General features: G+C 62.4%; 80 protein-coding genes and 1 pseudogene (1 of these 81 running past the window's edge). 44 read left to right on the top strand and 37 right to left on the bottom strand.

Features of this window, described 5'->3' with window-relative positions:
• Nucleotides 1-667: 667 nt before the first annotated feature.
• On the top strand, nucleotides 668-1,465 hold the full coding sequence (locus tag ACS3WB_RS08225; protein WP_438275071.1) for a universal stress protein: 798 nt from the start codon (nucleotides 668-670) through the stop codon (nucleotides 1,463-1,465).
• Between the two features lie 170 nt (nucleotides 1,466-1,635).
• Here the strand turns inward: ACS3WB_RS08225 and ACS3WB_RS08220 are convergent, their stop codons facing one another.
• The 3 genes from ACS3WB_RS08220 to ACS3WB_RS08210 form a co-directional block, all read right to left on the bottom strand.
• Nucleotides 1,636-2,535, bottom strand: a complete 900-nt coding sequence (locus ACS3WB_RS08220) for a formate/nitrite transporter family protein (protein WP_438275070.1) — start codon at nucleotides 2,533-2,535, stop codon at nucleotides 1,636-1,638.
• A 49-nt stretch (nucleotides 2,536-2,584) separates the two neighbouring features.
• On the bottom strand, nucleotides 2,585-2,914 hold the full coding sequence (locus ACS3WB_RS08215) for a cupin (RefSeq protein ID WP_438275069.1): 330 nt from the start codon (nucleotides 2,912-2,914) through the stop codon (nucleotides 2,585-2,587).
• Nucleotides 2,915-2,994: 80 nt separating this feature from the next.
• Nucleotides 2,995-3,198, bottom strand: coding sequence for a hypothetical protein (locus ACS3WB_RS08210; RefSeq protein WP_438275068.1), 204 nt, complete (start codon nucleotides 3,196-3,198; stop codon nucleotides 2,995-2,997).
• 302 nt (nucleotides 3,199-3,500) lie between these two features.
• Between ACS3WB_RS08210 and ACS3WB_RS08205 the strand changes: the two genes are divergently transcribed.
• Nucleotides 3,501-3,959 (top strand): MaoC family dehydratase, encoded by a 459-nt coding sequence (locus ACS3WB_RS08205; protein ID WP_438275084.1) that lies wholly within the window; start codon nucleotides 3,501-3,503, stop codon nucleotides 3,957-3,959.
• Complete coding sequence (locus ACS3WB_RS08200) at nucleotides 3,956-4,846, top strand: HpcH/HpaI aldolase/citrate lyase family protein (protein WP_438275067.1); 891 nt, start codon at nucleotides 3,956-3,958, stop codon at nucleotides 4,844-4,846. Before ACS3WB_RS08205 ends, ACS3WB_RS08200 begins: the two co-directional genes overlap by 4 nt.
• Before the next feature lie 37 nt (nucleotides 4,847-4,883).
• On the opposite strand, the gene ACS3WB_RS08195 is transcribed toward ACS3WB_RS08200, so the two are convergent.
• On the bottom strand, nucleotides 4,884-6,158 hold the full coding sequence (locus ACS3WB_RS08195) for a serine hydrolase domain-containing protein (RefSeq protein WP_438275066.1): 1,275 nt from the start codon (nucleotides 6,156-6,158) through the stop codon (nucleotides 4,884-4,886).
• A gap of 223 nt (nucleotides 6,159-6,381) precedes the next feature.
• Here ACS3WB_RS08195 and ACS3WB_RS08190 point away from each other — a divergent pair, with 223 nt between their 5' ends.
• The 8 genes from ACS3WB_RS08190 (at nucleotide 6,382) to ACS3WB_RS08155 (ending at nucleotide 17,375) form a co-directional block, all read left to right on the top strand.
• Nucleotides 6,382-7,602: an NAD(P)/FAD-dependent oxidoreductase gene (locus tag ACS3WB_RS08190; protein ID WP_438275065.1), complete on the top strand. Its 1,221-nt coding sequence runs from the start codon at nucleotides 6,382-6,384 to the stop codon at nucleotides 7,600-7,602.
• Nucleotides 7,603-7,803: 201 nt separating this feature from the next.
• Nucleotides 7,804-9,063: a Glu/Leu/Phe/Val family dehydrogenase gene (locus tag ACS3WB_RS08185; protein ID WP_438275064.1), complete on the top strand. Its 1,260-nt coding sequence runs from the start codon at nucleotides 7,804-7,806 to the stop codon at nucleotides 9,061-9,063.
• 150 nt (nucleotides 9,064-9,213) lie between these two features.
• Nucleotides 9,214-9,915 carry a TetR/AcrR family transcriptional regulator gene (locus ACS3WB_RS08180; RefSeq protein WP_438275083.1) on the top strand — a complete coding sequence of 234 codons (702 nt, stop codon included), beginning with the start codon at nucleotides 9,214-9,216 and terminating at the stop codon, nucleotides 9,913-9,915.
• A gap of 1 nt (nucleotide 9,916) precedes the next feature.
• Nucleotides 9,917-11,128, top strand: coding sequence for an efflux RND transporter periplasmic adaptor subunit (locus ACS3WB_RS08175; protein WP_438275063.1), 1,212 nt, complete (start codon nucleotides 9,917-9,919; stop codon nucleotides 11,126-11,128).
• A gap of 94 nt (nucleotides 11,129-11,222) precedes the next feature.
• A complete protein-coding gene (locus tag ACS3WB_RS08170; RefSeq protein ID WP_438275062.1) occupies nucleotides 11,223-14,315 on the top strand; it encodes a multidrug efflux RND transporter permease subunit in 3,093 nt (1,030 codons plus the stop codon).
• 262 nt (nucleotides 14,316-14,577) lie between these two features.
• A complete protein-coding gene (locus ACS3WB_RS08165; protein ID WP_438275061.1) occupies nucleotides 14,578-15,831 on the top strand; it encodes an NAD(P)/FAD-dependent oxidoreductase in 1,254 nt (417 codons plus the stop codon).
• Between the two features lie 99 nt (nucleotides 15,832-15,930).
• Nucleotides 15,931-16,182, top strand: coding sequence for a DUF6489 family protein (locus ACS3WB_RS08160; RefSeq protein ID WP_438275060.1), 252 nt, complete (start codon nucleotides 15,931-15,933; stop codon nucleotides 16,180-16,182).
• Between the two features lie 110 nt (nucleotides 16,183-16,292).
• Nucleotides 16,293-17,375, top strand: a complete 1,083-nt coding sequence (locus ACS3WB_RS08155) for a YeeE/YedE family protein (protein WP_438275059.1) — start codon at nucleotides 16,293-16,295, stop codon at nucleotides 17,373-17,375.
• 63 nt (nucleotides 17,376-17,438) lie between these two features.
• Here the strand turns inward: ACS3WB_RS08155 and ACS3WB_RS08150 are convergent, their stop codons facing one another.
• From ACS3WB_RS08150 to ACS3WB_RS08140, 3 genes are all read right to left on the bottom strand, one after another.
• Nucleotides 17,439-18,668: a bifunctional alpha/beta hydrolase/OsmC family protein gene (locus ACS3WB_RS08150; protein WP_438275058.1), complete on the bottom strand. Its 1,230-nt coding sequence runs from the start codon at nucleotides 18,666-18,668 to the stop codon at nucleotides 17,439-17,441.
• Between the two features lie 58 nt (nucleotides 18,669-18,726).
• Nucleotides 18,727-19,923 (bottom strand): cytochrome P450, encoded by a 1,197-nt coding sequence (locus tag ACS3WB_RS08145; protein ID WP_438275057.1) that lies wholly within the window; start codon nucleotides 19,921-19,923, stop codon nucleotides 18,727-18,729.
• Nucleotides 19,924-19,994: 71 nt separating this feature from the next.
• Complete coding sequence (locus tag ACS3WB_RS08140) at nucleotides 19,995-20,204, bottom strand: ferredoxin (RefSeq protein WP_438275056.1); 210 nt, start codon at nucleotides 20,202-20,204, stop codon at nucleotides 19,995-19,997.
• Nucleotides 20,205-20,944: 740 nt separating this feature from the next.
• Between ACS3WB_RS08140 and ppc the strand changes: the two genes are divergently transcribed.
• The 4 genes from ppc to ACS3WB_RS08120 all read left to right on the top strand — a co-directional run bounded on the left by ppc (nucleotide 20,945) and on the right by ACS3WB_RS08120 (nucleotide 29,405).
• Nucleotides 20,945-23,731 (top strand): phosphoenolpyruvate carboxylase, encoded by a 2,787-nt coding sequence (gene ppc, locus ACS3WB_RS08135; RefSeq protein ID WP_438275055.1) that lies wholly within the window; start codon nucleotides 20,945-20,947, stop codon nucleotides 23,729-23,731.
• A gap of 32 nt (nucleotides 23,732-23,763) precedes the next feature.
• Nucleotides 23,764-25,113: an amidase gene (locus ACS3WB_RS08130; protein ID WP_438275054.1), complete on the top strand. Its 1,350-nt coding sequence runs from the start codon at nucleotides 23,764-23,766 to the stop codon at nucleotides 25,111-25,113.
• 127 nt (nucleotides 25,114-25,240) lie between these two features.
• A complete protein-coding gene (locus ACS3WB_RS08125; protein WP_438275053.1) occupies nucleotides 25,241-26,824 on the top strand; it encodes a B12-binding domain-containing radical SAM protein in 1,584 nt (527 codons plus the stop codon).
• A gap of 217 nt (nucleotides 26,825-27,041) precedes the next feature.
• On the top strand, nucleotides 27,042-29,405 hold the full coding sequence (locus tag ACS3WB_RS08120) for an efflux RND transporter permease subunit (protein ID WP_438275052.1): 2,364 nt from the start codon (nucleotides 27,042-27,044) through the stop codon (nucleotides 29,403-29,405).
• A gap of 95 nt (nucleotides 29,406-29,500) precedes the next feature.
• On the opposite strand, the gene ACS3WB_RS08115 is transcribed toward ACS3WB_RS08120, so the two are convergent.
• Nucleotides 29,501-30,001: a hypothetical protein gene (locus tag ACS3WB_RS08115; RefSeq protein ID WP_438275051.1), complete on the bottom strand. Its 501-nt coding sequence runs from the start codon at nucleotides 29,999-30,001 to the stop codon at nucleotides 29,501-29,503.
• A 560-nt stretch (nucleotides 30,002-30,561) separates the two neighbouring features.
• On the opposite strand from ACS3WB_RS08115, the gene ACS3WB_RS08110 reads away from it, so the two are divergent.
• The 6 genes from ACS3WB_RS08110 (at nucleotide 30,562) to ACS3WB_RS08085 (ending at nucleotide 36,687) form a co-directional block, all read left to right on the top strand.
• Entirely contained in the window at nucleotides 30,562-30,807 is a 246-nt protein-coding gene (locus tag ACS3WB_RS08110; protein WP_438275050.1) for a cysteine rich repeat-containing protein, read from the top strand.
• 209 nt (nucleotides 30,808-31,016) lie between these two features.
• Entirely contained in the window at nucleotides 31,017-31,892 is an 876-nt protein-coding gene (gene hpnC, locus ACS3WB_RS08105) for a squalene synthase HpnC (RefSeq protein WP_438275049.1), read from the top strand.
• Nucleotides 31,889-32,725, top strand: coding sequence for a presqualene diphosphate synthase HpnD (gene hpnD / locus ACS3WB_RS08100; RefSeq protein WP_438275048.1), 837 nt, complete (start codon nucleotides 31,889-31,891; stop codon nucleotides 32,723-32,725). Before hpnC ends, hpnD begins: the two co-directional genes overlap by 4 nt.
• Nucleotides 32,725-33,978 carry a hydroxysqualene dehydroxylase HpnE gene (gene hpnE, locus ACS3WB_RS08095; protein ID WP_438275047.1) on the top strand — a complete coding sequence of 418 codons (1,254 nt, stop codon included), beginning with the start codon at nucleotides 32,725-32,727 and terminating at the stop codon, nucleotides 33,976-33,978. The genes hpnD and hpnE overlap by 1 nt, the downstream gene beginning before the upstream one ends.
• 13 nt (nucleotides 33,979-33,991) lie before the next feature.
• Nucleotides 33,992-35,956 (top strand): squalene--hopene cyclase, encoded by a 1,965-nt coding sequence (gene shc, locus ACS3WB_RS08090; RefSeq protein ID WP_438275046.1) that lies wholly within the window; start codon nucleotides 33,992-33,994, stop codon nucleotides 35,954-35,956.
• A complete protein-coding gene (locus ACS3WB_RS08085; protein WP_438275045.1) occupies nucleotides 35,953-36,687 on the top strand; it encodes a phosphorylase in 735 nt (244 codons plus the stop codon). The genes shc and ACS3WB_RS08085 overlap by 4 nt, the downstream gene beginning before the upstream one ends.
• 446 nt (nucleotides 36,688-37,133) lie before the next feature.
• On the opposite strand, the gene hpnH is transcribed toward ACS3WB_RS08085, so the two are convergent.
• Together hpnH and ispH are read right to left on the bottom strand one after the other, a co-directional pair.
• Complete coding sequence (gene hpnH / locus ACS3WB_RS08080) at nucleotides 37,134-38,303, bottom strand: adenosyl-hopene transferase HpnH (protein WP_438275044.1); 1,170 nt, start codon at nucleotides 38,301-38,303, stop codon at nucleotides 37,134-37,136.
• Between the two features lie 45 nt (nucleotides 38,304-38,348).
• Nucleotides 38,349-39,275, bottom strand: a complete 927-nt coding sequence (gene ispH / locus ACS3WB_RS08075; RefSeq protein ID WP_438275082.1) for a 4-hydroxy-3-methylbut-2-enyl diphosphate reductase — start codon at nucleotides 39,273-39,275, stop codon at nucleotides 38,349-38,351.
• 463 nt (nucleotides 39,276-39,738) lie between these two features.
• Between ispH and ACS3WB_RS08070 the strand changes: the two genes are divergently transcribed.
• A complete protein-coding gene (locus tag ACS3WB_RS08070; RefSeq protein WP_438275043.1) occupies nucleotides 39,739-42,324 on the top strand; it encodes an MMPL family transporter in 2,586 nt (861 codons plus the stop codon).
• Here the strand turns inward: ACS3WB_RS08070 and ACS3WB_RS08065 are convergent.
• A complete protein-coding gene (locus ACS3WB_RS08065) occupies nucleotides 42,277-42,957 on the bottom strand; it encodes a DUF2147 domain-containing protein (RefSeq protein ID WP_438275042.1) in 681 nt (226 codons plus the stop codon). The two genes, ACS3WB_RS08070 and ACS3WB_RS08065, sit on opposite strands and share 48 nt — an antisense overlap.
• 133 nt (nucleotides 42,958-43,090) lie before the next feature.
• Here ACS3WB_RS08065 and hpnO point away from each other — a divergent pair, with 133 nt between their 5' ends.
• Complete coding sequence (gene hpnO / locus ACS3WB_RS08060) at nucleotides 43,091-44,482, top strand: aminobacteriohopanetriol synthase HpnO (RefSeq protein WP_438275041.1); 1,392 nt, start codon at nucleotides 43,091-43,093, stop codon at nucleotides 44,480-44,482.
• Nucleotides 44,483-44,601: 119 nt separating this feature from the next.
• On the opposite strand, the gene ACS3WB_RS08055 is transcribed toward hpnO, so the two are convergent.
• From ACS3WB_RS08055 to ACS3WB_RS08040, 4 genes are all read right to left on the bottom strand, one after another.
• Nucleotides 44,602-45,363: an anti-sigma factor family protein gene (locus ACS3WB_RS08055; protein ID WP_438275040.1), complete on the bottom strand. Its 762-nt coding sequence runs from the start codon at nucleotides 45,361-45,363 to the stop codon at nucleotides 44,602-44,604.
• Nucleotides 45,360-45,923 (bottom strand): sigma-70 family RNA polymerase sigma factor, encoded by a 564-nt coding sequence (locus ACS3WB_RS08050; RefSeq protein ID WP_438275081.1) that lies wholly within the window; start codon nucleotides 45,921-45,923, stop codon nucleotides 45,360-45,362. Before ACS3WB_RS08050 ends, ACS3WB_RS08055 begins: the two co-directional genes overlap by 4 nt.
• Before the next feature lie 76 nt (nucleotides 45,924-45,999).
• Nucleotides 46,000-46,329 carry a cupredoxin domain-containing protein gene (locus ACS3WB_RS08045; protein WP_438275039.1) on the bottom strand — a complete coding sequence of 110 codons (330 nt, stop codon included), beginning with the start codon at nucleotides 46,327-46,329 and terminating at the stop codon, nucleotides 46,000-46,002.
• 7 nt (nucleotides 46,330-46,336) lie between these two features.
• Nucleotides 46,337-47,284, bottom strand: coding sequence for a metallophosphoesterase family protein (locus ACS3WB_RS08040; RefSeq protein ID WP_438275038.1), 948 nt, complete (start codon nucleotides 47,282-47,284; stop codon nucleotides 46,337-46,339).
• Between the two features lie 224 nt (nucleotides 47,285-47,508).
• Between ACS3WB_RS08040 and ACS3WB_RS08035 the strand changes: the two genes are divergently transcribed.
• Together ACS3WB_RS08035 and ACS3WB_RS08030 are read left to right on the top strand one after the other, a co-directional pair.
• Complete coding sequence (locus ACS3WB_RS08035; RefSeq protein WP_438275037.1) at nucleotides 47,509-48,681, top strand: M20 aminoacylase family protein; 1,173 nt, start codon at nucleotides 47,509-47,511, stop codon at nucleotides 48,679-48,681.
• 87 nt (nucleotides 48,682-48,768) lie between these two features.
• Nucleotides 48,769-49,266 (top strand): ferritin-like domain-containing protein, encoded by a 498-nt coding sequence (locus ACS3WB_RS08030; protein WP_438275036.1) that lies wholly within the window; start codon nucleotides 48,769-48,771, stop codon nucleotides 49,264-49,266.
• Between the two features lie 157 nt (nucleotides 49,267-49,423).
• On the opposite strand, the pseudogene ACS3WB_RS08025 reads toward ACS3WB_RS08030, so the two are convergent.
• Nucleotides 49,424-50,047, bottom strand: a pseudogene (locus ACS3WB_RS08025) (UdgX family uracil-DNA binding protein); the annotation flags it as partial.
• A gap of 196 nt (nucleotides 50,048-50,243) precedes the next feature.
• Between ACS3WB_RS08025 and ACS3WB_RS08020 the strand changes: the two are divergent.
• Genes ACS3WB_RS08020 through ACS3WB_RS08010 form a run of 3 tightly spaced genes read left to right on the top strand, consistent with a single transcriptional unit; the run spans nucleotide 50,244 to nucleotide 56,162 of the window.
• Nucleotides 50,244-51,056 carry an ImuA family protein gene (locus ACS3WB_RS08020; protein WP_438275035.1) on the top strand — a complete coding sequence of 271 codons (813 nt, stop codon included), beginning with the start codon at nucleotides 50,244-50,246 and terminating at the stop codon, nucleotides 51,054-51,056.
• Nucleotides 50,950-52,644, top strand: coding sequence for a Y-family DNA polymerase (locus tag ACS3WB_RS08015; RefSeq protein WP_438275080.1), 1,695 nt, complete (start codon nucleotides 50,950-50,952; stop codon nucleotides 52,642-52,644). Before ACS3WB_RS08020 ends, ACS3WB_RS08015 begins: the two co-directional genes overlap by 107 nt.
• Nucleotides 52,641-56,162 (top strand): error-prone DNA polymerase, encoded by a 3,522-nt coding sequence (locus ACS3WB_RS08010; RefSeq protein ID WP_438275034.1) that lies wholly within the window; start codon nucleotides 52,641-52,643, stop codon nucleotides 56,160-56,162. The genes ACS3WB_RS08015 and ACS3WB_RS08010 overlap by 4 nt, the downstream gene beginning before the upstream one ends.
• A 143-nt stretch (nucleotides 56,163-56,305) precedes the next feature.
• Here the strand turns inward: ACS3WB_RS08010 and ACS3WB_RS08005 are convergent, their stop codons facing one another.
• Complete coding sequence (locus tag ACS3WB_RS08005; protein ID WP_011511110.1) at nucleotides 56,306-56,593, bottom strand: hypothetical protein; 288 nt, start codon at nucleotides 56,591-56,593, stop codon at nucleotides 56,306-56,308.
• 323 nt (nucleotides 56,594-56,916) lie between these two features.
• Between ACS3WB_RS08005 and ACS3WB_RS08000 the strand changes: the two genes are divergently transcribed.
• Both ACS3WB_RS08000 and ACS3WB_RS07995 read left to right on the top strand, forming a co-directional pair.
• Nucleotides 56,917-58,173, top strand: coding sequence for a threonine ammonia-lyase (locus ACS3WB_RS08000; RefSeq protein WP_438275033.1), 1,257 nt, complete (start codon nucleotides 56,917-56,919; stop codon nucleotides 58,171-58,173).
• Nucleotides 58,174-58,255: 82 nt separating this feature from the next.
• Nucleotides 58,256-60,106, top strand: a complete 1,851-nt coding sequence (locus ACS3WB_RS07995; RefSeq protein WP_438275032.1) for an acetyl-CoA hydrolase/transferase C-terminal domain-containing protein — start codon at nucleotides 58,256-58,258, stop codon at nucleotides 60,104-60,106.
• A 166-nt stretch (nucleotides 60,107-60,272) separates the two neighbouring features.
• Here ACS3WB_RS07995 and ACS3WB_RS07990 read toward each other — a convergent pair whose 3' ends face one another.
• The 3 genes from ACS3WB_RS07990 to ACS3WB_RS07980 all read right to left on the bottom strand — a co-directional run bounded on the left by ACS3WB_RS07990 (nucleotide 60,273) and on the right by ACS3WB_RS07980 (nucleotide 63,202).
• Nucleotides 60,273-61,052: an enoyl-CoA hydratase gene (locus ACS3WB_RS07990; RefSeq protein WP_438275079.1), complete on the bottom strand. Its 780-nt coding sequence runs from the start codon at nucleotides 61,050-61,052 to the stop codon at nucleotides 60,273-60,275.
• A 204-nt stretch (nucleotides 61,053-61,256) separates the two neighbouring features.
• Entirely contained in the window at nucleotides 61,257-61,964 is a 708-nt protein-coding gene (locus tag ACS3WB_RS07985) for a hypothetical protein (protein WP_438275031.1), read from the bottom strand.
• A 128-nt stretch (nucleotides 61,965-62,092) separates the two neighbouring features.
• A complete protein-coding gene (locus ACS3WB_RS07980) occupies nucleotides 62,093-63,202 on the bottom strand; it encodes a DUF2336 domain-containing protein (RefSeq protein ID WP_438275030.1) in 1,110 nt (369 codons plus the stop codon).
• A 105-nt stretch (nucleotides 63,203-63,307) separates the two neighbouring features.
• Between ACS3WB_RS07980 and ACS3WB_RS07975 the strand changes: the two genes are divergently transcribed.
• The 5 genes from ACS3WB_RS07975 (at nucleotide 63,308) to ACS3WB_RS07955 (ending at nucleotide 67,788) form a co-directional block, all read left to right on the top strand.
• Nucleotides 63,308-63,571, top strand: coding sequence for a hypothetical protein (locus tag ACS3WB_RS07975; RefSeq protein ID WP_438275029.1), 264 nt, complete (start codon nucleotides 63,308-63,310; stop codon nucleotides 63,569-63,571).
• 201 nt (nucleotides 63,572-63,772) lie between these two features.
• Complete coding sequence (locus tag ACS3WB_RS07970; protein WP_438275028.1) at nucleotides 63,773-64,342, top strand: sigma-70 family RNA polymerase sigma factor; 570 nt, start codon at nucleotides 63,773-63,775, stop codon at nucleotides 64,340-64,342.
• A complete protein-coding gene (locus ACS3WB_RS07965) occupies nucleotides 64,339-65,034 on the top strand; it encodes a hypothetical protein (RefSeq protein ID WP_438275027.1) in 696 nt (231 codons plus the stop codon). The genes ACS3WB_RS07970 and ACS3WB_RS07965 overlap by 4 nt, the downstream gene beginning before the upstream one ends.
• Before the next feature lie 9 nt (nucleotides 65,035-65,043).
• On the top strand, nucleotides 65,044-66,912 hold the full coding sequence (locus tag ACS3WB_RS07960) for a S8 family serine peptidase (RefSeq protein WP_438275026.1): 1,869 nt from the start codon (nucleotides 65,044-65,046) through the stop codon (nucleotides 66,910-66,912).
• 357 nt (nucleotides 66,913-67,269) lie between these two features.
• On the top strand, nucleotides 67,270-67,788 hold the full coding sequence (locus ACS3WB_RS07955; RefSeq protein WP_438275025.1) for a TIGR03809 family protein: 519 nt from the start codon (nucleotides 67,270-67,272) through the stop codon (nucleotides 67,786-67,788).
• A 70-nt stretch (nucleotides 67,789-67,858) separates the two neighbouring features.
• Here ACS3WB_RS07955 and ACS3WB_RS07950 read toward each other — a convergent pair whose 3' ends face one another.
• From ACS3WB_RS07950 to ACS3WB_RS07890, 13 genes are all read right to left on the bottom strand, one after another.
• Complete coding sequence (locus ACS3WB_RS07950) at nucleotides 67,859-69,226, bottom strand: TIGR03808 family TAT-translocated repetitive protein (RefSeq protein ID WP_438275024.1); 1,368 nt, start codon at nucleotides 69,224-69,226, stop codon at nucleotides 67,859-67,861.
• Nucleotides 69,227-69,302: 76 nt separating this feature from the next.
• A complete protein-coding gene (locus ACS3WB_RS07945) occupies nucleotides 69,303-70,565 on the bottom strand; it encodes a multidrug effflux MFS transporter (RefSeq protein ID WP_438275023.1) in 1,263 nt (420 codons plus the stop codon).
• A gap of 105 nt (nucleotides 70,566-70,670) precedes the next feature.
• Entirely contained in the window at nucleotides 70,671-71,336 is a 666-nt protein-coding gene (locus ACS3WB_RS07940; RefSeq protein WP_438275022.1) for a pyroglutamyl-peptidase I, read from the bottom strand.
• Nucleotides 71,337-71,403: 67 nt separating this feature from the next.
• On the bottom strand, nucleotides 71,404-72,384 hold the full coding sequence (gene meaB / locus ACS3WB_RS07935) for a methylmalonyl Co-A mutase-associated GTPase MeaB (protein ID WP_438275021.1): 981 nt from the start codon (nucleotides 72,382-72,384) through the stop codon (nucleotides 71,404-71,406).
• On the bottom strand, nucleotides 72,381-73,187 hold the full coding sequence (locus ACS3WB_RS07930; protein ID WP_438275078.1) for a PdaC/SigV domain-containing protein: 807 nt from the start codon (nucleotides 73,185-73,187) through the stop codon (nucleotides 72,381-72,383). Before ACS3WB_RS07930 ends, meaB begins: the two co-directional genes overlap by 4 nt.
• A gap of 121 nt (nucleotides 73,188-73,308) precedes the next feature.
• Entirely contained in the window at nucleotides 73,309-75,477 is a 2,169-nt protein-coding gene (gene scpA, locus ACS3WB_RS07925; RefSeq protein ID WP_438275020.1) for a methylmalonyl-CoA mutase, read from the bottom strand.
• A 4-nt stretch (nucleotides 75,478-75,481) separates the two neighbouring features.
• The gene (locus tag ACS3WB_RS07920) at nucleotides 75,482-75,946 is read right to left on the bottom strand and encodes a GFA family protein (protein WP_438275019.1); all 465 of its coding nucleotides are present in this window, start codon (nucleotides 75,944-75,946) and stop codon (nucleotides 75,482-75,484) included.
• Entirely contained in the window at nucleotides 75,943-77,835 is a 1,893-nt protein-coding gene (locus tag ACS3WB_RS07915; protein WP_438275018.1) for a methylmalonyl-CoA mutase family protein, read from the bottom strand. The genes ACS3WB_RS07920 and ACS3WB_RS07915 overlap by 4 nt, the downstream gene beginning before the upstream one ends.
• A gap of 180 nt (nucleotides 77,836-78,015) precedes the next feature.
• Entirely contained in the window at nucleotides 78,016-78,507 is a 492-nt protein-coding gene (folK, locus tag ACS3WB_RS07910; RefSeq protein WP_438275017.1) for a 2-amino-4-hydroxy-6-hydroxymethyldihydropteridine diphosphokinase, read from the bottom strand.
• 8 nt (nucleotides 78,508-78,515) lie between these two features.
• Complete coding sequence (gene folB / locus ACS3WB_RS07905) at nucleotides 78,516-78,881, bottom strand: dihydroneopterin aldolase (protein ID WP_438275016.1); 366 nt, start codon at nucleotides 78,879-78,881, stop codon at nucleotides 78,516-78,518.
• 16 nt (nucleotides 78,882-78,897) lie between these two features.
• Nucleotides 78,898-79,755, bottom strand: coding sequence for a dihydropteroate synthase (gene folP / locus ACS3WB_RS07900; RefSeq protein WP_438275015.1), 858 nt, complete (start codon nucleotides 79,753-79,755; stop codon nucleotides 78,898-78,900).
• Nucleotides 79,756-79,839: 84 nt separating this feature from the next.
• A complete protein-coding gene (locus ACS3WB_RS07895; RefSeq protein WP_438275014.1) occupies nucleotides 79,840-80,247 on the bottom strand; it encodes a DUF4332 domain-containing protein in 408 nt (135 codons plus the stop codon).
• A 4-nt stretch (nucleotides 80,248-80,251) separates the two neighbouring features.
• Entirely contained in the window at nucleotides 80,252-80,473 is a 222-nt protein-coding gene (locus ACS3WB_RS07890) for a hypothetical protein (RefSeq protein WP_438275013.1), read from the bottom strand.
• Nucleotides 80,474-80,806: 333 nt separating this feature from the next.
• Here ACS3WB_RS07890 and ACS3WB_RS07885 point away from each other — a divergent pair, with 333 nt between their 5' ends.
• The 7 genes from ACS3WB_RS07885 to ACS3WB_RS07855 all read left to right on the top strand — a co-directional run bounded on the left by ACS3WB_RS07885 (nucleotide 80,807) and on the right by ACS3WB_RS07855 (nucleotide 88,556).
• Nucleotides 80,807-82,375 carry a helicase HerA-like C-terminal domain-containing protein gene (locus tag ACS3WB_RS07885; protein WP_438275012.1) on the top strand — a complete coding sequence of 523 codons (1,569 nt, stop codon included), beginning with the start codon at nucleotides 80,807-80,809 and terminating at the stop codon, nucleotides 82,373-82,375.
• Between the two features lie 118 nt (nucleotides 82,376-82,493).
• Nucleotides 82,494-83,789, top strand: a complete 1,296-nt coding sequence (locus tag ACS3WB_RS07880; RefSeq protein ID WP_438275011.1) for a glycosyltransferase family 87 protein — start codon at nucleotides 82,494-82,496, stop codon at nucleotides 83,787-83,789.
• A gap of 148 nt (nucleotides 83,790-83,937) precedes the next feature.
• Nucleotides 83,938-85,344, top strand: a complete 1,407-nt coding sequence (locus ACS3WB_RS07875) for a M20/M25/M40 family metallo-hydrolase (RefSeq protein ID WP_438275010.1) — start codon at nucleotides 83,938-83,940, stop codon at nucleotides 85,342-85,344.
• A 534-nt stretch (nucleotides 85,345-85,878) separates the two neighbouring features.
• Nucleotides 85,879-86,760, top strand: a complete 882-nt coding sequence (locus ACS3WB_RS07870) for a hypothetical protein (protein WP_438275009.1) — start codon at nucleotides 85,879-85,881, stop codon at nucleotides 86,758-86,760.
• Between the two features lie 235 nt (nucleotides 86,761-86,995).
• Nucleotides 86,996-87,409, top strand: coding sequence for a MucR family transcriptional regulator (locus ACS3WB_RS07865; protein WP_438275008.1), 414 nt, complete (start codon nucleotides 86,996-86,998; stop codon nucleotides 87,407-87,409).
• Between the two features lie 147 nt (nucleotides 87,410-87,556).
• Complete coding sequence (locus ACS3WB_RS07860; protein WP_438275007.1) at nucleotides 87,557-87,940, top strand: helix-turn-helix domain-containing protein; 384 nt, start codon at nucleotides 87,557-87,559, stop codon at nucleotides 87,938-87,940.
• Nucleotides 87,927-88,556, top strand: a complete 630-nt coding sequence (locus ACS3WB_RS07855; RefSeq protein WP_438275006.1) for a DUF6456 domain-containing protein — start codon at nucleotides 87,927-87,929, stop codon at nucleotides 88,554-88,556. The genes ACS3WB_RS07860 and ACS3WB_RS07855 overlap by 14 nt, the downstream gene beginning before the upstream one ends.
• 30 nt (nucleotides 88,557-88,586) lie before the next feature.
• Here ACS3WB_RS07855 and ACS3WB_RS07850 read toward each other — a convergent pair whose 3' ends face one another.
• The 3 genes from ACS3WB_RS07850 to ACS3WB_RS07840 form a co-directional block, all read right to left on the bottom strand.
• Complete coding sequence (locus ACS3WB_RS07850) at nucleotides 88,587-89,015, bottom strand: SufE family protein (RefSeq protein WP_438275005.1); 429 nt, start codon at nucleotides 89,013-89,015, stop codon at nucleotides 88,587-88,589.
• Between the two features lie 211 nt (nucleotides 89,016-89,226).
• Nucleotides 89,227-89,637, bottom strand: coding sequence for a DUF5330 domain-containing protein (locus tag ACS3WB_RS07845; protein WP_438275004.1), 411 nt, complete (start codon nucleotides 89,635-89,637; stop codon nucleotides 89,227-89,229).
• Between the two features lie 9 nt (nucleotides 89,638-89,646).
• A complete protein-coding gene (locus ACS3WB_RS07840) occupies nucleotides 89,647-89,898 on the bottom strand; it encodes a hypothetical protein (protein ID WP_438275003.1) in 252 nt (83 codons plus the stop codon).
• 117 nt (nucleotides 89,899-90,015) lie between these two features.
• Here ACS3WB_RS07840 and ACS3WB_RS07835 point away from each other — a divergent pair, with 117 nt between their 5' ends.
• Together ACS3WB_RS07835 and ACS3WB_RS07830 are read left to right on the top strand one after the other, a co-directional pair.
• Entirely contained in the window at nucleotides 90,016-91,863 is a 1,848-nt protein-coding gene (locus tag ACS3WB_RS07835; protein ID WP_438275077.1) for a sensor histidine kinase, read from the top strand.
• Nucleotides 91,856-92,506: a peptidoglycan-binding protein gene (locus ACS3WB_RS07830; protein ID WP_438275002.1), complete on the top strand. Its 651-nt coding sequence runs from the start codon at nucleotides 91,856-91,858 to the stop codon at nucleotides 92,504-92,506. Before ACS3WB_RS07835 ends, ACS3WB_RS07830 begins: the two co-directional genes overlap by 8 nt.
• 238 nt (nucleotides 92,507-92,744) lie before the next feature.
• Here ACS3WB_RS07830 and ACS3WB_RS07825 read toward each other — a convergent pair whose 3' ends face one another.
• Nucleotides 92,745-94,237, bottom strand: the 3' portion of a protein-coding gene (locus tag ACS3WB_RS07825; RefSeq protein ID WP_438275001.1) for a TonB-dependent receptor plug domain-containing protein. It continues 601 nt past the right edge of the window; 1,493 of the gene's 2,094 nt are visible here — the last part of the coding sequence; the start codon falls outside the window, past its right edge — the gene reads right to left on this strand; the stop codon is at nucleotides 92,745-92,747.

Raw genomic sequence — 94,237 nt, 5'->3', positions numbered from 1 at the left:
GATCGGTGCGACCCGAAGAGATCCATGAATCGGTCGACGCTGTTTCATGCGCTCAACCTTCGCCCGGCTGTTTGCGCAAGCCGTATCTTGGTAGCCAACGCGCTGATGAAAGAGCGGTTCCAGGTTTTGGCCGGATAGCGTGACTTCAGCGAGACCTCCAGGCCGCCAAGGCGTTGGCGAGTACCCTGGCGGCCCATTACCAGCACCAAAGGGACGAACAAATGACGCTGGTGCGGCTATCATATCAGAGGCTTCCATGCAGAAGGCGCGGGGGTGTCCCGAAGCTGGCGCCGGTCGACGGCGACACCCGATAACTAATTCACGCTCTCCAGCACTTGCAGGTGCGGACGACGTTCAACGTCGGCAATCTGTTCGACAAGAAGTACATCAACCTGTTTTTGGATTTACCCCTGGGCGCGCGCCGCGCAGCGTGTATTTCAACATGACGTACTAGCTCTGAGGGCTTGAATCATTTGGTCGTGATGACTTGGTCGCGGTCTTTCCTTCCGCAAAAGAGTGCCAGTAACATGAAGGCTGCGTTTGGTCGGAAAAAGTCGAGGCGGGTCACTCCGCCGCTCCAGGCGCGGCCTGCTTTGATGTGTGTCAATTCGACTCTTGATGCTGATGTCATATTTCTTATCATGTGCGCAGATTTGGAGCGAATTATATGATCAAGGACATTATTCTTCATCTGGAACGCGACGCTTCTCGAGATATCGTTCGAGATTTCGCGGCTTCGATAGCCGAAACCTTCGCTGCGCATCTGACGGGAGTTATATTCAAGTTCGCAACGAACATTCCCGCAGAATCGCTCGACGATCTATTTGTCGAGAGCGAAGCCGAGGCGCACGATGCAGTTGACCGCTTTGAACTTGCCATGAAGCGCGATGGTCTCTCGGCTGAATCGCGGCTCGTTGCTGGAATGGCCAAGACGTTTTCGGAGATGGCGCGGTGCTTCGATCTAAGCATCGTCATGCAATCGGACGAACATCATTACATCAATAACAGCATTCTCATCGAAGCGGCGCTGTTTGATTCCGGCCGGCCGCTGATTGTTGTTCCTTGCACCCAGAAGGATACGTTGAAGCTGGATCGAATTGTGTGTTGCTGGGATGGAAGCCGCACGGCGGCGCGTGCGATCAATGATGCTTTGCCTTTCCTGAGAAAGGCCAATGCCGTTGAACTGTTTATTGTTGAAAATGAAAAGACTGCGCACGAGCAGGTGATCCGCGGAACCGAAATTGGTCGGCACCTCGCTCGACACGATATCAAGGTTGAGGTGCGAACGGAGCCAGCCGCCGATTCCGATGTGGCGAATGCCATCCTGTCGCATGTCGCCGACGGTTCAACGGACCTGCTTGTAATGGGCGGCTATGGACATTCCCGCCTCCGGGAATTCGTGTTTGGCGGAGCGACGCGTGGAATACTGTCGGCGACGACGGTTCCTGTTTTCATGTCGCACTAAACATTTTTGCTTCTGATTGAATCGGAAGCAAAGCTCCGGCTTGTTGTTTAAACGCGTCTTCTTCACGCGAACCGGTGTCCATCCTCCGGTCGAGCCGGGGGATAGGTTTCGCTCGAAAACGCTTTGCGCCGTCTCACCGATGGACGTGAACCGCTATTCTCCTTGCACCGCTATTCTTTTTGCAAAGTATGAGTGTAGTACCATAGCGTGCCGTTCAGTACCATCGCGCCGAAGATATTGCCGATTGTGACCGGAATCTGGTTCCACACCCACCATTCGTAGATGCTCACCTTGGCGCCCGAGAGGATGGCGGTCGGGAAGAGCCACATGTTGACCACGGTGTGCTCGAAGCCGAGTGCGAAGAACATCGCGATCGGGATCCACATCAGCACCACCCGGCCCACGGTGCTGCGGGTGGCTTTGGACATGACCGATCCCAGGCTCACGAGCCAGTTACATAGCACGCCCTTGCCGATGGCGGCGCACCAGCCGACGATGCCGTAATGGATGTAGCTCACCTTGGCCTCGGCGGTGTTGGAAATGACCTTGAGCATGCTGTCTGGGGGAGTGGATCCGCCCTTGGTCAGCGAGAACCACAGCAGCCAAGCAAAGAAGATACCCCCCACCAGGTTGCCGGTCAGCGTCCATGTCCAGTTGCGAACCAATTGGAACGGCGTGACTGTTCCGGCGTACATGCCGATGGGCATTGTCGCGAAGCTGCCGGTCGCCATCTCCAGGCCGAGGAAGCTCAGCGTCACGTAACCGGCCGGGAACACAAGTCCCGCTGCACCGAGCGGAACCCCGGCAGCGACCATCGCAAAGGTCACGCAGGCTCCGTAGGCCAGAAAGGGCGTGCATAGAAAACCGCGGATGAGAAGATGAATGGTGCCGAACTTGGCCTTCTTGGCGGCGTCGGCCGCCAGTGCACCCACCATCTCCGCCGGCGGTACCGTTTCGAGGACAATGCCGGCATGCGCTTCATCGGCCATTGCGTTCCCCTGTATGATTTTTTGTATGATTTTTCCGATCAGCGCCGTTTCGACGTTGTCGATTTTTATTGGAAAAAGCATAGCAGATCGACGGTAATCCCGCAACGGCATGCGGTGCGGTGAACCCCGTCTATCGGACAAACAAAATGGTGAGAACCAGGGAAGAGTCTTCGACGCCCTTTACAGAATGTTCCGCGCCACCGTCGAGATAAATCCATTGGCCGGCTAAAAGTTCGAGCGATCTATCAGCAAGCCCGAGGGCAACGCGGCCTTCCAAACAGTGCAGCATGATCGGACCCGGAACTTTGTGCGGTTCAATCTCCTTGCCCGCATGGACAATGAGACGAATGACTTCGAAAGCATCGGACTTCACGATTGCGACCGTTCGAGCCTCCCGCAGTGCTTCCCCGAGGGGATGCAGATCAACAACCTCGCCGGCGGCTGCATGGTGGATAGCCATTATCTGTTCTCCATTTTTTCAGCGACCACAGTATTGATGCCGCGAAGGATCGTGCGGCCAGACAGATATCTTGCCGATTGCTACTTTACCGTTGGGGGCGGATTGATTCTGCGTTTGACCCATTGGCCCAAGACATAGAACGCCACAAACATAATCGTAGCGCTTGCAGCGATGGTGAAATCCGAGAACTCGTCTTTGAACCTTGAGGCAAGAATGTAGACGCCGGCGAGTCCGATCCCAAAGACAGCCAGCGAGGCAATTTCGGCGGTTTGTTTTTTGGTCAATTGAGTCTCCCGTGTTAGGTCGCGACTTTCGATATGCGAGTAACGCTACTGATGCACGCCGTTGCTTGCCTATGAAAACAGTTCGAACGCCGTAGATGTGCTCACGCTCGCACGATCTTTAATGCATTACATCGGAAATGTAAGTGGACGACTGCCATTCCGGGCTGGATGATCATTGCAGCCGGCGAAGCCATGGGCTTGGCTGCATTGCAGCGCGAGGTAGCAGGTGGCAAACTTCGGACGAGCAGCAATGCCAAGGCTCGTTGGGGCGCGTGTGCGTTCAATCCGATCGCAGGAAGGAAATCCGGATGGCGGGTCTTTATTTCGAGCAGTTTTCCGTCGGGCAAACCTTCGTGCATGAAGTGCGACGAACGGTCACCGACATGGACAATATTCTGTTCTCGTCGCTGACCTGTAATCCCGCGCCAGTGCATATCGATCACGAATATGCCAGGTCGACCGAATTCGGCCAACCGCTGATGAATTCGATCTTCACGCTCGGCCTCATCATCGGCCTGTCCGTGCAGGACACGACGCTCGGAACCACGGTCGGCAATCTCGGCATGGAGGAAACCAGGTTCTCGAATCCGGTGTTTGCCGGCGATACGTTGCGCGCGGAATCGAGGGTGGTTGCGGTTCGCGCCAGCAAGTCGCGTCCGGGGCAGGGCATCGTTACACTGGAGCACCGTGGCTTCAACCAGCGGGACGAGGAGGTGGTGTTCTGCCGCCGCCATGCGCTGATGATGGGGAAGCCGGCATGAAGTTGCGCTCGCTTCTGTTTGTCCCGGCCGACAGCGATCGCAAGTTCGCCAAGGCGGATACCTGCGGCGCGGATGCGTTGATCCTCGATCTGGAAGACTCCGTTGCGTCCGGCCGCAAGGCGTTCGCCCGGGATGCCGTGAAGGATCGCGTAGGCGGGGCGAGACGTGAGTGGATGTTCCTGGTGCGCATCAACCCGCTCGAAACGGAGCTGGCGCTGGAAGATCTGGCCGCGGTCGTCCGTCCTGGACTGGATGGCATCGTGCTTCCAAAGGTGAACGGCTATCATGACGTCGAGCGGATGGCGCGCTCTATCGATGACCTTGAGGCTGCCACCGGCGTTGCTTCCGGGCATGTCAAATTGCTGGTTGTCGCAACCGAGACGCCGGCGGCGATGCTGGGCCTCGCCGGTTATGCCGCATCACGCGCAACGCCAGGCTCGAGGCTGGCGGCCATGACATGGGGCGCGGAAGACCTCAGCGCCGCGCTCGGCGCATTGACCAATAAAGAGCCGAACGGCGATTGGACTTTTCCTTATCAACTCGCGCGCGCCCAATGCCTTTTTGCCGCCGCCGCGGCGGGCGTGGTTGCGCTTGAAACGCTCTACGCTGATTACAGGGATCAAAACGGCCTTGCCGAGGACTGCCGGATCGCGCGCCGCGACGGATTTGTCGGGCGTCTCGCGATACACCCGGATCAGGTCGCGACCATCAACGCCTGCTTCACCCCGTCCGAAGCCGACCTCGCTCATGCGCGACGAGTGGTTGCGGCCTTCGCCGGTCAGCCGGACGCGGGCACGGTGGGCATCGACGGCAGGATGTATGATCGTCCGCATCTCGTTGCTGCAAAGCGCACATTGGCATCGGCGGGCGAAATCGTCGATGAATGAGCAACGAGCCTGGAGACCGGCGAAGCGGCTTAGAGAGTCAAAGATTGCTGTCGGTGATGGCCGCATAGACCATGGTGCGAAGTTCGCGCCGGACGGAATAGGCAGTCGAAGGTATCACCTGCGTCATGAAGATCGTGATCAACTCTTCCGCCGGATCGATCCAGAACGACGTTGTCGCCGCGCCGCCCCAGGCGTATTCGCCGGGGCTGCCAGGGACGAGTGTCCTTGCGGGATTCATGGTGACGGAAAACCCAAGGCCGAAGCCGACGCCGCTGTAGGTTGCTTCCGCGAACATCGATCGTGACATTTCCGGCAGGTCGCGGTTGCCCGGAAGGTGATTGGCCGTCATCAGCGCCAGCGTTTTCGGTCCGATCAGCCTCACGCCGTCAAGTTCGCCGCCGTTGAGCAGCGCGCGGCAGAAGGTGAGATAGTCGGCGGTCGTTGAGCACAGACCGCCGCCGCCGGAGATGAAAGAGGGCGGCGAGAGGTAGGGGCTTGTCGCCGGATCGTCCTGCAACGTCAGCCCGCCCTTGGCACCCGGCGAATGAACCGACATCATGCCGGCCGCGGTTGCATTGTAGCAGGCCGCCAGCCGATGCGCCTTTTCGGCGGGAACGTAGAAGTCTGTGTCGGCCATGCCGAGCGGATCGAAAATGCGTTCCTTGAGAAACTGCTCGAACGGAACGCCGCTGATCTTGCCGATGAGATATCCGATCACGTCGGTGGAGACCGAATAATTCCAGGCTTCGCCGGGCGAGAACTCCAGCGGGATTTTGGCAAGACCCGTGATCATCGAGTCGAGCGTGCCGGCCAGTTCGATCGTGCCGATCTGCCTGTCGCGATAGGCTGCATCGACATTGCTTCGCTGCTGGAAGCCGTAGGTCAGCCCGGACGTATGACGAAGCAGGTCGACGATCTGCATGGGCCGCGCCGGCGGCCGGGTGACGAAAGCGGGCGCGACGCCTGCCTGAAACACGCCGAGGTTCTTCCATTCGGGAATGTACTTGTGAACCGGCTCGTCGAGCGCAACGAGACCTTGCTCCACCAGCATCATGAAAGCGACGGACGTGATCGGCTTGGTCATGGAATAGATGCGGAAGATGGTGTCGTCCTTCATCGGCACCTTGCGTTCGAGATCGGCAAAGCCCTGCACGGAGCGATGCACGATGTGTCCGCGCCGATGCACCACAAGCTGCGTACCCGGAAAGCGGCCCGCGTCGATGTATCGCCGCTTCAGATGGTCATCGATCCGATCGAGCGCAGCCCTGGACATGCCGGCGGCTTCAGGCGAGGCGGGAGCGAAGGCTGACATCGGGCGTCACTCCGGTGATGGCGGACCGGGCGGCCGCGCATTCCGCGCGGCGCTCGGTGGCTGCTGCTGCCTTACTTAAATCGCAGATGCGAAGGGGTGGCAATCGCTCTCGGGCCGTGCAAGAAGACGCCGCTGGCAGGATGCTTCCGCGCCAGAAAAGATGATGTTTTACGGAGGTCATATGACAGTCGATCGAGCAGTCTCGAGTGGGCCGGTTTGACGAATGGCGGACCAACCGATTCTGATCGTGGGCGCGGGCCACGCAGGTTTTCAGCTTGCGGTGTCGCTGCGCCAGGCGGGTTACGATGGACCCGTCGGTCTGATCAATGACGAGCCGCATCTGCCCTATCAGCGGCCGCCGCTGTCGAAAGCCTATCTGAAGGGCGGCGGCAGCCCGGACTCGGTGATGTTCAGGCCGGAGAAGTTCTATCACGACCAGCGCATCGAACTGATCGCGGACCGCGCCGTCGCCATCGACCGTGGCGCGTGCCAGCTTGTCTGCGCGTCCGGCTTATCCCGCGCGTACAGGCATCTTGTGCTGGCGACCGGCGCCCGCAACCGCTTGCTGGATATCCCCAACGCGGGCCTGGAGGATGTTCTCTATCTGCGCACGCTCGACGAAAGTGAGGCGCTGCGGCAACGCTTCGGAGCCGGCGGGAGGGTGGTCGTCGTCGGCGCCGGCTTCATCGGCCTCGAATTCGCGGCGACCGCGCGGGCAAAGGGTCTCGAAGTCGATGTGGTGGAACTGGCGCCGCGCGTCATGGCGCGCGCGGTCACGCCGGAGATTTCGGAATTTTTTCAGCGTCGCCACAGCGAGGCGGGGATCCGGCTTCATTTCGGCGTCCAGGCCACGAGCATCACCAGCGACGAGAGCCGCGTGACCGGCGTGACCTTGAGCGACGGCAGACCGATCGCGGCCGACCTCGTGGTGGTCGGCGTCGGCGTCTTGCCTAATGTCGAACTGGCGGCGGAGGCGGGTTTGCCGGTCGCCTCCGGCATCATCGTCGACGAGCATCTGCTCACCGCCGATCCGAATATTTCGGCGATCGGCGACTGTGCGCTGTTCATGAGCGAGCGTTTCGGCGCGCCGCTGCGGCTCGAATCCGTGCAGAATGCAACCGATCAGGCGCGCTGCGTGGCGGCGCGGCTGACCGGTGATGCAAAGAGCTATGACGGTCTGCCGTGGTTCTGGAGCGATCAGGGGCCGGACAAGCTTCAGATCGCGGGCCTCACCACCGGCTACGATCAGGTCGTTGTACGCGGCGATGCCGGGCAGGGATCGTTCTCGGCGTTCTGTTACAAGGCCGGCCGTTTGATCGGAATCGAATCCGTCAATCGTGCGTCGGACCATGTTTTCGGCCGGCGCATTCTCGCGGTGGACGGTTCGATCCCTCCTGAGCAGGCTGCCGACACTGGCTTCGATCTCAAGCAGGCGCTTGCCTGAATCCCCATCGGTAACGTGATCGCGGCCGGATCGGATGCGCAGGCTTTTGCGCCGGTGATGCTTGAGCATCGGATGCATCGCGTTGCCCGCATGACTATATCGCGGAGATGCCACCGGTGTTCGATCCGGCGAACTCATCCGTTCGGAATATGACCGCGCGCGCCTGCGATTGGTGAACCCGGATCATGGAAGGAGAAAGCGATGACGGTTTATGCCGGCCCGGTCTTCGACATGGCGGTTCAGCAGTTCGACGTGATCGCCGATCACCTGTCGATCCCGACGGACGAGCGCGAGCGCATCCTCATGCCGAAGCGCTCGATCACGGTTTCCTGCCCGGTCCATCGCGATGACGGCTCGATCACGGTTTTCGAGGGTTACCGTGTCCAGCATCACCTCACGCTGGGTCCTACCAAGGGTGGGACCCGCTTCGCGCCGAGCGTGGACATCGGCGAGGTGGCTGCGCTCGCCATCTGGATGAGCTGGAAATGCGCGCTGGTCGGGTTGCCGTATGGCGGGGCCAAAGGCGGCGTCAGAGTCGATCCCCGATCGATGTCGATGCGCGAACTGGAAGGGCTGTCGCGCCGCTACATGCAGGAGATGATCCCGTTCGTCGGTCCGCGCACCGACGTGATGGCGCCGGACATGGGCACCAACGAGCAGGTGATGGCCTGGTTCATGGATACTTATTCCATGTATCAGGGCAACACCGTCACCGAGATCGTCACCGGCAAGCCCGTGAGTTCGGGCGGCACGCTCGGCCGCCGCGAAGCCACCGGGCGCGGCGTTGCCCATCTCGTCCGCCGTGTCCTGAATGAGTTGGGCATTGCGCTCGGCGGCGCAACCGCGGTCGTTCAGGGTTTCGGCAATGTCGGCTCCCACGCCGCGCTCGAGCTTTACAATTCCGGCATCAAGATCATCGGGGTCAGTGATCACACCGACGCGCTTTATGACAGGAACGGGCTGGATATTCCCGTGCTGTTGCGCCACGCCGCCGCTCACGGGAGCATAGCCGGCTTTTCGAACCAGCTTCGCTATGATCCGGCGGCGATCCTGACGCTGCCGTGCGACGTGCTTGTTCCCGCCGCCATAGAGCGCGTGATCGACGCGCACATCGCCGAAAATCTGAAATGCCGCGTGCTCGCCGAAGGCGCCAATGGGCCGACGACGCCCGAGGCCGATCGGATACTGGGAAAACGTCAGCACGAGATTTTCGTGATCCCCGACATCCTCTGCAATTCCGGTGGCGTCGTCGTCAGTTACTTCGAATGGGTGCAGGATCTGCAGCAACTGTTCTGGGAAGAAGACGAAGTGACGCGCCGCGAATACCAGATACTGGATCGCGCTTTCGCCCAGATGATTAGTCGCGCCAGAAAGGACCGGATTCCTCATCGCACGGCGGCTATGGCGATCGGCGTCGAGAAAGTGAGGGCCGGAAAGGCCATGCGGGGGCTTTTTCCGTGATCCGCGACTCCTGTCCAAGGCGGCGGTCCCGGAGATCGTCGGCCTATCCGTCGAATTGCGGATTTTCTTCATCCTAACCCGCGATATTATGATGGTGCGTTGCAGCATTTTCCTTGACTTCGAGGAGAGTGAGTGTTTACTCACGTCATCATGAGCAACCTGCGGATGACCGGCGATCTTCGCCGGGAGTTGATTCTGAGCGCCGCGAAGCATTGCTTTGCGCGCTATGGATTTGCGGGTACGACCACCAGGAGCGTTGCCGCCGCCGCCTCGATTTCCGAGGCATTGTTGTTCAAGCATTTCCCGACCAAATCGGCGCTCTATGCCGAAATCCTGGCGGAGGCCTGCCAGGCGGATCCCGCGCTGCATCGATTGCTCGACCGCGAGCCGTCGACGGAGACGCTGGTCATCCTCATCCGCGGCATGGTCGAGCACTTCCTCAATGCTTCGGCTTCTCCGGATCAGGAGGAGGCGCAGCGCCTCCGCCTCATGATCTCAAGTCAGCTCGACGATGGCGAATTTGCCCGACTGCTCTACGAAAAAATCCGGGATCTGATTGGACAGGCCTTCGCGGCCTCGCTCGAGCGTGCGGTCGCCGCCGGGGATGCGGTGTCGGTGGGACGCGATCCGCTCAATCTGTTCTGGTTTGCCCATCACACGGTTCTCATGATGGTTCTAACCAAGCTTCCTTCTGTTCCGACCCTGACCTATGGAGCCGAGTCTGGTCTGAAACGGCAGATTTGTGAATTCATTCTTCGCGGAGTCGGTCTGAATGCAGCGGCAATCGCCTTGCATCTGAACCGGGAACCTGTATTCAACGCCGCCCACACGCCGGCCGCAGAAAGTGCATGACATGACGGTAACAAGGGAAGGCAGCGCTGGCGACAAGTCGGACGTTTCGGCGCAAGGCTTGCGCGACCCGTCTCGCGCGCGTCCGATACGCATGAAGCGCTGGTTCATCATTATCGGTGTGCTGCTTGCGCTGCTTGTCGGCGCACTGGTCGGGTTCAATGCCTTCCGTGCGCACATGATCGCGCAGTTCTTCGCCAACAACAAGCCGCCGCCGGTGACGATCAGCGCGGTCGAGGCGAAGTCCGAGGTGCTGCCGAACCTGCAGCGGGCTGTCGGCAGTCTCGCCGCCGTGCATCAGGTCAGCGTCACGTCCGATGTCAGCGGCCGCATCACCGACATCCTGTTCACCGCCGGCAGCCGCGTCACCCAGGGCACGCCGCTGGTGCAACTGTTCGACAAACCGGATCAGGGTGATCTCGCGAACTACAAGGCGCAGGCGACCGTCGCGAGACTCGCGCTGGAGCGGGCGAAGCAGCTCGCGGCGCGTCAGGTCGGCCCGCAGGTGACCGTGGATCAGGCACAGGCCGCGTTCGACCAGGCCAATGCCGGCATTGCCAAGACAGAAGCGATCATTTCGCAGAAGCTGGTGCGCGCGCCGTTCGACGGCGTACTCGGTGTGCGTCAGGTGGAGGTAGGACAGTTCCTGACCGCCGGCACGCAGATCGTGTCGCTGACCGATCTGTCGACACTGTTTGCTAACTTCACCGTTACTGAAAAGGACAGCGGTCGTCTCTCCGTGGGCCAGGCTGTCCGGGTATCGGTCGATGCCTATCCGGGCAAGGAGTTCGACGGCAAAATCACCACCATCGAGCCGCAGATCGCGACCGACACCCGCAACATCCGTATCCAGGCCACCATCAATAACCCAGGCGATATCCTGAAGCCGGGCATGTTTGCGGAAGTAACGGTGGTGCTGCCTGACAAGCCGGCGGTCATCACCGTACCGGAAACCGCGGTCGAATATACACTGTATGGCGACTCCGTTTATCTCATCAAGGAGCACAAGGATGACGACGGCAAGACCAGCCTGACCGCCGTGCAGACCTTTGTGCGCACCGGCGACCGTATCAACGGGCGCGCGGTGATCGAGAAGGGGGTGAAGCCCGGCGACAAGGTCGCCGCGGTCGGCCAGCTCAAGCTGCAGTCGGGCGCTGCCGTCGAAATCTCGAAGGATCCGCTGCCGCAGATCCCGGAGAAACCGCCGCTGAACTGATTCCGGTCGGGACCGCCCGCGCGGGCCCGATCGATCGAACGTCTCGCGGCCTTGCTCCGATCAGGAGGTGGCGCGCGCCAAGGGAGCGCCTGCAATGGCATTCACCGATATCTTCATCAAGCGGCCGGTCTTGTCGGTCGTCGTCAGCCTGCTGATCCTGCTGATCGGCATGGCGGCCGCCTATAACCTGCCGATCCGGCAGTACCCGAAATTGTCCAACACCGTGATTACGGTCACCACGGCCTATCCGGGTGCGTCGCCGGAATTGATGCAGGGCTTCATCACAACGCCGATCGAACAGGCGGTCGCGTCGGCCGAAGGCGTCGACTACATCACCTCCGCCTCGACCCAAAGCCAGAGCCAGATCAAGGTCTACGTCAAATTGAACTTCGATCCGAACGCGGCGCTCACCGAGGTGCTGTCGAAGGTCAATTCGGTGAAGTACCTGATACCGAAGGAAGCCAACGATCCGGTGATCGTGAAATCCACCGGCGAGACCACGGCGGTGATGTATATCGGCTTTTCGAGCGACGAACTGTCGGGCTCGGCGATTTCCGATTACCTGACGCGCGTGGTGCAGCCGATTCTTTCGACCGTGGATGGCGTGGCCTCGGCCGACATCCTCGGCGGCCAGACCTTCGCGATGCGCGTCTGGCTCGATCCTCTGAAGATGGCCGGGCGCAACGTGACGACGACGGACGTCGCCGCAGCGATCGCAGCCAACAACTTCCAGGCGGCAGCCGGCCAGACCAAAGGCTTCTACACGATCTCCAACGTCTCGACCAATACCGACCTGCAGAGCGTCGAGCAGTTCAAGCGCATGACGGTGAAGGCCAAGGATGGCGGCTTCGTGCGCATGGAGGACATCGCCGATATCGAGCTTGCCGCGCAGAGCACCGATGCCAGCGTCGCCTTCAGCGGCCAGCGTGCGATCTTCATCGGCGTGCAGGCGACCCCGCAGGGCAACCCGCTGAACATCGTTTCTGGCGTCCGCGCGCTGTTTCCCGATATCGAGCGAAATCTGCCGCCCTCGATGAAGATGAAGGTGGCCTACGATTCAACCAAGTTCATCACCTCCTCGATTCACGAGGTGGAGAAAACCCTGATCGAGGCGGTCGTCATCGTCATCGTGGTGATTTTCCTGTTCCTCGCCTCACTGCGTTCGGTCATCATTCCCGTGGTGACGATCCCGCTGTCGCTGATCGGCGTCTGCGCGCTGATGATGGCGGCCGGATTCAGCTTCAATCTGCTGACGCTGCTGGCGATGGTGCTGGCCATCGGACTCGTGGTCGATGACGCCATCGTGGTGGTGGAAAACATCCACCGCCATCTGGAGGAGGGCAAGACGCCGGTTCAGGCGTCGTTGCAGGGCGCGCGCGAAATCGTCGGTCCGGTCATCTCGATGACGATCACGCTGGCCGCCGTCTATGCGCCGATCGGCTTCCTCGGCGGTCTCACCGGTGCATTGTTCCGCGAGTTCGCCTTCACGCTCGCGGGGGCGGTGATCGTCTCCGGCGTGATCGCGCTGACGCTGTCGCCGATGATGTGCTCGGTGCTGCTCAAGCATGGCGGCCAGGGCGGGTTCGCCGCCAGGGTCGACAAGATCTTTACCTCGGTCACACACTGGTACGGGCGCAAACTGGATCGCTCGCTCGATTACCGGCCCATCACGGCGCTGTTCGCGGTGACGATTCTCGGGCTCGTCGGCTTCCTCTACATGCACACGTCAAAAGAACTGGCGCCGGAAGAAGATCAGGGCATCGTCTTCGCGGTCATCAAGGGGCCGAAATACGCCAATATCGATTACATGGATTATTACGGCGAGAAGCTCGACAAGGCGTTTGCGAGCTTTCCCGAGACCGACCTGCGCTTCATGATCAATGGCACCAACGGCATCAACAACGGCATCGCCGGCATGTTGCTGAAGCCGTGGGACGAGCGCAAGCGAACTGCGATGGCTCTCAAGCCGCTGGTGCAGGCCGACATCAGCAAGGTCGAAGGCGTGAATGCCTTCGCCTTCAACCGACCGCCGTTGCCGGGCGGTCCGGGCGGTCTGCCGGTGCAGGTCGTGCTTTACACCACGGCCAGCTTTCAGACAGTCTACGAAGAGATGAACAAGCTCAAGGAGGCGGCGCGCAAAAGCGGTCTCTTCATCGTCACCGATAGCGATCTCGACTACAACCAGCCGGTGGTTCGCGTCAACATCGACCGGGTCAAGGCGAATGACCTCGGGGTCACCATGCAGCAGATCGGCGCGACGCTGGCGACGCTGCTCGGCGGCAATTACGTGAATCGCTTCAACCTCCAGGGACGTTCCTATCAGGTGATTCCGCAGGTGCCGCGCGGTCTGCGCTTGTCGCCGGAATCGCTCGACGGCTACTATGTGCCGAGCAATACCGGACAGCAGATTCCGCTGTCCACGCTGGTGACGATCAAGACCGAAACCGATCCCAACGCGCTGACGCACTACAACCAGCTCAACGCGGCGACATTCCAGGCCGTGCCGATGCCGGGCGTGACGGTGGGGCAGGCGGTGGAATTTCTCGAGCAGCAGGCGAAAAGTCTGCCGAAGGGCTTCAGCCACGATTATCTCGCCGATGCACGACAATACGTGACCGAAGGCAATCAGCTCGCGATCGCTTTCGGCTTCGCTCTCATCATCATCTTCCTGGTTCTGGCGGCGCAATTCGAAAGCCTGCGCGATCCGCTCGTCATCATGATCAGCGTGCCGATGGCGATCTCGGGCGCATTGATCCCGCTGTTTTTCGGGGTTGCGACCATCAACATCTATACCCAGGTGGGGCTGCTGACGCTGATCGGCCTCATCAGCAAGCACGGCATTCTGATGGTTGAATTCGCCAACGAACTGCAGCTCAACGAACGCCTCGACAAGCGCTCGGCGATCGAAATGGCGGCGCGGGTCAGACTGCGACCGATCCTGATGACGACCGCTGCGATGGTCACCGGCCTGCTGCCGCTCCTCATGGCGTCGGGCGCGGGAGCGGCCAGCCGGTTCTCGATCGGTCTCGTCGTCGTGGCGGGCATGTTGATCGGAACGATGTTCACCCTGTTCGTGCTTCCTGCCGTCTACGTGGCGATTGCAACCGATCACCTGGCCGGTCTTGGGTCGGAGCGTAACAAGCAGATTGCCGAATTCGACGCAGACCCGAAGTTGCGGCCGACATAATGGCCGCGATGGCATATCGGCGGCGGGGCATCGAACCGGATCGCGATATTTGATCGCAGCGCCCGGCGACCGTCCGTGTCGCCTGCATGCATGCTTCGTTTTCGCTCTCCTCAATGTTGCCGCGTTCGAGCGGGCGTCGACAGTTTTTCGCAAAGTGGCCGAAAGCCAGCCATCACCGGCAGGTTTGCGCCGCCGAACAGCGATACTTAAATAACAACGGTAGCGTTCGGCGAGGCCGTGCGATTTTGGTTCGGAGAGTCGGGTGGCGGCGGTCAAAGCCGATGTTCTGGTGCTGGGTGCGGGAATTGTCGGCGTTTCCGCCGCCCTGCATCTCCAGAAACGAGGGCGCGATGTCATTCTTGTCGACCGTCATGAGGGCGCGGGCGAGGAGACGAGTTACGGGAATGCCGGCCTGATCGAATGCGCATCCGTTTTCCCTTACGTGTTTCCCTACGATTTGCGTCAGGTTCTGCGTTATGCGTTGAACCGGTCCGCGGAAGCGCATTATCGTTTTCGCGATCTGCCGGCGTTTTTGCCGTGGCTCATCCGCTATGCTCTCGCATCTTCACCGGAGCGGGCGTTCCACAGCGCGATGGCCGCGCTGCCGCTGATTAGCCGCAGCCTCGTCGAGCACGAAGCGCTGATCGCCGAAGCAGGCGTGCCGCACCTGTTGCGCAGGACAGGATGGATCAAGCTGTTTCGGTCGAACGCGACACTCGACAAAGGCGTGGCCGATCTGAGACGCGCTCGGAGGTACGATGTCGAAGCCGATGTTCTTGACGCTCGGGAAATCGCCGCACGCGAGCCAAATCTGTCGGGAACGTTCGCAGGCGCCATTCACTGGCCTGCGCCGGGCTTTGTTCCGGATCCGGGAGCGCTGACAAAAGCCTATGCGGCGTTATTCGTGCGCCGCGGCGGCCGTTTCATCGAGGCGGACGCGCGGACCTTGACGCAGCGTGACGCGGCGTGGTGTGTCGACGGCCCGAATGGAGCGTTGGCCGGGCGCGAAGCCGTGATCGCGCTCGGACCATGGTCGGATGACGTCTTCCGGCCTCTTGGTTATGATATGCCGCTCGGCATCAAGCGCGGCTATCACCTGCATCTGGCGCCGCGCGGCAATGCGGTGCTCAACCATCCCGTTCTCGATTCGGATCGCGGCTATCTGCTGGCCCCGATGAATCGCGGCATTCGCCTGACGACCGGCGCCGAATTCGCCCGCCGCGATGCGCCACCGTCGCCCGTGCAGATCGCGCGCACGCTTCCCGTCGCGCGCGAACTGTTCCCTCTGGGCCGGGCGATCGATGCCGCGCCGTGGATGGGAAGACGTCCGTGCATGCCCGATATGCTCCCGGTGATCGGAAAGGCGGCCCGCCACGCCGGATTGTGGTTCGACTTCGGACATCAGCATCACGGCCTGACGCTCGGTCCGGTAACGGGCCGCCTGCTGGCGGAAATGATGACGGGCGAGGAGCCGCTGGCCGATCCGAGACCTTTCGCTCCGGAGCGCTTTGGCTGAACCTTCTGTTTGCAATTTGCGCGGTGTCATGATCGTTTGCGCCGCAGGCGTTCTCGCGGCGATACTGTTCGCGCAGCGAGGCCGATACAGGAGCGTGGCATGAAAGTGAATATCGAGATCGAGTGTACGCCGGTTGAGGCCCGCCAGTTTATGGGGCTTCCCGACGTTCAGCCGATGCAGAACGCCATGATAGAGAAACTCCAGCAGAAGATGATGGAGAATATCGACAAGTTCTCGCCGGAAACGATAATGCAGAACTGGTTTACCTTCGATCCAAAGATGGCGGAGCGCTTTCAGGACATGTTCGCCAGCATGTCGGGTCTCGGAGCCGGAACAAAAGGCAAAAAGTAGACGTCGGTGAATCCGGTCGCCCCTGCGCACCGGCTTTGCCCATCGGCCTCCGCCTGCTTGATGTCGCTCACGCACCTCATATTGTGACGTCGGACTGAAAAGGACACGTCGTGCCGCCTGATCCCCACGTCACCGTTTATGCCGGCTTTCTGATCGGCTTCGTTTTCGGCGTGGTGGGGCTGCTAAGCGGTTTCTGCCTGATGAGCAGCTTGCGCGGATATTGGGGGCAGGGCGATGGGCGGCTGCTCCGGACCTACGCGCTGGCGATGGGCGTTGCGGTCGCCGCCACACAATTGCTTGCCGGCGAGGGCTTCGTCGATCTGGGAAAATCGATCTATCTGCAGCCGTCGTTCTCGGCGGCCCTGATGTTCGCGGGCGGAATCATTTTCGGTTACGGCATGGTGCTGTCGAACGGCTGCGGATCGCGCGCGCTGATTCTGCTGGGGCGCGGCAATCTGCGCTCGCTGGTCGTGGTGATCGTTCTCGGCATCGCCGCGCAGATGACCTTGAAGGGCCTGATCGCACCGGCGCGCATCGCCATGCTGCAAGCCAGTCAATCCACACCGAATTTCATCTCGCTGCCGGCGCTGGCGGGAACGCTCGGCCTCGGTGAAACCTTCGCTCGCGCGCTGGCGGGGACGGTCGTCAGCGGCGCGCTGATGATTTTCGCGTTCTCGCATGCGGCATTCCGGCGTTCCGCAGGCCAGATCGCAGCCGGCGTCATCATCGGTCTCCTTGTTGCTGGCGGATGGTATGCGACCGGATATCTCGGCGCTGACGATTTCAATCCGGTTCCGGTCACCTCAATCACCTTCGTCGCTCCGGTCGCCGATACCGTACAATACGTGATGCTGTCGACCGGGCTGACGATGAATTTCGGCATCGCGCTGGTCCCCGGAGTTATGCTCGGAAGCCTCGTCACCGCTTTGGTGACGCGCCGATTTCATCTTGAGGCCTACACCTCTCCACGTCACATGCTGCGTTCGGTAACCGGTGCGGCGTTCATGGGCTCAGGTGGAGCGATGGCTTATGGATGTTCGATCGGCCAAGGCCTGACAGGTGTTTCGACGCTGGCTCTGGCGTCGTTTGTGGCAATCACCGGCATTGTCGCGGGCGCTGCAATCGGTTTGCGCGGTCCGCTTCGCGTCGACGGACCCACATCTTCGCGGGATTCGGCTTCGCCGGCACGCTAGAACAATCCCCGCCTTATGCAGACCGTGACGGATCGACTTGTTTCCGTCAAAATGCAAGTCGCTTCAATGCTCGTCCGCTTCCAACGCGTGGGTTACGATGCGGATTTCCGACGTCAGCGTCCGGTGAACCGGGCACTTGTCGGCGATTTCCATCAGTTTCCCGCGTTGCTCCGGATCGAGCACTCCTTCCATCGCGATCTCGCGTTCGATCTGGTCAATGAGGCCCGTTTTGGTTTCACACTCGGCGCAGTCCTCTGCATGTATTCTGTTGTGCCGAAGCGTCACGGCGACGCGCTCCAGCGGCAGCGCCTTGCGGTCGGCATACAATCGCAGCGTCATCGAGGTGCAGGCCCCGAGCGCGGCAAGCAGGAAATCGTACGGTCCGGGTCCGGTATCGTCGCCTCCGGCGGTGCTTGGTTCATCGGCGATCAACCGGTGCGGACCGACGGTCACGGTCTGCTGGAATTTGCTGCGACGGGTTTCACGAACGACGACGCTTCGTGAACCCGAATCCTCGGTCTGGTCGCTCGGTGCCGCTTCGAGATAGCGTTGCGCCCAGACGGCGATCACGTCGGCGACGTAATCGGCGTCGCTTTTCCGGCTCAACAGGTGGTCGGCTCCCGAAAGCGATATGAAGCTCTTCGGATGTTTTGCGGCAACGAAGATACGGGTGGCGTTGTCGATTCCGACGATGTCGTCAGTCGGCGAATGCAGGATCAATAACGCCTTCCGCAACTCTGCAACCTTTTCCATCAGGTTGTGCTCGGCGATATCGTCGAGGAATTCCCGTTTGATATGGAATGGGCGGCCGGCGAGGGAGACCTCGACCGAGCCCTGTGCGCGGATGTCTACGAGGCGATCGGCGAACAGATGCGTGACGTGGGCCGGATCGGAGGGCGCTGCGATCGTCGCCACCGCTTTTGCTTCGGGAATCCGGGCCGCGGCTGCGAGAACGGCCGCGCCGCCAAGGCTATGGCCGATCAGGATAGCGGGCGGCCTGCGGGTCTGGCGCAAATGATCGGCCGCCAGAACGATATCCGCGACATTGGAGGAAAACGTGCTGTTGGCGAATTCCCCTTCGCTGGCGCCAAGTCCGGTGAAATCGAATCGCAGGACCGCTATTCCATGCGCCGTCAGTGCCGCAGCGATGCGCCTTGCCGCGAGCACGTCCTTGCCGCAGGTGAAGCAATGCGCGAACAGCGCGTAGGCTGCCGGTTCGCCGTCGGGAAGATCCAGCGCGGCTGCAAGTTCGGAACCGTCCGACCCGGAAAACTGCAAACGTTCGTTCGGCATGTCTGGCCTCCCTGAACTCATGCGGGTCGCGGCGCAAGACGCCGCGCGGCCGGCGACGTCAACTTTTGCCGAACAGCAGCGGGAGTTGGCGCGGACCGCGCAAGCTTCCCTCAGACCATGTCGTCGGGCGAGACGGATCAAGCCGGAAATCCGGAATGCGTTTCAGCCATTCCTCGATCGCGACAAACATCTCCATGCGGGCGAGGTGGGCGCCGACGCAGCGGTGAATGCCGACGCCGAAAGCGATGTGGCGGTTTTCCTTGCGGTCAATGATGACCTTGTCGGCATCGGGGAATACCGTTGGATCGCGGTTGGCGGCCGGGAACGCCAGCAGCACCATGTTGCCCGGCTTCATGGGGCAGCCGCTGACGGTTGTTTCCTTCATGACCTCGCGCCCCGACGATGCCGGCGAAAAGGCACGCAGAAATTCCTCGATCGCGGTCGGAAGAAGCTCCGGTTCCGCGATCAGGCGCGCGCGGTCCGCCGGAGTCTTCGCGAGATGCCAGAGCGAGGAACCGATCGCGCTCCACGTGGTGTCGATGCTGGCGACCAGCAGCAATCGCAACGCTCCCTGCACATGCATGTCCGTCAGCGGCTCTCCGTCTTCGGTCCGCGCATTCATCAATGTCGAGATCAGATCATCGGTCGGATGCTTCTTTCGCGCCTCGATGTGGCCGGTGAAATAAGCCATCATTTCCTGGACGGCCTTCATCACCACGGCGTCGTCGTGAAGGCCCAGTTCGAGAATCTCGTGAATCCACTTGATGAAGAGGTCGCCGTCCGTTTCCGGGATACCGAACATGTTGGTGACGGCCCGGATCGGCACATATTTCGTGTAACGCGCCGCGGCGTCGCAGCCCTTGTCATTGATGAAGCCGTCGATCAGCTCGTTGCAGATCGCGCGAACGCGCGGCTCCAGCTTCTTTACCTCGTCGGGCATGAATAGCGGCAGCAGGATCTGCTTGGCGCGCTTGTGCTCGGGCGGGTCCGATGTGATGGGCGGTGCCGGCGGCGGCGGCTCAGGGCGAACGCTGCGCACCACCACGCGGCGCGACGAGAAATGGTCTGTGTCGTAGCAAATTTCCTTCACCGCCTCATAGGTGGTCGGCAGGTAAACGCCGAGAAAGCGGTTGGTGTGGGCGACGGGACATTTGACGCGCAGTTCGTCCCAGATCGGGTATGGATTTTCCGTCCAGGTCGGGTCGGTATGGTCGAAATCGTGAACCCAGTCGGTAACGGGGGCAGGGTTGGACATCGAATTCCTCCGGGCAATCGTCGCGTCTCTACGCCTGACCGACGGCGCTTAAAAACTGCTAAAATCCGATTTCATTCTTCGATGATCGCGATTGCGATTTCCGGGCAATTGGCCTGCGCGAGCCACGCCTTGTCCTCAAGTCCGGCCGGGACGGTGCCATCGCCGATCTCGTGGGCGTAGCCCCATTCGTCGAGTTTGAACAGTTCGGGCGCCAGCGACTTGCATCGTGCGTTCCCTTGGCATTTGTTCGGATCGACGCGAATCTTGAGGGTGCCAGACATGCAGGGGGTCGTCCTCTGAGATGACTGCGATTGATCGGCCTTGGCGAGGATAGCCGCTCCATCAGTGCTGCGCCACTGCCGGCTGGGTTATGCATGCGTTTATACAGAGATCATCTAGGACACAGTCGGAGACGTTCGGCGGTCGGTGCAATGCCGCCTTGCCGCGCGTGCTATGTCGGAAGCTCGATCACCACGTATTTGCTCTCAACGAGGAAATCGGACATCGGCTGAACGCGGTTCAGACTCTGCCAGGCGATGCGCGTCATTGTCCGGCAGCTGCGCTCGAACATCGACTGGTGGTAACAGCCGAAGCGGTAGAGCTTTCGCTCGAAATCGAGTTGCCCGCTCCTGAGTGCCCGGCAATTGTGCCTCGTCTCTGCAAGTGTGCCGATCCTGCTACCGACTGCGCCGTGAGACTGTGCCGTGACGATCCCACTGACGCGTAGCCGCCAGAGTTAGCCAGCCCGGCGAAATGCTTGGAGCGGCGTTTGACTTTGACCTCGAATGCACACAAGCATCAGTATTGTTAACAACAAATGCGAGAATATTGCGCTTATCATGTCTGAATACGTGTCTTATGGCATTGTTGTCCGGCATGCAGGGCGATCGATCCAGTGGCCGGAAATCGTTCGGCATTTGTCTGGAGGTGGCCGTTCATCTTTTGTGCATCGTCGACTGCTGTTTCTTGCGCCGCAGCAAGAAAATTGCGACTGAAGGGCCCGGAGTTTCAGGAGCACGCGATGTCCAGTCAGATCATGCCGTTACCTCGTGCAGGTCAGCCGGAATCTGACTCCGCTGCACTCGATGCGCGGCTGCGCGACGACATCCGGCTGCTTGGGCGCATTCTCGGCGATACCGTGCGCGATCAGGAAGGGGAAGCCGTATTCGATCTGGTCGAACGCATCCGCCAGACCTCGATCCGATTTCACCGCGACGACGACAAGCCGGCGCGGCGCGAACTAGAGGCCATTCTTGACGGCATGTCGACGGACGAGACCGTGCTCGTCGTCCGTGCCTTCAGCTATTTCTCGCATCTCGCCAATATCGCCGAAGATCAGAACAACATCCGTCAGATGCGCAGCCAGACCCTCGTGGACGGGGTGCAGCATGAGGGCAGGCTGGCTTACACGCTCGCCCGCGCGCACTTAGCGGGTTTCAGCGGCGCCGAGTTGCGGGTTTTCTTCGACAACGCCTTGGTGAGTCCCGTGCTGACGGCGCATCCGACCGAGGTTCGCCGCAAGAGCGCGATCGACCGCGAGATGGAAGTTGCTGCTCTGCTTGATCGGCGCGACCGGATGCAACTCACCCCGGAGGAATTCGAGGCCAGCGAGGAACAGTTGCGCCGCGCTGTTCTGACGTTGTGGCATACCAATCTGTTGCGGCGGACAAAACTTACGGTACTCGATGAGGTCGCCAACGGGCTGTCGTTCTACGATTATACTTTCCTTCGCGAGGTGCCACGATTGCATTGCGTGCTGGAAGATCGCCTGCAGGATGGCGATGGCGGCGCCTCGCACGAGATGGCCTCGTTCCTGCGGATCGGAAGCTGGATCGGCGGCGATCGCGACGGCAATCCGTTCGTGACCGCGGATGTCATGCGCGGCACCCTGCGGATGCAGGCCTCGCGGATCCTGCGCTACTACCTTGACGAACTGCACGAACTCGGCCGCGAACTGTCGCTTGCCGCCGATCTCACAAATGTCTCTCCGGAGCTGCGGGCTCTCGCTGAGCGGTCGGCCGACACCTCGCCGCATCGGCGTGGCGAACCCTACCGCCTGGCGTTATCAGGCATCTATGCGCGGCTATCGGCCACGGCGCTGAAACTGAAGGCGGACACGCTGCGCCCGCGCTACGGCAATTCCCCACCCTATGAGAGCGCCGCCGAATTCAGCGCCGATCTCGATGTTCTTCATCGCTCGCTGACCGAGAACAACTTGGAGGTGATCGCGCGGGGGCGGCTGCGCCATCTGCGCCGCGCCGCCGACTGTTTCGGTTTTCATCTTGCCTGTCTCGACCTGCGGCAGAACTCCACCGTTCACGAGCGCACCATCGCCGAACTGCTGGACGCCGCCGCGCCGGGCACCTCTTATCTGAACCTGGACGAGGAGGTGCGGATCGTCGTGCTGCTGCGGGAGTTGCGCAGCGCGCGACCGCTGACATCGCCCTTCATCACATACAGCGACGAGACACAGGGCGAACTCGCGGTGTTCCACGCCGCGGCGGAGGCGCACGAGATGTTCGGTCCCGCCGCGATCCCTCAATGCATCGTCTCGATGAGCGAGGGCGTTTCCGACCTGCTCGAGGTCGCATTGCTGCTGAAGGAAGCCGACCTCATCGATCCCGCCGGCCACAGTGCCATCAACATCGTGCCGCTGTTCGAGACCATCGAAGACTTGCAGGCCTGCGCCGGCATCATGGATCGGTTGCTGTCGCTTCCGGAATACCGGGCGCTGGTGGACAGTCGCGGAGGCCTGCAGGAGGTGATGCTCGGCTATTCCGACAGCAACAAGGATGGCGGTTTCGTCACGTCGGGATGGGAGCTTTACAAAGCCGAGATCGGCCTCGTCGAGGTGTTCGAGCGCCACCATGTGCGGTTGCGCCTGTTTCACGGCAGGGGCGGATCGGTCGGACGCGGCGGCGGCCCGAGCTACGACGCCATCCTCGCCCAGCCGGGCGGCGCCGTGAACGGCCAGATCAGAATCACCGAACAGGGTGAAATCATCTCCAGCAAATATTCCAACGCCGAGGTCGGCCGCAGCAATCTGGAGATCCTCGCCGCCGCGACGCTGGAGGCAAGCCTGCTGCAGCCGCGGCAGAGCGCGCCGAGCCTTGAATATCTCGATGCCATGGAGTCGCTGTCGTCGCGCGCTTTCGCAGCTTACCGCAACCTCGTTTACGAGACGCCGGGCTTCGAGGACTATTTCTGGGCCTCCACTGTTATCAACGAGATCTCGACGTTGAATATCGGCAGCCGGCCGGCCTCGCGCAAAAAGACGCGCCGGATCGAGGACCTCCGGGCAATCCCGTGGGTGTTCAGTTGGGCGCAATGTCGGCTGATGCTGCCGGGCTGGTACGGGTTCGGCAGCGCTGTGGAATCCTGGATAGCGGATCATCCCGACAAGGGCATGGCGTTTTTGCAGGAACTCTATGGCGAGTGGCCGTTCTTCCGCATGCTGCTTTCCAACATGGATATGGTGCTCGCGAAAAGCTCGATCGCAATCGCGTCACGCTATGCCGATCTTGTGCCCGACGCGACGCTGCGCGCGACCATCTTCGGACGCATTCGCCGCGAGTGGCATCTCACCATCGACATGCTGCTCATCATCATGGGGCAGGAGCGGCTGCTCGCCGGCAATCCGCTGCTCGAGCGTTCGATCCGCAACCGCTTTCCCTATCTCGATCCGCTCAACCATGTGCAGGTCGAATTGTTGAAGGACCATCGCGCGCAGGGTGGCGACGAGCAGGTGCTGCGCGGCATCCAGCTCACCATCAACGGAATTTCAGCGGGCCTGCGCAATAGCGGTTAAGATACGATCGCTTTCGTCTCGCGAGGTTCGCCATGCCCGATCACCCGACCCTGGCCACGCTGGCCGCCGACCTCGCGGCGGGTCGCACCTCGGCGCGCAAGCTCGTCGACGAGTGCCTTGCGAAAATCGCCGACAAAGCGGGCGAGGGCGCACGGGTGTTCATCCATGTCGATGCGGAGGGCGCGATGGCCGCCGCCGAGGCCATGGACAGATTGCGCGAGATCAACGCCGCGCCGTCTCCGTTCGCCGGCATTCCGGTTTCGATCAAGGACCTGTTCGACATCAAGGGACAGGTGTCGCGCGCCGGCTCCCGCGCGCTCGACGATAGGCCTCCGGCAGCGAACGATGCCGCGGTCGTGGCGCGCCTGCGCCGCGCCGGATTCGTGGTGATCGGGCGCACCAACATGACCGAATTCGCCTATTCGGGACTCGGCATCAATCCGCATTATGGCACACCGAAAAATCCCTGGCGGCGCGACGTCGGCCACGTGCCCGGCGGATCGTCGTCGGGCGCGGCGGTCTCGGTCACGGACGGCATGGCGCATGGCGCACTCGGTACCGACACCGGCGGCTCATGCCGGATTCCGGCGGCCTATTGCGGCATCGTGGGCTACAAGCCGACCGCGCGCCGCATACCGCTCGACGGCGGCGTGCCGTTGTCGGTCACGCTGGACAGCTACGGGCCGATCGCGCGCTCGGTCGGCTGCTGCGCGGTTATGGACGCGGTGCTGGCGAACGAAGCGATTGTGCCGGTTGCGCCGCGTCCGGCAAAGGGGCTGCGGCTCGTGGTGCCGACGACGGTGATGCTGGACGACCTGGACAGCGCGGTCGCGCGCGCCTTTGAGCGCGCGCTGGATCGGCTGGCCGGCGCTGGCGTCTTAATCGACCGCATGGCCGTTCCCGAATTCGCCGATATCGCATCGCTGAACGTGGGCGGCGGATTTTCGGCGGCGGAAAGCTGGGCCTGGCACCGCGCGCTGATCGCGAAAAAGGCGGACCTCTACGATCCCCGTGTCATCAGCCGCATCCGGCGCGGCGAAAGCCTCAGCGCCGCCGATTATGTCGATCTGCTCGCCATGCGCCGCGTGATCATGACAGGCTTCGAACGCCGCGTCGCGCCGTATGATGCGCTGGTCGCGCCCACGGTGGCGATGACGCCGCCGGTGATCGCCGATCTTGCGAGCGATGCGGTCTACACGAGAGCCAACATGCTGTCGCTGCGCAACTGCGCGCTGATCAACACTGTCGACGGCTGCGCGATCTCGCTTCCCTGTCATCGCGAGGGCGAGGCGCCGGTGGGCTTGATGTTGGCTGCGGCCGGCGGCTCGGATCGCCGGATTTTCGAAATCGCGGCGAGTATCGAACCCGTTGTTCGTACTTAGAACCCTTCGCAAGTTCTGTAGATCCCCGTGACCGGGCAACAGCAGAAGACGCGGTCTCGGCATCAGGAACCATTGCAAGCGTCGAAGGTTAGTAAGAGTTCCCACATTTGCACAACGGGGAGGCGCGATGAGGGGCATCGGTCAACACGGCATTCGGCGCATTCTTTGCGTCTTTCCCCGCTATACGTCGTCGTTCGGCACGTTCGAGCATGCCTATCCCCTGACCGCAGGCGTACAGGCCTTCATGCCGCCGCAGGGACTTCTGCTGATCGCAGCCTATCTGCCCGCCGACTGGAAAGTCCGCTTCATCGACGAGAACATTCGCGCAGCCACTGACGAGGATTTCGAATGGGCCGAAGCCGTGCTCGTCAGCGGCATGCACATCCAGCGCCAGCAGATGAACGATATCTGCCACCGCGCTCACGCCTTTGATCTGCCTGTCGCGCTCGGCGGCCCCTCGGTCAGTGCCTGTCCCGACTATTACCCGTCCTTCGACTACCTTCACGTCGGCGAACTCGGTGACGCCACCGACGAACTGATCCGACGTCTGGCGCGCGATCCATCGCGGCCGGACTGCCAGGTCGTGCTCAAGACCGCCGATCGGCTGGCCATGGACAAGTTTCCGATCCCCGCCTACGAGCTGGCCGATATCAAACATTATTTCCTGGGCAGCATCCAGTATTCCAGCGGTTGCCCTTATCAGTGCGAGTTCTGCGACATTCCGGGTCTTTACGGCCGCAATCCGCGTCTCAAAACTCCCGAACAGATCACCCGCGAGCTCGACAAGCTGCTGGAGTGCGGCATCAGCGGCTCGGTCTATTTCGTCGACGACAATTTCATCGGCAATCGCAAGGCTGCGCTGGACCTTTTGCCGCACCTGATCGCGTGGCAAAAGAAAACCGGTTATGTCCTGCGCTTCTCCTGCGAAGCGACGCTCAATATCGCCAAGCGCCCGGAAATCCTGTCGCAAATGCGGGAGGCGTTCTTCGCGACCATCTTCTGTGGAATCGAGACACCGGATCCGGTGGCGCTGAAGGCGATGCACAAGGATCACAACATGATGGTTCCCATCATGGAAGCGATCAGGACGCTGAACGATTACGGCATGGAGGTGGTGTCGGGAATTATCCTCGGGCTCGACACCGACAAGCCCGAGACCGGGCGGCATCTGCTCGACTTTATCGATCAGTCGCAGATTCCGCTTCTGACGATCAATCTCCTGCAGGCGCTGCCGAAGACGCCGCTATGGGATCGCCTCGAGCGCGAAAATCGGCTGATCGAGGACGAGAACCGCGATTCCAACGTCGATTTCCGTCTGCCCTACGACTACGTCGTGGGAATGTGGCGCGACTGCATGGGCCGTGCCTATCGACCCGAGAAAGTTCTGGAACGCTACGAGTACCAGATCCGCGAAACCTATCCGAAGCGGATTCAACCGCGCACGCCTCAGCAGAGGTCGTGGCGCAATATCAGGCTCGGCCTGACCATGTTGCGCCATATCTTCTGGAAGGTCGGTGTACGCGGCGACTACAAGCGCGTATTCTGGAAATTCGCGCTGCGCCGGCTGGCGCGTGGCGAGATCGAGTATCTCATCAGCTCGATCCTGGTCGCCCATCACCTCATCGTGTTCGCGCGCTCCGCCTCGCGCGGTAAGACCAACGCCTCCTATTATTCGCTGAAGTTGCAGGAAGCCTCCGTTCCTGCGGAATAGACGGGAATCACGGCGGTCGGCCGGATAGGATGCAGGCGGCGGGAGGGTAAATGCGGCGACTGCCGTTGCTTGTAGTCCACCCGGGAAACCGCTAAACCTTGCGCCGGAAATTTATGCGTGCGGTCAACGGTTAAAGCGAATAGCCCAGCGGATTTCGGGTTCGCTCCAAATGTCACATTCACTCCACTAGACCATAATGCCATGACGGGGACAGCGCATGCTTGAGCGAAATCCGGATGCTGCCGATACGGTTGCTCCGACCGGCCGCTCGTCCAGCATCGCTTTCGGACTCGAACGGATCGGCCTGATCGCGGTACGAGCGCCGAGTCTGTCCTGCATCATCCTGCTGGCTTTGGTCGTCGGCGCCTTGTTCGGAATCCACCGAATCAAGATCGACGATTCGCTCAGCCAGTTGTTCCGCTCCGACACCCGGGAATTTCGTCAGTACGAGGAAGTGACCAAGCGCTTCCCGTCGACAGAGTTCGACGTGCTTGTGGTGGTCGAGGGCAAGACGCTGCTCCAGCGCGACAACCTTGAAAAGCTGCGGGATATGGTCACCGACCTGCAACTGGTGGACGGCGTGCGCGGTCTGATCTCGTTGTTCTCGGCGCGTCAGGCTCCTGAACCCGGCAAGCTGCCGGCGGCGCTGTTTCCGTCCGAATTGCCGCAAGGCGCTGACTACGACAAATTCATCGAGACCGTGAAGTCCAATGAGATCATTCGCGGCAAGCTGTTGTCAGAGGACGGTACGCTCGCACTGGTGGTGCTGTCGCTGCAGCCGTCCATCGTCGGCGACAACCAGCTGAAAACGACGATCGGCCAGATCCGCAAGGTCATGAACGATGATCTCGCCGATACCGGGCTCACCAAAGAGCTTTCCGGCGTGCCGGTCATGCAGCTTGAGATCCGCAACGCCGTGGAACGCGACGGGATCATCTACAACGTCGCCGGCATTCTGGCGGGTTGTCTGATAGCCATCGTGTTTTTCCGCAAGGTATCCTTCATGGTCGTCGCGGCGTTTCCGCCGCTGCTTGCGATCCTGCTGGCGCTGGGCGTGCTTGGCTGGGCCAATTTCAGCCTCAACATGTTTCTCAACGTGATGACGCCGCTTATCATGGTCATCAGTTTCTCCGATTCGATGCAGTTGACGTTCGCGGCGCGGGACCGCCTGATTGCCGGCGAAGACAAGTATTCCGCGTTCCGCAATGCGGTCCTCGTGGTCGGCCCGGCCTGCGTGCTCACCCATGCGACCGCGGGAATTTCCTTTATCGCGCTGCAGTTCTCGAATTCGGACCTGATCCGCAGTTTCGGGGAGGCCGGTTTGCTGGCGACGATCATTGCGCTGCTCGCCGTGCTGTTGCTGGTGCCGGTGTTCGGCGTTCTTCTGGTGCGCAACGAGCAGCGCTTCTCGGAAAAGTTCAAAACCGGGGATGCAGGCGTGCAGGCGCTGCGCCGCTTTTGCGCCTGGATCGCGGTGCGGATGGTGGGACATCCAGGCTTCTTCAGCCTGCTTGCCCTGCTGGTGGTCGGCGGGCTGGCAGTGGTCTACGCCAATCTGGAGCCGCGTTATCGGCTCGCGGATCAGGTTCCGGACAAGCAGCAGGCGGTGGCGGCAAGCGGCCGCCTTGACGCGAAACTCACCGGCGCCAATCCGATCGACGTCCTGATCGAATTTCCCAAGGGCGAAACGCTGTATTCGCCGCAGACGCTTGCCACCATCGCCGAGGTTCACAAGCTGGTCGAGGAGCAGGCCGGTGTCGGCAACGTCTGGTCGCTGGAGACCTTGCGCCGCTGGCTTGCTGAGAAAGCCCACACCGACGACGTGGCGACGCTCAAGGAATATGTCAACGTCCTTCCCAAGCATCTGGTGCGCCGCTTTATCTCCGAAGATCAAAGGGCGGTTGTGGTGTCCGGTCGCGTGCCCGATCGCGATTCGAGTCAGATTTTGCCGGTGGTGGACAAACTCGACCACGCCATGGACGCGGTCAGACACGCGCATCCCGGTTATGAAATCGCGGTCACCGGCCTGTCTGCCATCGCCGCGCGCAACAGCGCAAGCATGATCGAGAAGCTCAACCACGGTCTGACGATCGAGTTCGCGCTGGTCGCGGTGTTCATCGGGCTCGCGTTCCGATCGGTGGTCGTCATGTTCGCCTGCATCCTGCCGGGGATCTTCCCGGTCGTGCTGTCCGGCACGGTGCTGTGGGCGCTCGGGGAGGGGCTGCAGTTCGCGAGCGTGGTGGCGCTCACGGTTTCATTCGGTCTCGGGCTCAGTGCGACCATTCACTTCCTCAATCGCCTGCGATCCGAGAGCAAGCCGGGCGTCAGCGCGGGGGAGGCGGTTGAGCGCGCGACGGTGCTGATGGGACCCGCGCTGATCCTGACCACCGTGGTACTGGCGTGTGGCCTCGTGGTGACGGTGTTCTCGGATCTGCCGTCGTTGCGCCTGTTCGGCTGGCTCAGCGCCTTCGCCATGGTTGCCGCCCTGGTCGCGGACTTCCTGATCCTGCGGCCGACGGCGATGTGGCTGATCACCTTTGCGGAGAGGTTACGTCGGCGTCAGGCGAAGCCGGCGAAATAAGCGGGATCAGGCAACCACATCGGCAACCGCAGACAGGCCACCGACGGCGCCCGTTTGCGAGGCTTCTCGCTCCGCCTCTACTCTTTCGCCTCGCGTCAGCCACGCGTCATGGTGATGGACACGTTCCTGACTTCGCCCTTCGAGGCGATCGAGACCGATTGCTTGTTGCCGCGGGTGCGCACCGTCAGGTTAGCGGCAAAGCCCGCTGCTTCGACAAACACCTCAATCTCACCGCCGCTGGCGTGGCCGCGCACGGAGCCGAAGAGATTGCGGCTGGCTTCGCTCCAGGTGCCGGTAAGCTGGGAGCCTTCGCTGACCACGTCGCTGGAAAGATCGAACTGGTAGCTGTCGCTGGCGCAACGCAGGTTCTGTTTCAGCGCCATGCCTGTGACGTTCACCCTGTAGGACGCCCTGCAGCGAATATTTTCTTTCGATCCGTCAGATAGCGTCACCATGCCTTTGCCCGACCAGTTCCCTGCGAAGCCGGCAAATGGAGTGGTCTGGGCGAAACTCGGCGAGGCGGATAGCGTGAGGCCGGCGATAAGGCCGGCTGCAATCGTTGACTTCCGGATCAGCCTGGAGGCAAACAGTTTCATAGCGGGTTTCCAAAAAAGGTGCTCAGGCGATGAAGTCTCGTGCTGCACCAAGCTCTTAGTGTTGTCTTGGCGTGCAAGGGTTCAACTCCGATAACATAGCTGATGTTCTCTCGGGTATCTGCAAGGGGCTGCCGCGCGGTCAATATTCCCCAGATATGAATCCTCGCAAGAACTGAGTAGAGGTGCACCTGGACAGAACAGGCATCGTGGCGGATTCGCCGCACAAATTATGCGGCGATTCGCGTGTTGTACTTTAGTCGATATATTTCAGCGTGTTAGATATAGTTATCTGAAAAACTGTGAAGCGGCCTAACGCAACGCGCGGCCGCTACAAATTTAGCCGCATTTCACCGTGCTTTTGAAATGCGAACATGTTGGTGTGGTCTGTGTATGCGCAGCCGATAAATGAAGCAGCCGCATGCGCTCTTGCGGTCTTGTCAGGTATGGGTATCGATACGGGCCGGCGACGCAGTCGCTCTCCGCCGTTTGAAGGACCAGCCATCCGGATACGCCGGGCGTATCCGGGATCGAATTCTCCGCCGTTGTAATGAAGGAATACGATGTCTAAAATTTTTCTGTCATTCGCTCTGCTTTTGGCATTCGGTTCGACCGGAACGATGGCGCAGGTCCAAGGACAACCGCATAGCGGGACCGAAGCGGAACAGCGCGCTTGCTCTCGGGACGTGAGCCGTTTCTGCCGCAAGGTGATGGATCAGGGCGATTTCACCATCCTGGCCTGTCTGCAGGAGAATCGTGTGAAGTTGACCAAGGCGTGCAACCAGGTCCTGCTGAACCACGGCCAATAAGATCGCTGCGGGAAGCAGCCAAACCCGTTATCCGGCCGCCGGCGGTTTGTCGTTCTGGCAGCAGGCGGGTATTGGCTAAAAGGCGAAAGATAGCATTGGTTTAGCTCGCGGTTTCCCCTATATGGGGTGCGCGAGCAATCCCGCCTGTCCGGCATTCGGGAATTGGCGGGAGACCCAATTGCGATCCAGATCAGCGTAGCCGATCCCCGATGCCTACCGCGAACCAACTGCGATCCGGAAAGACCCACCGCGACGAGAATTTTCCGGTCGCGTCGTGGATCATTCACCCGCGCCACCGCGCGTTGATTCTCGCTTTCTACAATTTCGTGCGGACCGCGGACGACATTGCCGATCACGCCGAACTCGGCGAAAAGGACAAACTCGCCTGGCTCGATCTGTTCGAGAGCGAACTCCTGGGGCAGGGGGACACCCAGCCGGAAGCCGTCAATCTTCGAAATGCGCTGGCGCAACGATCGATGCCGCCGCGGCACGCGATCGATGTGCTGAAGGCGTTCCGGATGGACGTCACAAAGCTGCGCTACGAGACCTGGGATGACGTGATCGACTATTGCCGTTATTCAGCGATGCCGGTCGGACGGTTCATGCTCGATGTCCACGGGGAGAGCACGTCGACCTGGGCCGCTTCCGATGCGCTGTGCGCCGGCCTGCAGATCAACAACCATCTTCAGGACTGCGCCAAGGACTACCGGAATCTCAACCGCGTCTATCTGCCGCGCGATGCGCTCGCCGCATCCGGGGCCTCGGTGGAGATGCTCGGCGGCGACAAGGCAACGCCTGCGCTTTTGCAATGCCTGCACGCCTTGGCCGCGCGGACCGAAGCGCTGCTTCATGAGGGTCGGCCGCTCGCGGCGGAAATCAGGGACATCCGGCTCGGGCTTGAAGTCGGCGTGATCCAGATGTTCGCCGACAGGATCGTCGCGCTGCTGAAAGTGCGTGACCCCTTGAGCGAGACCGTTCACCTGAAGCCGCTGCAACTGCTCGGCTACAGCGTCGCCGGCATCACCGCGGAGATGCTTCGGCGCTCGATGCGGCGGCCGATGTCGACCCCGGCGGCCGGCGCATGACGATCGAAACGGCAGCCGACGCAAGTTCGGGGGCGACTGCGGCCAGCAGTTCGTTCTACGCAGCGATGCGCATCCTGCCGCGCGCGCAACGTGAGGCGATGTTCCAGATCTACACGTTCTGCCGTTATGTCGACGACATCGCCGATTCCGACAGCCCACGGCCGGAACGGCTGGCCGCACTCCAGCAATGGCGCGACGACATCGACGCACTCTATCGGGGACCGGTGCCGGAGCGGTTGCGCGACTACGCGACCTCCGTCAGCGAGTTCGGGCTGCGACGCGAGGATTTTCTTGCTGTCATCGACGGCATGGAAATGGATGTGCTCGCGGATATCCGGGCGCCCGACGAGGCCACGCTCGACCTGTATTGCGATCGGGTCGCCAGTGCGGTCGGCCGGCTGTCGGTCCGCGTGTTCGGATTGCCCGAACAGGACGGCATCCTGCTCGGACATCATCTCGGTCGCGCGCTGCAACTGACCAATATCCTGCGCGATGTCGATGAAGATGCGGCGCTTGGACGGCTGTACTTGCCGCGCGAGGGTCTGCTCCGCGTCGGCATCGACAGTTCCGATCCGGCCGCCGTGATTTCGCATCCGGCGCTGCCGGAGGTCTGTGCGCCGCTGGTGGCGCGGGCGCAGGCGCATTTCGTCGAAGCGGACGAGATCATGAATCGCAACCCGCGCCGGGCCGTGCGCGCGCCCCGCATTATGTCGAGATATTATCACGCTATTCTGGAATTACTGGAGCATCGCGGTTTTCAGCTCCCGCGCTCGCCGGTTCACCTGAGCCAGGCGGCGAAGATCGCCATCGTTCTCCGGTACGCGTTGATCTAATGCAAAGAACCGTTCACATCGTCGGCGCCGGCATTTCCGGTCTTTCCGCCGCCGTGCGTCTGGCCGACGCCGGCTGTCTGGTTCGCGTTCACGAGGCAACGCAACAGGTCGGCGGGCGGTGCCGCTCCTATTTCGACGGCGCGACCAATCTCACGATCGATAACGGCAACCATCTGGTTCTGTCCGGCAATCAGAGCGTGCTGGCCTATGCGCGCCGGATCGGCACCGAGGCCGGCCTGCAGGGGCCACCGAAGGCTGAATTCGAGTTTATCGATCTGGGCGCCAATAAGCGCTGGAAGCTGCAGATCAACGACGGGCGGGTCCCGTTCTGGATTTTCGATTCCGACCGCAGAGTGCCTGACACTTCGCCTGCCGATTACGTCGGGCTCGCGCCGCTGATCTGGGCCAATGCCCGCACGCGGGTGGGCGACGTCATCAAGTGCGAAGGCGTGCTTTACAAGCGGCTGGTGCTTCCGCTCCTGCTCGCGGCGCTCAATATCGATCCGCCCGACGGAGCGGCCGGCCTTGCTGGTGCGATCATTCGCGGAACCTTGCTGGCGGGCGGTCAGGCGTGCCGCCCGCTGATCGCGCGCGACGGGTTGAGCCGGGTGCTGATCGAGCCGGCGGTGGATTACATTCGCGCCAAAGGCGGCAGCGTCGATATCGGCCATGAAGTGCGGCAGTTCACCATGGCGGACGAGCGGGTCACGGCGATCGCGCTTGGCGACCAGACAATTGCGCTCGGTCCTGACGATGCCGTCGTCATGGCGGTGCCGCCTCGGTCTGCGGCCGCGCTGCTGCCCGGCGTGAGCGTGCCGACGAAATTCCGCGCCATCGTCAACGCGCACTTCCGCTTCGTTCCGCCGCCGCACCTTCCGCCGATGATCGGGGTCGTGAATGGGCTGATCGAATGGTTGTTCGCGTTTCCGGATCGCCTCTCCATCACCATCAGCGGCGGCGACCGGCTGGTGGATATGCCGCGCGAGGACCTGGCGCGAGCGATCTGGAAGGACATCTGCGCGGTCGCCGGAATCGATGCCGGGATGCCCGCCTGGCAGATCGTGCGCGAGCGTCGCGCCACGTTCGAGGCTTCGCCGGAGCAGAATGCCCTGCGGCCGGGGGTGCTGACGGAGTGGAAAAACCTGTTTCTTGCCGGTGATTGGACTGATACGGGGTTGCCCGCCACCATCGAGGGATCGGTCCGCTCCGGAAACCGCGCCGCCGATCACGTTCTTAAAAACCATGGAATCTGAGACGTCAGCCGCCATGAGCTCCGTGAACGCCACAGCCGCGCCGATCGACGAGGCCGCTCTCGGGAGCAGCATCGGCGCCGCCACGCGGGGTCTTCTGAACCTCAAACAGTCGGACGGTCACTTTGTGTTCGAGCTGGAGGCCGACGCCACCATCCCGTCCGAATACGTCCTGCTGCGGCACTATCTCGGCGAGCCGGTCGATGCGGCGCTGGAAGCCAGGATCGCGGTCTACCTCCGCCGCATCCAGGGCAGGCACGGCGGCTGGCCGCTGGTGCATGACGGACCGTTCGACATGAGCGCCAGCGTGAAAGCCTACTTCGCGCTGAAGATGATCGGCGATTCCGTCGATGCGCCGCACATGGCGCGTGCAAGGGAGGCAATCCTGTCACGCGGCGGCGCGGCCAATGTAAACGTCTTCACCCGTTTCCTGCTTTCGTTCTTCGAAGTGCTGACATGGCGCAGCGTTCCGGTTCTCCCGGTCGAGATCATGCTGCTGCCGATGTGGTCGCCGTTCCATCTCAACAAGATATCCTACTGGGCGCGCACCACCATGGTGCCGCTGATGGTGCTGGCGGCGTTGAAGCCGCGCGCGCGCAACCCGCGCGGCATCGGCATCCGCGAATTGTTTCTTCAGGATCCGGCCACGGTCGGCACGCCGAAGCGTGCTCCCCATCAAAGCCCGGCCTGGTTTGCGTTGTTCAGCGGAATCGACCGGATCTTGCGGACGATCGAGCCGCTGTTTCCCAAGCGGATCCGGGCGCGGGCGATGGACAAGGCGATCGCCTTCGTCGAGGAGCGCCTCAACGGCGAGGACGGCCTCGGCGCGATCTTCCCGCCGATGGTCAATACGGTGATGATGTATGATGCGTTGGGGTATCCGCCCGAGCATCCGCCGCGCGCGATAACGCGGCGTGGAATCGACAAGCTTCTGGTGATTGGCGAGGAGGAAGCCTACTGCCAGCCCTGCGTGTCGCCGATCTGGGATACTGCGCTTGCCGCTCACGCGCTGCTCGAAGCGGGCGGGCCGGATTCGCTGACCAGTGCCGGCAAGGCCCTCGACTGGCTGCTTCCGAAGCAGGAACTCGATCTCAGGGGTGACTGGGCTGTTAAACGTCCGGAGGTCCGGCCTGGCGGCTGGGCGTTCCAGTACGCCAACGCTCACTATCCCGATCTCGACGACACCGCGGTCGTGGTGATGGCGATGGACCGGGCGCGGCGCAACGACCAGAGCGACAAATACAATGAGGCGATCGCGCGCGGTCGCGAGTGGATCGAGGGTATGCAGAGCCGGGACGGCGGCTTTGCGGCGTTCGATGCCGACAATCTCGAATACTATCTCAACAACATCCCGTTCTCGGACCATGCGGCGCTGCTCGATCCGCCAACCGAGGACGTCACCGCCCGATGTGTCTCGATGCTGGCGCAGCTTGGCGAGACCGTTCAGGACAGTCCGGTCATGGCGGCCGGCATCGACTATCTGCGCCGGACCCAGCTCAAGGAAGGCTCCTGGTACGGCCGCTGGGGCCTGAACTACATCTACGGCACCTGGTCGGTGCTCTGTGCGCTCAACGCCGCCGGCGTCGACCGCAAGGACCCTGCGATACGCAAGGCGGTGGACTGGCTGGTGTCGATTCAGAACGCCGATGGCGGCTGGGGCGAGGATGCCATCAGTTACCGGCTGGACTACAAAGGATTCGAGCCCGCGCCGACCACGGCCTCGCAGACGGCCTGGGCGCTGCTTGCCCTGATGGCCGCGGGTGAAGTCGAAAATGTGGCTGTGGCCCGGGGAATCAAGTACCTAATAGCCACACAGACCAAAAAAGGACTGTGGGACGAGCAGCGTTACACGGCGACGGGGTTCCCACGGGTGTTTTATCTGCGGTACCATGGCTACTCCAAGTTCTTCCCGCTCTGGGCGCTGGCGCGGTATCGGAATTTGAGAAGCACCAACAGCAAGGTGGTAGGGGTCGGGATGTGAATTTGGGGGCGGCGACCGACGTATCCGCGGGTGATACCTTTGACCCGCGGCCGGTATTGATCGTGACCGGTCTGGTTCAGGAAGCCCGCATCGCCGCGGGGCCGGGCATGACTGTCATTTGCAGCAGTAGCAATCCCCGGCAATTGCGCACGCTTCTCGCGAGCTTCGATCCGGCCACGGTTCGCGGCGTCATCAGCTTCGGCGTCGCCGGTGGGCTCGATCCGTCCCTGGAGTCCGGAGATGTCGTGGTCGCAACCGACGTCGTGGACGGTGTCTCGCGCTGGCAGGCGGGCCTCGCCCTCAGCGAGGAACTGATTGATGGCTCCGGCCTTGGCGGTCAGAAAGTGGTGCGTGCCGGGCTCGCCGGCGTCGAGCAGGTCGTCGTGGGACAGGCCGGGAAGGCGGCGCTCCATGCCGCGACGGGCGCCTCTGCTGTCGACATGGAAAGCCACATCGCGGCCGCCTATGCCACTAAAGCGGGGCTTCCCTTCGCTGCCTTACGGGTGATCAGCGACCCGGCAACGCGAGCGCTACCGGCGATTGCCCGCAGTGCCATCAAGCCGAACGGAAACATCGACCTGAAAAAGGTGATCGGTGGCCTTGCGCGAAACCCGTTGACCTTGCGGGCGCTGGTGTCCACCGGAATCGACTTCAATCGGGCGCTGCGCTCGTTGCGCGGCTGCCGCGGCTTTCTACTGGGCGGGGGGAGCCTCGTCCCGGCGGATATCTGATCGTCCGCTAGAGCGTTTTCGAGCGAAGTGGGGCCGGTTCGCGTGAGAAAATGTGTTAATCAAAATCATAGAGCCCGCTTCTGACTCCGTCAGAAGCGGAAAAGGCTCTAGATATGATCCCGAAAAGTGGAAACCGTTTTCGGAAAAAATGAGGTTCAAACAAAAAGATAAGCGAGGAGTCTAATTCAACGCAGTTGAAACAGACTCTATCGCGTTTTAGCGAAGCATGTCCTCGGGTTTGACCCGCCTGTTTGCGCAAAGAAAGCACGTCAAATCAAAAACATAGGGCCCAGCTTTTGATTCCGTCAGAAGTGGAAAGGCTCTAGTTCTGCATTTTTGTTCCTGAAAACGACAATGGCGCCGGAGAGACGATCTCCAGCGCCATTGTCATATTAGGCACCTGTGACGCGACGCCTTTGACGCGTCGACCCCGCAAGTCGCGGCGCTCACGCCGCGGTGGAAGCCTTCTGCTCCTTGGCCGCCTGTTTTGCGGCGGCGGCCGCGACTTCATCCTTGCGGATCTCCGACAGCTTCTTCTGCACCTGCTCGGCAAAGATGTACTGCGCCGGACGCTGCTTGCTGAGATCGATTTCCGGCGCCATCGGCCCCGTGGTTTGGACGCCGCGCAGCGCCACCCACATGGTCTTGAGCGGATTGTTCAGCGCCGCGGTGGCGGCGGTCGGCTCGTAACCGCAATGCGCCATGCAGTTGGCGCATTTTTCGTACTTGCCGGTGCCGTAGGAGTCCCAGTCGGTGGTGTCCATCAGTTCCTTGAAGGTCTTGGTGTAGCCCTCGCCGAGCAGGTAGCAGGGCTTCTGCCATCCGAAGATATTGCGCGCCGGCATTCCCCATGGCGTGCAATGATATTCCTGATTGCCGGCCAGAAAGTCGAGGAACAGGCCGGAGTGCATGAAACTCCACTTCTTGCCCCTGCCGAGTGCGAACACATCGCGGAACAGTTTCTTGGTCTTGGTCCGGTTCAGGAAGTGCTCCTGATCCGGTGCGCGCTCATAGGCGTAGCCGGGCGAGATCGAAACGCCGACGCCGAGTTCCGCGCAGAAGTCGAGGAAAGCCGCGATGTCCTCGGCAGGATAGCCGTCGAACACCGTGCAGTTGACGTTGACAGTGAAGCCGCGCGCCTTGGCCGCCTTGATCGCGGAGACCGCGCGGTCGAACACGCCTGCCTGACACACCGACTTGTCGTGGTGCTCCTTCAGGCCATCGAGATGGACCGAGAAGAACAGGTACGGGGAGGGCTCGAACAGATCGAGCTTCTTCTCCAAAAGCAGCGCGTTGGTGCAGAGCGAGACGAACTTCTTGCGCGCGACAAGTCCGCGCACGATCTCGCCGATCTCCTTGTGGATCAACGGCTCGCCGCCGGGAATGGCGACCATCGGCGCGCCGCATTCCTCTGCGGCGTCCCAGCATTCCTGGGCGGTCATGCGGCGGTTCAAAATCGCATCGGGATAATCGATCTTGCCGCATCCGGCGCAGGCGAGATTGCAGCGGAACAGCGGCTCGAGCATCAGCACCAGCGGATAGCGCTTGCGGCCCATCAGCTTCTGCTTGATCAGATAACCGCCGATCTTCAGTTCCTTAAAAAACGGTATTGCCATCACAAGTGTTCTTTCTGGAGTTACCAGTCTGAAATTTGAAAGGGATCAGGCTGAGGTGAGTTCGGATGGAAGCCGGAATTCGATGTTTTCTTCGCGCCCCGGCAGCACCGAGACAGCCACCGGCCCTATGCGCCTCAAGGCCTCGATGACGTCATCGACAAGCACTTCCGGCGCGGAGGCGCCAGCGGTGATGCCCACGGTTTTCGCGTCCTTCACCCACTCCGCGTTGAGTTCGCTTCCGTCGGAGATGAGATAACTTGCAACTCCGACTTCGGTGCCGATTTCGCGCAGCCGATTAGAATTTGAACTATTGGTTGCTCCGACAACCAGGATGACATCCACCAGCTTACTGAGATCTCTGACCGCGGATTGCCGATTCTGCGTTGCATAGCAGATATCCCGCGTGTCAGGGCCCTGGATATCCGTAAAACGCTGCTGAAGCGCGAGGATGATATCCTTGGTATCGTCGACGCTGAGCGTCGTCTGGGTGATATAGGCGACCGGGGTGTCGGCGGGCAACGTCAGGGCCGCAACATCATCGACGTCCTGAACCAGCAAAACTGGACCGGAAACCTGTCCCATGGTTCCCTCGACCTCGGGATGGCCGGCGTGGCCGATCAAAATCAGGGTCCGTCCCTTCGATACGTAGCGTTTGCCCTGGTTGTGGACCTTGCTGACCAGCGGGCAGGTGGCATTGAGCACCGGCAAACCGCGCGTGGCAGCCTCTTCTTCCACGCTGCGCGCGACGCCGTGAGCGCTGAACACGGTGACGGCTTTCGGCGGAACCTCGGACAGATCCTCGACGAAGATCGCACCTTTGTTCTTGAGGCCTTCGACGACGTACTTGTTGTGAACGATCTCGTGGCGGACGTATACCGGCGCTCCGTACTTTTCCAGCGCGCGCTCTACGATCTCGATCGCGCGCACCACCCCCGCGCAGAATCCCCGCGGTTGCGCCAGAAGAATTTCAATTGGGCGAACGTCAGTCAATTTGCACCTTACGCATTATACCTAGCTCCATATAGTCCGAACGTTTTCGTCTTAAAATCACACTTGTCTTCAAGAAAAGTCACAGGTGTTTAATCTAAGGGGCGCGTCCCGGGAACTCGCTATGACTTACAGGGCCATGAATCCGGGCAAAAAAGCCTCTAGGCGGACGTTCGGTCGCTGAATCCATGCCGGAAAGCGTATCCCGGTATTATGATACAGCATCGGCTTTGAAGCCTCACCTGTTCGTCACTTTGTCATCTATCCGTCGGCCTTATATCAAGGCGACCGACTTCAAGCCGAATCATCCGGCAATCATCCCCAATCAAAACCGTGGCCATTTGTCCAAGCTTCTGAAGACAACAGGGTACAAAACCACTAGATCAGGCGGAAGAATCGGACCGGAATTCGGTGTCTTTTACGTATTGCGGTAGCAGAAAGAAAGAACGTGCTGACAGGTATAGTTGTTTCAATCGTTAAGGCTTGCACACGATTTGCCCTGGTTACTGCGTTGGTCGCGATCGTGCTGGCGGCCGGAGCAGTCTTATATACCGCAAGAAATTTTGAAATCAATACTGATATCAATAGGTTGATCTCTCCCAACCTGGATTGGCGGCAGCGCGACATCGCTTTCGAGAAAGCGTTTGACCAGGAAAGGCTGATCCTTGCGGTCGTGGAGGCTCCGACAGCCGAGTTTGCGGGAGCGGCCGGCACCCTGCTGACGGCGAAGCTCGCCGGCGACCACAATCATTTCGAAGCCGTTCAGCAACTCGGGGGCGGTCCGTTTTTTGAACGAAACGGCCTGCTTTTCCTGCCGACCGACGAGGTCAGGCAGATCACCGGTCAATTCAGCGAGGCCGCACCGCTTGTCGAGATCATGGCCGGCGATCCGAGTTTGCGCGGGCTGACGGGGGCGCTCGAAACAGCGCTCGTGGGCCTGAAACGGGGGCAGTTCGCGCTGGACAGCACGGCGCGGCCGTTCTCGCAGATCGCCCAGAGCATCGAGGACGTCCTGACCAAGGGGAATGGCTTTTTTTCCTGGCGTGAACTCGCCAGCGACAAGCCGCTGACCGATTCCGATCGCCGCGTGCTGATTCAGGTCAAGCCGTACCTCGATTTCAACGCGCTGGAACCCGGCAAGGACGCCACCGACGCGATCCGCCAAGCCGCCACCGATCTGGATATCGCCGGCAAGTTCGGCGCCCGTGTCCGCCTGACCGGACCGGTTCCGATCGCCAACGAGGAATTCGCCACCGTGCAGGAGGGCGCGGTCGTCAACGGCATCGGCACGGTGCTGGTGGTGCTGTTGATTCTCTGGCTGGCGCTGCGCTCGCCGAAGATCATCTTCGCGGTGTTCGTGACGCTGTTCATCGGGCTCGCCATCACGACGGCGGTCGGTCTCATGATGGTGACGTCGCTCAATCTTCTGTCGATCGCGTTCGCCGTCCTGTTCGTCGGACTGGGCGTCGATTTCGGAATCCAGTACAGCGTCCGCTATCGCTCCGAACGCTTCAAGACCGACGATCTGGAAGCGGCGTTGCTGATCGCGGCGAAGCGTTCGGCGGTGCCGCTGTCGCTGGCGGCCATGGCCACGGCGGCGGGCTTCCTGTCGTTTCTGCCGACCGATTACAAAGGCGTTTCGGAACTCGGCAAGATCGCCGGCGTCGGCATGCTGGTCGCCTTTTTTGCAAGCATCACCGTGCTTCCGGCGTTGCTGCGTCTTCTGAATCCGCCTGGCGAGAAAGATCCGGTCGGCTACGCGTTTCTGGCGCCGCTCGATCATTTCCTCGAAAAGTATCGCGTGGCGATCATCGTCAGTACGCTGGCCGTCGTGATTCTCGGATCACCCGCGCTCTACTTCCTGCGGTTCGATTTCAATCCGATCCACCTGAGGAGCACGAAAGTCGAATCGATCGCGACGTATCTGGATTTGCGGAAAGATCCGGAGACCGGCGCGAACGCCATCAACGTGATGGTCAAGTCCGAGCAGGAAGCAAAGCAGGTCGAGGCCCGGCTCGCCAAGGTGCCGGAAGTCGCACGCACCAGGGGGCTCGACAGCTTTGTTCCCGCCGACCAGCCGGAGAAACTCAAGCTGATCGCGCAGGGCGCTAAGGTTCTCGGTCCCGCGCTCAATCCGGATTCGATCGACCCGCCACCCTCCGACGGGGAGAATGTCAGTGCGCTGAAGGAGGCCGCCGACAGCCTGCGCAAGGCCGCTGGCGGCAATCAGGGGCCGGGCGCTACGGCCGCGAAGCGACTGGCCGACGATCTGACCCGGTTGGCCGAGTCGAACGAGGCGACGCGCGAAAAAGTTCAGGCCATGTTCGTCGAACCGCTCAAGCTGATGTTCGAGCAGATCCGCAGTTCATTGAAGGCTGAACCGATCAGCCTGAAATCCCTGCCGCCGGATTTCGTGAAGCTCTGGAAGAGCGACGGCGTCATGCGTGTCGAAGCGTTGCCGCGCGGCGATCCGGACAACAATGATACGCTGCGCAAGTTTGCCAGTGCCGTGCTCGCCGCCGAGCCCACCGCGATCGGCGGACCGGTATCGATTCTCAAATCGGGAGACACCATCGTGAAGGCATTTATCGAGGCGGGGCTGTGGGCCCTGGCCTCGATCAGCATCCTGCTTTGGCTGGCGCTGCGCCGAATCACTGACGTGTTGCTGACGCTGGTCCCCTTGCTGGTCGCGGGGGCGGTGACGCTGGAGATCTGCGTCCTGATCGGGCTTCCGCTCAACTTCGCCAACATCGTCGCGCTGCCGCTGCTGCTCGGCGTCGGCGTGGCGTTCAAGATATACTACGTCACCGCCTGGCGTTCCGGCAGGACGAATCTGCTGCAATCGAGCCTGACGCGGGCAATCTTCTTCAGCGCGCTGACCACCGCGACCGCGTTCGGCAGCCTGTGGCTGTCGAGCCATCCCGGCACGGCGAGCATGGGCAAGCTGCTGGCTTTGTCGCTCGTCACGACGCTTGCAGCCGTGCTGCTATTTCAGCCCGCCCTCATGGGCCGCCCCCGCAATGTCGGGAAGTAGACAGATATCGCCCACGGGGTCATCCGGGGTCGTGGCGGTGGCTGTCTTCTGACCGGTGGTCCTGGCCTGTGCCTTCGGCGCGTTGGTCTTTGCCATGCCTGCTTTCGGTGCCGTGCCCGGTTTCGGTGCGCCTTTGGCGGTAGGGTGGGCAGGGCTGGTAGCAGGATTGTTGGACGGACTGCTGGGAATCGGACCCGCCACGCGGGTCCATGTCTCGCCGCCGCACAGGATACCGAGCACGCAGCCTTCGATCTCGAGTTGATCCGGCGATGTCAGTTTGATCGAGGACTCATAGGTTTTGCCGTCCTTGGCATTATAGACCTGACCGTCCCACTCCTCCTTCTCCGGTTTCTTCTTTTTCATTTCCAGAAGAATTGGCATTCCGAGCGTCGGGCGGCTCCTCTTCGAGGCGTCCGGATTGTTCTGATCGACGCCGCCGGGCTGCTTCTCCCAGGAGACGACTCCCCACATCGCGCCATTGCATTCGGCAACGCGAATATTGGCGACGCCGTCGGCAACGCGCCAGTCGCCGGTCGGATCGGCCGCTCCGGCTGTCCCGAATCCCGCCGTCACCAGCGCCGCTGCGACGAGAGAGGTAGTGGCGAGAATCCTGCAATTATTTAAAGTACGCATGGTATGTCCTGGACGCTGAAACATATCTTCAAGCCTGTGCCTAAGTAGAAGGGCTGGGGATCAGTGACAAAGCAAATTGTCATATTCATGCTTTTCAGTTGACGAAACCGCCATCAACCGAAGTATGTAGCGGATGCTATATCCAAATCTAGACGTTTCCGAGATGTTTGTGGAACGGCAGGCGCAGCGCAGCGCGATGCATGTCCGCCACCTCAATGAACAGCTCGTCAGAGTTCTGAAGACCATCGGCTACGATGTCGGTTTCCAGAGCGGTCACGGTCAATATCTGGTCGATCGCGAGGGCGCCCGTTATCTTGACCTACTCAGCGGATTTGGCGTTTTTGCGATTGGGCGGAACCATCCCGTGCTGCGGGATGCCCTCAAAAGCGTCCTCGACAGCGATCTGCCGAATCTCGTGCAGATGGATGTCTCGACGCTGGCCGGCATTCTGGCCGAGCGGCTGCTCGCGCATGTTCCCTATCTCGACAAGGTGTTTTTTGCGAATTCGGGGGCGGAAAGCGTCGAGGCCGCGATCAAGTTCGCGCGTGTCGCTACCGGGCGGACCGGCATCGTTTACTGCGATCACGCTTATCACGGGCTGACCTACGGCGCGCTGTCCCTGACTGACGACAAGAATTTCCGTGGCGGGTTCGACCCTCTGCTTCCGGACTGTGGCGTCATTCCCTTCAACGATCTGGCCGCGCTGGAGCAGGCGCTGTCGTCGCGGCGGGTCGCAGCCTTCATCGTCGAACCGATCCAGGGCAAGGGCGTCAATATACCGAGCGACGAGTTCCTGCCGGGAGCGGCCGCGCTGTGTCGGAAATACGGCACGCTGTTCGTGGCGGATGAAGTTCAGACCGGCATCGGCCGGACCGGACGTTTTCTCGCCGTCGAGCACTGGAACGTCGAGCCCGACATGGTGCTGCTGGCCAAAGCCCTGTCCGGCGGTCATGTGCCGGTCGGCGCGGTGCTGACCCGCAAGCATATCTTCGACAAGATATTCAACCGCATGGATCGCGCCGTGGTTCACGGCTCGACCTTCGCCAAGAACGATCTCGCGATGGCGGCCGGCATCGCGACCCTTGAAGTGCTGAAGGCCGAGAAGCTGATCGAGAACGCGGCGAGGCGCGGCGAGGAATTGCGCCAGGCGCTGGAGCGCATGGTGCCGGGTTACGAACTTCTCAAGGAGGTGCGCGGCAAGGGCCTGATGATCGGCATCGAGTTCGGGCCGCCGAAATCACTGCGGTTGCGCGCATCCTGGAATCTGCTGGAGACAGCCAACAAGGGCCTGTTCTGTCAGCTCATCACCGTGCCGCTGTTCAAGGATCATAAGATCCTCACCCAGGTCTCCGGTCACGGCAGCCATACCATCAAGCTGCTGCCGCCGCTCATCATCAACGAGGAAGACTGCAAGTGGATCGAGACCTCGTTCGACAGCGTCATCGCCGCAAGCCATCAGGTTCCCGGCGCGATCTGGTCGCTCGGCAAGACGCTGATGGACAACGCCGTCCGCAAGTCGGCCTGATGCTTGGAGTCTGATGCAACTGGGTGAATCAGACTTGAGCGTTACCCTTTTGATTGAGCATGACTCTTTGAAAGCCGCTTCCGCTTTTCGCCGGCGCGGCCTTCAGTCGGGATCATGCTTTAACCGTTCCCGTTCGTCTGCATCGCCTTCTCGAGCTTGTCGCTGAATTCGGCAAGCTCGTCGGCGTTGAGATCGCTCACCGCCCAGAAGTTCAGACCGTGGTCGCGCCAGCGGCGGATGTTGAAGCCCTGCACATCCTCGGTGCGCGCCGCGCTGTGTCCAGCATTCGGCGTCTGCGCGACGAACAGATTGATGACGTGCGCGCGCCGCTTGTAGACGACCGCGCCGATCGCTCGCCCATCGATATAGTCGAGCCGTCCACCGATCAGCGTGAAGCCGAGTGCCGTCAGGTCGATCACCGGCGGCGATACGTCGAGCCGCCCGTTGAACCACGGCTTGACCGTGTGCTGGTCGGTCGAGAGCACGTCGGTCAGATGCCCTGCCTGCAGCGATCGCAGATGCGCCGAGACGATCTCGGAGGCGATGCGCTGCTCGTCGTCGGTGCGCAGCACGATCGCGACGATGCCGGTCGCAGCCATCGCGGAGACGGCGGAGCCCATGGCGAAGCCCGCGAGCAGCGAGCGGCGGCTGGTGCCGCGCGCCTGCGGGATTGCCGCCTCGATCCGCTGGCGCAGGTGCGCAGGCGCGGTGAAGCGCATATCCGCCGCAGCAATGGCAGCATTCATCTCGCGATAAGTCTTGAGCGCGGCTGTGCAGCGCGCGCAGGTGGCGATATGGGTTTCGACCTGACGCGCGTGACCAGCGTCGAGTTCGCCGTCGATCAGCGCGTGGAGAAGGATGTCTGCTTCATCGCAGGTCATCTGGATTGCTCCTCTTCCGCGAGCCATGCCGACCGCAGCATGGCGCGCGCCCGCGCGAGCCGTGACATGACGGTGCCGACCGGCGCATCGACAATCTCGGCGATCTCGCGATAGGACAGATTCTGGATTTCGCGCAGGACGAACGTCTCGTGGAACGGTTCTGGCAGCGCTGCGATCATCCGCCGGATTGAGTTCGCGTCGCGTTTTTGCAGCGCCTGCGTTTCCGGCGTGTCCTGGGTCTCCTGCCACAGCGGGGCGGTGGTCTCGGCGCTTTCGGGCAGGTCATCGATGGTCGTTGCGGCCGACCTGGCGCGGCGGGCAAATTCGGCATGGCAGACATTGCGCAGGATCGCGAGCAGCCACGGCTTCATCGCCGGACCGTGGTAAGTGTCGAAATGCTTCAACGCGCGCAGATAGCATTCCTGCACGGCGTCCTCGGCGTCGGCGGGATCACGCAGGAGATAGCGCGCGACAGTGTAGACGTCGTCGAGATAGGGCAGGGCCGCGTCGCGAAAGCGCTGCGCTTTTGTCTGATCGTCTCCGGGTGAGCCAAACAGCATCGTGGTGTTCGCAGCCGGGTGGGCTCCGGCAGCGGGACGCTGCCTGAGCCCCAAGGTGATGCCTCGCTTTTGGCCGTTACTCAACCTTGATCATTCCCACCATATGCGGGTGCAGCGAGCAAAAATATTTGTAATCGCCGGCGCTGGTGAAGGTGAACGAGTATTTGTCGTCGGTATCCAGCGCCTTGGAGCGGAATTGACCGGCCGAAACGACCGTATGCGGGATGTCGTCACGGTTGGTCCACGTCACGGTCGTGCCGGCCTTCACCGTCAGTTGCGCCGGTTCGAAAGTGAAGTTGTCGATCGTCACCGACGCCTCTTCGCAATGGGCAGCGGACATTTGCATTGCAAGCGCGGCGGCCGCTGCAAGTCGGACGGCGATTGTGCGCAAGTTCAGGGACATCATACGATCCTCAGCCTTGCAGCGGCGTATCGATGATGGCGAGGCGCTCCTCGCCGGGTTTGAAGATGATGCTGGCGGTACCGAGCAGGCTGCGCAGCTTGTCGTCGGCGACCTTCATCGGCCCGGGCGAGGGCGCGGTGCCCGGCGCGGGCTGCGGGAAGGCGGTCGAGCGCGCGGTATGGAAGGTGACGTTGCCTTCGACCTTCTGCATCACCTGATGGATGTGGCCGTTCAACACGGTCACCGAGCCGAAGCTCTTGAGCAGATCGAGCGCCCGCGCGCCATCGTCGGTGCCCCAGCCCCAGGTCGGATAGACGCTCCACAGCGGAATATGCGCGAACACCACGATCGGCTGCGAAGTCGAGCGGCCTGTCAGGTCGTCCGCGAGCCACGCCAGTTGCTCCGCGCCGAGGTTGCCGAGGCCGCCGGCCTTAAGATCGACGACGTTGACGAGGCCGATGAAGTGCACGCCGTTGGCGTCGAACGAGTACCAGCCCGCGCCCTTGGTGCCGCGGCCATACCGCTCGCGATATAGTTTAATTTCCTCGTCGATGAAGTCATGTTCGCCCGGCACGTAGTGCACGTCGAGCCGCGACTGCGAGATGATGCGCTCGGCATCGTCGAATTCGGAGGCTTTCGACAGGTGGGTGATATCGCCGGTGTGGATCATGAAGGACGGCTTCGCCGGCAGCGTCTTGATCTTGCCGATCGCCTCTTCGAGCGTTGCGAGCGCGTGCGGGTTGGCGGCCTTGTCGAAGCCGACATGGCTGTCGCTGATCTGCAGGAAGGTGAGGGCGGATGCGGATGCTTCGGCGGCTTGCGCCGATCCGACAATGCCGAGCGATCGCGGCACGCCGCCGGCAAGGGTCCAGAGCACGCCCGTGCCGGCCCATGTCATGCATTCGAGCACCTTGCGGCGGCTGACACCGTCGCTGTCGTGATGGTGGTCATGGCTCATCAGAAATCTCCCACGCCCGTCGTTGGGCATGCAGACCTGATCGGGGAACATGCAGATTTATTCCCGCGCCTGCATCGGGCGCGATGACGAAACGGTTACCGGCGACTTGGAAAGCCCATGGCAGGCGGCATTGATCGCTGCAAAATCGGCGTATTGGGCCGCTCATCGCGTCATGGTAATAAGGTAACAGATCAAATTCAGTCCCGACCGACCGGAACCCCGCCATGCCCATCGTCAACCGCGTTGCCGATCTGCAATCCGATATCGCCGACTGGCGTCGGGACATCCACGAGCATCCGGAACTGCTGTACGACGTGCGCCGCACCGCGGCGTTCGTGGCGGACCGCTTGCGGGAGTTCGGCTGCGACGAGGTTGCGACCGGGCTCGGCCGGACCGGCGTCGTCGGCGTCATCAAGGGCAGGAAGCCTGCCGCCGATGGTGCGGTCGGGGTGATCGGCCTGCGCGCCGACATGGATGCGCTGCCGATTCACGAGGAAACCAACCTGCCTTACGCCTCGAAGACGCCCGGCAAGATGCACGCCTGCGGCCATGACGGCCACACCGCGATGCTGCTCGGCGCCGCGCGCTATCTCGCGGAGACGCGGAATTTCGCCGGCGAGGCCGTCGTGATCTTCCAGCCGGCCGAGGAGGGCGGCGCCGGTGCTGCTGCGATGATCAAGGACGGTTTGATGGACCGTTTCAGGATCGATCAGGTCTACGGCATGCATAACCTTCCGGGCGTCCCGCTCGGTTCCTTCGCCATCCGGCCGGGCCCGATCATGGCGGCGACCGATGCCGTCGATTTCCGGATCGAGGGTCATGGCGGCCACGCTGCGCGGCCGCATCTCTGCATCGATCCGGTGCTGGCCGGATCGCAGCTTGTCGTCGCCCTGCAATCGATCGTGTCGCGTAACGTCGATCCGCTGGAATCGGCGGTCATCTCGGTGTGCGAGTTCCATGCCGGCAACACCCGCAACGTGATTCCGCAGACCGTCGAACTCGGCGGGACCGTCCGAACCCTGAAGGCCGACGTGCGCGACCAGATGGAGAAGCGGATACGCGAGGTTGCCGCCGGCGTGGCGCTGACGACCGGAACGAGGATCGATGTCAGGTTCGGGCGCGGCTATCCGGTCACGGTCAATCACGTCCGGCAGACCGAAACGGCGATGAAGGTCGCGAGGGAAATCGCCGGCGAAAGCAACGTGCATGAGACCCCGCCGATGATGGGCGCGGAGGATTTCGCCTACATGCTGGAAGCCCGGCCCGGCGCTTTCATCTTTGTCGGCAATGGCGACAGCGCGGGCCTGCATCATCCAGCCTACAACTTCAACGACGATGCCATCGTCTACGGCACCTCGTACTGGATCAGGCTGGTCGAGAACATGCTCGCTGCCTGAGGGATCGCTATTGCAAGGCTCCAGGAACATAGCCCCTCACGTCGCGTTAGGAAGCGGGAATTTCCCCTCCAACCGCGCGAGGCTACAATGACGAAAGAGAAGGACCTTCACGACCTGTTCCTTGATCAGCTCAAGGACATCTACTTCGCCGAAAAGCAGATCCTGAAAGCGCTGCCCAAGATGGCGAAGGCGGCGACATCCGACAAACTGCGGGCAGCCTTCGAAAAACACCATGACGAGACCGAAGGCCAGGTCGAGCGCCTGGAACGTATTTTCGAACTGATCGAAAAGCCGGCCAAGGGCAAGACCTGCGATGCCATCCTCGGCCTTCTTGAGGAGGGGAAGGAAGTCATGGAAGAATACAAGGGCACCGAGGCGCTGGACGCTGGGCTGCTCGCCGCGGCGCAGGCGGTGGAACATTACGAGATGGCGCGCTACGGAACCATGAAGGCGTGGGCGGTCCGGCTTGGCATGAAGGACGCCGTCAAGCTGATCGATGAAACGCTGCAGCAGGAGCGCAAGACCGACAAGGATCTGACGGCGCTGGCCGAAGCCGGTGTCAACTCCGAGGCGTTGGCTGCCTGATTTTTCGAGAAGTCCGTCATCGGCGGCTATAGCGTTTTCGAGCGAAGTGGAAACCGGTTCGCGTGAAGAAAACGGTCAAATCAAGAGCCTAGAGTCTTTCACTGTTTCCATGAAACGGTGAAAGACTCTAGGGCTGCCGATGACGGGTCGATCTGCTTCACGCCGCCTTGTCGCGGCGCAGTTGCGTTGCGGCGATTTTCAGGTCATCGACAAAACGTTCATATTCGCGCGCTCTCGCGTCCTCCTCCGGCAGCCGCAGGAGATAGGACGGGTGGACCGTCACCAGCGCCTTGTGCCCGTCGTTCGTCTCGATCAGCCGACCGCGGTTCTTATTGATCGGCGTGATCTTGCCGAAAACGCTTTGCGCTGCGGTCGCGCCCATCGCCACCACGAGCGTGGGATTGACGGTGGCGAGTTCGCGTTCATACCACTGGCGGCAGGCTCTGATCTCAGCCGTGTTGGGTTTCTGGTGCAGCCGGACCTTGCCGCGCGGCACGAACTTGAAATGCTTCACAGCGTTCGTCACGTAGACCTTTCCGCGATCGATGCCGGCTTCTTTCAGCGCGCGGTCGAGCATCTGGCCGGCGGGTCCGACGAAGGGTTTCCCCGCGAGGTCTTCCTTGTCGCCGGGCTGCTCGCCCACCAGCATGATCGGCGCGGGCGCCGGTCCTTCGCCGAACACGGTCTGCGTCGCGTTCTTCCAGAGAGGACAGGCGCGGCATCCGGCGGCTTCTTCGCGCAGACGCGGCAGGGAGAGAGGCGAGGCGGTCATGGGCGTCTCCGCTGTCGGGTTTGTCACTGAAACCTCTGAGGCAATGCCCGGCGCTGACCGGCGTTCCTTTGATGCCTTTGGATTCGTAAGCAAAAATCGTGCGCGAAAAGCTGGTTGACTCCCGGTTGCCTGATAAGCTTATTATAGAACATAACGGGAACAATTTACTCCGCCGCGAGTTCATTGTCACGAGCGGATTGCGATCATGACTGGAAACCGAAGCAGCGCAGAGACGCTTGCGCGTCTGCGCGACCGCATCGCGCGCATCGAGGCCGGTCGCGGCGGCGGAATGCCGGGCCGGGCCGCGCTCGGTCATGAAGAGGCGGATGCCGTGCTGCAGGGTGGGCTGGCGCGTGGCGCGATGCATGAGGTGTTCGCGGAAGGACGACACAGCGCGGCGGCGAGCGGCTTCATCGCGGGCCTTGCGCAGCGGGTATGCGCAAACCGGCCGCTGCTCTGGGTACGGCAGGATTTTGCCGCGCGCGAATCCGGTGCGCTGTCGATGCGCGGATGGCGCGAACTCGGTCTCGATCCGTGTCTGTTGGTGACGGTCCATGCATCAGATGTGGAGAACGCGTTGCGGACGGCGGCCGATGCGCTGGCCTGCGATGCGCTCGGCGCCGTGGTCATGGAGATATGGGGCGAGACGCGTCTGCTCGATCTCGTCGCGAGCCGCAGGCTGACGCTGGCGGCGCGGGCCTCCGGAGTCACCGGGCTGCTGCTGCGGGTGGCTGCAACGCTATTGCCTTCGACGGCGGAGACACGATGGATCGTGCGCCCGGCGCGCTCGCCGCCATGCGAGGCGTGGCAGGCATGGGGCGCACCCGTGCTTGAGACGCGGCTTGTCCGCAACCGTCATGGCCAGACCGGCCAATGGATCATGGAGTGGAAATGTGATGAGTGCCTCTTCCGTGACGTCTCGATCCGTGGCGCGCAGACGCATCCTCAGCCTGTGGCTTCCGCGTCTGCCGACCGACCGGATCGTGCGCGAGTTGTTGCGCTCCGACGGACTGGTTGAAGCCTGTCGTGGTTCGCAATTAAGCCCGACCATTATGGAGAAGAGATTTCCCCGCATCGTCGTCGCCAAACAGAACAACGCGCTGGTCATCGCCGCGCTGGATGACGCGGCCGCGCGGATCGGTCTCGCGGTCGGGTTGCCGCTGGCCAATGCCCGCGCGATCTGCCCCGGCATCGACGTGTTCGACGCCGATGAGATGGCCGACGCCAAAATCCTGAACGATATCGCCGACTGGTGCGACCGCTTCACGCCGCTGGTGGCGCTCGATCCGCCGCAGGGTCTGCTTCTGGACATCACCGGCTGCGCGCATCTGTTCGGCGGCGAGGCGGCGCTGATGAATGCGCTGTGCGGCGCGCTGACGCGGCAGGGTTTTGTCGTCAGCGCGGCGATCGCCGGCACGCCGGCCTGCGCGCGGGCGCTGACGCGTCATACCCATGGCCGGATCGTTGCGCCCGGCAAGGAGGCCCGAGCGGTTGCGGCGCTGCCGGTGTTCACGCTCGGCGCGGATGATGCGATCACGCGCGGGCTGCGCCGCGCCGGGCTGAAAACCATCGGCGATGTCGCCGCGCGCGGCCGCCACGAGATCGCGGCGCGGTTCGGATCGACTTTCACTGTGCTTCTGGAACAGACGCTGGGGCAAAGCGACGCGCCGATCAACCCGCGCAAGCCGCTGCCGGATTTTATCGTCGAGAAACGCTTCGCCGAGCCGATCGCCACCGACGGCGCGATCGCGATGACGCTGGCGAGCCTTGCGCGCACGCTCATCGCCGCGATGGAAAAACAGGGCAAGGGAGCGCGGCGGCTGGAAGCAGGTTTTTTCCGCACCGACGGCGCGGTGCGCGTCATTGCTGTCGAGACCGGACGTCCGGTCACGCGCGGCGAGACCATCGATCGTTTGTTCCGCGAGCGGCTCGACGCGTTGGCCGATCCGCTCGACCCCGGCTTCGGTTTCGATATGGTGCGGCTGTCCGCCGTCCGGACCGATCTCGTGATACAGGAGCAGCGCGACCTCGACACACATGTCAGGGACAATGACGAGGTGGCGGCGCTGGTCGATCGTCTTGCCGCCCGCATCGGCAGTCATCGCGTCGTCGTGCACCTGCCGCAGAACACCCACATTCCGGAGCGCGCGTCGCTCCCGGTGCCGGCGCAACAGCATCTTGCGGCGGCCATGCGTGCCGAATGGTTGGAGCGTATCGAGGGTGAGCCGCCGCTGCGGCCGCTGCGCATGTTTGCGCCACCGGAGCCGATCGATGTGACGGCGATGTTTCCGGATGGACCGCCGGCGCAGTTCAAATGGCGTCATCGCCAGTGTCTCATTGCACACGTCGAAGGACCCGAACGCATCGCCATGGAATGGTGGAATCGCTGCGAGCAGTCCTTGTCGCCTGAACCTGACGATGAATTCATGCGCCTGCATCCGCCACAGGGCGAGGTGGCAGTCGCCCGCGCCGACAGCAGCACGCTGACGCGTGATTATTTTCGTGCCGAGGATAGGGAAGGCGTACGTTATTGGCTTTATCGCGAAGGAATTTACGGGCGTGAAGTCCAGACGTTCCGCTGGTTCCTGCACGGGCTGTTCGCATGAAGCATCCGCGCGATAGTCCGGCCTTTGCCGAAATCGGCATCATGACCAACTTCTCGTTTCTGTATGGCGGTTCGCATCCGCAGGAATATGTGCATCAGGCGAGCGAATTGCGCCTTCCGATGATTGGCATTGCCGATCGCAATACGCTGGCGGGCGTGGTGCGTGCTTATACCGAGCTGCAAAATCCCAAAGTTCACCACAAGCCAAGACTGCTCGTCGGTTCGCGTCTCGTGTTCATCGATGGGGCGCCAGACATTCTTGTCTATCCCAGCGATCGCAATGCTTATGGCCGACTCTGTCAGTTGCTCAGCAAAGGCAAGCTGGGGGCGGAGAAGGGCGAATGTCACCTGACATTGGATGATTTGCTGGAGTTTGCCGAAGGCCAGCTTCTCGTGCTGGCGTTGCCGCATCGCTTCGAGGCAGTGGCCGCGCTTAAAGCGCTGGAGCGATTGCGGCAGAGCAGCGCGGATGGCGTCTGGCTCGCGGCAAGCCTGCTCTATCGCGGCGACGACCGTCGCCGCCTGCTGCGATTGCACCGGATCGCGACCACCGCGCGCGTGCCGCTGCTCGCAACCAACGAGGTGCTGTATCATCATTCCGCGCGGCGTCCCTTGCAGGATGTGCTGACCTGCATCCGCGAAAAGACTGTCATCGATGCCATCGGGTGCAAGCTGGAAGTCAACGCCGAGCGGCATCTGAAGCCGGTACATGAGATGGCGCTGCTGTTTCGCGATATTCCAGAGGCGATCGCCGAAACCGTGGCGTTCGCCTCGCGCATCGAATTTTCGCTCGACCAGCTCAAATACCAGTATCCCGACGAGCCGGTGCCGCCGGGCAAGACGGCGCAGCGTCATCTGGAGGATCTCACGTGGGCAGGTGTCGAAAAATATTTTCCGGAAGGTGCGGATGAAGATCTGAAAACGGTTCTCCGCAAGGAATTGGACCTGATCGCTGAACTCAACTACGCCCATTACTTTCTCACCGTGCATGACATCGTGCACTGGGCGCGCGCGCAGAACATCCTGTGCCAGGGGCGCGGCTCGGCGGCGAATTCGGCAGTCTGTTACGTGCTCGGCATTACCTCCGTCGATCCCACTAAGGTCGACCTGCTGTTCGAACGTTTTATTTCCAAGGAGCGGCTGGAGCCGCCCGATATCGACGTCGATTTCGAGCATTCGCGCCGCGAGGAGGTCATGCAGTATGTCTATCGCCGCTACGGCCGTCACCGCGCCGCGATCATCGCCACCGTCATCCGCTATCGGCCGCGCAGCGCCATTCGCGATGTCGGCAAGGCGCTGGGCCTGACCGAGGATGTGACGGCGGCGCTCGCGGATACGGTCTGGGGAAGCTGGGGCGACGACGTCAGCGACATGCAGGTCAGGCAGGCCGGATTCGATCCGCAAAACCCGATGGTGCGCCGCGCCGTCGAACTCGCCACCGAGTTGATCGGCTTTCCGCGTCACCTGTCGCAGCATATCGGCGGCTACGTGCTGACGCAGGACCGGCTCGACACTTACGTTCCGATCGGGAATGCGGCGATGGATGACCGCACCTTCATCGAGTGGGACAAGGACGATGTCGATACATTACGGATGATGAAGGTCGACGTGCTGGCGCTCGGCATGCTGACCTGCATCCGCAAATGTTTTGACCTGATCGCGGATCACAAGGGTGAGCGATGGGAGTTGGCGACGATCCCGCAGGATGAGAAGCCGGTCTACGATATGCTGTGTCGTGGCGAATCCATCGGCGTATTCCAGGTCGAGAGCCGGGCGCAGATGAACATGCTGCCGCGCTTGAGGCCGCGCACGTTCTACGATCTCGTCATCGAGGTCGCCATCGTCCGTCCCGGCCCGATCCAGGGCGACATGGTGCACCCCTACCTGAAGCGGCGCGCCATGGATTCCGACAAGATCGACTATCCCTATCCGAAAGGCGGCGACAAGAATGAACTACGGAATGTTCTGAAGCGCACGCTGGGCGTGCCGCTGTTTCAGGAACAGGCGATGCGCATCGCCATCGTCGCCGCGAAATTCACCTCGGAAGAGGCGAATGGGTTACGTCGCGCCATGGCGACGTTCCGCAACGTAGGCACCATCGGCTCCTTTCAGGAGAAGATGGTCAACAGCATGATCGCGCGCGGCTACGATCCCGTGTTCGCGAAAAACTGTTTCGAGCAGATCAAGGGATTCGGCTCCTATGGCTTTCCGGAAAGCCATGCGGCGAGCTTTGCGCAACTTGTTTACGTCTCGTCGTGGCTGAAGCATTTCCATCCCGACGCGTTTTGCTGCTCCTTGCTGAATTCGCAGCCGATGGGTTTTTATGCGCCGGCGCAGATCGTGGGAGATGCCAAAAAGAACGGCGTCGAGGTGCGGCCCATCGATGTTTCGTTCAGCCATTCGCAGAACACTCTGGAGGAGCGCGCGGGCGCGCATCACGCGGTGCGGCTCGGCTTCCGCCAGATCGACGGATTCAAGTGGGTCGATCCGGATGAGGAGAGAGGCAAGCAGCAGGTGGCCGATGAAAAGTTGTTCCCGATCCCCTTGTGGGAGAGGGTCAGGGAGAGGGGTAAGCTACAAGACCAGTGCTTGAGATACCCCTCTCTTCACCTTTCCCCCACAAGGGGGGAGAGAGCAGGCAATGCGTGGATTGGGGCTTCAAACCCGCCGTCTCAAGAACAGTTATCTTCTTCTTCGTTGACATCTGACGACTGGGGCGAGCGGATTGTCGCCGCGCGGCAACGCCGGTCCTTCACCTCCATCGAGGATTTCGCCCGCGATACGAAACTGCCGAAGCGCGCGCTGATCCTGCTGGCCGATGCCGATGCCTTCCGCTCGCTCGGGTTTGACCGCCGCGCGGCGCTGTGGGCGGTGCGCCGCCTTCCGGACGATGTGCCGCTGCCGTTGTTCGAAAGCGCCGTCGCGCGCGAACTGCCGGACGAACATGCCGCGCCGCTGCCCGAAATGCCGCTGCCGGAGCAGGTGGTCGCCGATTATCAGACCGTGCGGCTGTCGCTGAAGGGGCACCCGATGGAGTTTTTGCGCGCGATGTTCACTCGCGAGCGCGTGGTGAGTTGCGCGGAGGTCTCGCATGCCAACGATAAGCGCCGCGTCAAATGCGTGGGTGTCGTGCTGGTGCGGCAGCGGCCGGGCAGTTCCAAGGGCGTCGTGTTCATGACGCTGGAGGACGAGACCGGTATCGCCAATATCGTGGTGTGGCCAAAAATCATGGAGCGTTATCGCAAGGAGGTGATGGGCGCGCGGCTGATCGAAGTGGAGGGCACTATCCAGAGTAGCCCGGAGCAGGTCGTGCATCTGGTCGCGGATAAACTGACCGATCGCTCCGCTGAGCTGATGCATCTGGCGAACGACGCGCTTGTCTCACATCCGCTGCCGTCGCCGGCTGCACCGGCCGAGCCGCTCAACGATGATCGTCGCGATCATCCCGACAATCCCGCGCAACGCACCCGCCATCCGCGCGATGTGCGCATCCTGCCGCGCTCGCGCGATTTTCATTGAAAGCCTCCCCACGTCATTCCGGACGCCGCCTTAGCGGCGATCACAGATGCGCAATTGCGCATCGGATTCCGGGTTCGCGTCTTCGACGCGTCCCGGAATGACGACAAAAACGATCGGCGATTTCGTAGATCATTGTGCTCTCTTCACTCCACCGACGCGCCGACCGGCGGCCCCCCGGGCGGGCGGTGCAGGAAGGTGATGGTCGCGAAGGCGCCGAGCCAGGAGCCGACCGCCGCGAAGGCGACATAGACCCAATTTTCGGTATAGCTGATCACCGCGAAGGACGAAAGCAGATACCAGACGCTGCTCCAGGTCGCCGCCGGCACCCGCCGTCGCGCCACCACGGCAGAGGTGAACATCACATAGACGGCATCGGTCGCCGCGGTGGCCAGGACGACACCCGCAGCAGTCAGAGGATCAATGGCGGACATTCGAGCTCCTTGCGTTCGGCGCAAATCATGGACGAAGCCGAGACGGTTTGTCACGCGCCGCGCCGGTCCCGGCGGAGGAGGGTCTCCCGGTGCCGGCTGTTGTGGCCGCAGCAATCGCAAATATTAATGCGCCGGTATGTTTTTTGCGCGAAATCAGGGCTTCGGTCAGCGGCGATAGCCGACGGTCTCCGAGAATCTGGCCCGGACCGCCATTTTCCATGATCTTCACCTCGCGCGGACAAGGCGAGGCCGTTGACGATACCTGTTTCGAATTTCCCGCAGGTAGCATAAACCCGCGTTCGACCACTCACCGAGGGACAAGTATGAGCGATGCAGAGCACGGCAAATCCATCGGCGTGGCGGATCTGCGGGCGGCCGCGGACCGTCTCGCCGGCCGGGTGATCCGCACGCCCCTGGTCCATTCGCGCACGCTGTCCGATATCAGCGGCGCAGAGGTCTGGTTAAAACTGGAAAACCAGCAGTTCGTCGCCTCCTTCAAGGAACGTGGCGCGGCCAACAAGCTGCTCACGCTGTCGCCTGAGGAGGCGCGCCGCGGCGTCATCGCCATGTCCGCCGGCAACCACGCCCAGGGCGTCGCCTATCACGCTCACAACCTCGGCATCGCCGCCACCATCGTGATGCCGAAGTCGACGCCGTTCGTGAAGGTGTCGCGGACGAGAAAGCTCGGGGCGCGGGTTCGGCTCGAGGGCGAGATTCTGGCGGAATCCGCCGCCTTTGCCCGGCAACTGGCCGCGGACGAAAATCTCGTCTTTGTCCATCCCTATAACGATCCGGCCGTGATCGCGGGGCAGGGCACGGTGGCGATCGAGATGCTGGAGGATCAGCCGACGCTCGACTGTATCCTGACGCCGGTCGGTGGCGGAGGACTGGTCGCGGGCTGCGCGATCGCGGCGGCGAACCATACGTCGGCCGTCGAGGTCATCGGCGTCGAGGTGGAGTCCTACGCCGCCGTGGCGCAGCATCTCGCCGGGCGTCCGATCTCGGTTGGCGGCGCGACCATCGCCGAAGGTATCGCGGTGCGCGACGTCGGCGCGCTGCCGCTGGCGATCCTGCGCGAATACGGCATCGAGGTGATGACGGTGGCGGAACGCCTGATCGAAAAGGCCGTCATCCAGATGCTGGAGATCGAGAAGACCGTGACGGAAGGCGCGGGCGCGGCTGCGCTCGCGGCGCTGATGAGCAATCCCGCCCGATTTGTCGGACGGAAAGTCGGGTTGATCATTTCCGGCGGCAATATCGACACGCGCACACTCGCCAATGTGCTGATGCGCGGGCTGGTGCGCGACGGCCGGCTGATCGACCTCGTGGTGGAGATATCCGACAAGCCGGGCGCGCTCGCCGAACTCGCCTGCATTATCGCGGAACTCCGCGGCAACATCGTCGAGGTGCAGCATCAGCGTCTGTTCAGCGCGTTGTCGGCCAACATGACCGAGGTCGAACTGGTGATCGAGGCCCAGGACACGGCGCACGGCAGCGCCATCGTTGCCGGCCTCGAAGCTAAAGGCGTAAGGGCGCGCCGCCGCGACCGGCTGGTGCTGTCCCGGGATTTGAACGAATGACGCCAGTATCGTTGCGGCGAGAGCCGCGGCGTGGAAGGCGGGAAAGTGCGCCGAATTTGATCGATATGCAGACTATTTGCTGATGCCCAAAATTTTCACCGATCCCGCCGCGATTGTCGACGACATCATTCGCGATGTCGGCTCCCATCTGATGGTGGGATTGCCGCTTGGGCTCGGCAAGGCCAATCACATCATCAATGCGCTCTATCAGCGTGCTGCAGCCGATCGCAATCTCGACCTGACTTTCTTCTCGGCGCTGACGTTGGAGAAACCACGGCCCTCAAGCGAGTTGGAAAAGCGATTCATCGCACCGGTGATCGAGCGCCTGTTCGGCGGCTGGCCCGACCTCGATTACGCCGCCGCCTTGCACAAAGGCGAGCTGCCGCCGAACATCAAGGTCACCGAATTCTTTTTTCTGGCGGGCAAGTGGCTGCGCAACGCCTATGCCCAGCAACATTATATCGCCGCCAATTACACCCACGCCGCATCCTATATCCTCGACCGCGGCCTCAACGTCATCACCCAGCTTGTGGCCAAGCGCGTCGTGGACGGCGAGACGCGCTACAGTCTGAGCTGCAACACCGACACCACGCTCGATCTCCTGCGCGCCCGCGCCGCCGGCCGGGCGTCGTTCAAGCTGGTGGGGCAGGTCAATTCGCAACTGCCGTTCATGCCCGGCGCGGGCGATCTCCCGGCAAGCGAATTCAGCGCCATCCTGGACAGCCCCGAGACCGATTTTCCGCTGTTCGCGCCGCCGTCCGAGCCTGTGTCGGATACCAAATACGCAATCGGCCTGCATGCGGCGGGGCTCATCAAGGACGGCGGCACGTTGCAGATCGGCATCGGCCAGGTCGGTGACGCGCTGGCGCAAAGCCTGATTCTTCGCCACCGTGATAGTGCGCGTTTTCGCGACATCGCGGCGCGGCTCGCTCCGAACAGCGCGATGAAAGAAACCGCGCCGTTCGCAGCCGGGCTTTATGGCGTCAGCGAAATGGTGTTCGAGGCGTTCCTCGGGCTGATCGAGGCCGGCGTGCTCAGGCGCGAGGTCGATGGCGCCGTTCTGCACGGCGCGTTCTTTCTGGGGCCGCAATCGTTCTACCGCGCCTTGCGCGAGATGACGCCTGTGCAACGCGCGCGCATCCAGATGACGGCGGTGTCCTTCACCAATGAACTTTACGGCGACGAGGCCGCCAGGCGTCGCGACCGCGTCGATGCGCGCTTCGTCAACAACACCATGATGGCGACTTTGATGGGAGCCGCGATCTCCGACGGTCTCGAAAACGGTCAGGTGGTGAGCGGCGTCGGCGGGCAGTACAATTTCGTCGCGCAGGCCTTTGCGCTCGAAGGCGCGCGCTCGATCCTTACGCTGGAATCGACGCGGCGCGAGAAGCGCGGCGTGGTATCCAACATCCGCTGGTCCTATGGTCATGCCACCATCCCGCGCCACCTGCGCGATATCGTCGTCACCGAATACGGCGTGGCGGATCTGCGCGGCAAGTCCGATGCCGAGGTGATCGCCGCGATGCTCAACGTCGCGGATTCACGTTTCCAGGACCAACTCATGCGGCAGGCGGTCGACGCCGGAAAGCTGCCGCGCGATCACCGGATTCCTGCGGCGCATTGCGACAATACGCCGGCGCGTATTGCCGACGCGCTGAGGCCCGCGCAGGCGGCTGGTCTGCTGCCGGCGTTTCCGTTCGGCAGCGATTTCACCGAGGTGGAGCAGCGGCTGATCCCGGCGCTTGAATCCTTGCGTGACGCGTCGCGCTCACCATTGGCCCTCGCCGGTTTGCTGATGGAAGGATTGCGCCCCGGCGATGCGTCGATACAGCCCGCGCTGGCGCGCATGGGCCTCGATCACCCGAACAGGTTTTCGGACAGGCTTTATCGTGCGCTGCTCAACGGCGCGCTGAAGCGCAGCCGCGGGACATAAGCCGTCGCCATGGCCTGGCTAAAGGGCGAAGCGCGCAGACGATCTGCTATCCATCTAAAAAAAGATCATCATGAAGATTGATGGATACGCGTATCAAGCTCCCGCATGACATTAGAGCCTGACGTTGCCCCCGCGTGTGCAGGGGCAACTGATCGGTGAGAACAATCTACCGGTTTTTATTGTCCGGCTTGCGCTTCTCGACGAATGCCGCCATGCCTTCGGCGCGGTCTTCCAGCGCGAAGGTCGAGCGGAACAGGTCGCGTTCGACGTTCATGCCTTCCGACAGCGTCGTCTCGAAGGCGCGGTTGACGGCGCTTTTGGCCATCGCCGCGGCAGGACGGGACATCGAGGCGATCTTTTCGGCGGCGTCGATCGCCTCGTCCATCAGTCTGTCGACGGGTACGACGCGGCTCACAAGTCCCGACCGCTCGGCTTCCGCCGCGTCCATCATCCGACCGGTGAGGCAAAGATCCATCGCCTTGGCCTTGCCGACGGCGCGGGTCAGGCGCTGCGTGCCGCCGATGCCGGGAATGGTGCCGAGCGTGATTTCGGGCTGGCCGAATTTCGCGGTGTCGGAAGCGATGATGATGTCGCACATCATGGCGAGTTCGCAGCCGCCGCCGAGCGCATAGCCGCTTACCGCCGCCACGGTCGGCTTGCTGCAGGTGGCGACGCGATTGCTGCCGATCGTCTGGAAGTCCTCGCTGAATATATCGATGAAGCTTTTCGGCTGCATCTCCTTGATGTCGGCGCCGGCGGCGAAAGCCTTTTCGTTGCCGGTGATCAGGATGCAGCCGACGCCGTCGTCGGCCTCGAAATCGTCAACCGCGGTTGCGATTTCACGAAACACCGCGAATGACAGTGCGTTGAGCATTTTCGGCCGGTTCAGCCTGATGATGCCGACCGCGTCCTTTCTCTCGACGACGATGTGCTCGAACGTGCTCATGGCCATCCCGCTTCTCCCGCTGCATGCCGCGACGGATGTGTGTCGGTTGGCAATGTGCCCGCGGTCAAGCGACGCCGCAAGGCTGCGTTTGCGTTGCGCGGCCTGCGGCTCGGATACAAAACGCCGGTCCGGCGAGAGCGACGGACCGGCGGCAGCGGAAGAATGGAAATATCGGCCGGCTTTCGGGGCGGCACGAACGCGAGATCAGGCCATGAACATCCGCGCGGCGGAGCCGAGCGTGAGCAGCCCGCCGAAGGCGATGAAGATCTTGCCGATCAGGGAGGTGTGATTCCAGGTGGAGTTATCGCTCGCCGTCACCGCCTGTGCTGCGGTGTCGGCGCTGCTCGCGGGTGGCGCGACGTCGATGGACGCCAGCGCGAGGTGAGCTTCAGCCGGCTTGTCGTCGGTCAGGGCGCGGTCGATTTCGTTGAGTTCGTCGGGCGAAACGATATCCGCGGCAGTCGCGGAGTTCGCATTGCCGGCTTGCGGTTTGGAATCGCCCTGATTGGCGGACAGCATCTGGCCGGCACTGCTGGCGAGTGCACCCGCTTCGGTCTTGGGCAAATCTTCGATGGCACCGGGCATCTCGGCATTGGCATTCGCGTCGGCGACGGCCGGCGGTAGCGGCGTCTGCTTGTCGCTGTCCTCAGTTGCCGTCGTCTCGTGAGCGGTTGTCGCCGCGTGAACTTTCGTATCGGCTTTCGTTTCCGGTTTGGTCGGTTTCCGCGTTCGTGCGTGCCGCTTGTGCGCCTTATGGTTGGTGAGCTTGACCGGTGCACCGGCGTTTTCAGCGTGGGAGGCCAGACTGGCCGGTTCCGCCGCGCTGTCGGTCGCGCGCATCGGCCCTGCGAAACCCAAACAAAGCCCTGCTGCGATGATCAACGCCGAGCGTCCTCTGGCCTTGATGCTCATGGCAATCTCCCCGTTTTGTCAGCCGATCGGCCGACAAAAGAAACGCCGGGCGTGGCCATACAGGGGCAGAAAAAGGGAATTTCAACGACCGTGGCGAAACCATGGCATTGCCGCCGGGGCAGCGCACGTCAGCCGGCGTCAGCCGCCTGCTGCGTCCGGTGAAAACGCAGCACCTGCTGCGCCGTGGAAGGGCGCAGACGTTCGTAGGTCTGCTCCGCGGCATTGATATCCGTCACCTCGATATCCGCGAGATCCCTGCGCATGTTGATGATGGTTTTGACGGTCGGCCAGGACAGCCCGCTGACTTTCGCGAGAATGAGCACGCCCTCGGTTTTGGATTCGATCATCATTTTCTCGGCGACGGCGACCGAGACTTTGGCGAGGCAGGCGATAGCGGCGTTGGTTTCGTCGAACTTCCCGGCTTTTGCAAATGAAGCAACTTCTTTTTCATCGAGCCGTCCGTCTTCGTAGAGAGACCTGACCAGTCCGTGTGCAATGGTCGTATCCTCGCTGATGGCCGCCGGCGCCGAACGCGCCCGTTGTGCCACTTCGCTGACGGCGACCGAAACATCGTTCACCCGGTCCGGGTTTGCCGCGGCGAGACGGGCCTTCACCGAGGCGGAGGCCTTTGCGATCAGCTTGAGATAATGATGACGTGGGATCGACGGCCGCCGCTTTCCGACGCAGATCGCGATGTCGTCGTCGGCCTCGGCGCGTGCGACGAGGCGCGTGAAACCTTGCTCGGAGAATTCCGCGCCCGGATTGTTGACGGTGCTTTTGACGACCTCGTCGTTGCCTCGCTCCACCAGAACATCGGTGACAGCGCCGCTCAGGACTTTCCGTGTCGAAATGGCCAGCAGATGCGCCTGGCTCTTGCTGCGGGCGTTCTCGACCAGCGCATCGTCACCGAGCCGTTCGGACAACGACAGCACGGGCGCGGCGATTTCGATCAGATCGTCGAAGGCCAGCGCGTGAATGATCTGCGGCGGAGCCTTGGCAATGGGAGCGAGACGTCTGGCGAGCAATGCTTTCGCCGAAGTCTCGATATGGCGGATGAGGCAATTGAACACGTCGTCAAAGACGGTGATCTGTTCGTCGGAATAGTCGACCGCGTTGTTCAGGAACAGGTCGGTGACGCGCCGCAGCGTTTCGACCCGCCGCGCAACGGTGCCATGGGCGAGAACAGTCTGAAGTTCGTCGAGCAGACTTGCGGAGGAGACGGCCGATTTGGAAGCCATTGGCTCTATCCTAGAGTTCCCACATCGTACGCAGCGACATTCTTCGCCTGGATCCGAATCGCGATCGGAACGGTACGGGTAAGCGTAGATCAGAAGCGCCGGTCGATGACGCAGCTTGATGGAGTCTACCGGGAAAAGCCTTTAGGTTTGGTATCTTTTGGCTGGCGGGGAGAGGTGGCGGTATTGTTAACAGGTTATTTCTGCAAGGGAATTTTCGCCTGTCCGGGCGGAGGCGAGGTTCACGGCCCGCGGTCAGGCCAGCTTTATATCGTGATCCTCTTCCAGGGCAGGGCGGATGCCTTGCCCTTTCCGCTGATTCAGGCTCAACCTTGGTGGAATGCTACCCCGCGTCGCTGGCGTATCGCCTGAACCCAGATTCAAAATCCTCCGCCAGGCTTGTATTTTATTGCTCGTGGTCCTCTCGCATTTACAAATCCTCCCGCGCTGGGATGCAGACGTTAGAATCAGACCACAAGCCTGCCTGATCACCGATGCCGACAATTTGAGAAGATTTGCCTTGCCAGTCGAACCTTTAGCCCTGCAACGCCGACCAATTCTGCGAGACGGCCAGTGAGTGCGGCACAGGCGGCATCGGATGAGACCCTGATCGCCCGGATCGCTCAAGGCGACCGCCTCGCCATGCAGGTGCTGTATGGGCGGCACCACGTCAGAGTCTTTCGTTTTGGACTGAGGCTCGTGAGAAACGAACAGGTCGCGGAAGATCTTGTCAGCGAGGTCTTTCTCGATGTCTGGCGCCAGGCCGGCAAGTTCGAGGGCCGATCCGCCGTCTCCACATGGCTATTGGCCATTACGCGCTTCAAGGCCCTGTCGGCGCTGCGCCGCAGGAAGGATGCCGAACTGGACGATGAGGCCGCCAACGCGATCGAGGATCAATCCGACGATCCCGAAGTGACGGTCCAGAAGAAGGATACGAGTAACGCATTGCGTGAGTGCCTGACGCGGCTTTCGGCGGAACACCGGGAAATCGTCGATCTTGTTTATTACCACGAGAAATCGGTGGAAGAGGTCGCCGAGATCGTCGGGATTCCCGAGAACACGGTGAAGACGCGACTATTCTATGCGCGCAAGAAGCTGGCCGGTCTGCTGAAGGCAGCCGGCATAGAACGAGGTTGGCCATGATGGCGGCGAACAAGAAGATCGTTGAGGCTGGACCTGACGACATCGAGGCCCTGCTGCCGTGGCACGCGGCCGGAACGCTGAGTGCCCGCGATGCGCGTCGGGTCGAGCAGGCGCTGGCGCGGGATCCGGCGCTCGCGAAGCAGTATTCGGTCATCCAGCAGGAGTATGTCGAAACCATTTCGCTGAATGAAAGTCTGGGCGCGCCGTCTGTTCGTCCGATGCAAAAACTGTTTGCCGCGATCGATGCCGAGCCGGTGCGCAGCGCTTCGATGTCGCGCGGCCTGTCGGCGCGGATCTCGCAATTCCTCGCGGGACTTTCGCCGCGCATGCTGGCCGCAAGCGGTGCGATCGGCGGGCTCGTCGTCCTGCTTCAGGCCGGCGTGATCGCCGCGATGCTGGCGAGGGACGGAGGCCATTCGTTCCAGACCGCGTCGCATCGTGCGGAAAACACACCGATGACCCGCGGACTGGCCACCGACTCGAGTCCGCAAGTGCTGGTGCGGTTCGCACCGGACGCGCGCATGTCAGATATCAGCGCGCTGCTCGATGCCTATCAGGCGACGATCGTTTCGGTATCAAGAGGCGGCCTGTTCCAGTTGCGTTTTGACGGCAGGGCGCCGAAGGACTCCGGCGACCTGATCAGCAGGCTTCAGAGTGAGAAGATCGTCAATCTCGCCGTTCCGGCTCAATAGGATCGGGCGATGCGTCGGCGCGCGACGAGCGTAACGAGATGGAGCGCCGTGCTCGCCGCGGTGACGGGTCTGTGCGGGCTCGCGGGATTCGGTGCTCTCACAGTTCACGCGCAAACCATCATGCAAGGAGGATCCAGAGGCGCTGCGGCGTTCGGATCGCGCGACGGCATAACGGCCGGACGCGGCGGGATGGGTGGCGGCTACCATCCGGGCTGGGGCCATCGTGGCATCGGGCTGGGTTACGGCGGGTTGGGTTATGGACTGCCGCTCAGTGTGATCGAAGCCCCCTATGTCGAAGCTCCCTACCGTGTCATCGAACGAGAGGACGCCCCGGCGAACGACGGCGGGCGGTCGCGTCCGCCGCGCCGCAAGACCGTTGACCGCGAGCCGAAACCACGGAAGCCGGTCACCGCCGTCACCGCATCAGGCATCTCCTATATCCGCTACACGCCCAACACCTATCCGGTTTGCGCGCGCGGCGACGGCCTGATGAGCGGCGAATGCAACGGCCGTCCGTTCGTTGCCGACCTCGGAGGCAATGGTCCGCCGCCGCAGGATCAGAACAGCGGACCTCGCCGCGACCCGCGACAGACTGCTGCGCAGCGCAACTATCTGCCGGGCCAGATCGTCGCCGAAACCGCCGCCATGCCTGATGCACAACTCGCTGCGTTGGCGCGAAGGCACCGGCTTCAACGTATCAACTCCCAGGATTTTCCGCTGACCGGCAGCACGGTCAGCCTGTTCCGCATCGTCGGCCAGCGTCCGGTTGAGCAGGTGCAGGCCGAATTGCGCGCCGATGCAGCCGTCCGCTCGGTGCAGCCGAATTTCCGTTACGTCCTGCAGGATCAGAACACGGCGGCCGCGGTCGCCGAAGGCGACCCCGCGCAATATGCGCTGGCAAAGCTGAGGCTTCCGGAGGCGCATACGCTGGCGCACGGCAAAGGCATCATCGTCGCGGTGATCGATTCCGCGATCGACGCCGATCACCCTGAACTGGCCGGCTCGATCGCCGGGAGTTTCGATGCCCTCGATGCGAGGGCCGGGGCGCACGTGCACGGCACCGGCATCGCCGGCGCGATCGCCGCCCATGCGCGGCTGATGGGGAGTGCGCCGGCCGCCAGGATTCTCGCGATCCGCGCTTTCGGCGTGACGCAGGGCGCTGCCGAGAGCACGTCGTTCACGATCCTCAGGAGTCTGGACTACGCGGCTGCTCACGGGGCGCAGATCGTCAACATGAGCTTTGCCGGCCCGAAGGATGCGCTGGTCTCGCGCGGCATCGCAGCCGTGGCGGCAAAGGGCATCGTCATGGTGGCCGCGAGCGGCAATGCAGGTCCGAAATCGCCGCCGCTTTATCCGGCCGCCGACGCCGGTGTGATCGCAGTCAGCGCGACCGATGTCGACGACCGTCTGTTTGCCGCCTCCAACCGCGGCAGCCATATCGCGGTCGCGGCTCCCGGCGTCGATATCTTCCTTCCCGCGCCCGGCGGAAAATACCAGATGACGTCGGGCACCTCGTTCTCCGCCGCCTATGTCAGCGGTCTTGCTGCGTTGGTGCTGGAGCGCAATCCGGCGCTGAAGCCGGCCGACGTCCGCGCCATCCTGACGACCAGCGCCCGCGATCTGGGAGCGCCGGGCCGCGATGACCTGTTCGGGGCCGGCGAGGCGAACGGGTACGGCGCAGTGAAGGCCGTGCCAGATGGCGCTGTCTCCGCTGCGGACAAACCTGCGCCGGTGATCGCCGTGTCCAATCCGGCGCCGGCCGTCGCGGCATCCGATGCCGCCGCGGCGACGTCCGGCGAGACTGAGCCCGCTGCGGGCGAGCCGTTACCCGCGCCGGCAAGCATGGACCCGCCCGTGGCGGCTCCTTCCGCGAAATAATCAGTGTTTCCAGATCGTTAAAAAATTCACGCCCGCCTTGAACGTTTTTCGCGGGCGCGACGACACAAGCAATGAGGGAGCCAAAACTCCCCCGAGGCTATATCAGGCGCGAGCGCCCATCCACCCCAGCGCCCATATGGCTTGACCCGCCCGGTTGTCCCCCCGGGCGGGTCTCTTCGTTTCAGCGACCTTTCCGAACCGCCGCGACAACCGCATCCGTGTAAACCCGTGCCGGCGGCGTCATATTCGTGCCACAAAGTGCTGGACTTCGCCAAAGTTTTCCACAGAATATCCGACAGTCATTTGAATGATTCGTTCGTTGCGTCTGCGTCCGTTCTCCCCCTTGCGGACTGTCCCATGACTCAACGAAACGACGCCGGGCTCGCCCAAAGGCATGTTCAGGACTACGCTCAGCACATCCTCGATCGCTGGTGCAGGATCGCCGAACAGCGGCTCGACTATCTCATCGAACTTTATGAAAGCGGACGGTGGCGCCGCTTTCATTCCGAGCACGCCTTCATGGAAAACGTCATTGAGGCGAAGACGGCCGTCGAAACCTGGCGAGCGCTGGCACGGCGCGAGGCGACGCCGGACGATCAGACGATCGATCGGTCGCGCCTCGATCGGCCTGCGGAGACCTCTCCCATCACGCAGGATGAGCCTGGACAGTTGACGGCCCGGCAGCTCGGAACCGCGGCCGTGCATGCGGCGCTGACATCGATCGTGTCGCTGCCGGAAGATACGTTGGTCGAGGCGAACGACGACGCGCCGGCGGAAGAGCAAACGGCATCGAGTGCCGGAATGTCGGCGGCTATCGTGTCCGGCCAGCTTACTTTCCAGGAACGCTATCCGATGCTGCGCTATAACGCCCTGTAGCGGTCGCTTCGGTGGAGCTTTAATCGAGAGCCTGCCTCAGGGACGCGGGCTCATGTGAGCCGGCCTGAATTCAACGCACCAGGTTGGTGCCGATCGCGACCTGCGCGTATTTGGCGGCGCCATCGGCGGCAAGGTCCGGTGTCATCGGCCTGGCGTGGTCGAGGCCGACCACCGCGCCGCGCGGCGCATCCGAAATTACGTTGTTGCCCACTAGCGCCGTTCCGGCGCCGTCCACCACCGAAACGCCGATGCCGATGAAGGTCTTGCGGATGATATTGCCGGTGATCGCGACGTCGCGCAGATACTTGCCCCAGCCGGCCACGATGCCGAACGACGGCGCGTTCTCGATGACGTTGCCGATAACGGATGTATCGGCTTCGACATAGATGCCGATGCCAGCATCGTCGTCGGGGGCGGTGCCGATCGGGCGCTTCGGCAACAGGTTGCGGATGATGTTGCCTTGCACGACCGCAAGCCTGCCACCCTCGTTGAAGTTGCAGACGGAGACCCCGACGGCGGCGCCGTCCACGGTGTTGTTGGCGATCACCGCGCCCTCGAAGGCGAACTCTGAATACAGCGCCACCTCACGCACGCCGCTGACGCTGTTGCCGGTGATCTGGATGTTGGAGGCGGAGTTGCCGCGCACGGCCGAGTAGTCGCAATCGCTGATGCGGTTGCCGCTGACGATGACGTTGCCGGCACGGAAGGCGTTGATGGCGTTGCCGTGCTGGCCGGAGCCGCCGGGGCCGGCCTTGATATGTTCGATCCGGTTGCCGGTGACGATCGAGCCGTCGTCGCCGATCGCGGTGCGCAGGATCTCGATGCCGTTGTCGTTGGCGTCGAGAATGGTGTTGCGTGCAACCGTCAGCCCGAGCGCGTCGAACGAGACGATCGCGGTGGTCGCGGTTTTCTCGATGATGTTGCCGCAGATCTCGCCCGCGGCGTTCTCGAGCCAGATGCCGTTGCGGCCGCTGCCGGTGATTTCGCAATGTACAATCCGCAGGTCGCGCCCGCCAAGGCAATGGACCAGGCCGCGCCGCTCGGGCAGGGGAATGCCGCCGCCGGCAAGCGTGAGATTGCTGATCCCGATATGGTCGGCGCCCTCACTCGTCAGCAGCGATGTGCCGCCCGTGAACATCAGCGTGGTCGCGCCGCGCACGCCGATAAGTTGCGAGCCGTTGGCGAGCCGCAGCGCCCCGGTCCGATAGACGCCGGGCGGCAGCGCGAGCGGCGCGTTGGCGCGGGCCGCCTCGTCGATCGCTCGTTGCAGCGCGCGGGTCTGGTCGTCCGGTGAATTCGGCTTTACGCCAGAATGCGTCGCGTCGCGCCCGAGCGTCGATGTCAGCGGAGCAGCGCGCGCGGCGTCCGGCGGCATCCCCAGCGCGCCGGCAACGCCGGCGGCGGAAGCTCCGAGGATATGGCGGCGGCCGATGTCCATGCGAGGATGTAACGCGAAAAACCGCAAACGACGCTGAAACGACGACGGTGGACGCAGGCGATTATTGGCGACAGGGTTAACGCGGCGGTGTGTGGACCACCGGATTATGCGGCACGAACAGCCGTCCGCGCTCCACCACGATCACGACGGCGAGAGCGGCAAGCGTGCACAGGAACGCGCCGGTCGCGAACGGCAGCATGGTGCCGTTGAAATCCTGTCCGATCAGCGCGCCGACACCGCTGCCGATCAGGGTGGTGATGGAGCCGAACAGCGAGGAGGCGGTCCCCGCGATGTGGCCCTGCGGTTCCATGGCGAGCGCGGTGAAGTTGGAGAACATCAGCCCGAACGCGAACATGGTGCCGATCGCCAGCACCATGTAGACCGGAAACGACAACCATCCCTGCCACGCCGCGAGCAGCGTCAGCATCGAGATCACCACCGATCCCGTGAGCGCGCCATGCGAAATCACCCGCATGCCGAACCGTCCGACGATGCGCGAGTTCAAGAGACCCGCGGCGGCGATGCCGATGGCGATCGCGGCGAAGGCGAGCGGAAAATAATCGCCGAGGCCGTAGATCCCGGTGAAGATCTGCTGCGAACAGAACACGTAGGCGAACAGCACGCTCTGGACGCCGCCGGTGGCGAGCGCGTAGCCGATGGTCTGCCGGTTGGTAACGGTCTGGCGGAACGCGTCGAAGACGTTCGCTGCAGTCAGCGGCTTGCGGCCCGTTGGGGGAAGGGTTTCAGGCAGCCGGATGGCGCACCACAGCAGGGCCAAGAGGCCGTAGACCGTGAGCACCACGAAGATGCCGCGCCACGCCGAAAACAGCAGGATCGCCTGGCCGATCGAGGGCGCGAGGACGGGCACCGAGATGAAGACCATCATCACCAGCGACAGCACGCTCGCCATCCGTCGTCCAGTGTAGCAGTCGCGCACGATCGAGGTGGCGATGACGCGGGCGGCCGAACTTCCGATGCCCTGCAGCACGCGCGCCAGCATCATCATTTCGAACGACGGCGCGACCACCGACAAAACGCCCGCGGCGCTATACAGCAGCATTCCTCCAATCAGGACCGGGCGGCGGCCGAAACGGTCCGACAGTGGTCCCATGATGAACTGGCCGGCGCCGAAACCGGCCAGATACACCGAGATCACCGCCTGGACGTGATTGGGATTGGCTATCCCATAGGCGTCGCGCACATCCGGCATCGCCGGCAGCATCATGTCGGTCGCGATCGGGTTCAGCGCCATGATGCCGGCGACGATGGCGACGAATTCGGGAAACCCCATCGGCCGATGGGTCTGCGATACCCACCGGTCCACGCTCGCGTCGGTCATTGTTTATCCCGGCAGGTCGGAACGGAGGCCAATATCGATGCCGCTGCTGCGCTGCACAATGCCCGTTTCAAACAAAACTGTCCACCGTCGGGCAGGCGCGGCCGATCACAATGAATTTGAATCCAAGTCAGAGCGATCCGCCTGCCTTGCCGCTTTCACCATCTCCAGCAGCATGGCCTCGCCGGCATCGCTCAGATGGTCCAGCGTGATCCCGCCGGGAACATGAGCCGAGCCGTCGCGTTTCACCGGCGGAACATGGACAAAGGCGGCGAGGCGCGGCCCAGTTTGACAGCGCGTGGCCTCGATGGCGCGCCAGCACAGGTAATTGCAGAGATAGCTGCCGGCGTCGCGCGAGGCGCGCGCGTCGATGCCGGTCATCCGCGCCGCGCGCAGCAGCCTGAAAACATGCGGTCCGAACGCACGCGCGTCCGCCGTGTCTGCAATCGATCGTTTGTTCATCCGCGCGCCGTCGAGGTCCGGCCAGATCGCCGTTGCCGCATTGCGCGCGCGGGTCTCGATGCGCAGCCAGGGCGTGCGCGTCGCAAGGCCGAACATCAGCAGCGCGTGCGGGCGATACGTCGCAAGAAGTTGCGGCAGTTCGCGATCCACTGTCTCGTAAGCGACGCGGAAAATGTGGGTTGCGATCACGACATCGTCCAGCGCGGGCCGGCGCAGCCGCGCCAGCCGTCCGACCAGCGGCATGGTCGGATTGAACGGCGCGCCGGGGAAGGGGCCGAAGCCGGTGACGAGGATGCGGAGTGAAGCGGTCATGGTGGATCAAAGTTTTATCATGTGAGGCGCGGTTTCCCTCTTCCGCAAGGGAAGAGGAAAAGAAGGCTCACCGCAGCAACTCCGCGATCTGGTCCGCCGCCAGCGCCGGGGTGATGCGACCGTCGGCGACTGCGGCTTCGGTCGCCTTCACTTTGGCGCGGATCGCGGCGTCGCCCCGAAGCCGCGCCTTCATGCGATCCTCGAACATCGACCACATCCACTTCACCTGCTGCTGGCTGCGCCGCGCGGCGAACTCGCCTGACGCCTGCATCGCGGTGCGGTGCTCGACGATCTTCTGCCAGAGTTCCGGAATGCCTGATCCCGTCAGCCCGGAAAAGGTCACGACCGGCGGCTGCCAGTGCTCGGAGCGGGGGCTCAGAATATGCAGCGCGCTGCGATATTCCGCCGCCGCACGATTGGCGCGCTTGATGTTGTCGCCATCCGCCTTGTTGACCGCGATCATGTCGGCGAGTTCGACGAGGCCCTTCTTGATGCCCTGCAATTCGTCGCCGGCGCCCGGCAGCATCAAGGCGAGGAAAAAATCCGTCATGTCGCAGACTGCGGTCTCGGATTGCCCGGTGCCGACCGTTTCAACCAGAACCACGTCGAAGCCCGCGGCCTCGCACAAGAGCATCGCCTCGCGCGTTTTGGCCGCGACGCCGCCGAGCGTGCCGGCGGCGGGCGAGGGGCGGATATAGGCGGCGTCCGAAGCCGACAGCCGCGCCATCCGCGTCTTGTCGCCGAGGATCGAACCGCCGCTGCGCGCCGAGGACGGGTCCACCGCGAGCACCGCGACTTTGTGGCCGTGCTCGATCAGAAACATGCCGAGCGCGTCGATGGTGGTTGACTTGCCGACGCCGGGGGATCCGGTGATGCCGACGCGGATGGCGCTACCGGTATCCGGCAATAGCACCTGCAACAGCTCGCGCGCGGTCGCTTCATGATCGGGGCGGCGGCTTTCGATCAGCGTGATGGCGCGCGCCAGCGCCGCGCGATCACCGGCGCGGATGTCGCTCGCGAGGTCGTCGGTCGAAAGGGGACGGATCATTTGTCCTGTTTGGCCGCTTCCGTGCGGTCGCCGGCGAAGATCGCAGTACCTTGCGGCGAAAGATATGGCTCGAACGTCCGCCAAGGCACGAAGACGACGAACGATCCTTCCACATAGGGACCGACAGCATAAGGCGGATAGTGGAATTCGAGGCCGGCGCTTTTGCCGGATTCGGTCGATGCGGCAAGTGTCACCGCGCCGACCTTCAGCAGCGTCGGCTCGATGCCCTTGTACCAGTCGATCCCGCCTGCGTCGTCGATGCCGCGTGCCTTCTTGTCGGCCTTGACCGCGGCAATGGCGGCCGCGCGCAGCGCTTTCATGGTGGCGCCGTTGTCGGTGGTCTCCTTGAAGAACGGCCGGATGCTGATGCGTTTGCCGGCGCTGTCGTCCCACAGGATAGTGTTGATATCGGTGTTGGGATGTGCGCCGCCGGTATAGGCATAGTCGGTGCGCACCACGCTGACATAGCGGCCGACCTGCGAGACGCGGCTGTAGCTGCGTTCGAAGGTCCATGCGCGACCATCGCGAAACAGGTCCGGCGAGGCCTTGAACTCCTTCGCTGCGTCGGCGCGGTTGTGTTCCACCCAACGCTTGCCTTCGGCGAGGCAATCCGCCGCCAGCGCTCCATTCGATTTGATGCCGTCGTCCAGGATGACGCTGGCGTCGATGTATTTCGTCTTGACGGCGAAGTCGGGCTTGGGCTCTGCAGCGATGGCAGGAGCGACGACCGCGAATGCCAGGACTGCCGCGAGACGTGAAAATCTCCGAAGCTGACTCGCGATAGAACTGAGGCTGGTGATCATGGCAACCTTCGTCATGGCCGGGCTCGTCCCGGCCGTTCACGTTTGGAGTCCGGATCATAGAGAGATGGATGCCCGCGACAAGCGTGGGCATGACGGTGTGGAGAGTTTAACAGACCCCGCGCTACTCCGCCGCCTCGCTATGACCGAGCCGCGCGTTGAGCTTGCGGATCAGTTCCTCGGCGGCGTCAGAAATCACGGTACCCGGCGGGAAGATCGCCTCGGCACCGGCCTTATAGAGCGCATCGTAGTCCTGCGGCGGCACCACGCCGCCGACGATGATCATGATGTCGTCGCGGCCCTGTTTTCTCAGTGCGGCTTTCAGTTCCGGAACGGTGGTCAGGTGCGCGGCGGCGAGCGATGAAACGCCGAGGATATGCACATCGTTTTCCACCGCCTGCCGCGCGGCTTCGTCCGCTGTTGCAAATAAAGGTCCGATATCGACGTCGAAGCCGACATCGGCAAAGGCAGACGCGATCACCTTTTGGCCGCGGTCGTGGCCGTCCTGACCGATCTTGGCGACCAGGATGCGCGGACGGCGGCCCTCGGCGTCCTCGAAGGCGTCGATCATCGCCTGCACCCTCGAAACCTTGTCGGACATGGCGGACGCCTCGCGCTTGTAAACCCCGGTGATGGCCCTGATTTCGGCGCGATGGCGGCCGAACACCTTTTCCATCGCGTCGGAGATTTCGCCAACGGTAGCCTTGGCGCGCGCCGCATCGATGGCGAGCGCCAGCAGGTTGCCGTTGCCGTCGCCGGCCGAGCGCGTCAGCGCCGCGAGCGCGGCATCGACATCTTGCTGGTTGCGTTCGCCGCGCAGCCGTTCCAGCTTGTCGATCTGCAGCCGCCGCACCGCGGAGTTGTCGACTTTCAGCACGTCGATCGGCGCTTCGTTCTCGGGCCTGTATTTGTTGACTCCGATCACCGCCTGCCTGCCGGCGTCGATCCGGGCCTGCGTCTTGGCGGAAGCCTCCTCGATGCGCAGCTTCGGCACCCCGGCTTCGATCGCCTTGGCCATGCCGCCAAGCTCCTCGACCTCCTGGATGTGGCCCCACGCCTTCACCGCGAGATCGTGCGTGAGCCGCTCGACATAGTATGAGCCGCCCCAGGGATCGATGATGCGCGTGGTGCCGCTTTCCTGCTGCAGGAAAAGCTGGGTATTGCGGGCGATACGCGCGGAGAAGTCGGTCGGCAGCGCCAGCGCTTCGTCGAGCGCGTTGGTGTGCAGCGATTGGGTGTGGCCTTGCGTCGCCGCCATCGCCTCGATCATGGTGCGCGGCACGTTGTTGAAGACGTCCTGCGCGGTGAGCGACCAGCCGGAGGTCTGGCAATGGGTACGCAAGGACAGCGATTTCAGGTCCTTCGGATCGAAGGGCTTCATGAGCTTGGCCCACAACAGCCGCGCGGCGCGCAGCTTGGCGACTTCCATGAAGAAGTTCATGCCGATCGCCCAGAAGAACGACAGCCGTGGCGCGAAGCGGTCGACATCGAGTCCGGCATTGAGACCGGCGCGGACATATTCGACGCCGTCGGCCAGCGTATAGGCGAGTTCGAGATCCTGCGTCGCGCCGGCTTCCTGCATGTGATAGCCGGAGACCGAGATCGAATTGTACTTCGGCATCTTGCGCGAGGTATAGGCGAAGATGTCGGAGACGATCCGCATCGAGGGCGCAGGCGGATAGATGTAGGTGTTGCGCACCATGAACTCTTTGAGGATGTCGTTCTGGATGGTGCCCGACAGCCTCGAAGGCGGCACGCCCTGTTCCTCGGCGGCGACGACGAACAGCGCCAGCACCGGCAGCACCGCGCCGTTCATCGTCATCGACACGCTCATTCTGTCGAGCGGGATGCCTGCGAACAGCGTGCGCATGTCGTAGATGGAATCGATCGCCACCCCGGCCATGCCGACATCGCCGGCGACGCGCGGATGATCGCTGTCGTAACCGCGATGGGTGGCGAGGTCGAAGGCGACCGACAGGCCTTTCTGTCCGGCGGCGAGGTTGCGGCGATAGAAGGCGTTGGAATCCTCGGCCGTCGAGAAACCGGCATATTGCCTGATGGTCCAGGGCTGGTTGACGTACATGGTCGGGTAGGGGCCGCGCAGGTAGGGCGCGATGCCGGGCCATGTGTCGAGGAAGTCGATGCCGTCGAGGTCGGCTTCGCAGTAAGCGGGTTTGACCGGGATGCCTTCTGGCGTCAGCCAGGATTCCGCAGATGGTTCGGCGCTGCCGCCGGCGGCGCGAGGCGCGACCGGCTCGAAGGCGACATCGGCGAAATTGGGAATGCGGGTCATCGTCTCAATCATGATCCGGGTGCTGGTGATTGATGATGCTCGCCATCTTCTCCGACCCGTAGTTTTCCATGGTGGTATGGCTCGGCAGGTTGACGATGGTTGCGACCCAGCCGAGGCGGGACTCGGTGCCGTATTGCCGGGTCGGCACGAGCAAATCCGGCCGGTCGAACGTGCCGGTCATGATCTCGATGCACGGACCGCCGATGCGGCTGAAGCTCAACGGCGTGCCGCAGGTCGCGCAGAACGCGCGTTCCGCAATCGAGGACGAGCGAAACGTCGCCGGTTGGCCTTTGGTCCAGCGGAAGTTCTCGCGCGGGATATCGGCGAAAGACGCAAAGGGTGCGCCGGTAGCCTTCTGGCACATGCGGCAGTGGCAGATGCTGATCCGCATCGGCGCGGCCGTCAGCGCAAAGCGGATCGCGCCGCACTGACACCCGCCGGTCAGCGACGGTTTCACCTGCTCGCTCATTGTTGCTCCAGTCGCTGCCAGGCGTCGCTCAGAATCGCGAGAGCATCGACGCCCGCGAAAATGAAATCCTGCACGCCGGCCGACCGCAGCATGGTCTCCAGCTTTCCCGGGCGGCCCGCCAGATAGATATGACCTGCGCCAGCGGCATGTAAGGCCTGCGCGGTGGCGGCCGCATGATCGGCATAGACCTCGTCCGAGGAGCACAGGCAGACCAGTTGTGCGCCGGAGGCCTTGAAGGCGGCGGCGATGGCGACAGTTTCCCCGGCAGGAAGTGGCGAAGGCGGATCAATCGCCTCGATGCCGCCGGTTTCGAAAAAACTCTTGGCGAAGGTCGCGCGCGCGGTGAAATCGGCGGCGCTGCCGAGCGTGGCGAGAAAGACTTTTGGCCGCGCGCCGGTGGACTTCAGCCATGTGTCGGAGCTGTCGCGGAGCTTTTCGAAAGCCGCGGCGAGCCGCATCGGCGTCAGCGCCTCGAAGGTGATCTTTGCGTCGCCGCGGAGCGCGGGTGTGTGCGGAGCGGCGTCGAGAACGGCCGCCGGCTTTTCATGCAGGTTGGGAAATTCGCTGGCGCCGGTGAGCACGTCGCGGCGTTTTGCGACATTGGCTTCGCGTGCGTCGCGCGTCGCGGCGACGTCGCGCTGGATCAGCTTCTGCGTCAGCGCCGCGAATGCGCCGCCTACTTTCTCGATATCCTGAAACTGCGTCCAGGCGATTGCGCAAAGCTGCCGTGTCAGTGTTTCGATGCCGCCCGAGCCCGCCGCCGGGTCGGCCACCTTCGCGAGATTGGATTCCTCCAGCAGGATGAGTTGCGTGTTGCGGGCGATGCGTCGTGCGAAATCATCCGGCAGGCCCAGCGCCAGCGTATGCGGCAGCACGGTCAGGCTGTCGGCGCCGCCGAGCCCGGCCGAAAAGGTGGCGATGGTGGCGCGCAGCATGTTCACGTAAGGATCGCGTTGCGTCAACATCCGCCAGGCGGTTTCGGCGGCGACGAACAATGGTTTCGGTGCGAGGCCGCAAGCCTGTTCGACTCGCGCCCACAACAGCCGCAAGGCGCGAAATTTGGCCAGTGTCAGAAACTGGTCGGCGTCGGCGCTGAGCCGCGCGTAGATCATGCCCCGCGCATTATCGAGATCGATGCCGGCGCTTTCGAGCGCGCGGAGATATGCGACCAGTGATGCGAGGACGAAGGCGAGTTCCTGCACCTCCGATCCTCCGGCGTCGTGGATGACCCGGCCGTCGGCGACGAGGAAGGGGCCGAGGAAGCCCATGGCGGCGAGCTTCTTCACGGTCTCGGCGACCGCCGGAGCGATGTCGTTCCAGGGCGAGGGGCTGGACCCCGATGCCGCGCAGGCACCGAGCGGATCGAGGCCGAAGCGGATATCGCAGGCAGCCGGGTCTACGCCTTTGGTCCTGATGTCGTCGGCAATACGCAGAGCGATCGCGCGCGACTGCGGCCCGGTCTCCAGTTCGACCGAGATTCCTGCGTCGAGAAAAACGCCATCGAGAACTTTTGCGACAGCCTCCGCTGTCGGCGGCAGTCCAAAGCCGCGAGCGCCGATGGCGTCAGCCAACACCAGCGTCAGGCCGGTGGCGCCGTTGTCCAGGTCGTGAAGCGCCTGCGCGTTGGCTTGCGCCGCATCGGGATGATCGATCCGCTGAATCACCTGCCATGGCGCTGGGGCGGTGCGGCCGGGAATCGCGCTCGCGCCTTTCGCGCGCGCATAGATCGGCTCGATCGCGAGGCCGTCATGGGTCTTTGCGATCAGCGTCTCGAACGGCGCGCCTTTCAGCACGCCATCGACCAGCTTCCGCCAGTCGTCCGCCGTAGCCGGGGCGAAATCGGCGGCCAGCGGCAGGTTGAACATGCCATCGTCGGGAGCAGCGGGCATTGATGCGCTCGGTTGCGAAAAAGCCGGTACGCAAAGTGCCATGCGGCGGCCGACAAGCCAAACGATCCTTTAGGAGTGTTTTCGAGCGAAGTGGGGACCGGTTCGTGTGAAGAAAACGCGTCAAATCAAAATCATAGAGCCCCGCTTCTGATTCCATCAGAAACGCGCTCCAGGGTAAGGTCAGTCGAGGTCGGGCAGGCGCTCGATCCCGGTCGTCGATACGGTGGCGAGTGCTTCGGCCGGCGTTCGCCCCGCGATCACGCGATCCGGCGCGATCTCGGCAAGCGGAGCCAGCACGAAGGCGCGCTCGAACAGGCGCGGATGCGGCAGCTTCAGTTCCGGCCGGTTGAGGACGGCATCGTCATAGGCGATCAGATCGAGATCCAGCGTGCGCGGACCCCAGCGGGTTTCCCTGCCGCGGTCGCGGCCGAATTTCGTCTCGATCTTGTGCAGGGTGTACAGCAGCGCGTGCGGGTCGAGGTGGGTCTCGATCTCGATGCAGGCGTTGACGAAGCGGTCCTGATTTTCGTCCCCCCAGGGCGGGGTCGCGTAGTCGGAGGAGCGCGCGACGAGTACCGCCTGCGCCATGCCGCAGATGTTGGCGATGGCCTTGCGGAAGGTCTGCCGGACATCTCCGACGTTGCCGCCGAGCGCGATCAGCACGCTGGCCATGGCGACAGCTAGTCCCTGCCACGGATGAGGGTGATGCCGACGTCGTCGAAGATCGCCGCGATCGGCGCATGGGGCTTGTGGACGGTGACCTTGATCGTGTTCACGCGCGGGAACGCCGTCAGCACCGCATCGGCGACCGCGCCTGCCGCGCGTTCGAGCAGCTTGTAATTGGCATCCTTGAATGCGGCACTGGCCGTCGCAATCACGCTGGAATACGAGACGGTATCGACGAGCCTGTCGGTCCGGGAGGATTCCGACAGATCGGTCGAAAGCTCGATGTCCATCACGAAGCGCTGGCCGACTTCGGTCTCGTGCTGCATGACGCCGTGCTGCGCATGGATCACGAGGCCGCGAATGAAGATCGTGCCGCTCATGGTTGATGATCCCTGATTACCTTCTGGCCTCGATGGCGTGGGCGACGCGCAGCGCCTGCACCGTATCCGCCACGTCGTGCGTGCGGATGATCTGGGCGCCGCCTCGTGCCGCGATCAAATGCGCGGCGAGCGAACCGCCGAGCCGTTCCTTCGGTTCCGACGGCACTACCGTGTCGATGAAGCGCTTGCGCGACGCGCCGACCAGAACCGGAAATCCAAAGGTCCGCAGTTCGTCGAGCCGGGCCAGCGCGATCATGCTCTGTTCCTGGGTTTTGCCGAAGCCGATGCCCGGATCGAGGACGATGTGGCTTGCGGGGATTCCGGCCTTTGCCGCGATCTCCAGCGATCGTTCGAAGAACGCCGCGATGTCGCACATGATGTCGAGGGTGGCGTCGGGTTTGTCGCGGTTGTGCATGACGATGACGGGCGCATCGTGCGCGGCGATCACGCTCGCCATGTCCGGATCGCGCTGCAGACCCCAGACGTCGTTGGCGATGGCGGCCCCGTTCTCAAACGCCCAGGTCACGACCTGGGATTTCATACTGTCGATGGACACCGGCGTGCCAAGCGCGGCAACGGCGGCCAGCACCGGCTCCAGCCGCCGCATCTCTTCGTCGCTCGAGACCGGTTGCGAGCCGTAGGGACGGGTGGATTCCGCGCCGATATCGATGATGTCGGCCCCTTCCGCGATCATGCGGCGCGCCTGCGCCAGCGCCCGATCCAGCGCGATGAATTGACCGCCGTCGGAGAAGGAGTCGGGAGTGACATTGAGGACTCCCATGACGGCCGGGTACGGCCGCGACAGCAATTTGTGCAGCAGTGGATGACGTGTGTCATCCGCTTCAGGGCTGAATATGGAATGTGCCGCTGCCATGCGGTGGCTTTGCGCGGTCCCGGACATGGTGTCAAGGCGCGAAAAGGCCTGTTCGAAACGCCGGGCCTTGCGGAAGGGGTGGGCTCAATAGGTGATCTTGAGCGGGAGCTTGCGGGCCTGCGCGATCAGATCGCCGATCGATTTTTCCGATGGCAATACGCTGACGAGCTTGCGCCTGGTGTTCACGTCCTTCATCGCCTGAGCCAGGCGGGCGGGGTTGCGATGTGTCAGTTCGCGCACCGTGGTGACGCCGGCTGCGCGCAGCAGCTTGGTCTTGCCGTTGCCCATTCCGGGGATGCGCATGTAGTCGGCGAGATTGGCCCATTCCAGCAATTGCTGTTCGCTGAATCCGGTCTTGGCGGCGAGCGCCTTGCGGCCTTTCGAGGTACTGGCCGCCTCCAGATAGGCATCTGTCGTCCTGATGCCGACGGACCTCAGCTTCTTGGCGTCGACGGCGCTCAGACCTTCGAGCTTGGAGATTGGATATGTCATGACGTCAGCAATACGAAGGCGCTTGACGCGAATCGGCGAAGGCCCAACGTGTCGACAGCGCCTGTTCGACGACATCTTTCGCGCCAGTTTTCGTACCGTTCAATGATCGAACCTTGCCGGCCGGATCTTCCTTGCGCTGGAAGTCCATAATCGTACCGACGGTTACGCACGCGACAGCGGCATCGGTGCCAGCTCTCGCGGCACACCGCTCGACCAGTTCGTTCATGGTACCCCGCCTCCGCCGGTTGCTCGCCGGCTCATTGTTTATGATTTTATTTTGCTACTCCTGCGAGGCGAAATACAAGCGACGAGGCCGAACAATCCGCCATTGAGCTTCAATCGCGTGACGAGTGTTGCCGAGATGCAAGACCGGATGCTCGATTCCTGCACAAAACGTCACGCTCGCGCGTCATTGCAGGAGAGGTACACAGCTACGACTTGGTCCGCGTTGGTTTAGTGTGCTGATTTTAAGCGTCGTGCGGCCGTTCGCCGGTTTCATTCAGTACAAAACATGAAGTAGAATAAGACTGCTTCACGACGCGATCACGAAGAGGCGATCATGGCGGAAACCGCGACCGGGATCGGCGATACCGATCACAGCATTTTCATCGGCAAAGGCGAGCAGCCGGCATGGCTGACGCTGGGCCTCGCCAATCGACACGGTCTTGTCACCGGCGCCACGGGAACCGGAAAAACCGTATCGCTCCAGGTCATGGCGGAAGGATTTTCTCGCGCCGGCGTGCCGGTCTTCGCAGCCGACATCAAAGGCGACCTGTCCGGCATCTCCGAACCCGGCGAGGCCAAAGACTTCATCCTCAAGCGCGCCAAGGACATGGGGCTGACTTTCCAGCCCGATCAATTCTCGACCATTTTCTGGGACGTTTTCGGCGAGCAGGGCCATCCGGTGCGCGCGACCGTCTCGGAAATGGGACCGCTGCTGCTGTCCCGCATGATGGATCTGAACGACGTGCAGGAGGGCGTGCTCAACGTCGCTTTCAGGGTGGCGGATGAACAGGGGCTGCTGCTACTCGACATGAAGGACCTGCGGGCCATCCTGTCCTTCATCGCCGAACATGCGGCTGATCTCACGACGCAGTACGGCAACGTTTCGAAACAGACCGTCGGAACCATCCAGCGCCAGCTTCTGGTGCTGGAAAACCAGGGCGGCGACAAGTTTTTCGGCGAGCCCGCGCTGTCGTTGGACGATTTCATGCGGACTGATCGGGACGGCCGGGGGATGATCAACATCCTCGTCGCCGACAAGCTGATGCAAAGCCCGAAACTCTATGCGACGTTCCTGCTGTGGATGTTATCGGAGCTGTTCGAACATCTGCCTGAGGTCGGTGACCCGCCGAAGCCGAAGCTCGTGTTCTTTTTCGACGAAGCCCACCTCCTGTTCAACGACGCGCCCAAGGCGCTGATGGACAAGATCGAGCAGGTGGTGCGCCTGATCCGCTCCAAGGGCGTCGGGGTCTATTTCGTCACCCAGAATCCGATCGACGTTCCGGACAAGGTGCTGGCCCAGCTCGGCAACCGGGTGCAACATGCGTTGCGCGCATTTACGCCGCGCGACCAGAAGGCGGTCGCGGCCGCCGCGCAGACGTTCCGGCCCAATCCGAAGCTGAACACGGCGCAGGTCATCACCGAGCTCGGCAAGGGCGAGGCGTTGGTATCATTCCTGGAAGGCAACGGTACGCCGGCCGTGGTCGAGCGTGTGATGGTGCGACCGCCGTCGGCGCGGATTGGCACGATCACCCCCGAAGAGCGCAAGGCCATCATGGCTAACAGTCCGGTGAAGGGGAAGTACGACACCGCGATCGACTCCGAATCCGCTTACGAGGTGCTCCAGAAGCGGGTCGCCGGCACCGCGGCGACCGCCGATGCACCGGCGGAAGGCGGAATTCTCGGCCAGATCGGATCGATCGTCGGCACCGTGTTCGGTACCAACACGCCGCGCGGCAAACTCTCGACGGGACAGGTGGTCGCGCGCAGCGTCACGCGCACCGTCACCAACAAGGTGGTGGGAGGAATCGTCTCCGATCTCGGCAAATCGGTCGGCGGCTCGCTCGGAGGATCGGTCGGCCGCGCGCTGGTGCGCGGCGCGCTCGGAGGACTGCTGCGGCGATAGCACGCGCCGAGCGGCTGTTCCGCTTCGGCACGGCGCAATGGTGACGGGGAATTTGCAGCCAGAGCGGCTTCTGGTAACGCAGGGCGGGCCGGCGATGCCGCCGCGCCGATAATGGAAAATGCCCGTGTTGAGATGGCCATCGCTCCGGCGTCCACTGGATGTCCTGTTTCTTGCGGCCTGCATCCTGCTGACGGCCGACGTTCTGGCGCCCGAGATCTGGGGGCACGGCAAGACCAAGGACTATCCGCTGTGGTACTGGGCCGGACAGCAGGTTCTCCAGGGCGGCGATCTGTATCCGAAGGGGTCGAGCGAGGGTTTTGCCTTCCTGTATCCGCCGTTGTCGGCGATCCTGCTCGCCATACCGAGCTGGTTCGGAAAAATCCCGCTGTATCTCGGCCTGTGTCTCCTCAATGCCGCCGCATGGTGGATGACGGCGCAGCTTTCCAATGCGATGACCGGATCGGGCAGAACACCTGCTCCGTGGCTTGAGGCCCTGCCGGGCATCGTGACGATCACCTTTGTCTTCGACATGTTCGATCTCGGCCAGCCCAACCTGGTTCTTCTCGCCATGATGCTGCTCGGCTTCCACTGGCTCTGGCAGGAGCGCGCATGGCTGTCTGGAGGCATGTTCGCGCTCGCGGCGGCCATCAAGGTCTTTCCGGTCGCCGTGCTGCCTTACCTGTTGTGGCGCCGCCGCTGGGCCAGCGCGACCAGCATGGTCGCATGCCTCGGTATTTTCCTGTTTCTGGTGCCGGCTCCGATCCGCGGTTTCGAGCGCAACGTTTCCGAACTCACCACATGGTATCGCGGCATGGTGGGGACGAATTCGGAGCAGGGGTTCGGGCAGCGCGATGCCCAGAACTGGTCATGGGTGAACCAGTCGATCATCGCCGTCACGCATCGCCTGGTGCGCCCCGTGAATTACAACCAGATCGATCCGGCCAAACCGGCGCAGTACATGAACGTCGCCGATCTCGGTTACAAAACGGCGAACGGGATCGTGCTGGTCGTCTTTGCCGCGCTCGGGCTGGGCTTCATCGCCATCATTCCGGCGCGCTCGAAGATGACGTCGAGGTCGGCCGCCGAGGAAGTCGGAATCCTGTTCTGTCTGATGACGATCGCATCGCCCCTGGCACGTCAGTATTACTTCCTGTGGCTGTTCTTTCCACTGACGGTGTTGTTGCATCGTGCCGCGTTCGATCCCCGACCGAAGGCGCGGGCGATATCCGGCGCGGCGCTCGGACTGTCGTTTGCGCTGATGGGGCTGTCGCTGCCGTTTTTTCCGAAAATTCTTCAGGCTCTCGGAAACAACCTCGCTGCGACGTTTGTTCTGATCGCGGCCTTGGCGTGGCACATCCGTCGTCCGTTACCGGCGAACGATCCGCGTTCGCTCGTGCCGTCGGAAAAATTTTGAGAACTTGTCCGACCCGCAACCAAGAGCATTTTCCGGTTAAGTGGAATCCGGTTAGCCGTAAGAAAATGCTCTCTATTAATAAGCTGCGCGTATTCTGATCGCAAAACCGGTATCCACTTTTGCGGAATACGCGCTAAAGGAAAACAAAATGTCCGGCACATCGCAACTGCAGACGGTCCTCGACCACATCGACGCAGATTTCGACAACAGCCTGGAGCGGCTGTTCGCGCTGCTGCGCATCAAATCGATCTCCGCCGATCCGGCGTTTGCAAGCGATTGCAAGGCGGCGGCCGATCATCTTGCCAAGGATATCGCGGCGCTGAAATTCGATGCCGAGGTTCGTCCGACGGCGGGGCATCCGGCGATCGTCGCCAAAAGCAACGGCAACACCGGCTCGCGTCCGCACGTCCTGTTCTATGGCCACTACGACGTCCAGCCGGTCGATCCGCTGAATTTGTGGCATCGGCCGCCGTTCGAACCGGCGGTGACGAACCATGCCGATGGCCGCAAGATCATCGTGGCGCGCGGCGCGGAAGACGACAAGGGCCAGTTGATGACGTTCGTCGAGGCCTGCCGCGCCTGGATGTCGGTCGCGGGTTCGCTGCCGCTCGACGTGACGATGCTGATCGAGGGCGAGGAGGAGGTGGGATCAAAAAACTTCGGACCATTCCTCGAACAGAACAAGAGCGATCTTGCCGCGGACTTCGCCCTGGTGTGCGATACCGGCATGTGGGATCCGGACACCCCGGCGATCACCACCTCGCTGCGCGGACTGGTCTATGAGGAAGTGATCATCAAGGCCGCGAACCGCGACCTGCATTCCGGCCTTTTCGGCGGCGGCGCGCAAAACCCGATCCGGGTGCTGACCCGGATTCTCGGCGGTCTCCATGACGACAACGGCCGCATCACGCTTCCCGGCTTCTACGATGGCGTGAAGGACCTGCCGGACGACATCCGCGCGCAATGGGCGAAACTCGATCTGACGCCGGACAGGATGCTGAAGCCCATCGGCCTCTCGATCCCCGCGGGAGAAAAGGACCGTCTGCTGATCGAGCAGCTCTTGTCGCGGCCGACCTGCGACATCAACGGGATCGTCGGCGGCTACACCGGCGAGGGCTCCAAGACGGTGATCCCGGCTCAGGCGTCGGCGAAGGTCTCGTTCCGCCTCGTCGAAGGTCAGGACCCCGAAAAGATACGCGACGCCTTCCGCGCCTTCGTGAAAGAGCGCGTGCCGGCGGACTGCTCGGCCGAATTTCTGGACCACGCCGGCGCGCCCGCGATCGCGCTCGACTGGAACATGAAGCCGCTGGCCGCCGCGAAGCGTGCGTTAACCGACGAATGGAACAGGGAGGCGTTGCTGATTGGCTGCGGCGCGTCGATTCCGATCGTTGCCGATTTCAAGAAGACGCTGGGGCTCGACACCGTGCTGGTCGGCTTCGGCCTGGAGGACGACAACATCCATTCGCCGAACGAAAAATACGACCTGAAGAGTTTTCACAAGGGGATCCGCTCATGGGCGCGGATTCTTGCGGCGCTGGCCGAAGCGCCGCGCTGAAGCGATCCTTATGCGCACGTGAAAAATGTGCACGTGAAAACGCCGCCCGGGATTGGACGGCGTTTGAAGGGATGTGCAGAGGGGTGATGATGTGAGCCTACATCAATTCCATGATCCGGCAAGCCCTGACGAGTTGTGATCCTTGTCGGCCAGCCATATCTTTGCCGCTGACGGTCTGTTCGCCGCCATATCTCGCGCCCGTTGCCGGCGACGAATTGGCGACTGGCGAGGCGCATCCCATGCCGCTATCGTCCCGGCGGGACGTTTTGTGGCGCTCGCGTGGTGGTTCGGAGTTTGCTGCGGCTTGCGCTGCTTTCCGAGCGCAGAACCGGTATCCGCTGTGCGGTCTATGCGCTAGTGGAGGGTGTGTCATTCGCTATTCACCTTGCAGCAACCTGCTGCAGGTGAATGTCAAATTCAAACTCCACCAGGAACTATAATTGCTAGTGGTCCATGGTTCTGACACTCGCAAAAAGAACCTGCCGGAACGGGATGCGAATGTTGGAACCGAACCATTAGTGGCGGAGCTTACGAATGAGAATGCTTCTGGTCGGAGGGATCGGCGTGTTCGTGGCCGGTCTGGTGGCCGCCGCCTTCGGACTCCCTGTCAAGGAGTTCTCCTTCGGCAATACACTGATCTTGTCAGGCACGGTGACGTCCTGCACCGGCCTGATCATGATCGGCCTTTCGCTTGTTATCCGCGAGGTGCGGGGAGCGGCGGACCGGCTGCGCTCCGGAGTGATGGCAGCTGATCGCGGCATTCCCGATCTTCGCGGGCCGATTTTGCCGGGCAGGAGCGTCAGGGATGAACCACCGCCGCCGTGGGATGCGGATCATGGCGAGCCGGGCGCGGAAAGCGATCCGCAAGTCACGTCCTCCGTTCATTCGGTACGCTGGCAAGCGGACATGCCTACTCGCGATCGGATTGCGGCCGCTGCCGCCCCGGAAATCGCTGCGCCGGAGCGCGAATCTTTTGATACGTCCCCGCCATCGAAGCCTCGCCGCAACCTCCTGTTCGAGTCCTCGATGAGAAGGGACCGCGAGCGTGCGATGGTGAAACGCTCCGATCCGGTCGGCCTGTCTCCGCCTGTGTCACCCGCTCCGGATTCCGAGGTCTCGCCCGTGTCATTCGACGATGCCTGGGCGCGGTCAGATCGGTCGCGGCCGGAGCCGGGCAACGTGCCGTCGCCGGCTTCGTCCATGGGTACGCATGCCGATCGTCCGGGCGCCCTTCAGAGCCAGAACACTGTCCCGGTCACGGTGCTGAGATCCGGCGTCGTCGACGGAATGGCCTATTCGCTCTATTCCGATGGCACGATCGAGGCGCAAATGCCGGAGGGCATGATGCGATTTGCGTCGATCGATCAACTGCGCGCCCATCTCGACAACGGGCCCCCTCGGTCATCCCCGAAATAAATTTCGCGCGCTTGCGCGGCGTTCTTGTCATGCCGGCGGCAATCCGCTCATACTTATCATTTAAAGGCAGATTCTGATCGTAGGGCATGCTCCCGGCCCGAAGCCGCGCCCGCGCAAAGTGGAAACCGGTGTCCGGATAAGATCATGCTCAATCGAAAGGATAAGGCACAGTCTGTTGAATCCGACCATGGCCTGAGCGTATCGATGCTGCTTCACGATCCGGAAGACTGAGATCATGAGCGACCCTGCGGGCAAGAGCTTTCTCGACCTCACGGCGGAGATCGTATCGGCCTATGTCAGCAACAACACGACGCCGGCATCGGAAATTCCCGCGCTCATCAGCCAGGTGTATGCCGCGCTGATGCGGGTGTCCGCCGGCCGGGGCGAATCGCCGGCAGAACCGACCAAGCCTGCCGTACCGGTCAAGAAATCGATGACGGCGGACTATCTGATCTGTCTGGAGGACGGCAAACGTTTCAAATCGCTCAAGCGCCATCTGCGGACGCAGTACAACATGAGCCCCGAGCAGTACCGGGACAAATGGAAGCTTCCGGCGGACTATCCCATGGTCGCGCCGAATTATGCAGTCACGCGGTCTCAACTCGCCAAAAACATGGGCCTTGGCCAGCAGCGCCGGCGGCGAAAATAGTGCGCGTTCCAGGTACTCAATGTTAGGAATAATATCTGAATTGGCTCCTCGGGAGCTTTGCCGACGCCCCGTTCTTTGAAAAATGTTATCCCCGGGGGTGGAATGGCCCTATAGGATATGTGAATATATTCCTATAGCGGAGGTTCCATGCTTCTAACCCTTCTGTCCAGGCAGCCGGCAGTCATCCGGCGGCCGCCCGTTCCGGCAAAGCAGATCTGTCAGGGTATCGCGGCACTGGTGGCCGACGAATTCGGCCTCGATGTCGCGAGCGTTATGTCATCGACGCGCGGCTCTCCGCGCACCGCATATGCCAGGCAGGTCGCGATGTATCTGTCGCATGTCGGTTTCGCGCTGAGTTTCGAGGCGATCGGACGCGCCTTCGACCGCGACCGCACCACCGTCTCCCACGCATGCCGCGTGGTCGAAGATAGCCGCGACGATGAGAAACAGGATTGCCGTCTCGCAGTGCTCGAAACGATATGCGCGGCTTTCGATGAAGGCCATGATGGAGCGCCCGATGTCGGCCTCTGATCGCGGCGCCGGCAAGTCGGCGCGGCGGCCGAAGAGACGCACGGCCGAAGCTATCGATCGGTTTCGCGCGCAGCATCTCGCGCTTGCCGAGCGTGAGATCATGACCGACGCAGGCGTTGCGACGGTGATGGCCAACGACAGCGAGAGTCCGCTCGCCTGGCTGGCGCGCCGCAAGGGCCGCGATGGCTGTGCGATGATCAGCCGCGATCAGTTTGCGGCCGGCGAACGGCTGCGCGCCGATTTCACGCGCGGAAATCTGACGCCGCGGGTGACCTCGAACTGGTCGGCGCCGACCGGTGGACGGCCGCGCGGATCCGGAGCAGGCCCTTGCGAGATGACCGATCTGATCGTCGCGTCGCGGCAGCGGGTGCGGCTGGCGATGCAGGCGTGCGGACCGGAATTTTCCGGCCTGCTGATGGACGTCTGCTGCTTTCTGCGCGGGCTCGAGGATGTCGAGCGCGAGCGCGGCTGGCCGCCGCGATCGGCGAAAGTCGTTTTGCAGTTGGCGCTGGACAGGCTGGCCCGGCACTATGGCATGGGGAACGCCGGGAGGGCCGAAGCAAGCGCGCATGTCCGCACATGGCTTGCGAGCGACGCAGTCTTTACCAGCGGGTAGGCCCGAACCAGCGGATAGGCCCGAGCGTTGTCAGGCCGCGTCGGCCAGCGCTTCCCGCGCGTCCCTGCGAATGCGCTCGACCATGGCGCGCAGTCCGTTCGAACGCTGTGGCGTGAGATGCTCGCGAAAGCCCAGCTCGTCAAAGACGGCGATCGCATCGGTATCGAGAATGGCCTGCGGCTTCCGGCCTGAATAAAGCGTCAGCAGGATCGCGATCAGGCCGCGCACGATATGCGCATCGCTGTCGCCGACATATGTCAGCACCGGATTGTTGTCGGCGTCCCGGGCGGTCTTGAGGGACAGCCAGACCTGGCTGGTGCAGCCCTGAACCTTGTTGGCGGCGGAATGTTCGGCTTCGCTCATCGGTTCGAGGGTGCGTCCGAGCTCGATGACGTACCGATAGCGGTCGTCCCATTCCTCGAGTAGCTCAAAGTTGTCCCTGATCTCGTCGATCGTCATTCAGGCCCAGATGTCCATATGTGAGGTTTGCCCGTGGTTCCATCATTCCGGCATTCGAAGAGCGCCTGCTGACACGGCCTGCGAAGGCTGAAATTGAACCGTAACCTATATAAGACGCCCGGCAGGTAAAATCGATACGGGCGCGGCAATCATTGCGGAAATTGTTCCGCGCCTGTGGCGCTCCCGACGATCACTCCGTTTCCCGAGCGCGCTAGTTGGCCGTGACGGTGGCGGGGACCGCAAGATGCCATTCCGCCGCCTGCAGATCCTCCGGCGTCAGCGTGCCATGCAGCGTTTCCCCCGACGTTGCTCCTTCGGTCGACGCCATGGCCCCGATCGAGCCCGTATGGTCGGGAGCGCGCTTGTCGGTGATGATCCGGTACAACTTCCTCGCGCCATCCTGCGCGCGTTGTCCGATCGCGACCGCGGCCTGGCCGCCGACCTCGCAAGCGGCCGGCTGGCGCGTGCAAAACTGACTCATGTCGGAGACGGCCGCCGTCGCGGCCGATACGGCCTCGGAGGCTTTGATCTGAGGACCCTTGTTCGCCTCGGGCGCGTTGTCCCTCGGCAGCAGCACGAGCACCAGCCCGAGCCAGAAGGCCATGCGAAGCAGGAAAAACATGTCGCGTCCCTATATGCTTTTCACACCGTTGCGTTGAATTCCGCAATCTGTCCCCTCCCGTATCAGGCGGTGCTGAATCCCGGGTGTGTCCGCAGTCTTTCCCGCGAAGAAAATCATGCGAGCGGCGGTGGAATTTGATTCGGCGTAAATTTTCGATTGATGCGCCGTCCACGGCACGCTGGAAACCTCGCGTTCACCATTCTCGTCGAATGCCGCCGTGGATGAGCGGGAAAACGGCATCCGCGCGCGTTGTTTCGTCACGGACCGGACCGCCTTAGCGTTCGCTTAAGTTCACTCTGACACGTTGCGCCAACGAAAATGGAGGCGTTCCGGCGCGTCTGGTACGACGTCGGCCGAAGCGCGAGCGACGTGACCGCATTGACCCTTATCCAGGACTGTCTCGACGCCCTGCTGCATCCGTCGGCGCGATACGATGCGTTGACGCGGGCGCGTCATCGGGCGTTCATGGGCCCGCGTCTCTTGGGAAGCCTCGTCGCGTTCGCGGCGTTTCCGGTCTATCTTGCGATCCGGGGTGCACCGACGGCGCTGGAAGTGCTGGCGTTCGCCTGGCTCGTCGTTCCGATTCTGCTCGCCTATTTCCTGTCGCGGACCGGCCGTTACGAAGATGCGCACGTGCTGTCGTCGATCGCGCTCGCTGGCCTTGTCATGATGATCGCGATCGCGACCGGAGGAATCGGATCGTTCGCGGCGATCTGGCTTGCCCTGATTCCACTCGAAGCGGCGCTGTCCGCCTCCCGCCGCGTTATCGGATTCGCATCGGCGCTTTCGGCATCCTGCGTGCTCGCGCTGATCGCGATGAGCTACTTTGACGCTCTGCCGCCCCTCGACTCCGGCGCGACGGCGCACAGCGTCCTGATGGCGTCCGGCATTGCGTCCGCCACGCTTTATGCTGCCGGAATTGCGTTCAGCGCCGAGGCGCTGGCACGCACCGGCACTTCGCTTCTGAACGTCGAGGAAGGTCGCTATCGCCTGCTCGCGCGCAACATGAGCGACGTGATTTCGCGTCACCGGCGCAACGGCTCCGTGCAGTTCATTTCGCCTGCCGCGGAAGTCCTGCTCGGCGTGCCATTATCGGAATTGCGGGACCACGGTCTGTTCGAGCGCGTCCACGTGGCCGACCGCCCGGCCTATCTCACTGCGCTGGCGGCGGCTGCGCTCGGCAACGACGCGCAAAGCGTCGAATTCAGGCTCAGGCGCGAAACCGCGCGGGGTCCGCAGCGAGAGGCGCGCAATCCGGCGGACTTTATCTGGGTTGAAATGCGATGCCGTCCGCTCGAGCCAGTCTCCGCCGCAACGATCTCCGATGAACCCGAAGTCGTCGCGGTGATGCGGGATATCACCGAGCGGAAGCATCAGGAGCACGCGCTGGATCTGGCGCGAGCCGCGGCTGAACGCGCCGACGCCGCCAGGTCCCGGTTTCTCGCAACCGTGAGTCACGAACTGCGAACGCCGCTCAATGCCATCATCGGTTTTTCGGAGATGATGGTGCAGGAGGATGCTCTGCTGCTCGATGCGGCACGGCGCAAGGAATACGCCCAACTCATCAACGATTCCGGCCAGCATCTGTTGTCGGTGGTCAACAGCATTCTCGACATGTCGAAAATGGAATCCGGAAACTTCGAGATCGTGCCCGAGCCGTTCGCGCCGCGTGAGATGCTGCTCAACTGCGGCAGTCTGCTCGCGCTCAAGGCCCGTGACAACGGCATCGAACTCGTCACCCGCGTTCCGGAGGATTTGCCGCAGATCACAGGCGATCCGCGCGCGTTCCGGCAGATCGTTCTGAATCTGGTATCGAATGCCATAAAGTTCACCGAGCGCGGTGGGCGGGTCACGGTCTCGGCCCGCGTTGAGGGATCGCGCATGATGCTGTGCGTGATGGACAACGGCGTCGGTATCGCCCAGGAAGATCTCAAGCGGATCGGCGATCCCTTCTTCCAGGCTGGGAAAACCTACCAGCGGCGTCACGAAGGGACCGGACTCGGACTGTCGATCGTCAAGAGTCTCGTCGCCTTGCATCGGGGCGAGATCGATGTGCAGAGCAAGGTGGAGGAGGGGACCACGGTGACCGTCATGTTGCCGCTGACGTTCGTGTCCGGCGTCGGCGCGTCCGAAGCCGAACCGACATCGGACAACATCGCGACGCTGACGCCGTCGCCGCGTCCCGGAAAACAGGATCAAGGTCATCGGGTGAAGAAGAGTGCCTAGGAAAGCCGTCGGAGGAGATGCGATTCGGCCACGCCGTCGCAGTGCGAGTGCCGCGAGAGGCGAAGCTGACGAGGAACGCGGTTTCGCCCTGCGCATTCTGCTGCACAGCCCGAAGGACCTGCTTGCGGGGTCGCTTGCCTTTGCCGCCGTCGGCGTCATCGTCGCCAATGCCATGTTCATGCAGGCCGGTCATCATCCATCGCCGATGTTCGGATCGGGCGGCGCGACGCCCCTGACGTTGCCGCAGGCCAATCCGCTGCCGCGGCCCCGGCCGGTCGAGGCGGATACGGCCAGCGTGCGGCCGGCCGAACCGTCCGAAGCTCCTTCCGCCAGTCCTGCCCAGCCGGCTGCGCCGTCGCGTGCGGCATCAGGGCAGGGTGCGCGTTCGCCGGCGCCGGTCGCGGCTGTGCCGCATGGCGATCCCGTTGCCGATCTTATCAACGCGACGCGCCGCATCGCGACGGTTCAGCGGACATTGACCGAATACGGCTACGGCCAGTTGAAGCCGACAGGAACGGTCGGGACCGACACCCAGGCCGCGATCCGGAAATTCGAGCAGGCTCGCCGGATGCCGGTGACCGGTCAGATGTCAGATCGCCTGGTGCGCGAACTCGTCGCCATGACCGGACGGCCGATCGACTAGAGTCTTTCACCGTTTCATGGAAACGGTGAAAGACTCTAGCTTCTTGATCTGACGCGTTTTCTTCACGCGAACCGGATTCCACTTCGCTCGAAAACGCTCTAGAGCGCGTGGGCTACTTCGTCATTGCGTGGCGTCGTGAACGACGAACCCGGAAATCCAGTTATCGATGATTCTCGGATGACCGGATTTCCCGATACGCAATCGACAATCGTGATTGCCGCCGATTGTCTTTCGAAACCTACCGCACTCCGTAACTCGCCACCCGGATGCCTCCGAAAATCCCGAGGCCGGGCGCGAGGAATCCCGTCGGGTTCTGGTAACGGCGGTCGAAGAGGTTATCGACTCGTGCGAAGAGCTTGACCTGGTCGTTGACGGCATAGTCGCCGCGCAGGTTCACGAGCGTATAGCCGGGCGCGACAATTCCGGAAGCCGAGCCGTCGCGCGTGACGTCGATCCAGTTGCTGACACGAAGCACCGTCGCCGACAATGTCAACTGATCGAGGGGGAGCCATGTCGCCGTCACGCTCCACTTGTCCTTGGGCCGGCGCAACAGTTGCAGGCCGGTAGCAGCATCGACGGCGCGAGTGAAGGTGTAATCGGCGCGGATGCCGAAACGCCCGGTGATCTGCGCGGAGACGAACGTTTCCGTGCCTTCCGTGGTCGCGCGGTTGACGTTCACCAGTGAGGTGAATGTGTCATTGTAGTCGATCAGGTTGGTGAGGTCGTTATGGAAGTAGGTCGAGCCGAACCGCACGCGGTCGTTGAACAGAGGCTGCTCGAAACCAGCGTCGTAGCCCGTGCTCTCTTCGGGTTTCAGGTTGGGATTGGCGAAGAAACCGAAAGCCGGGTAGTCCTGATACAACTGACTCAGCGACGGCGCCTTGAATCCCGTGCCGTAGCTCGCCTTCAGTTTCGTCTCGGTGACGGGAAGAATGACCGCCGGCGCCACCCGGTAGGTCATATGCTCGCCGAAGCGGTCGTTGGAATCTTCGCGGACATTCGCGACCAGGAAGAACCGTTTCGCAAAAGCCGATTGCAGTTCGATGAAGCCGGCCTTGTTGCCGTTCTGGGCTGTCAAGTCGGTGGTCTCGATGCGATCGGTCTGTTGCTCGGCGCCGACGATCAGGTTGTTGTCACGTGCGATCTCGGCCACCGCGTGCCAGTCCAACTTGAGGCGTTCGCCGGTGGTGATTGCCCCAACCGGATCTCCCGGACTTATGTCGTAAGCCCTGCTGTTGGTGTAGTTGACGCCGAAGTAGTTTTTCAAGCGTCCGTCGAACAGCGACCACACGGCCTCTTCGCGATTGAACAATTGCTGAACGGCGTGCGTGCTCTGCGCGGCATTGGGGAAACTTGGAAATCCGCTGTCTCCGGTGAACAGCAGTGTCGTGTCGATATAACGAACCACCGAATTGACGGTCAGGTTTTCATTGAGGTCGACCCCGAGCTTGGTCGAATAGGTCTTGTTGTCGTAGTTGTTTCCGATCGCCTTCCGCCCCGGCGGCAAAAGTTCCGGCGGAGTCACGGGAATATCTCCGGCATGGAGATGGGCGACATTGACCGCGTAGTTGAAGTTCTGTTCGGAGCCGCTCAATCCGAGCGTCTGGTTAAAGGTATTGAACGAGCCCGCCTCGATCGAGGCCGTGGCGCGCGGCGGCCCTTCTCCTTTCTTGGTGACGATGGAGATGACGCCGCCGATCGCGTCGGAACCGTAGAGCCCGCTCTGCGGAC

It is taken from the genome of Nitrobacter sp. (assembly GCF_051535215.1).
GTDB lineage: Bacteria > Pseudomonadota > Alphaproteobacteria > Rhizobiales > Xanthobacteraceae > Nitrobacter.
Note: the sequence above shows the minus strand (reverse complement) of the source record. Positions and strands in the feature narration are given on the sequence as shown.

Excerpts from the sequence above, each read along its gene's own strand:
- ACS3WB_RS08020 (WP_438275035.1), top strand. The coding sequence starts at position 50,244 with ATGACTGGAAACCGAAGCAGCGCAGAGACGCTTGCGCGTCTGCGCGAC.
- ACS3WB_RS07845 (WP_438275004.1), bottom strand. The coding sequence starts at position 89,637 with ATGTTTTTCCTGCTTCGCATGGCCTTCTGGCTCGGGCTGGTGCTCGTG.
- ACS3WB_RS08160 (WP_438275060.1), top strand. The coding sequence starts at position 15,931 with ATGAAAGTGAATATCGAGATCGAGTGTACGCCGGTTGAGGCCCGCCAG.
- ACS3WB_RS07915 (WP_438275018.1), bottom strand. The coding sequence starts at position 77,835 with ATGCCCGCTGCTCCCGACGATGGCATGTTCAACCTGCCGCTGGCCGCC.
- ACS3WB_RS07945 (WP_438275023.1), bottom strand. The coding sequence starts at position 70,565 with ATGACCGACGCGAGCGTGGACCGGTGGGTATCGCAGACCCATCGGCCG.
- ACS3WB_RS07930 (WP_438275078.1), bottom strand. The coding sequence starts at position 73,187 with ATGATCACCAGCCTCAGTTCTATCGCGAGTCAGCTTCGGAGATTTTCA.
- ACS3WB_RS07955 (WP_438275025.1), top strand. The coding sequence starts at position 67,270 with ATGACTCAACGAAACGACGCCGGGCTCGCCCAAAGGCATGTTCAGGAC.
- ACS3WB_RS07885 (WP_438275012.1), top strand. The coding sequence starts at position 80,807 with ATGGCGGAAACCGCGACCGGGATCGGCGATACCGATCACAGCATTTTC.
- ACS3WB_RS07960 (WP_438275026.1), top strand. The coding sequence starts at position 65,044 with ATGCGTCGGCGCGCGACGAGCGTAACGAGATGGAGCGCCGTGCTCGCC.
- ACS3WB_RS08175 (WP_438275063.1), top strand. The coding sequence starts at position 9,917 with ATGACGGTAACAAGGGAAGGCAGCGCTGGCGACAAGTCGGACGTTTCG.
- ACS3WB_RS08045 (WP_438275039.1), bottom strand. The coding sequence starts at position 46,329 with ATGATGTCCCTGAACTTGCGCACAATCGCCGTCCGACTTGCAGCGGCC.
- hpnC (WP_438275049.1), top strand. The coding sequence starts at position 31,017 with ATGCCTACCGCGAACCAACTGCGATCCGGAAAGACCCACCGCGACGAG.
- hpnH (WP_438275044.1), bottom strand. The coding sequence starts at position 38,303 with ATGGCAATACCGTTTTTTAAGGAACTGAAGATCGGCGGTTATCTGATC.
- hpnD (WP_438275048.1), top strand. The coding sequence starts at position 31,889 with ATGACGATCGAAACGGCAGCCGACGCAAGTTCGGGGGCGACTGCGGCC.
- ACS3WB_RS08180 (WP_438275083.1), top strand. The coding sequence starts at position 9,214 with ATGAGCAACCTGCGGATGACCGGCGATCTTCGCCGGGAGTTGATTCTG.
- ACS3WB_RS08035 (WP_438275037.1), top strand. The coding sequence starts at position 47,509 with ATGCCCATCGTCAACCGCGTTGCCGATCTGCAATCCGATATCGCCGAC.
- ACS3WB_RS07870 (WP_438275009.1), top strand. The coding sequence starts at position 85,879 with ATGAGAATGCTTCTGGTCGGAGGGATCGGCGTGTTCGTGGCCGGTCTG.
- ACS3WB_RS08195 (WP_438275066.1), bottom strand. The coding sequence starts at position 6,158 with ATGTCAGCCTTCGCTCCCGCCTCGCCTGAAGCCGCCGGCATGTCCAGG.
- ACS3WB_RS08125 (WP_438275053.1), top strand. The coding sequence starts at position 25,241 with ATGAGGGGCATCGGTCAACACGGCATTCGGCGCATTCTTTGCGTCTTT.
- ACS3WB_RS08190 (WP_438275065.1), top strand. The coding sequence starts at position 6,382 with ATGGCGGACCAACCGATTCTGATCGTGGGCGCGGGCCACGCAGGTTTT.
- ACS3WB_RS08110 (WP_438275050.1), top strand. The coding sequence starts at position 30,562 with ATGTCTAAAATTTTTCTGTCATTCGCTCTGCTTTTGGCATTCGGTTCG.
- ACS3WB_RS08145 (WP_438275057.1), bottom strand. The coding sequence starts at position 19,923 with ATGTCCAACCCTGCCCCCGTTACCGACTGGGTTCACGATTTCGACCAT.
- ACS3WB_RS08170 (WP_438275062.1), top strand. The coding sequence starts at position 11,223 with ATGGCATTCACCGATATCTTCATCAAGCGGCCGGTCTTGTCGGTCGTC.
- ACS3WB_RS07850 (WP_438275005.1), bottom strand. The coding sequence starts at position 89,015 with ATGACGATCGACGAGATCAGGGACAACTTTGAGCTACTCGAGGAATGG.
- ACS3WB_RS07920 (WP_438275019.1), bottom strand. The coding sequence starts at position 75,946 with ATGAGCGAGCAGGTGAAACCGTCGCTGACCGGCGGGTGTCAGTGCGGC.
- ACS3WB_RS08115 (WP_438275051.1), bottom strand. The coding sequence starts at position 30,001 with ATGAAACTGTTTGCCTCCAGGCTGATCCGGAAGTCAACGATTGCAGCC.
- ACS3WB_RS08040 (WP_438275038.1), bottom strand. The coding sequence starts at position 47,284 with ATGAGCCATGACCACCATCACGACAGCGACGGTGTCAGCCGCCGCAAG.
- ACS3WB_RS07895 (WP_438275014.1), bottom strand. The coding sequence starts at position 80,247 with ATGACATATCCAATCTCCAAGCTCGAAGGTCTGAGCGCCGTCGACGCC.
- ACS3WB_RS08055 (WP_438275040.1), bottom strand. The coding sequence starts at position 45,363 with ATGACCTGCGATGAAGCAGACATCCTTCTCCACGCGCTGATCGACGGC.
- hpnE (WP_438275047.1), top strand. The coding sequence starts at position 32,725 with ATGCAAAGAACCGTTCACATCGTCGGCGCCGGCATTTCCGGTCTTTCC.
- ACS3WB_RS07975 (WP_438275029.1), top strand. The coding sequence starts at position 63,308 with ATGACGCAGCTTGATGGAGTCTACCGGGAAAAGCCTTTAGGTTTGGTA.
- ACS3WB_RS08200 (WP_438275067.1), top strand. The coding sequence starts at position 3,956 with ATGAAGTTGCGCTCGCTTCTGTTTGTCCCGGCCGACAGCGATCGCAAG.
- ACS3WB_RS07890 (WP_438275013.1), bottom strand. The coding sequence starts at position 80,473 with ATGAACGAACTGGTCGAGCGGTGTGCCGCGAGAGCTGGCACCGATGCC.
- ACS3WB_RS07950 (WP_438275024.1), bottom strand. The coding sequence starts at position 69,226 with ATGGACATCGGCCGCCGCCATATCCTCGGAGCTTCCGCCGCCGGCGTT.
- hpnO (WP_438275041.1), top strand. The coding sequence starts at position 43,091 with ATGCTATATCCAAATCTAGACGTTTCCGAGATGTTTGTGGAACGGCAG.
- ACS3WB_RS07980 (WP_438275030.1), bottom strand. The coding sequence starts at position 63,202 with ATGGCTTCCAAATCGGCCGTCTCCTCCGCAAGTCTGCTCGACGAACTT.
- ACS3WB_RS07940 (WP_438275022.1), bottom strand. The coding sequence starts at position 71,336 with ATGACCGCTTCACTCCGCATCCTCGTCACCGGCTTCGGCCCCTTCCCC.
- ACS3WB_RS07990 (WP_438275079.1), bottom strand. The coding sequence starts at position 61,052 with ATGAGCACGTTCGAGCACATCGTCGTCGAGAGAAAGGACGCGGTCGGC.
- ACS3WB_RS07985 (WP_438275031.1), bottom strand. The coding sequence starts at position 61,964 with ATGAGCATCAAGGCCAGAGGACGCTCGGCGTTGATCATCGCAGCAGGG.
- ACS3WB_RS07880 (WP_438275011.1), top strand. The coding sequence starts at position 82,494 with ATGCCCGTGTTGAGATGGCCATCGCTCCGGCGTCCACTGGATGTCCTG.
- ACS3WB_RS08150 (WP_438275058.1), bottom strand. The coding sequence starts at position 18,668 with ATGCCGAACGAACGTTTGCAGTTTTCCGGGTCGGACGGTTCCGAACTT.
- ACS3WB_RS08065 (WP_438275042.1), bottom strand. The coding sequence starts at position 42,957 with ATGCGTACTTTAAATAATTGCAGGATTCTCGCCACTACCTCTCTCGTC.
- ACS3WB_RS08225 (WP_438275071.1), top strand. The coding sequence starts at position 668 with ATGATCAAGGACATTATTCTTCATCTGGAACGCGACGCTTCTCGAGAT.
- ACS3WB_RS08010 (WP_438275034.1), top strand. The coding sequence starts at position 52,641 with ATGAAGCATCCGCGCGATAGTCCGGCCTTTGCCGAAATCGGCATCATG.
- ACS3WB_RS07865 (WP_438275008.1), top strand. The coding sequence starts at position 86,996 with ATGAGCGACCCTGCGGGCAAGAGCTTTCTCGACCTCACGGCGGAGATC.
- ACS3WB_RS08120 (WP_438275052.1), top strand. The coding sequence starts at position 27,042 with ATGCTTGAGCGAAATCCGGATGCTGCCGATACGGTTGCTCCGACCGGC.
- ACS3WB_RS08050 (WP_438275081.1), bottom strand. The coding sequence starts at position 45,923 with ATGCTGTTTGGCTCACCCGGAGACGATCAGACAAAAGCGCAGCGCTTT.
- folK (WP_438275017.1), bottom strand. The coding sequence starts at position 78,507 with ATGGCCAGCGTGCTGATCGCGCTCGGCGGCAACGTCGGAGATGTCCGG.
- ACS3WB_RS07860 (WP_438275007.1), top strand. The coding sequence starts at position 87,557 with ATGCTTCTAACCCTTCTGTCCAGGCAGCCGGCAGTCATCCGGCGGCCG.
- folB (WP_438275016.1), bottom strand. The coding sequence starts at position 78,881 with ATGAGCGGCACGATCTTCATTCGCGGCCTCGTGATCCATGCGCAGCAC.
- folP (WP_438275015.1), bottom strand. The coding sequence starts at position 79,755 with ATGGCAGCGGCACATTCCATATTCAGCCCTGAAGCGGATGACACACGT.
- ACS3WB_RS07995 (WP_438275032.1), top strand. The coding sequence starts at position 58,256 with ATGCCCAAAATTTTCACCGATCCCGCCGCGATTGTCGACGACATCATT.
- shc (WP_438275046.1), top strand. The coding sequence starts at position 33,992 with ATGAGCTCCGTGAACGCCACAGCCGCGCCGATCGACGAGGCCGCTCTC.
- ACS3WB_RS08215 (WP_438275069.1), bottom strand. The coding sequence starts at position 2,914 with ATGGCTATCCACCATGCAGCCGCCGGCGAGGTTGTTGATCTGCATCCC.
- ppc (WP_438275055.1), top strand. The coding sequence starts at position 20,945 with ATGTCCAGTCAGATCATGCCGTTACCTCGTGCAGGTCAGCCGGAATCT.
- ACS3WB_RS08000 (WP_438275033.1), top strand. The coding sequence starts at position 56,917 with ATGAGCGATGCAGAGCACGGCAAATCCATCGGCGTGGCGGATCTGCGG.
- ACS3WB_RS08130 (WP_438275054.1), top strand. The coding sequence starts at position 23,764 with ATGCCCGATCACCCGACCCTGGCCACGCTGGCCGCCGACCTCGCGGCG.
- ACS3WB_RS08030 (WP_438275036.1), top strand. The coding sequence starts at position 48,769 with ATGACGAAAGAGAAGGACCTTCACGACCTGTTCCTTGATCAGCTCAAG.
- ACS3WB_RS08005 (WP_011511110.1), bottom strand. The coding sequence starts at position 56,593 with ATGTCCGCCATTGATCCTCTGACTGCTGCGGGTGTCGTCCTGGCCACC.
- scpA (WP_438275020.1), bottom strand. The coding sequence starts at position 75,477 with ATGACCCGCATTCCCAATTTCGCCGATGTCGCCTTCGAGCCGGTCGCG.
- ACS3WB_RS07965 (WP_438275027.1), top strand. The coding sequence starts at position 64,339 with ATGATGGCGGCGAACAAGAAGATCGTTGAGGCTGGACCTGACGACATC.
- ACS3WB_RS08220 (WP_438275070.1), bottom strand. The coding sequence starts at position 2,535 with ATGCTTTTTCCAATAAAAATCGACAACGTCGAAACGGCGCTGATCGGA.
- ACS3WB_RS07855 (WP_438275006.1), top strand. The coding sequence starts at position 87,927 with ATGTCGGCCTCTGATCGCGGCGCCGGCAAGTCGGCGCGGCGGCCGAAG.
- ACS3WB_RS08140 (WP_438275056.1), bottom strand. The coding sequence starts at position 20,204 with ATGTCTGGCACCCTCAAGATTCGCGTCGATCCGAACAAATGCCAAGGG.
- meaB (WP_438275021.1), bottom strand. The coding sequence starts at position 72,384 with ATGATCCGTCCCCTTTCGACCGACGACCTCGCGAGCGACATCCGCGCC.
- ACS3WB_RS08185 (WP_438275064.1), top strand. The coding sequence starts at position 7,804 with ATGACGGTTTATGCCGGCCCGGTCTTCGACATGGCGGTTCAGCAGTTC.
- ACS3WB_RS07875 (WP_438275010.1), top strand. The coding sequence starts at position 83,938 with ATGTCCGGCACATCGCAACTGCAGACGGTCCTCGACCACATCGACGCA.